The 84,992-nt window shown below is 62.3% G+C and carries 81 protein-coding genes, 2 pseudogenes and 1 riboswitch (1 of these 84 cut by a window edge); of the genes and pseudogenes, 38 read left to right on the top strand and 45 right to left on the bottom strand.

Features of this window, described 5'->3' with window-relative positions; all coding sequences use genetic code 11:
• From FNU79_RS07230 to FNU79_RS07245, 4 genes are all read right to left on the bottom strand, one after another.
• Positions 1 to 1,145 carry the 5' portion of a CU044_2847 family protein gene (locus FNU79_RS07230; protein ID WP_143720204.1) on the bottom strand. 1,330 nt of this gene lie to the left of the window's left edge, so the window shows 1,145 of its 2,475 coding nt (coding positions 1-1,145); the start codon lies at positions 1,143 to 1,145; its stop codon lies off the left edge, out of view.
• Between the two features lie 68 nt (positions 1,146 to 1,213).
• Entirely contained in the window at positions 1,214 to 1,885 is a 672-nt protein-coding gene (locus FNU79_RS07235) for a response regulator (RefSeq protein ID WP_143720205.1), read from the bottom strand.
• Positions 1,882 to 3,318 carry a sensor histidine kinase gene (locus tag FNU79_RS07240; RefSeq protein ID WP_225429933.1) on the bottom strand — a complete coding sequence of 479 codons (1,437 nt, stop codon included), beginning with the start codon at positions 3,316 to 3,318 and terminating at the stop codon, positions 1,882 to 1,884. Before FNU79_RS07240 ends, FNU79_RS07235 begins: the two co-directional genes overlap by 4 nt.
• 63 nt (positions 3,319 to 3,381) lie before the next feature.
• Positions 3,382 to 3,876, bottom strand: a complete 495-nt coding sequence (locus tag FNU79_RS07245) for a hypothetical protein (protein ID WP_143720206.1) — start codon at positions 3,874 to 3,876, stop codon at positions 3,382 to 3,384.
• 128 nt (positions 3,877 to 4,004) lie between these two features.
• Here FNU79_RS07245 and FNU79_RS07250 point away from each other — a divergent pair, with 128 nt between their 5' ends.
• Positions 4,005 to 5,996: an APC family permease gene (locus FNU79_RS07250; protein ID WP_225429934.1), complete on the top strand. Its 1,992-nt coding sequence runs from the start codon at positions 4,005 to 4,007 to the stop codon at positions 5,994 to 5,996.
• A 27-nt stretch (positions 5,997 to 6,023) separates the two neighbouring features.
• Here FNU79_RS07250 and FNU79_RS07255 read toward each other — a convergent pair whose 3' ends face one another.
• The gene (locus tag FNU79_RS07255) at positions 6,024 to 6,623 is read right to left on the bottom strand and encodes an MSMEG_1061 family FMN-dependent PPOX-type flavoprotein (RefSeq protein WP_143720207.1); all 600 of its coding nucleotides are present in this window, start codon (positions 6,621 to 6,623) and stop codon (positions 6,024 to 6,026) included.
• Between the two features lie 54 nt (positions 6,624 to 6,677).
• Between FNU79_RS07255 and FNU79_RS19065 the strand changes: the two genes are divergently transcribed.
• The 6 genes from FNU79_RS19065 to FNU79_RS07285 all read left to right on the top strand — a co-directional run bounded on the left by FNU79_RS19065 (position 6,678) and on the right by FNU79_RS07285 (position 17,480).
• Complete coding sequence (locus FNU79_RS19065) at positions 6,678 to 7,439, top strand: hypothetical protein (protein ID WP_185974637.1); 762 nt, start codon at positions 6,678 to 6,680, stop codon at positions 7,437 to 7,439.
• A 297-nt stretch (positions 7,440 to 7,736) separates the two neighbouring features.
• Positions 7,737 to 9,884, top strand: coding sequence for a glycogen debranching protein GlgX (glgX, locus tag FNU79_RS07265; RefSeq protein ID WP_143720208.1), 2,148 nt, complete (start codon positions 7,737 to 7,739; stop codon positions 9,882 to 9,884).
• Positions 9,885 to 10,137: 253 nt separating this feature from the next.
• Positions 10,138 to 11,973 (top strand): malto-oligosyltrehalose trehalohydrolase, encoded by a 1,836-nt coding sequence (gene treZ, locus FNU79_RS07270; protein ID WP_143720209.1) that lies wholly within the window; start codon positions 10,138 to 10,140, stop codon positions 11,971 to 11,973.
• A complete protein-coding gene (gene treY / locus FNU79_RS07275; RefSeq protein WP_225429935.1) occupies positions 11,970 to 14,843 on the top strand; it encodes a malto-oligosyltrehalose synthase in 2,874 nt (957 codons plus the stop codon). Before treZ ends, treY begins: the two co-directional genes overlap by 4 nt.
• Before the next feature lie 45 nt (positions 14,844 to 14,888).
• A riboswitch (ZMP/ZTP riboswitch) is annotated at positions 14,889 to 14,972 on the top strand.
• 70 nt (positions 14,973 to 15,042) lie between these two features.
• Complete coding sequence (gene purH / locus FNU79_RS07280; RefSeq protein ID WP_143720210.1) at positions 15,043 to 16,608, top strand: bifunctional phosphoribosylaminoimidazolecarboxamide formyltransferase/IMP cyclohydrolase; 1,566 nt, start codon at positions 15,043 to 15,045, stop codon at positions 16,606 to 16,608.
• Between the two features lie 32 nt (positions 16,609 to 16,640).
• Positions 16,641 to 17,480 (top strand): bifunctional 5,10-methylenetetrahydrofolate dehydrogenase/5,10-methenyltetrahydrofolate cyclohydrolase, encoded by an 840-nt coding sequence (locus tag FNU79_RS07285; RefSeq protein ID WP_143720211.1) that lies wholly within the window; start codon positions 16,641 to 16,643, stop codon positions 17,478 to 17,480.
• Between the two features lie 57 nt (positions 17,481 to 17,537).
• Here the strand turns inward: FNU79_RS07285 and FNU79_RS07290 are convergent, their stop codons facing one another.
• Positions 17,538 to 20,456 carry an insulinase family protein gene (locus FNU79_RS07290; RefSeq protein WP_143720212.1) on the bottom strand — a complete coding sequence of 973 codons (2,919 nt, stop codon included), beginning with the start codon at positions 20,454 to 20,456 and terminating at the stop codon, positions 17,538 to 17,540.
• Between the two features lie 143 nt (positions 20,457 to 20,599).
• Between FNU79_RS07290 and ruvA the strand changes: the two genes are divergently transcribed.
• The 4 genes from ruvA (at position 20,600) to FNU79_RS07310 (ending at position 24,378) form a co-directional block, all read left to right on the top strand.
• The gene (gene ruvA, locus FNU79_RS07295; RefSeq protein ID WP_143720213.1) at positions 20,600 to 21,193 is read left to right on the top strand and encodes a Holliday junction branch migration protein RuvA; all 594 of its coding nucleotides are present in this window, start codon (positions 20,600 to 20,602) and stop codon (positions 21,191 to 21,193) included.
• Positions 21,190 to 22,488 carry a low temperature requirement protein A gene (locus tag FNU79_RS07300; RefSeq protein WP_185974638.1) on the top strand — a complete coding sequence of 433 codons (1,299 nt, stop codon included), beginning with the start codon at positions 21,190 to 21,192 and terminating at the stop codon, positions 22,486 to 22,488. Before ruvA ends, FNU79_RS07300 begins: the two co-directional genes overlap by 4 nt.
• A 129-nt stretch (positions 22,489 to 22,617) precedes the next feature.
• Positions 22,618 to 23,628, top strand: coding sequence for an MDR family oxidoreductase (locus tag FNU79_RS07305; RefSeq protein WP_143720215.1), 1,011 nt, complete (start codon positions 22,618 to 22,620; stop codon positions 23,626 to 23,628).
• A 126-nt stretch (positions 23,629 to 23,754) separates the two neighbouring features.
• A complete protein-coding gene (locus FNU79_RS07310) occupies positions 23,755 to 24,378 on the top strand; it encodes an SDR family NAD(P)-dependent oxidoreductase (RefSeq protein ID WP_143720216.1) in 624 nt (207 codons plus the stop codon).
• Positions 24,379 to 24,385: 7 nt separating this feature from the next.
• Here FNU79_RS07310 and FNU79_RS07315 read toward each other — a convergent pair whose 3' ends face one another.
• Together FNU79_RS07315 and FNU79_RS07320 are read right to left on the bottom strand one after the other, a co-directional pair.
• Positions 24,386 to 24,733, bottom strand: a complete 348-nt coding sequence (locus tag FNU79_RS07315) for a DMT family transporter (protein WP_143720217.1) — start codon at positions 24,731 to 24,733, stop codon at positions 24,386 to 24,388.
• A 103-nt stretch (positions 24,734 to 24,836) separates the two neighbouring features.
• Complete coding sequence (locus tag FNU79_RS07320; protein ID WP_143720218.1) at positions 24,837 to 25,151, bottom strand: DMT family transporter; 315 nt, start codon at positions 25,149 to 25,151, stop codon at positions 24,837 to 24,839.
• 72 nt (positions 25,152 to 25,223) lie between these two features.
• Between FNU79_RS07320 and FNU79_RS07325 the strand changes: the two genes are divergently transcribed.
• Complete coding sequence (locus FNU79_RS07325; protein ID WP_143720219.1) at positions 25,224 to 25,829, top strand: TetR/AcrR family transcriptional regulator; 606 nt, start codon at positions 25,224 to 25,226, stop codon at positions 25,827 to 25,829.
• Between the two features lie 184 nt (positions 25,830 to 26,013).
• On the opposite strand, the gene FNU79_RS07330 is transcribed toward FNU79_RS07325, so the two are convergent.
• Both FNU79_RS07330 and purU read right to left on the bottom strand, forming a co-directional pair.
• Positions 26,014 to 26,904: a DMT family transporter gene (locus tag FNU79_RS07330; protein WP_143720220.1), complete on the bottom strand. Its 891-nt coding sequence runs from the start codon at positions 26,902 to 26,904 to the stop codon at positions 26,014 to 26,016.
• Positions 26,905 to 26,955: 51 nt separating this feature from the next.
• The gene (gene purU, locus FNU79_RS07335; protein ID WP_143720221.1) at positions 26,956 to 27,846 is read right to left on the bottom strand and encodes a formyltetrahydrofolate deformylase; all 891 of its coding nucleotides are present in this window, start codon (positions 27,844 to 27,846) and stop codon (positions 26,956 to 26,958) included.
• Between the two features lie 145 nt (positions 27,847 to 27,991).
• On the opposite strand from purU, the gene FNU79_RS07340 reads away from it, so the two are divergent.
• The 5 genes from FNU79_RS07340 (at position 27,992) to FNU79_RS07360 (ending at position 34,030) form a co-directional block, all read left to right on the top strand.
• The gene (locus tag FNU79_RS07340; protein ID WP_185974644.1) at positions 27,992 to 29,041 is read left to right on the top strand and encodes an aminopeptidase; all 1,050 of its coding nucleotides are present in this window, start codon (positions 27,992 to 27,994) and stop codon (positions 29,039 to 29,041) included.
• Between the two features lie 213 nt (positions 29,042 to 29,254).
• Positions 29,255 to 30,676 (top strand): ROK family protein, encoded by a 1,422-nt coding sequence (locus tag FNU79_RS07345; protein ID WP_225429936.1) that lies wholly within the window; start codon positions 29,255 to 29,257, stop codon positions 30,674 to 30,676.
• Entirely contained in the window at positions 30,673 to 31,920 is a 1,248-nt protein-coding gene (locus FNU79_RS07350) for an ABC transporter substrate-binding protein (protein ID WP_143720223.1), read from the top strand. Before FNU79_RS07345 ends, FNU79_RS07350 begins: the two co-directional genes overlap by 4 nt.
• 128 nt (positions 31,921 to 32,048) lie before the next feature.
• Entirely contained in the window at positions 32,049 to 33,164 is a 1,116-nt protein-coding gene (locus FNU79_RS07355; RefSeq protein ID WP_143720224.1) for a carbohydrate ABC transporter permease, read from the top strand.
• Positions 33,161 to 34,030: a carbohydrate ABC transporter permease gene (locus tag FNU79_RS07360; protein WP_143720225.1), complete on the top strand. Its 870-nt coding sequence runs from the start codon at positions 33,161 to 33,163 to the stop codon at positions 34,028 to 34,030. The genes FNU79_RS07355 and FNU79_RS07360 overlap by 4 nt, the downstream gene beginning before the upstream one ends.
• Before the next feature lie 21 nt (positions 34,031 to 34,051).
• Here the strand turns inward: FNU79_RS07360 and FNU79_RS07365 are convergent, their stop codons facing one another.
• Complete coding sequence (locus FNU79_RS07365) at positions 34,052 to 35,257, bottom strand: hypothetical protein (protein ID WP_143720226.1); 1,206 nt, start codon at positions 35,255 to 35,257, stop codon at positions 34,052 to 34,054.
• 144 nt (positions 35,258 to 35,401) lie between these two features.
• Between FNU79_RS07365 and FNU79_RS07370 the strand changes: the two genes are divergently transcribed.
• Complete coding sequence (locus FNU79_RS07370; RefSeq protein WP_143720227.1) at positions 35,402 to 36,391, top strand: LysR family transcriptional regulator; 990 nt, start codon at positions 35,402 to 35,404, stop codon at positions 36,389 to 36,391.
• A gap of 71 nt (positions 36,392 to 36,462) precedes the next feature.
• Positions 36,463 to 37,110: a YIP1 family protein gene (locus tag FNU79_RS07375; RefSeq protein ID WP_143720228.1), complete on the top strand. Its 648-nt coding sequence runs from the start codon at positions 36,463 to 36,465 to the stop codon at positions 37,108 to 37,110.
• Positions 37,111 to 37,127: 17 nt separating this feature from the next.
• Here the strand turns inward: FNU79_RS07375 and FNU79_RS19070 are convergent, their stop codons facing one another.
• A complete protein-coding gene (locus FNU79_RS19070) occupies positions 37,128 to 37,304 on the bottom strand; it encodes a hypothetical protein (protein WP_185974645.1) in 177 nt (58 codons plus the stop codon).
• Between the two features lie 13 nt (positions 37,305 to 37,317).
• Entirely contained in the window at positions 37,318 to 38,136 is an 819-nt protein-coding gene (locus tag FNU79_RS07380) for an inositol monophosphatase family protein (RefSeq protein ID WP_225429937.1), read from the bottom strand.
• 90 nt (positions 38,137 to 38,226) lie between these two features.
• On the opposite strand from FNU79_RS07380, the gene FNU79_RS07385 reads away from it, so the two are divergent.
• Both FNU79_RS07385 and purB read left to right on the top strand, forming a co-directional pair.
• Complete coding sequence (locus tag FNU79_RS07385) at positions 38,227 to 38,868, top strand: hypothetical protein (protein ID WP_124869186.1); 642 nt, start codon at positions 38,227 to 38,229, stop codon at positions 38,866 to 38,868.
• A gap of 19 nt (positions 38,869 to 38,887) precedes the next feature.
• Positions 38,888 to 40,195, top strand: coding sequence for an adenylosuccinate lyase (purB, locus tag FNU79_RS07390; protein ID WP_143720229.1), 1,308 nt, complete (start codon positions 38,888 to 38,890; stop codon positions 40,193 to 40,195).
• A 51-nt stretch (positions 40,196 to 40,246) separates the two neighbouring features.
• Here the strand turns inward: purB and FNU79_RS07395 are convergent, their stop codons facing one another.
• Positions 40,247 to 40,696 (bottom strand): hypothetical protein, encoded by a 450-nt coding sequence (locus tag FNU79_RS07395; RefSeq protein ID WP_143720230.1) that lies wholly within the window; start codon positions 40,694 to 40,696, stop codon positions 40,247 to 40,249.
• 261 nt (positions 40,697 to 40,957) lie between these two features.
• Between FNU79_RS07395 and FNU79_RS07400 the strand changes: the two genes are divergently transcribed.
• Positions 40,958 to 41,752 (top strand): BON domain-containing protein, encoded by a 795-nt coding sequence (locus tag FNU79_RS07400; RefSeq protein ID WP_143720231.1) that lies wholly within the window; start codon positions 40,958 to 40,960, stop codon positions 41,750 to 41,752.
• A 67-nt stretch (positions 41,753 to 41,819) separates the two neighbouring features.
• Here the strand turns inward: FNU79_RS07400 and FNU79_RS07405 are convergent, their stop codons facing one another.
• The 3 genes from FNU79_RS07405 to FNU79_RS07415 all read right to left on the bottom strand — a co-directional run bounded on the left by FNU79_RS07405 (position 41,820) and on the right by FNU79_RS07415 (position 44,742).
• Positions 41,820 to 42,728: an alkaline phosphatase family protein gene (locus tag FNU79_RS07405; RefSeq protein ID WP_143720232.1), complete on the bottom strand. Its 909-nt coding sequence runs from the start codon at positions 42,726 to 42,728 to the stop codon at positions 41,820 to 41,822.
• Between the two features lie 48 nt (positions 42,729 to 42,776).
• On the bottom strand, positions 42,777 to 43,736 hold the full coding sequence (meaB, locus tag FNU79_RS07410) for a methylmalonyl Co-A mutase-associated GTPase MeaB (RefSeq protein WP_143720233.1): 960 nt from the start codon (positions 43,734 to 43,736) through the stop codon (positions 42,777 to 42,779).
• 166 nt (positions 43,737 to 43,902) lie between these two features.
• Complete coding sequence (locus FNU79_RS07415) at positions 43,903 to 44,742, bottom strand: hypothetical protein (RefSeq protein WP_143720234.1); 840 nt, start codon at positions 44,740 to 44,742, stop codon at positions 43,903 to 43,905.
• Positions 44,743 to 44,890: 148 nt separating this feature from the next.
• Here FNU79_RS07415 and FNU79_RS07420 point away from each other — a divergent pair.
• The 7 genes and pseudogenes from FNU79_RS07420 to FNU79_RS07450 all read left to right on the top strand — a co-directional run bounded on the left by FNU79_RS07420 (position 44,891) and on the right by FNU79_RS07450 (position 49,941).
• Positions 44,891 to 45,362, top strand: a pseudogene (locus FNU79_RS07420) (DUF456 domain-containing protein).
• Positions 45,359 to 45,607 (top strand): glutaredoxin family protein, encoded by a 249-nt coding sequence (locus FNU79_RS07425; protein WP_318636134.1) that lies wholly within the window; start codon positions 45,359 to 45,361, stop codon positions 45,605 to 45,607. The pseudogene FNU79_RS07420 and the gene FNU79_RS07425 overlap by 4 nt, the downstream one beginning before the upstream one ends.
• Positions 45,608 to 45,665: 58 nt before the next feature.
• On the top strand, positions 45,666 to 46,595 hold the full coding sequence (locus tag FNU79_RS07430) for a prolipoprotein diacylglyceryl transferase (RefSeq protein ID WP_143720235.1): 930 nt from the start codon (positions 45,666 to 45,668) through the stop codon (positions 46,593 to 46,595).
• Positions 46,596 to 46,606: 11 nt separating this feature from the next.
• On the top strand, positions 46,607 to 47,233 hold the full coding sequence (locus tag FNU79_RS07435; RefSeq protein ID WP_143720236.1) for a GNAT family N-acetyltransferase: 627 nt from the start codon (positions 46,607 to 46,609) through the stop codon (positions 47,231 to 47,233).
• A 4-nt stretch (positions 47,234 to 47,237) separates the two neighbouring features.
• Positions 47,238 to 47,705, top strand: a complete 468-nt coding sequence (locus FNU79_RS07440; protein WP_143720237.1) for a hypothetical protein — start codon at positions 47,238 to 47,240, stop codon at positions 47,703 to 47,705.
• A 63-nt stretch (positions 47,706 to 47,768) separates the two neighbouring features.
• On the top strand, positions 47,769 to 48,941 hold the full coding sequence (gene queG, locus FNU79_RS07445) for a tRNA epoxyqueuosine(34) reductase QueG (protein WP_143720238.1): 1,173 nt from the start codon (positions 47,769 to 47,771) through the stop codon (positions 48,939 to 48,941).
• A complete protein-coding gene (locus tag FNU79_RS07450; RefSeq protein WP_318636135.1) occupies positions 48,913 to 49,941 on the top strand; it encodes a metallophosphoesterase family protein in 1,029 nt (342 codons plus the stop codon). Before queG ends, FNU79_RS07450 begins: the two co-directional genes overlap by 29 nt.
• 6 nt (positions 49,942 to 49,947) lie before the next feature.
• On the opposite strand, the gene FNU79_RS07455 is transcribed toward FNU79_RS07450, so the two are convergent.
• From FNU79_RS07455 to FNU79_RS07475, 4 genes are all read right to left on the bottom strand, one after another.
• Positions 49,948 to 50,433, bottom strand: coding sequence for a DUF6141 family protein (locus FNU79_RS07455; RefSeq protein ID WP_143720239.1), 486 nt, complete (start codon positions 50,431 to 50,433; stop codon positions 49,948 to 49,950).
• On the bottom strand, positions 50,434 to 51,381 hold the full coding sequence (locus FNU79_RS19390) for a DinB family protein (RefSeq protein ID WP_225429938.1): 948 nt from the start codon (positions 51,379 to 51,381) through the stop codon (positions 50,434 to 50,436).
• 122 nt (positions 51,382 to 51,503) lie between these two features.
• Complete coding sequence (locus tag FNU79_RS07470; protein ID WP_124869226.1) at positions 51,504 to 52,157, bottom strand: aquaporin; 654 nt, start codon at positions 52,155 to 52,157, stop codon at positions 51,504 to 51,506.
• A 198-nt stretch (positions 52,158 to 52,355) separates the two neighbouring features.
• Positions 52,356 to 53,573, bottom strand: coding sequence for a saccharopine dehydrogenase family protein (locus tag FNU79_RS07475; RefSeq protein WP_143720240.1), 1,218 nt, complete (start codon positions 53,571 to 53,573; stop codon positions 52,356 to 52,358).
• Positions 53,574 to 53,640: 67 nt separating this feature from the next.
• Between FNU79_RS07475 and FNU79_RS07480 the strand changes: the two genes are divergently transcribed.
• Positions 53,641 to 54,255: a molybdenum cofactor guanylyltransferase gene (locus FNU79_RS07480; protein WP_143720241.1), complete on the top strand. Its 615-nt coding sequence runs from the start codon at positions 53,641 to 53,643 to the stop codon at positions 54,253 to 54,255.
• 3 nt (positions 54,256 to 54,258) lie between these two features.
• Here the strand turns inward: FNU79_RS07480 and FNU79_RS07485 are convergent, their stop codons facing one another.
• The 7 genes from FNU79_RS07485 to msrA form a co-directional block, all read right to left on the bottom strand.
• Positions 54,259 to 55,011, bottom strand: a complete 753-nt coding sequence (locus FNU79_RS07485) for a metallophosphoesterase (protein WP_225429939.1) — start codon at positions 55,009 to 55,011, stop codon at positions 54,259 to 54,261.
• 1 nt (position 55,012) lies between these two features.
• On the bottom strand, positions 55,013 to 55,996 hold the full coding sequence (locus FNU79_RS07490; protein WP_143720242.1) for a 4Fe-4S binding protein: 984 nt from the start codon (positions 55,994 to 55,996) through the stop codon (positions 55,013 to 55,015).
• Positions 55,997 to 56,101: 105 nt separating this feature from the next.
• Complete coding sequence (locus FNU79_RS07495) at positions 56,102 to 56,929, bottom strand: hypothetical protein (RefSeq protein ID WP_143720243.1); 828 nt, start codon at positions 56,927 to 56,929, stop codon at positions 56,102 to 56,104.
• 10 nt (positions 56,930 to 56,939) lie between these two features.
• Positions 56,940 to 57,827, bottom strand: coding sequence for a TAXI family TRAP transporter solute-binding subunit (locus tag FNU79_RS07500; protein WP_143720244.1), 888 nt, complete (start codon positions 57,825 to 57,827; stop codon positions 56,940 to 56,942).
• Complete coding sequence (locus FNU79_RS19075) at positions 57,824 to 57,994, bottom strand: hypothetical protein (RefSeq protein WP_185974639.1); 171 nt, start codon at positions 57,992 to 57,994, stop codon at positions 57,824 to 57,826. Before FNU79_RS19075 ends, FNU79_RS07500 begins: the two co-directional genes overlap by 4 nt.
• On the bottom strand, positions 57,991 to 58,767 hold the full coding sequence (locus FNU79_RS07505) for a hypothetical protein (protein ID WP_185974640.1): 777 nt from the start codon (positions 58,765 to 58,767) through the stop codon (positions 57,991 to 57,993). Before FNU79_RS07505 ends, FNU79_RS19075 begins: the two co-directional genes overlap by 4 nt.
• A 167-nt stretch (positions 58,768 to 58,934) precedes the next feature.
• Positions 58,935 to 59,504, bottom strand: a complete 570-nt coding sequence (msrA, locus tag FNU79_RS07510) for a peptide-methionine (S)-S-oxide reductase MsrA (RefSeq protein WP_143720245.1) — start codon at positions 59,502 to 59,504, stop codon at positions 58,935 to 58,937.
• Positions 59,505 to 59,621: 117 nt separating this feature from the next.
• Between msrA and FNU79_RS07515 the strand changes: the two genes are divergently transcribed.
• From FNU79_RS07515 to FNU79_RS07535, 5 genes are all read left to right on the top strand, one after another.
• Complete coding sequence (locus FNU79_RS07515; protein WP_225429940.1) at positions 59,622 to 60,812, top strand: MFS transporter; 1,191 nt, start codon at positions 59,622 to 59,624, stop codon at positions 60,810 to 60,812.
• 107 nt (positions 60,813 to 60,919) lie between these two features.
• Positions 60,920 to 62,653: a bifunctional metallophosphatase/5'-nucleotidase gene (locus FNU79_RS07520; RefSeq protein ID WP_143720246.1), complete on the top strand. Its 1,734-nt coding sequence runs from the start codon at positions 60,920 to 60,922 to the stop codon at positions 62,651 to 62,653.
• A gap of 140 nt (positions 62,654 to 62,793) precedes the next feature.
• On the top strand, positions 62,794 to 63,552 hold the full coding sequence (locus FNU79_RS07525; protein WP_143720247.1) for a DUF937 domain-containing protein: 759 nt from the start codon (positions 62,794 to 62,796) through the stop codon (positions 63,550 to 63,552).
• A 322-nt stretch (positions 63,553 to 63,874) separates the two neighbouring features.
• Positions 63,875 to 66,100 carry a RelA/SpoT family protein gene (locus tag FNU79_RS07530; RefSeq protein WP_143720248.1) on the top strand — a complete coding sequence of 742 codons (2,226 nt, stop codon included), beginning with the start codon at positions 63,875 to 63,877 and terminating at the stop codon, positions 66,098 to 66,100.
• A 67-nt stretch (positions 66,101 to 66,167) separates the two neighbouring features.
• A complete protein-coding gene (locus FNU79_RS07535) occupies positions 66,168 to 67,130 on the top strand; it encodes a hypothetical protein (RefSeq protein WP_143720249.1) in 963 nt (320 codons plus the stop codon).
• Positions 67,131 to 67,146: 16 nt separating this feature from the next.
• Here the strand turns inward: FNU79_RS07535 and FNU79_RS07540 are convergent, their stop codons facing one another.
• The 10 genes from FNU79_RS07540 to hisB form a co-directional block, all read right to left on the bottom strand.
• Complete coding sequence (locus FNU79_RS07540; RefSeq protein WP_225429941.1) at positions 67,147 to 67,860, bottom strand: YqjF family protein; 714 nt, start codon at positions 67,858 to 67,860, stop codon at positions 67,147 to 67,149.
• An 85-nt stretch (positions 67,861 to 67,945) separates the two neighbouring features.
• A complete protein-coding gene (gene rpsI / locus FNU79_RS07545) occupies positions 67,946 to 68,338 on the bottom strand; it encodes a 30S ribosomal protein S9 (RefSeq protein WP_124869257.1) in 393 nt (130 codons plus the stop codon).
• Positions 68,338 to 68,769, bottom strand: coding sequence for a 50S ribosomal protein L13 (rplM, locus tag FNU79_RS07550; protein ID WP_143720250.1), 432 nt, complete (start codon positions 68,767 to 68,769; stop codon positions 68,338 to 68,340). The genes rpsI and rplM overlap by 1 nt, the downstream gene beginning before the upstream one ends.
• Positions 68,770 to 68,989: 220 nt before the next feature.
• The gene (locus tag FNU79_RS07555; protein WP_143720251.1) at positions 68,990 to 69,232 is read right to left on the bottom strand and encodes a hypothetical protein; all 243 of its coding nucleotides are present in this window, start codon (positions 69,230 to 69,232) and stop codon (positions 68,990 to 68,992) included.
• A gap of 124 nt (positions 69,233 to 69,356) precedes the next feature.
• Positions 69,357 to 69,800 carry a uracil-DNA glycosylase gene (locus FNU79_RS07560; RefSeq protein ID WP_143720252.1) on the bottom strand — a complete coding sequence of 148 codons (444 nt, stop codon included), beginning with the start codon at positions 69,798 to 69,800 and terminating at the stop codon, positions 69,357 to 69,359.
• A gap of 64 nt (positions 69,801 to 69,864) precedes the next feature.
• A complete protein-coding gene (locus tag FNU79_RS19080; RefSeq protein WP_164473433.1) occupies positions 69,865 to 70,008 on the bottom strand; it encodes a hypothetical protein in 144 nt (47 codons plus the stop codon).
• 88 nt (positions 70,009 to 70,096) lie between these two features.
• Complete coding sequence (locus tag FNU79_RS07565) at positions 70,097 to 70,351, bottom strand: hypothetical protein (RefSeq protein ID WP_143720253.1); 255 nt, start codon at positions 70,349 to 70,351, stop codon at positions 70,097 to 70,099.
• 6 nt (positions 70,352 to 70,357) lie between these two features.
• Complete coding sequence (glgB, locus tag FNU79_RS07570; protein ID WP_143720254.1) at positions 70,358 to 72,457, bottom strand: 1,4-alpha-glucan branching protein GlgB; 2,100 nt, start codon at positions 72,455 to 72,457, stop codon at positions 70,358 to 70,360.
• A 141-nt stretch (positions 72,458 to 72,598) separates the two neighbouring features.
• On the bottom strand, positions 72,599 to 73,216 hold the full coding sequence (gene hisH / locus FNU79_RS07575) for an imidazole glycerol phosphate synthase subunit HisH (protein WP_225429942.1): 618 nt from the start codon (positions 73,214 to 73,216) through the stop codon (positions 72,599 to 72,601).
• Between the two features lie 20 nt (positions 73,217 to 73,236).
• Positions 73,237 to 73,839 carry an imidazoleglycerol-phosphate dehydratase HisB gene (gene hisB, locus FNU79_RS07580; protein WP_143720256.1) on the bottom strand — a complete coding sequence of 201 codons (603 nt, stop codon included), beginning with the start codon at positions 73,837 to 73,839 and terminating at the stop codon, positions 73,237 to 73,239.
• Between the two features lie 86 nt (positions 73,840 to 73,925).
• Here hisB and FNU79_RS07585 point away from each other — a divergent pair, with 86 nt between their 5' ends.
• Positions 73,926 to 74,699 carry a PIG-L deacetylase family protein gene (locus tag FNU79_RS07585; RefSeq protein WP_143720257.1) on the top strand — a complete coding sequence of 258 codons (774 nt, stop codon included), beginning with the start codon at positions 73,926 to 73,928 and terminating at the stop codon, positions 74,697 to 74,699.
• 83 nt (positions 74,700 to 74,782) lie between these two features.
• Here FNU79_RS07585 and FNU79_RS07590 read toward each other — a convergent pair whose 3' ends face one another.
• A complete protein-coding gene (locus tag FNU79_RS07590) occupies positions 74,783 to 75,172 on the bottom strand; it encodes a helix-turn-helix domain-containing protein (RefSeq protein ID WP_124869281.1) in 390 nt (129 codons plus the stop codon).
• Between the two features lie 295 nt (positions 75,173 to 75,467).
• On the opposite strand from FNU79_RS07590, the gene FNU79_RS07595 reads away from it, so the two are divergent.
• Together FNU79_RS07595 and FNU79_RS07600 are read left to right on the top strand one after the other, a co-directional pair.
• The gene (locus FNU79_RS07595) at positions 75,468 to 75,719 is read left to right on the top strand and encodes a hypothetical protein (RefSeq protein WP_143720258.1); all 252 of its coding nucleotides are present in this window, start codon (positions 75,468 to 75,470) and stop codon (positions 75,717 to 75,719) included.
• 47 nt (positions 75,720 to 75,766) lie between these two features.
• Positions 75,767 to 76,240, top strand: a complete 474-nt coding sequence (locus FNU79_RS07600; protein ID WP_143720259.1) for a protease inhibitor I42 family protein — start codon at positions 75,767 to 75,769, stop codon at positions 76,238 to 76,240.
• Between the two features lie 23 nt (positions 76,241 to 76,263).
• Here the strand turns inward: FNU79_RS07600 and FNU79_RS07605 are convergent, their stop codons facing one another.
• From FNU79_RS07605 to FNU79_RS19395, 6 genes and pseudogenes are all read right to left on the bottom strand, one after another.
• Complete coding sequence (locus FNU79_RS07605) at positions 76,264 to 76,803, bottom strand: ATP-binding protein (RefSeq protein WP_143720260.1); 540 nt, start codon at positions 76,801 to 76,803, stop codon at positions 76,264 to 76,266.
• The gene (locus FNU79_RS07610) at positions 76,781 to 78,313 is read right to left on the bottom strand and encodes a carboxypeptidase M32 (protein WP_143720261.1); all 1,533 of its coding nucleotides are present in this window, start codon (positions 78,311 to 78,313) and stop codon (positions 76,781 to 76,783) included. The genes FNU79_RS07605 and FNU79_RS07610 overlap by 23 nt, the downstream gene beginning before the upstream one ends.
• Before the next feature lie 47 nt (positions 78,314 to 78,360).
• Positions 78,361 to 79,629, bottom strand: a complete 1,269-nt coding sequence (locus tag FNU79_RS07615; RefSeq protein WP_143720262.1) for a bifunctional folylpolyglutamate synthase/dihydrofolate synthase — start codon at positions 79,627 to 79,629, stop codon at positions 78,361 to 78,363.
• A 5-nt stretch (positions 79,630 to 79,634) separates the two neighbouring features.
• Positions 79,635 to 80,561: a manganese-dependent inorganic pyrophosphatase gene (locus FNU79_RS07620; RefSeq protein WP_143720263.1), complete on the bottom strand. Its 927-nt coding sequence runs from the start codon at positions 80,559 to 80,561 to the stop codon at positions 79,635 to 79,637.
• A 92-nt stretch (positions 80,562 to 80,653) separates the two neighbouring features.
• On the bottom strand, positions 80,654 to 84,205 hold the full coding sequence (locus FNU79_RS07625) for an S-layer homology domain-containing protein (protein ID WP_143720264.1): 3,552 nt from the start codon (positions 84,203 to 84,205) through the stop codon (positions 80,654 to 80,656).
• A 568-nt stretch (positions 84,206 to 84,773) separates the two neighbouring features.
• Positions 84,774 to 84,992: pseudogene (locus FNU79_RS19395) on the bottom strand (IS701 family transposase); the annotation flags it as partial.

Genomic DNA, 84,992 nt, shown 5'->3' on the forward strand with positions numbered 1-84,992 from the left:
GCATCCGAGTGGCCCGCGAATGTCACCAGATGGTCTTCGGTGGATGTTCCAGCGTAAGCGGGCTGGCCGTCGAGGTCGCTGACCCAGGCGCTCAAAATCGGGTGGGCCTCGGCCATTTGGCGCTTGCGAAGGTCGGCCACCAAGCTGGAAATGCGAATGCCCTGGTTGGCAATCCAAACGACCTGGTCGTCGCGGTAGCGGCCCGCTTCCGCCGCGCTGGTCCACTGCTTGGCATCAGTGACCGAGTCGCTGAGTGGGCGCAGGAGGTACTGCTTCTCACCGCCCTGCTCGCGGCTGCGCGGCACGGCGGCGTGGTGCAGCGCCACGACTTGCCACAGGTCATTAAACACCGGACTGCCGGAGTTGCCAGGCTGGGTATCGGTTTGATACCACAAGCGGTCATCTTTGGCCAGCAAGGGAAAATCGCCGCTGTCACCGACTTGCAGCACTTTATTTTCGCGCAGGGCGATTTGCTTGGGCTGGCCCTGCGGGTGGCCGATCACACTGACATCCAAGCCCACATCGGTTTTATGAGCGTCTCCGCTGAGGCGAAGGAAGCCCCAATCGGCCAACTCGCGTGTGTTGTTACCGGGACTGTCACTGCTGCGGGGCTCTAAAGCCACCAAAGCGTAATCCAGCGCCTCACTGTTCCAAAAGCCTTGCTGCGGCGCGAGGCGGAAGGTGTGGGCGGGGCTCCGGAGGCCGTGCAAGTCCAGTTCGTAGTCAAATACGGCGCTGGACTCGGCGGCCACCGCCAGCGAGGGCAGCACGTGCCAGTTGGTCAGCAGCAAATTCAGGCCCACCAGAAAGCCGGTGGCGCTGCCCCTTGGCGTTTTGATGAAGGCCACTGTTCGGGAGGCCAGCAAACCGCGCTGCAAATAGTTCACGTCGAGGAGGTCATTGGTGTTGCCGATAATCTGCTCCACGTCGCGGGCCGAGAGTGCTCCGCCAGCGCGGGCGGCGCTGCGCATCCGCTCGGACACGGCGCTGAGATTTTGCTTGGGCTGCGGGTCGCAGGTCGCCAGATCGTCTTGCACCTGCGGCGCAATGTCCACCATGCGGCGAATAGCTCTACCAATTGACCCAGCCGCGCTGAACGGTGACGGGCTGGCCTGCTCGGTCGTCTGCTCGGTTTCGTTCTGCATACGTTCCCCCACCTTCAGCTTAAACGGTGGGCGTCAAAGGAGCGTCAAACGGCTGAATCCACTCCCACTCAGAGCAGACCCTGCCGCAACGCTTTGACGGCGGCCTGGGTGCGGTCAGCGGCCTGCAACTTAATCAGCAGGTCTTGGACATGCAGCTTGACGGTGCTGACGCTGATGCCCAGTGCGGCGGCGATGTCTTTGTTGCCCTGCCCCTCGGCTATGAGTTTCAGCACGTCCATTTCACGCTCGGTCAGCGGGCTGATGGTGCCGGGGCGGCGCACCGCGTCCATGACATGCACCGCCACCTGCGGATCGAGGTAAGCGCTGCCCGCCGCCGCTGCGCGAATGGCCAGCAGCAGCAGATCGGGGCGGCCACTTTTGAGGCTGTAGGCTTCCGCGCCCGAAGCCAGCGCCGCGAAGACTTCCTCACGCAGGTTGTGGGCGGTCAGCATCACCACCCGCACGCTGGGCCAGCGCTTTTTGATCTCGGCGGTGGTCTGAATGCCGTCGATCCCCGGCAGGCCGATGTCCATCACCACCACGTCCACCACGCCGTATTCGTGGGCGAGCTGCTCCAGCACTTCCAAGCCTTCTTCTCCGCTGCGGGCCTCGGCCACCACCCGCAGTTCCGGCTCAAGATTGATGGCTGCCCGCAAACCGTCGCGGGTAAAAGAATGGTCTTCCACCAGCAAAATGCGGATGATGGCCGGACTGAGATCGGCGGTGCTGGGGGCAATCATGCAGGCTCCAAATGTTTGGGCAATTCGAGAGGCAAACTCAGCGAGAAGCAACTGCGGGGATCGGGCGGGCTGCTGCGGCAGTACTCCACCGCGCCGCCGTGAACTTCCAAAATACGCCGCGTCAGATACAATCCCAGCCCGCTGCCCGCGCCCGCACCGCTGCCACGGAAGCGCTGAAACAGCCCAGCTTGCCGTGAAGGCGGCACTCCCGGCCCCTGATCCGAAACCGTCAGCACGGCCCGGTCTGCCTCGGCGTGAAGGCTCAAGTAGATTGTTCCGCCCGTTGGACTGAACTTTACAGCATTATCGAGTAAATTTTGAATGGCGCGGCGCAGGTCATGGCGGCGGCCCAGCACCCGCAGCTCGGTGAGATCGGTTTGGAAGGTGAGCTGCTTGGCCTCGGCTCTTTCTTCGAGTTGCGACAGCACGCTCAGGCTCAGGCTCCTCAGTTCCACGCTCAGGAATTCTTCGGCCTCGCCGCCCTCGTATTTGGCCAGCAGCAGCAGTTGGTCGGCCAGCGACAGCAGCGTTTCGTTGGCCTCCAAGCCGTGGCCGAGGGTGCGGCGGTAATCTTCGGGCAGCGGGCCGTACGCTCCGCGCAGAGCCGACTGCATGTTGAGGGTATTGGCCATGATCGGCGTGCGGAGGTCGTGGCTAAAGGCGTAGATCAAATCGCGCATCACCTCGCTTTGCTGGCTCAGCAGACTTTTTTGGGCGTCCAGATCGTCGAGCAAGGTGGTGCGCTCCAGCAGGGGTTGCAGCGCCCGCACCGCCTCACTCAGCACCTCGGGGCCGACTTGCGGGCGCTCAATCCGAATGGGCAAATCGGCTTGGCGGGGCCGCGTGAAGTGGGAAAGCCACACCGCCGAATCCGGCACTTGTTCAGCGCTGCCCTCCCCGATGTCCACCCGCGCCGCGCCGCTCAGCACCTCCAGCGCTCCGGCTGCCCGCCGCACGAAGTCGGCTTGTCCATACGGGCCGCTGACCGTTTGGATCAGGGTTCGCAGGCCGCGCTCGCGGGTTAGCCGCCGCTCTTCTTCGGCGAACCTTGCCGCCCGCGCCGAGGCGGTTTGTGCCCGCAGGCTCAGCAAACCCACCAGCAAAGCGGCCAACATACTCACCGAGCGGTTGACCAGGGTCGCCGAAGTCAGGCCTTCGCGCAGCGCGTTGCTCAGGCCCGCCAGCAGGTTGCCCAGCAGCGCCAGCCCCACCATGCTCCAGATCAGCTTGCGGCTGCCGCCCAGCGCCGAAAGCGCCACCGGAGCGCTGAGCAGGGTACCCACCACCCAACTGGCCGGCGTCAGCAGGTCGGCGGCGATGGTCAGACCGATCAGCGCCGCGCTCATCCCAGTGACGGCCCGCTGCGAGGGCGACCACTCCAGCGGTCCGGCGGCAACTACAGGACTTGGAGGTGAAGTATCGGCGCTGAACACCGCTTGAGGGTAGCGCGAGTCGGCCCAAGAAAATACCTCTGGGGGAAGCGCTCCGCCTGCCACTTAAAGCTGGCCGTCGGCAGGCGGCAGCGCTGGGGGCGCGGGTTGCAGCCGGAAGGTGACGCCCTGCGGCGAAACGAAGCAGGTAAACGCCGGAAAGCGCTCTTTACCGCCCACCACCAAGTTGGCCGCGACGCTGGCCGTCCATACTTTTAGGCTGCCCTGCGGGCTGCTGGGCCGCACCGTACTGGGCAACACCTTGAAGCTGCCCCCAGACACCGGCATCCCGAGCAACTGAGAAGCCGCCGCGAACTGCTGGGCCGAAAACGCCACCGTGCAGCGTTCCACCACCGCCGAAGTCTGGCTTTCCAAGGGATCAGCCGGAACCCACCACGCCCAGCCGATGAGGCCGGCGATCAGCAGGGCGGCGGCCAAACCCAGCCACAACCCAGCCGAAGATGGCCTGCGCTGAGGCCGGGAAAACGACGATGGACGGCTGCCTAACATGGCTTCAGCCTGCGCCGCCGCTGCCCGCTTGTGTACTGGCCATTTGGCCATCCGCTTGGTCAACTGGATATAGCTGCTTCTGGACAGCGGGACTAGTTTAAGCCCATGTCAGATTGCTGCTTGCCGCCGCGTCCCCTTCCCTATGTACTCCGCTTTGCTTCAGCCGCAGCCGTAAACATATGACGGCCCAACCACCGCTGAACCCGCCGCCGCACACCCCGCAGCCGCAGCTACAACCACAGCCGCGCCGCAGACAACGCGTCCGGCGCTGGCTGCTGGATGAGCAGACTGCCGCCCAGCAAGGCCCCTATGAAGAGGAACAGGCGGTGCAGGCCCATCAGCACCAGCGCCCTTGGTGGCAAGTCATGTGCCTGACCGGGGTGGACTACTTTTCCACGCTGGGCTACCAACCCGGCATCGCGGCGCTGGCGGCGGGAGCGCTCTCGCCGGTTGCCACCTCGGTGCTGGTGCTGCTGACCCTTTTCGGAGCCTTTCCGGTGTACGCCCGCGTGGCGCAGGAAAGCCCGCACGGCGAGGGGTCGGTCAGTATGCTCGAGCGGCTGCTCAGCTTTTGGCCCAGCAAGCTTTTGGTGCTGGTGCTGCTCGGCTTCATGGCCACCGATTTTATTATCACCATCACGCTGTCTGCCGCCGACGCCAGCGCCCACCTGATTGAAAACCCCTTTTTCAAATCGCTGCTCAGCGGCCAGCAAATCGCCGTGACCGTCGGCTTGGTGGCGCTCCTCGGCGCAGTATTCTTACGCGGTTTTCGGGAAGCCATCGGCATCGCGGTGGTGCTGGTGGGCATTTATCTGGTGCTCAACAGCGTGGTGGTGGTGCGCTCGTTTGTGGAAGTGGCCCACCATCCCGAAGTCTGGACGCAGTGGCACGACGCCCTATTCCGCCAGCAATCCAGCCCGTTTGGCCTGCTGCTAATCGCGCTGCTGGTGTTTCCCAAACTGGCGCTGGGCCTGTCCGGCTTTGAAACCGGCGTGGCCGTCATGCCGCAGGTGCGCGGCGCGGCAGCCGACACCGAAGCGAGTCCGGTTGGCCGCATTGCCAACGCCCGCAAGCTGCTGCTCAGCGCGGCGCTGATCATGAGCGTGTTTTTGGTGCTGACCAGTTTGACCACCACCCTGCTGATTCCGCCAGCCGCCTTTCAAGCTGGCGGCGCGGCCAACGGACGGGCGCTGGCGTACCTGGCCCACCTGTATCTGGGCGAGAAGTTCGGCACCGTCTACGACTTTTCCACCATCGCCATTTTGTGGTTCGCGGGAGCTTCGGCGCTGGCGGGCCTGCTCAATATCGTGCCGCGCTTTTTGCCGCGCTACGGCATGGCCCCCGAGTGGACGCGCCGCCAGCGCCCGTTGGTGCTGATCTTCGGGATGCTGGCGCTGCTGATCACTCTGATCTTCAAAGCCGATGTGGACGCGCAGGGCGGAGCCTACGCCACCGGCGTGTTGGTGCTGATGACCAGCGCCTCTATCGCGGTGACGATTGCCGCTTTCCGCAAAAGGGAATGGCAGCGCTTTCCCTTCGCTCTCATCGCCCTGATTTTTCTGTACACCACCGTCGCCAACAGCATCGAGCGGCCCGACGGGTTGTTTATCGCCTCGTTTTTCATTTTGGCGATTTTGGCCGTCAGTATCGCCTCACGGATTTTGCGTTCGTTCGAGGTGCGGGTCAGCAGCGTGGAACTCGACGAATCAGCTCTCAGCTTGCTGCGCGAGTTTAGGGTTCGGCCCCTGCGGCTGGTGTCGCACTACCCGGGCCTGAGTACGCCGCAGGAATACCACACCAAGGAAGTGCTTGCCCGCCAGCTCGCCCACTTGCCCGAGGACGCGCCGTTTTTGTTTTTGGAAGTCAGCATCGACGACGCCAGCGAGTTCAGCGACGTGGTGGAAGTCAGCGGGGTCAAAATCGGGCCTTACTTCATCCTGCGGGCCAGAGGGTCGAGCGTGCCCAACACCATCGCTGCCCTGCTGCTGCACCTGCGCGGCAACGGTGCGCCGCCGCAGGTGTATATGCGTTGGAGTGACGACTCGCCGCTGAGCCTCGCCTTCCGGTTTTTGCTGGAAGGACGCGGCGATATTCCGCCGATTACCCACGAGATTTTGCGCCGCGCCGAGCCCGACAAGCAGCGCCGCCCGATTGTGCATGTCGGCGGGTGAGGGCAGGCGGCCAAGCTCAAGCCCGTCTCAGCGGTCTTCAATCACCAGCGCGTCATCTGGCAAATTCAGCTTGGTCTGGTCGCGCAGCATCTGCACGAAGTTGGGCAGCACTTCGCTGCTGACGTGCTTGGCTGCGTTCCAGACCTCGGAGCGCAGCAGAGCACGCCCGCAGTGGAGGTAAGCCTCCTCGACGTGAATGACGAACAGACTGCGCGGCAACTGGCCTTTGTAGGCGAAGCGGGCCAGCAGCGCCGGATCGGTGGTGATCTGGGCGGTGCCGTTGACCCGGAAGGACTCGCTGACGCCCGGCACCAAAAAAATCAGGGCGACGGACGGACTCGCCAAGATGTTGCGGACGCTGTCGATCCGGTTGTTGCCGGGGCGGTCGGGCAGCAGCAGGGTTTTTTCGTCTTGCACGTACACGACTTGGCCCACATCGCCGCGCGGCGAGCAGTCGAGTCCATTCGGGCCGCCGGTCGCCAGCACCACCAGAGGAGACACCGCGATAACGCGGGCAAAGTCGGCGCTGATGCGGTCACTGGTTTTGGCTTTCACGGCGGCGCTGGGCTCACGGTAAAGCGGGCTGAGCCGCTCAGGGCTGAGCAAGTGGGCAGGGTCGAGGTGCATGGGCAAGTATGGCGCTTTGAGCTGAATTCTATGGCCAAGCCTTACACTACGCAGATGACTGGCCCCAAACGTCCATCCAAGAAAACGAGCACCAAGAAACCGGCCTCACGCCGAGGCGGAGCCAAATCGGCCCGTGAACTCGCTAAGACCGGCCCCTCGCGTCCGGGCGGCCCCAGCAAAGACCTCCGTAGCGCCGAAGGGCGGGCCGGAAGCAAAGCCAGCGACGCCCGCCAGACCGCCAGGCCCACCAGCAGCGGCTTGGGCGGCAGCGGCCACACCGACACCGAGCAGCCCAGAGACCGCCTTGAGCAGCGCACTCAGACCCGCACCGGCTCTGGCTCCGCCGCAGGGTATAGAGGCCACACCAGACAAAAACCCGGCTTCGGCCAGCGGCAATTCTCCAATCAGAAACCTGTCGGCCCCAAAGGCGCGGCCATCGGCGTCACCTTGGACGCTCCCGCGCCGGACACGGTGTTTTACGACCTCGAAAAAGCCCCGCACTCCTTCCCCGACAGCAACCTCAAACGGGTGGCGGCCCGCATTTTGTTAGACCGGCAAAAGCCCTGGCGCTACCGGCCTTTTCCTTTTCCGCTGTTTACCGACAAGGGCAACGAGCAGACTTTTTACTTTGATTTTTATGTCTACGACAACATGGACATGATTCTCAAACTGGTGTTGGTGGCTCCCCGCGAATCGGCGGAAATCTGGGACAAGATCGGGCGCTTCAAGCGGCAGTACCCGATGTACAGCTACGAACTGTGGACGCCCGAAAAGTTGGCGCAGTTGCAAAAGCCGCGCTCACGCATGGGGTTTTGAAAGCTCAATAGAGCTGCAAAGCGACTTACAACTTGATTCTCAACAAAGAGCCAAGTTCCACCATTTTGTGCCGCGCACGCATTGGGCGCGGCTTTTTGGGTGCCGAGACAAACAGTACGCCTAGACAAATCTCTGAGATGAAGCCTGTGTGTAACGTTTGCCCTTAAGAAAACGAAACTCACCTGCTAGGCTCAGCACGCAGCCGAGGCCGAGCGCCACACGCTGCTTATTCCAACCTGCCAATTGAGGCCGCCTGTTGTTCCGGGCGGCTTTCTAAAGAAAACGAAGGAGCCACCCATGACCCAGTTCGAGCAGCCCCCCATCCAGATCAGACCCGGCAATCCCGATCCACTCGGCGCGACCTGGGACGGTCACGGCACCAATTTTGCACTCTACAGTGAGCACGCTTTAGCGGTCGAGTTGTGCCTCTTTGACGAGGGCGGCGCGGAGACCCGCTTGCCGCTCACCGAGCAGACCGCCTTCGTGTGGCACGGCTACGTGCCGGGCGTTCATCCGGGCCAGCGCTACGGCTACCGCGTGTCGGGCGAGTACGCTCCTGAGCGCGGGCTGCGCTTTAATCCGAATGTGGTGCTGCTCGACCCCTACGCCAAAGCGGTGGAAGGCACCGAGCAGTTTAAGCAGGGCGTGTTTGCTTATGTGCCGGGCGACGAAGACAACCAGCCGCAAACCGAAGACCAGCGCGGCGCACCGCTGGGCCTGGTGGTCGATCCCGGTTTCGACTGGCAAGGCGACCAGCCGCCCAAAGTGCCGTTTCACCAGTCGGTGATTTACGAAGCCCACGTGCGCGGCCTGACCATGACCCACCCCGAGGTGCCCGAAGAGTTGCGCGGCACTTACGCCGGAATCGCCAACCCGCCGACGCTGAAGTACCTCAAAGAACTCGGCATCACGGCCATCGAACTGATGCCGGTGCATTTGCACGTGGACGATCCGTTTTTGCTCGACAAGGGACTGGACAACTACTGGGGCTACTCGACGCTGAGCTTTTTCGCGCCGGAAGTGCGCTACTCGGCTGCGGCCCGCGCAGGCGACCCACAGGGCGTGATTGCCGAATTCAAGGGCATGGTCAAGGCGCTGCACAAAGAGGGCATCGAAGTCATCTTGGATGTGGTCTACAACCACACCGCCGAAGGCAACCACCTCGGGCCCACCATGAGCTTTAAGGGCATCGACAACCCCACCTATTACCGTCTGGTCACCGGCAACGAGCGCCACTATTTCGATTACACCGGCACCGGCAACAGCCTGAACGTGCGCCATCCCCAGACGCTGCAACTGATTATGGATTCGCTGCGCTACTGGATCACCGAAATGCACATCGACGGCTTCCGCTTCGATCTGGCCTCCACGCTGGCACGCGGCCTGCACGAAGTCGATCAGCTCTCCAGCTTTTTTACCATCATCCACCAAGACCCGATCATCAGCGGGGTCAAGCTGATTGCCGAGCCGTGGGACGTGGGCGAGGGCGGCTATCAGGTGGGCAACTTTCCCGTCAACTGGGCCGAGTGGAACGGCATTTACCGCGACGACATGCGGGCCTTCTGGCAGGGCAACGGTGGACTAGCCTCGGAAATCGGCTACCGCCTGACGGGCAGCAGCGACCTCTATCAAAACGACGGGCGCAAACCGTACGCCTCGATCAATTTCATGACCGCTCACGACGGCTTTACCCTGCGCGACACGGTCAGCTACAACGAAAAGCACAACGACGCCAACCAAGAAGGCAACAACGACGGCCACAACGACAATAAATCCTGGAATTGCGGCGCGGAAGGCCCCACCGAAGACCCCGAGGTCGAAGCCCTGCGCTCACGCCAGCAGCGCAACATGCTGGCGACCCTGATCTTGTCTCAGGGCACGCCGATGATTTTGGGCGGCGACGAGATGGGCCGCACCCAGGGCGGCAACAACAACGCTTATTGCCAAGACAACGAAATCAGTTGGTACGACTGGGACAACGTGGACGAGCCTCTTTTGGCCTTTACCAAGAAGCTGCTGACCTTGCGCCGCGAGCATCCGGCGCTGCACCGCCGCAAGTTCTTCGCGGGGCGCAATATTCGCGGCGAGGACATCCGCGATATCGTGTGGCTGCGCTTTGACGGCGAGGAGATGACCGACAGCGACTGGCAAAGCGCTGAAACCCAGAGCATGGGCGTGTTCCTCGACGGCAACGGCCTCAACGACGTGGATCAAATGGGCAACCCCGTTCAAGACGATCACTTGCTGCTCCTGCTCAGCAGCACTTACATCGATTTGCCGTTTACCTTGCCAGAGTTGGGCGGCTGCGACGAGTGGGAATTACTGCTCGACACCTACGACGACGCCGCCGAAGAGCGGGTCAAAGCCGGCAATGAAACCACCCTGCACGCCCGCAGCGTCAAGCTGTACCGCTGTACCCGCAGTGAACCGCTTCCCAATCTGTAATCGAGTGTCTCTCAGATTGAATGAATAAAAGATGAGCAAAGAGCCGCCCCCGTTTTCCTGAGCTGGGCGGCTTTTTCGCCGCAGGGCGCTCACACCTCTGCCCAGCCATTGAGGGCTTTCTCACCGGCCTCGCCGTGTCATTGGCGTAGCGTAGACACAAATGCCGGGTGAATCTCGGTGACCCGCTTGGCCCGCGTGCCGCACGCTTAACCACACTTGAGCGCCGCCTCTCCTCCTCAATGAGGTCTTTCGAATGTCCAATTTTTCCACTGCTCCCGCTCCGCCCGCTTTCAAACCCGTCTCTCAGCCCCTCTCCAGCGGTGAGCGTCTCGGCGCACAGGTCTTGCCGGACGGCACCGGCACCCGCTTCCGGGTCTGGGCCACCGAAGTACAGGACGTCGCCGTGAGAATCGGCGGCACCGATTACCCGATGGAGCGCAGCGGCGACCCCGATCACGACTGCATTCACCAGACCGTCTTGCCAGTCGGTGCCGGCACCCGCTATCAGTTTGTCTTGGGCGGCGTGCCCACCCCCGATCCCTACGCCCGATTTTTGCCGGGCGGCGTTCACGGCGAGGCCGAGGTGATCGCCTTTAATGTCCACGACTGGAAAGACGTCAATTGGGACGGCGTTCCGCTGGATCAGTGCGTTTTTTATGAGCTGCACGTCGGCACCTTCACGCCGGAAGGCACTTATCAGGCGGCTCAAGCCAAACTGCCGGAGCTTAAGGCACTGGGCATCACGGCCGTCGAACTGATGCCGCTGGCCGCCTTCGCGGGCGAGTACGGCTGGGGCTACGACGGGGTGGCCCTCTACGCGCCGCACGCGCCGTATGGCCGCCCTGAAGACCTCAGGCGCTTCGTCGACGCCGCCCACAACATTGGGTTGGCGGTCTTTTTGGACGTGGTCTACAACCATTTTGGCCCCGACGGCAATTACCTCAAAAATTACAGCCCCAAGTATTTCACCAGCAAGTTTCAGAGCGCTTGGGGCGAGGGCCTCGATTATGCCGAGCGCCACATGCGCCGCCTGATTACCGAAAACGCCCAGATGTGGCTGCGCGATTACCACTTCGACGGCCTGCGCCTAGACGCCACCCAGAGCATGCCCGACGACTCCGAGGTGCATATTTTGCAGGAGCTGGCTTCAGAAGTGCACGGGCTGGGCGGCCACCACCTGATGCTGGCCGAGGATTACCGCAACTTGCCGATGCTGGTCACGGACTACCACCTCGACGGCATCTGGGTGGACGACTTTCACCACGAAATGCGGGTCACGCTGACCGGCGATCAGGACGGCTACTACGCGGCCTTTCAGGGCGGAGCGGCGGCGCTGGCCAACACCATCAACCGGGGCTGGACGTATGAAGGCCAAACTTGGCCGATGGAAGACCACGCCCTGCCCGGCAACTTGCGCGGCAAACCCGCTGACGCGTTGCCAGCGCCCAGTTTCGTGTATTTTATCCAGAACCACGACCAGATCGGCAACCGCGCTCAGGGCGACCGAATGACCGACGTGGAGCGCGTCTCGGTGGCCGCTTTCCGGGGAGCCAGCACAGTCCTCCTCGCCCTGCCGATGACGCCGCTGATTTTTCAGGGCCAAGAATGGGCCGCCAGCACACCGTTTCCCTTTTTCTCCAACCACCACGGCCAACTCGGTGAACTGGTCAGCGAGGGGCGCAAAAAAGAATTCGGGCACTTTGAAGGCTTTTCGGGCCATGTGCTCGACCCACAAGACCGCGCCACCTTCGAGCTGGCCAAACTCGACTGGGCCGAGAAACGGGACGGCGAACATGCCCAGACGCTTCGGACGTATCAGCAGTTGCTGAACTTGAGAAAAACCGACCCGGTGCTGAGTGGCCGCTCACGTCACGCACTGACGGCGGGGCACGTGGACGCGGTGTTGTGGGTGCGCTGGACAACCGACGAAGGTGAGCGGGCGCTGCTGTGGAACACCGGCAAGACCGCTCTGACCGCGTCCAAACTCGACTTGCCCTTCGACTTGCCTCCCAGCCTGACTTTTCACAGCGAGGGCAAGCCCACCCCCACGCTGGGAGCCGGTGAAGCTGTGATCTTGGGCAACGGATGACGGCGGCGCTCACCGAAACTCAGCTTACAGAGATGCACACGCCGCAGATTCCCCGCGCCACCTACCGCCTGCAACTGCACGGCCCCATCACGCTGCCCAGCGGCAAAACCGCCCGCTTCGATTTCAGGGACGCGGCCAGAGCGGTGCCTTATCTGGCCCGCCTGGGCATCAGCACGCTTTACCTCTCCCCCATCTGGCAGGCCGCGCCGGGCAGCTCGCACGGCTACGACGCCACCGACCACAGCCGAGTCTCGGACGAGTTGGGCGGCGAAAAGGGGCTGCGCAAGCTCTGGCAAACCGCCAAAGCGCAGAACATGACCATCATCGCCGACTTTGTGCCCAACCACATGGGCATCGCGGGCGGCCATAACCCGTACTGGGAAGATGTCCTGCGCCACGGACAAGCCAGCCGCTACGCCCACTTCTTCGACATTTCGTGGGAACCTCTCAAGCGGGCGCTCAGCGGCAAAGTGCTGCTGCCGGTGCTGGGCGATCAGTACGGGCGGGTGCTGGAGCGCGGCGAGCTACAGGTGGTGCGGATCGGCGGCGCACTCGGCCTGCGCTACTTCGAGCGCACCTTTCCGCTCTCGCCGCGCCAGAACGCCCCGATTCTCACGCGGGCCTGGACGCTCGCCAGCCAACTCGACGCTTCGCCCCAAAATGAAGAAGCCCGCGCCGACCTCGCTTCGCTGGCGCTGCAAGCCGCCCATTTGCCGCGCAGCCAGGACAACCTGACCAGCGAAGACAAACAAAGCCGCGCCCGCGAAACCGCCGTGATCGAGCGCCGCCTTTCGCGCCTCGCCGAGATCCCGGCGATTGCCGCCGCGCTGGACACCGCACTGAGTGAGCTCAACGCCGATCCCACGCGCCTCGACCAGCTCATCACCGAGCAAAATTACCGGCTGAGCTACTGGAAAGTCGCTTCCGAGCAAATCAATTACCGCCGCTTTTTTGACATCAACGACTTGGCGGCGCTGCGAATCGAAGACCCCCGCGTCTTCGAGTGGGCGCACTCCAAACTGTTTGAACTCATCAAGGAAGGCGTCATCGCAGGCGTGCGGCTTGACCACACCGACGGTTTGTACGACCCCGCCGGTTACTTCCAGACGTTGCAGGAGCGGGCCGCACAGGTGCTGGGTGTGCCTTACGCGGCGGGCGACCGACCACTGTACGTGCTGGCCGAAAAGATTCTGGAACCCGGCGAGCGCTTGCCCAACTGGCCGATCTACGGCACCACCGGCTACGACTTTTTGGCGCAGCTCGGCGGCGTGTTCGTGGAGAGCGGCAACGAGGAAGAGATCAGCGGGATTTACCGGCGCTTTACCGGCGACCGCAAAAGCTACGGTCAGACGCTGCACGACACCAAAGAATTTATTCAGCGGGTCAGTCTCGCTTCCGAAGTCAATGTGTTGGCCGAGCACCTCGAGCGGCTGGCCGAAGCGGATTTGCGCTGGCGCGACTTTACTTTAAGCAGCCTGCGCGAGGTGCTGCGCGAAGTCATCGCGGCTTTTCCGGTCTACCGCACTTATGTCCGGCTCGACGGGCGCGAGGGCGGCGACGACGCCAAGATTGGCCACGCCATCAAAGACGCCCGCAGGCTCAACCGCGAACTCGACGGCAGCCTATTCGACTTCCTGAGAGCCGTGCTGACGCTCGACGCCCCCGATCTGGAGAGCCGCGAGCGCTACGCCGAATTTGCCTTCAAGTTCCAGCAACTCACCGGCCCGGTGACGGCCAAAGGCGCGGAAGACACCGCCTTTTACCGCTACGGACGGCTGCTGTGCCTCAACGAAGTCGGCGGCGACCCGGCCATTTTCGGCACGCCGCCGCGCACCTTTCACGCGCAGGCCCGCGAGAGGGGCGAAAAGTGGCCGCACGCCATGCTGAGCACCAGCACCCACGACACCAAACGCGGCGAAGGCACCCGCGCCCGCATCGCGGTGCTGAGCGAGATGCCGCAGACGTGGGCGGCTTACCTCAGCCACTGGGGCAAGCTGGCCCGCGCCTTTGAGCGCGAACTCCCAGAAGGCGCACGCGCTCCCAGCAGCGTAGACCAGATGATGTTTTTTCAAAACGTGCTGGGCGCTTGGCCGCTGAGCGGCGCACTCACCGATTTGCCTGACCGCCTGAGCGCCGCCATGCTCAAATCGGCCCGTGAAGCCAAGCAGCACACCTCATGGGCCGCGCCCGACGCCGCTTATGAAGAAGCGCTGGACAATTTGATTCGCGGCCTGCTGGCTTCCAGCGAGTTCGTGGACAGCGTCAAGATTTTTCACGAGCAGATCAGCTCCTACGGCGCACAAAACAGCCTCTCGGCGGCGCTGGTGCGCCTAACGGCCCCCGGCGTGCCCGACACCTATCAGGGCAGTGAAAGCTGGAATCAGGCGTTGGTCGATCCCGACAACCGCCGCCCGGTGGACTACGCCCGTCTTCAGGCGCTCCTGCGGCGCACCGAAGAGCGCCACGCCAAAGAGCCGCTGGGGCTCGCAGCAGAGTTGCTGAGGAACTACGGCAACGGCGGCATCAAACTGCTGACCACCTGGGCGGCCCTCTCCGAGAGGCGCAGCAATCCTGAGTTGTTCGGGCTGGGGAATTACCACGCCCTCAGCGGCGGCAAGCACCTGCTGGCCTTCTCGCGGCAATTGGGCGATCAACTGGCCGTCACACTGGCCCCGCGCCTGACCTACAGCCTGACCAAAGGCCAAACGCCCTGGGCGCTGGGCGAGGTGTGGGGCAGCCGCACTTTGGCCCTCCCCAGCGGCGCTTACCGCAGCGCTATGACCGGCGAGCGCTTCCGGGTGCGCGGCGACAAGATCGCGCTGGCCAAGGTGCTGGAATTTTTTCCGGTGGCGCTGCTTATCCGGGAATGAGCGGGGCCTTTTTGACTGATCTTCCCAAATAGCTATACTGCTCAGCAGCGCTGCGGCAACTGGCGCTGAACGTGGGGGCCACCACGGGGAAGCCGCAGCTTAGCCAGATCGCACGCCTGGGTCAGACCTCTCCGCTCCTGTCACTGCGATGTGCAGCGAAGCGGAGGGGTCTACTTTCTCTTTTGACTCAGGAGCGGCCATGTCAGATTCAGTTCAGCATTCCCAAAAGCAAGCCCTCATCTCGGTCAGCGACAAGTCCGGCGTCGTTGAATTTGCCCGCGCCCTCACTGAGCAAGGCTGGGCCATCCTATCTACCGGCGGAACCCTCAGTGCCCTGCAAGCGGCGGGCGTTCCGGCAACCAAAGTGGCCGACGTCACCGGCTTTCCCGAAATCTTGGATGGCCGGGTCAAGACCTTACACCCCAAGATTCACGGCGGTATTCTGGCCCGGCGCACGCCCGAGCACCTCTCCGAACTCGCCGAGCACAGCATCGGGCCGATTGATCTGGTGTGCGTCAACCTCTATCCGTTCCGCGAAACAGTGGCGTCGGGGGCCGACTTAGAGACGGCCATTGAAAACATAGACATCGGCGGCCCGGCCATGATTCGCGCCGCTGCCAAGAACTTTGAGAGCGTGCTTATCTTGGTTGACCCCGCCGACTACCCGCTGGCCCTGCAGGCCGAGGTTTCGCAGGGCCAGCGCCGTCACCTCGCGGCCAAAGCCTACGCCCACACCAGCAGCTACGACGCGGCGATCACGGCTTATTTGTCTGAACCATCAGGCGACAGTCTTTCTGGCGACAGTATCTCCGGCGAAGATTTCCCAAAAGAAGTCAGCTTGCCCCTCACCCAGATTGCCGATCTGCGCTACGGCGAAAACCCCCACCAGCAGGCCACCGTCTACCGCCTCGGCGCTCAGACCGGGCCGGTGCTAGACGCCGAGGTGCTGAGCGGCAAGGCCATGAGCTTCAACAACTACGCCGACACCGACGCGGCGTGGGCGCTGGTGAGCGATTTTGGCGCAGATCAAGCGGCTTGCGTGGCCGTCAAGCACGCCAACCCCTGCGGCGTGGCAGTTGCGGCCACTCCGAAAGAAGCCTGGGAACGCGCCCGCGACGCCGATAACCTCAGCGTGTTTGGCGGCGTGGTAGCGATCAACCGGCCCATTGATCTGGAGACGGCCAAAGCCACCAGAGGCACCTTTCTGGAAGTGCTGATCGCCCCCAACATCGACGCAGACGCCCTGACTTGGCTGCGCGAAAAGAAACCCGACTTGCGGGTGCTGCGGGCAGGCAAACGTCTGGCATCTGGACTGGATTACCGCCCGCTCATCGGCGGCTTTCTGGCCCAAAAACGCGACGAGCGGCTGTGGGATGACCTGTGCCCTAAAGTGGTGACAGCCAAGCAGCCCAGCGAGGCCGAGTGGAAAGACTTGGCCTTCGCGTGGCTGGTCGCCAAGCACGCCCGCAGCAACAACGTGGTGCTGGCAAGAGGCGGCGTCACGGTGGGCATCGGCGCGGGGGCGGTCAGCCGCATCTGGGCCGCCGAGCGGGCGGTGCAGAACGCGGGCGAAGGAGCACGCGGCGCGGTGATGGCTTCCGAAGCGTTTTTCCCGTTCGACGACGTGGTGCGGCTGGCCGGCAGCGTGGGAGTCAACGCCATCATTCAGCCGGGCGGAGCCAAGCGCGACCCGGAAGTCATCGCCGCTGCCAACGAACTCGGGATCAGCATGGTGCTGACCGGCTCGCGGCACTTCAAGCATTAGGATCATGGCAACAGCTGAAGGGCGGGGGTTGAATGCAGCTTCTGGGTAAACCGCTGGCGGCGGGCGTGACGGCGGAGGTGCGGGCGCGGCTCCTGACACTGGGAGCGCTGCATCTGGTCAGCGTGGTGGCGTCGGGCGATCCGGCCACGCTGGTGTATGTGGAGAGCAAGCGCCGTCAAGCTGAAAAACTCGGCGTGCGTCTGAGTGTGCGCGACCTCGGTGCGGGGGTCAGTCAGGCCGAACTGCACCGCGTTCTGCGCGAACTCTCGGACGATGAGACGGTTCACGGCGTCGTCTTGGAGTTGCCGCTGGCCCCGGCACTCGACCCCGACGCGGCGCTGCGCCAGATCGTTCATCCCAAAGATATAGAGGGCCTGACGCCCGCCAATTTGGCGTTGGTCTCGGCGGGCCGCGAGTCCGAAGCCCTGCTGCCCCCCACCCCGCGCAGCGTGCGCTTTTTGCTCCGCGAAGCGCTGGAACTCTCGGGTGCGAGGGTGGCCATCATCGGGCCGGGCCGCACGGTGGGCCGCCCCCTGGCTTGGATGCTCAACAACCGGGGCGCGACGGTGACGCTGTGCAACGAATTCACCCGCGATCTGGGGGGCGTGCTTGAGAGGCAAGACGCGGTGGTGGTGGCAGTGGGCCGCGCCGGACTGCTCAGACCCGAACACGTTTTGCCGCACCACGTCGTGATTGACGCGGGCATCAACGTCACCGAAAGTGGCGTCGTCGGTGACGTGGCTCCCGAAGTCGGCGAGATCGTGCGAGCCTACACGCCTGTGCCCGGCGGCGTTGGCCCACTGACCAGCGCGTTGATGTTTCAAAACCTGGTGCGGGCGGTGAGATTGCAGCGGGGAGAGAAAGTGGAGTGAGCAATACCAAAAGGGCGCACCTGCAGGCACGCCCCTTTTTTTATCGCTCACTGCTTCTTAAATGCTTTCCACTTCAAACTTCAGGTGCTGCTCTGCCGTCTCCGCGTTGGGGTCGCGGCCTGAGAAGGTGGCGTATCCGGCGCGTTCGGGCAACAGGTAGCTTTGCTGCACGCGGCGCAGGTCTTCAAGCGTCACCTTCATCATGCGGGCTTTGTAGTCTTCTTGCCGGTCGGCACTGAATCCGGCGAGGTCGGAGAAAATCCGGCTGCGGGCCACACTGTCGGCGCTCAGGAGGGGGTCAAGCTGGCGGCTGGCACTCAGGATCGCCTCGGTGAGTTGGCGCTCGCCCAGATCGTCACTGCTCAGAAACTCATCCAGCTTGCCGAACACTTCGAAGGTGCGGCCAATGTGAGGGTCGCGGAAACTGGTCAGATCAAACGCGCCGGTGCGCGGATCGAAGCTGGCTCCGCCGCCGTATGCGCCGCCCTTCTCGCGCAGTTCCTTGAGCAGGTATTCGGTTCGCAGGAGTTTGCTGAGCACCAGCAAGGCCGGGCTGTCGGCATGGACATAAGGCACGGTGGCAAACGAAACGGCGTTGTAGGCCACCGGCGTGTCCATGGTGCGGGCCTGCGGAACATGAGGGGCCAGCGCGGGGGTCAGGGTCTGCCGCACCGCGCCGCCGAACAGCTCGGCCAGCGGCGACAGATCGAGGGCCAGATCGTTTTCAGAGGCGCTCAGCACCAAGCGGGCGCTGGCGGTGGTGACGACCTTGCTCAGTTCTTCCAAACGGCTTTGCAGTTCGCTCCAGTCGCCTGCCGCCTGCCACGCCTGATAGCGCTTGAAGGCGGTGACGCCTCCCTGAAGCTCGCCCAGCGCTTCCAGCGGGCTGACCTGCGCTCCGGCGAGGGTGGAGGCATACGCCGAACCGTTGCCGATGATGCTGGAACGCATTCCCGAGACCCGCTGATTGACCAGCTGGGCCAGACGCTCAGCGCTGAATTTGGGCGCGGCGATCACGTCCCGCAGAAGTTCCACCAGCGCGTCCTTGTTACGCGACAACGCCTTGCCGCTGAAGGTCAAGCTGGTGCGAATCTCGCTGATCTGATCGGGGCCGTTGCCCTTGCCCGCCGCCGCGCCGATGCCGCCGGTCACGGCTTCGATCCGGCGGGTCAATTCCACTTCGCTGAGGTTCGCCGCACCATTGCGGGTCACGGCGAAGGCGTAGAACGGCAACAGTTCAAGCTGATCCTGACTCAGTTCCGGCAGCGGCACCTGCACGTCCAGGTAAATCAAACCGCCTGTCGGCTGGGCCGAGCGGTAAACCTCGGCGTGGCCCTGCTGCTCCATCTGGTAATCGGGGCGCGGCACGCTCAGCGTCACGTCCGGCAAGCCCAGTGTGGGCAGCAGCGAGTGATCGTCGGCGGGGGCGTTTTGCAGCATCAGCGCGTCTTTGACGATGGCGGCGCGGTCTTCGTCGGTCAGATCGGCACTGAGGCGGGCCACCATCGCTTTCTCGGCCTCGGCCTGCTGGTCTTGCATGGCCGGGTCGGGCGTCAGGGTCAGGGTGACGCGGTGAGAATTTTCCAGCAGCCACTGGCGAATCATCGGCTCAAAGACTCGGCCCGCTTTGCGCTCGGCGCTGAGTTTCTCCAGTTCGGCGGCCAAGTTGAGGCTGGCCACCGGATCACCGCCGTACAGCCAGGGATTGACCACCGCGAACAGCATCTTGAGGGCGTAGGGCGTGCCCGCGTTGCTGACCTCGCGCTGGGCGATTTCAAATTGGTGCAGGGCGCTGTCGATAAGCTCATCGTCCAAACCCTCGCGCTCGATCTGGGCCAGCGTGTCGAGCACCAGCGCTTCCACCTTGCCCGCGTTCTCGGCGCTCAGCCCCTTGAGGCCCGCCCCGAACGCCGCCTCGCGGAAGTTGTCGCTGTAACCGCTGCCGTCGGCCAGAGCGCTTCCCAGTCCCGAATCGATCAGCGGTTTGTAGAGCGGAGCCGCCGGATTGCCCAGCAGCACCTCGCTCAGCACGCTCCATTTGAGGTTGTCGTAGGCCTGATAGGTCGGCGTGACTTTCCAGGCCACCACCACCTGCGCCCCGCGCTCGGTGTCGCTGGAGGGATAATGCACTTCACTGCGGCGCGGCACGTCAAAATTGGCCTGATCGGGAATGCGGACGTCCAGCACATTCGGCTCAAACTGGCTCATCACGTCGCGCTCGATGGTCGTCAGCAGCTCAGCGAGCGGCATCTGGCCGTAGCTGTAAAAAAAGGCGTTGGACGGGTGGTAGTGGGCCGCGTGGAAGGCTTTGAGGTCTTCGTACGTCAGATCGGGAATATTGGCCGGTTCGCCGCCGGAGTTGTTGGCGTAGGTCAGATCGGGATACAGAGCCTTGCCCAGCGCCTTATAAAGGACTGCGCCCGCGCTGGCCATCGCGCCTTTCATCTCGTTGTAGACCACGCCCTGCATTTTGAGTTCGGACTTCGGGTCGGCAGGATCGGCATTCTCGAAACGGTGGCCGTCGCGCAAAAAGCTGAAGCGGGTCATGCGCGGGAAAAAAGCGGCGTCGAGGTAGATGCCCAGCAAATTGCTGAAGTCGCTGGGGTTGCGCGTCGAGAACAGGTAGGTCGTCCAGTCGGCTGCCGTCATGGCGTTCATGAAGGTATTGAGCGAGCGCGGAATCATGGCAAAAAACGGATCGGACACCGGGTATTTTTTGGACCCCATTAGGGCGATGTGCTCCAGGATGTGCGGCACGCCGGTGCTGTCTTTGGGCACGGTGGGAAAGGTCACGGCGAATCCGGCGTTCTCGTCGGCGCGGGCAATGTGAATGTGGCGGCTGCCGAGTTCGTGGCGCAGTTGGATGTAAGTGGAGGCCGTGTCGGGCAGGCTTTCCACGCGCTCGACGGTGTAGCGGCCCAGTTGGTCGCCGACTTTGGGAAGGGTTTCTAAGCGGCCCTGTTCTGAGATGGTCATGGCCCAAAGTTTAGCGCTGCGCCGCAGCCGGGAAGGTGGGTTCGGCTGCTGGACCGCCTTCAGCCGACCAGGTGAATTGCACCTCCCCAAATTGGTTCACATACACCCGTCCTGGCTCCCTCTTCCGCTCTACACTAATTTCCATGATTGCTTTTCTCTCCGGCGTGGTGCGCGAAGTGCGCGAACACAGTGCCATTGTCCTGACCGGCGGCGTCGGCTACGAAGTGCTCTGCCCCGCTTCCACCCTCGCCAAACTCAAACCGGGCGACGTGGCCGAACTCCACACCCGCCTGGTGGTGCGCGAGGACGCCTGGACACTGTTCGGCTTTTCCGAAACCGACAGCCTCAAGCTGTTCGAGCTGCTGACCAGCGTGACCGGCGTGGGGCCAAAGCTGGGGCTGGCGCTGCTGTCGGCCATGCCGGTGTCGGCGCTGGCTCAGGGGCTGCTCAGCGGCGACAGCAAGCTCCTCAGCAGCGTCTCCGGCGTGGGCAAAAAGACCGCCGAGCGCTTGGTGCTGGAACTTCAAAATAAGGTGCCGGAACATCTGGCCGCGCCAACGGTGGGCGGCAAGCGGCAGCGGGTCATCAGCACGGCGGGGCAGGACGCGGTGGAAGCACTGCTGGCGCTGGGCTTCCGCGACGCGCAGGTGCGCTCGGTGGTCTCGGAATTGCTGGCCAGCGACCCCGAGCAGAGCGCCGACCAGCTCATTCGCAAAAGTCTGGGCCGCTTGAGGTGAGTCCGGCTGCTGCCGACCCGCCCGACGCCGACCCCTCACCCAACCCTTCATCCAATACCGCCGACGTGGCCGCCGAGAACAAACTGCCCAACCAGGAGCAGCGGGCCACCTGGCTGGAACTGTTTTTCGATTTGATCTTCGTGACCGCCTTCGACCAGCTCGCCAAGCGCTTCAGCGACGACGACACCCTGCGCGGCTTCAGCACCTTCGCGCTGATGTTCGTGGCGGTGTGGTGGGCCTGGGTGGGCAACACCCTCTTCGCGGGCCGCTACGGCAATCAGGAGCGTCCCTACCGCTGGGGCACGGCGCTACAACTGCTCAGCATGGGCGGCCTCGCTTTGGGCGTGCTGGGCGACTTGCAAGACGTGGGGGCTTTTTTCAGCGTGGTGTTTGCGGTCAACCGGTTCATTCTGGTGGGCATGTACGCTTTTCAGGCCAGGTCGTCTGACAGCCCTGAACTGGCCTACACCCAGATGCGCACCTTCGGGCTGAGCGCCGCCGTGTGGCTGGCCTCGGCGTGGTTGCCGCCCGGCTGGCAGCAGGTCGCCTGGGGCAGCGCCGTGGGCATAGACGCGCTGGCCCCGCTGGTTTCGCGGCGGGTGCAGGGTCAGAACCTGCCGCACCCCGAGCACCTGCCCGAGCGTGTCGGACTGCTGACCATCATCTCGCTCGGGGCAGTCATTACCGAAATTGTGGCGGGCGCGGGCAATAAGCCGCTCAGTTTCGTGGATCAGCTTCCGGCGGCCCTCTCGCTGCTGCTGAGTCTGGCCCTCTTCAAGCTCTACTTTGACGAAGCCCGCGACTTGCCGGTGCTGCTGGCCCACCGCGACGGGCGGGTGGGTACGCTGCTGGTGTGGCTCTACAGCCACTTACCGCTGACTTTGGCGCTGACCGCGTTGGGCGTCGGCATCGGTCACGGCATCGCGCACGGGGGCAAGGAGGCCAACCAAGTTGAGCGAATCACCGTAGGCCTGTCGCTGACGGCCATTTTTGTCAACTTGGCGACGCTGCGTTTCGTGACCCAGCACGCGCTGGGCAAACTGCGAATGGATTTGAGCGTTTGGGCGCTTATTTTTGGCAGCGCGGCCATGCTGGGCTTGATGTTCGCGCCGCTGAGAACTCTGCCTTATCAGGCCGCGACCCTCGCGGTGTGCGGCGCGGCCCTGATCGCCGTTTGGCGCGACCCTGCCCGGCGCTTTCTCAGCCGAACCGAGGAAGCGGTGGCCGAGGAGATTCACCAAGCCGGTGACGGTGACGGCTCCGACGACGAACAACCGCCCACACCGCAAACCTGAAGGTGCAACTCTAAAGTAAGGCTAAACATCACCTTCACGCCGCGCTGGAACGGCTTTTTTTGCTTTGAGCCTAGAATGTTGCCCACGCTTCACAGACGCCGCCCCCCGTTTTGCCGCTAGCGTGCGGGCATGACCCAAAACTCAAATACCCTGCCCGCCACCTTCCGCGCCCTGCTGCTCACCAAAGACGGCGACGCGGTGAGCGCCAATGTCACCGACGTGTCCAGCCAAGATTTACCTGCCGGCGAGGTAACGGTGAAAGTGGACGCGTCCGACCTGAACTACAAAGACGGGCTGGCGATTTTGGGCAAGCTGGGCATCCGCACCTATCCGATGGTGCCGGGCATCGACCTTGCCGGAACGGTGCTCGATAGCTCGGATTCACGCTATCAGGCCGGCGACGCCGTGACCCTGACCGGCTGGGGCGTGGGCGAGCGGCACTGGGGCGGCTACGCCGAGTTGGCCCGCGTCAAAGCCGACTGGCTGGTCAAAACGCCCAAGCGCTTCAGCGCCGCCGAGGCGATGGCGGTGGGCACGGCGGGACTGACCGCCATGCTGTGCGTGATAGCGCTGGAAGACGCTGGAGTGACACCAGAAGACGGCGAGGTGCTGGTCACGGGCGCGGCGGGCGGAGTGGGCAGCGTGGCCGTCAGCTTGCTGGCCGCACGCGGCTACCGCGTCACCGCCGCCACGGGCCGGGCTGAGACTGAGGGCGAATACCTGCGCGGGCTGGGCGCGGCGGAACTGCTCGACCGGGCCGAGTTGAGCGCTCTCAAAAAGCCGCTGGAAAAAGAGCGCTGGGCGGCGGCCGTGGACGTGGCGGGCGGCGCGACCCTGGCGGGCGTGCTGGCCAGCACCAAGTACGGCGGCCACGTGGCGGCCTGTGGACTGGCCGACAGCGCCAGCCTGACAACCTCGGTGCTGCCCTTTATTTTAAGAAACGTCACCCTGCACGGCGTGGACAGCGTGCAGTGCCCCGCGCCTCAGCGTCAGCGGGCCTGGAACCGGCTGGCCGCCGAGCTGCCTGAAAAGCTGCTTAAGGACGGCGTGCAGATGGCCAAGCTCGAAGACCTGACCCGCCTCGCGGCTGAGATTCTGGCGGGCCGAGTGCGGGGACGTACAGTGATCGAGCTGGGTTAATGGAGTCTAGAAGGAAGGCTGAGAGCAGGTTGAGGCCTTCAATCTTCAGATCGGCATCCAGAAACGCGGGGCCATAAGCGCGAAACCCTACGGTCACGCAGGGCTTTGTTGTGTTGAATTGAGGGCATGACCACGCTTATTCTCGGCGCAACTGGCGGCATCGGCTCGGCTCTCGTTCAAAGTTGGCCTGACAAGGAGCTTTATCTCAGCGGGCGCGATGAAGGCAAACTCCAAGCGCTGGCCCAACCGCTCAACGCCAAGGCCCTCAAGGTCGATGTCGGCTTTGAAAGTCAGGTCAGCAAGCTTTTCGAGGGGCTTCCAGACACTCTGGACACCATCGTCTACGCGGCGGGGTCAGCTTATCCGGAAGCGCTGGCCAGTGCCAAAGCTGAAAGTGTGCGCCATGTCTGGAACGCCAATTATTTTGGGCTGCTGTGGACACTCAAGTACGGGCTGCCCAAATTGGCCTCGGGCGGGCGGCTGTACGTCATCGGCGCACGCGAAGAGCTGACTACTGCGAGGGGATTTTCGCAGTACGCGGCCAGCAAGGCGGCGGTGGCGCGGCTGCTGACTATTGCCCGCCTAGAAGCACGCGGCAAAACGCTGACGCTGGTGCTGCCGCCCGCCGTGGACACTGGGCTGTGGGCGCAGGTCGGCAAGGTGCCCAAAGGCGCAGTGACGCCGCAGGTGGTGGCCGAAGCGATAGTGGCCGACCGCAGTGGAGCGGGACAGGAGGAGCTGCGCGTCTGAATCGATTTCAGGCCTGAGCGTCTTTGCTGCCGCTCGACAACTTCAGGCCAATCAGCGCCGCGACGAGTACGCCCAGCAGGGCCAGCCGCAGCAGGCTGAGACTCTCGCCGAACATCAAGCTGCCCACTGCGACTGCGCCCACTGAGCCGATGCCCGTCCAGATGGCGTAGGCCGTGCCCAGCGGAATGGTTTTGAGGGCGCGGGCGAGAAAGTCGAAGCTGAAGTAGGCGCAGATCAAAAAGAGGTACAGGAACTGCGGGCGGGTCTGCTCCAGCTTCAGGGCGGTGGCAAAACCGATTTCGAGGAGGCCCGCCAGCACCAACCAGTGCCAGCCAGTCCAGCACGGGCCGCTCATATGGACTCCGCTAAATTCCGACACAAGCGGAGTCCATATGTCTTTCCTACTCCTGTTGGTCGGATTTCAAGCCCTACTGTGGGGCTTTCAATCGGAACCTGCATCACGGCACCACTCGCAGTCCGATAATGGCCAGCACCACCGTGCCGAGCAGTCCGAGACGTAGCGGCGTGGCTTCTTCCTTAAAAAACATGAAGCCGATGATCGCCGTGCCCACCGCACCGATCCCCGTCCAGACCGCATAGACCGTGCCGAGCGGCAGCGTCTTGAGCGCCTGACTCATCAGGCTGAAGCTGGCGATGGTAAACACCAGAAACAGCGCACTCGGCCAAATTTTCTTGAAGCCCTCGCTCAGCTTGAGGCAAGTCGTGAAACCGATCTCGCACAGCCCAGCCAACACCAGTACCGTCCATCCCATTCTTGAACTCCCTTTTTAGCACGAGCTTGCTAAATCTTGTTTTTAATAGCACGTTTGTGCTAAAAAGACAAGATGCCCCGCATTGTCGATCACGATCAGCGTCGCCGCGAACTGGCCGAAACCGTCTGGGCACTGGTGCGCGAGCACGGCGTAGCGGGCGTCAGCCTGAGACAGATCAGCGAGCGCTCCGGCTGGTCGAGCGGCGCGATCCGGCATTATCTGCCGCACCGAGAAGCGATCCTGATGTTTGCCGCGCAGCACATCGCCCAGCGGATCGAAGGGCGGATGCTGGGACTTAAACAGACCGGAGACGTGCTGGGCGACTTCCTGAATCTGCTGCGTGAGGTGCTGCCCCTCGACAGCGAGCGCCGCGCCGAATCGCAAGTCTGGCTGGCCTTTGTCGGCCTGAGCATCAGCGATCCAGGTCTGGCCGATACTCAGGGGGTGGCCTACCGCGCCCTGAGCGAGGTCTTCCAGGGAATTTTTGAGGAGTTTACTAAGTTAGGCCTCCTGAATCACCCGGCCCCTGAGAACGCCGCCCGCGAAATTCAGGCGCTGATCGACGGCCTGAATGTTCACTTGCTGCTGAATCAGATCACGCCCGACGCCGCTTGGGCCACCGTAGAGACGCGCGTTCGGCAATTGATCCGGCCACTGACAGACCAAGAGATGACATAGAGCATTTGTCCGTTCCATTGTTGTGGAAAAGCACCCCACCAATTCCACTGTCTTGGGCAGAACGGCACCCATATGGGGCCTGCCCGCTCCCATCCGCTCTAGCACGTATTTCGCTCGCTCCACTCGGTCATAAAAGTCTTGCAACTTTTACGACAAATGCTCTAGAGAACCGCTTTCTTCTGACTCAGCCCGCGTCATTCAGCACGGGCTGACCCGCCCGCTGCGGCCAGTTGGCCACCAGCACACCCACCAACGTCAGCGCCCCCGCACTCAGTTCGCCGGGTGTGAAGCGCTCGCCCAGCAACCACACGGCCAGCCCAAAGGCCACCAGCGGTGAGAGGTTTTGCCAAATGCTGGTTCGGGCCGCGCCCAGCACCTGAATGCCGTTGCCCCAAGCCAAGTAAGCGAACACGTTGGAGAGCAGGCCCGACAGGGCAGCCAGCCCCCAGATCAGCGGCGGCGCGGAGAGCTGGCCCAGCGTGGGCAACACCGGAATAAGCAGCGGCAATGTGCCGATCAGCGTGGCGAAGGTGACGAACGGCAGCAGTCCCAGCCGCGCCACCAAGGGCCGGTTGGCGAGCGTATAACCAGCCCAGGTCAGCGACGACAAGCCCAAAAAGCCTAGACCCAGCAGATTGAGCGTGCTGCCGGGCTCCAGCGTCTGACCCAGCAGCCACAGCATGCCGCTGAGCGAAACCAGCACCCCCAGCACCTGAAGGCGGTTGGGCCGCTGACCCACCAAGCTGCCCAGCAGCACCACCAGAATCGGCACCACCGCATTAGACAGCCCCGAAATCCCGGCAGGCGAGCGGTCGACGCCGATGACCGAGAAGTTCTGGAACAGCGTGGTGCCGAGCAGCCCCGCCCCCACGACCCACAGCCAGTCCCTGAAACTCCATTTCGGCCAGCCACTCCGCAGCAGCGTCAGCCCCAGCAGCACCAGAGACGCCGCTCCCAGCCGCAGCCCGATGGTCTGACTGCGGGTAAAAAAGTCCAGCAGCACTTTGAGGGCCACCACGTTGCCGCCCCAGATCAGCACCGTCAGGATGACCCCGATGTAAGCGCGGGCGATCATGGGGCCTCCAGAGCGCGTTCCCAGCTGGCTCGGTTGCTCACTGGCCGCGTCCTAGAACACCACCGTTTTGTTGCCCGACACCAGCACCCTATCTTCCACATGCGCCTTGACGGCGCGGGCCAAGACCTGGCGCTCCACATCGCGGCCTAGCCGCATCAAAGTCTCGGGCGTTTCGCGGTGGTTCACGCGGGCCACGTCCTGCTCGATGATCGGCCCGGCGTCAAGTTCCTCGGTGACGTAGTGGGCGGTGGCTCCCACCAACTTGACGCCGCGCTGGAAGGCCGCCCGGTAAGGGTTCGCGCCGATGAAGGCAGGCAAAAACGAGTGGTGGATATTGATGACCGGCACCCCCAGGCCGTGCAGCATCTCCCCCGACAAAATCTGCATGTAACGGGCCAGCACCACGAAGTCCACACCCGCTTCACGGAAAAGCCGCGCCTGTTCCTGCTCGGCTTCGGCTTTGTTGTCTTTGGTCACGCTGACCTGGGCGAACGGCACGCCGAACATCTCCGCGTCGCCGCGCAGGGTGTCGTGGTTGCTGACGACCAGCGGAATCTCCACGTCGAGTTCGCCCCGGCGCTTGCGGACCAACAGATCCAGAAAACAGTGGTCGTACTTGCTGACCATGATGCCCATCCGCTTGGGCTGAGCGGTGTACCAGACACGCCAGTTCATTTCAAACGGCTCGGCCACTTGCTGAGCAAAGGCCCGCTCGAACTGCTCTTTGGCAAGGTCTAGGCCGTCTAAATGAAACTCCATCCGCATAAAAAACTGCCCGCCCTGCGGATCGGTGGAATGCTGATCGGAGTGGATGATATTCGCGCCGTGATGGTGCAGAAACTGCGACACCGCCGCCACGATGCCTTTGCGGTCGGCGCAGGCGATGGTCAGGCGGGCGGTGTGGCGGGGATCGGTGCGGTCAAGACCTTGGGCCAGCGTCATATCGGCTGAGTTTAGCTCACGGGGGTATCTTTGAGGCATGGCCTCCGAACTCAGCACATCCGGTTTCGTCAAGACCGACCTCAGCGAGAGTGACCTTATTAAACCCGACCTCGTCAAGTACGATCCCGCCGCCCACGCCGAACTGATGGCCGGCTACTGCATCGGCGCTCAGGCCGGCGAGCGCATTCTGCTGAGCGGCGGCGTACAGACCTTGCCGCTTTTTGAGGAAGCCGCCCGCGCCCTGCTGCGGCGGGGAGCTTTGCCGGTTTTGCGGCTGGAGTATCCGGGGCAAGCCGAAGATTTCGCGCAGCTGGCCTCCGACCTCATCTTGGAGAGCCTTCACCCCGCTGAGCTGGCTGACGTTCAGGCCATCGACGGCAGTATCCGGCTGCTGACCCAGAGTTTGCCCAGATTGGGCGCTCCCGCCGATCCCACGCGCCAGGCCCGACGCGTCAAGGCCACGCAGCCGCTGAACGCCGCCAGAAGCAGCAAAAAGTGGACGCTGACCCAGTACCCCACTCCTCAGGGCGCGGCGGCGGCGGGCATGAGCCTGCCCGAATACGAAGATTTCGTGTCGCGGGCGATGTTTCTGAACACCCCCGATCCGGTGGCCGAGTGGGGCAAGGTGCGCGTCCGGCAGGTCCAATTGATCGAGCGCCTCAGCCGCGCCGATGTGATCCGGATTGTGGCTCCTCAAACCGACTTGACCCTCAGCGTCAGGGGCCGGACTTGGGCCAACTCGGACGGCAAGCGCAACATGCCCTCGGGCGAGGTGTTCGTGTCGCCGATTGAAGACAGCGCCGAGGGCCAGATTTATTTCGGCTTGCCCAGCGAGTACGCCGGACAGCCGGTAGAAGGCATTACGCTGCGCTTAAAGGCCGGCCAGATCGTGGAGGCCCACGCCGAAATCGGCGACGACGTGCTGCAAGCCGCGCTGTCTACCGATCCCGGCGCACGTTTTCTCGGCGAGATCGGTATCGGCAGCAACGGCGGTATCCAGACGCCCAGCCGCAACATCTTGTACGACGAAAAAATCGGCGGCACGGTGCATCTGGCGGCTGGGCGCAGCTATCCCGAAACCGGCGGCCTCAACCAAAGCGCCATCCACTGGGACATGATCTGCGATCTTCGTGGCAACAGAGGCCAAATTCTGCTGGACGGCGAAGTGTTTCAGGAAAACGGCCTGTTTGTTTGAGTTCTAGGCGAGTGCAGAGCGTTGACAAAGGTAAACAGGATTGAGGTCCAGCGTCTTACCGACTGAGCTGACCTCAAAGCGCACTTTTGCAGCTGGGCAGGCCGTCCAAGCTCTGGCCCCCAACCCGGCAATCTGAGGCATGCGATCCGAGAAAGGCCCCGCCGAGGGAGTTAGTTCGTCCAGTTGACAAACAAAACCGGAAGGCGTACCTTCATGAAAGTTAAACAACCCCCATTTTCCTCATCTCTCCTGATTATTCGGGAGCTGTTCTCAGGAGTGTCGCCGACCATGCCGCAGCCCACCGACCACGTCGCCTTTGATCAGGCGGCCATCCGCAGCCGTCATCTGCTGCAACTGCTTTCGCGGTTGTGGGCGGGCGATCTGGCGCGGGTCGATCTGGCGCGTGAACTGCACCTGTCACGCAGCGCGGTGTCGTCGCTGGTCAACGAGTTGCTGGCGGCCCAGCTGGTGCTGGAAGGTGGTGTGCGGGCAGATCAGGCCGCTTCGCAGACGGGGCGGCGGGCTACGCTGCTCTCGCTGAATGCTCAGGCGGCTTATCTGTTGGCCGTCGATCTGGGGGCCAGCCACCTGCGGGTGGACCTGCTCGACCTGCGCTGTCAGCCCCAAGCCAGCCGCCAGATTCCGCATGACGTGAGCGCCGGGCCGCAGAACACCTATGCCCACATCACTGAGCTGAGCAGGGCCGTGCTCAGAGAAGCGGGTATCAGCAAAGCGCAGGTGGCGCTGGTGGGGGTCAGCGTACCGGGGCCGGTCGATTTCGGTACGGGGAAGGTCATGGCCCAGCACATTCCCGGCTGGCACAAAGTCGCCGTGGCCAGTGAACTCAGTGCGCTGCTGGGGCTGCCCACGCTGGTCGAGAATGACGCCAACCTGGGGGTGCTGGCCGAGCACCGCTTCGGTGCCCACCAGGGCCAGCCGGACCTGATATACGTGAAACTCGCCACCGGCATCGGCGCGGGCATCATCTGCGGCGGGCAGCTCTACCGGGGATCACGCGGCGGTGCGGGTGAGATCGGGCATATCGCCATCAACGAGCAGGGGCCGGTGGGACGCAGCGGCGGCCCCGGTTCGCTGGAAAGCTACGTGGCGGCCCAGGTTCTGCTGCCGCTGGCCGCCGAGCGCCGCGCCGCTGGAGAAGCCACCCGGCTCCCCGAGCGCTTTACCCTGAGCGATCTGTTCGCCTCCCCGGACGACGTTCTGGTCAGGGGCCTGTGGCGCGAGGTCGGCCATCACCTGGGGGTGGCCATCTCGACGGCCCTCAACCTGTTCAATCCCGGCGCGGTGGTGCTGGGCGGGCGGCTGACCCAAGCGGGCGACGGCCTCCTGAGCGCCGTGCGTGAAAGCGCCGCGCCGCGCACCATGCAAATCAACCATACCGGTGTCTGTATCGATTACTCGGAGCTGGGGGCCGATGTGAGCGTGCTGGGTGTGGGGGCCATGCTGCTGGGTGAGTTGCTGACCCCGCGCGGCCTGCGGCATCTGACTCAGGTTTCACGGCAAGACGCTGTTCATTCGGGTCAGGCCAGCCGGGCACCACCTGAGATGACACAACTGGCTCGTCTGACCCCGCATTTTTCTGAAGCGCTCAGCGCTTCTCCCAAAGGAGTGTTATGAAAAAAAGCATCAAGAACGCCCTCGTGATCACCGCCGCTCTCGGCCTGACCGCCCAGGCCCTCGCCGCTGGCAAAATCGAGATCTTCTCGTGGTGGGCCGGTGACGAAGGCCCAGCGCTCGCCGCCCTGATCAAGCTCTACGAAGCCAAATACCCCAGTGTCAAAGTGGACAATGCGGCAGTGACGGGCGGCGCGGGCACCAACGCCAAAGCAGTTCTCAAAACCCGGATGCTCGGCGGCGATCCACCCGACAGCTTCCAGGCCCACGCCGGCCAAGAGCTCACCGGCACCTGGGTCGTCGCCAACCGGATGGAAGACCTCTCCAGCTTGTACAAGTCCGAAGGCTGGAGCAGCAAATTCCCCAAAGCCGTGATTGACCTGATTTCGTACAAAGGCGGCATTTACAGCGTGCCGGTGGACGTTCACCGCTCCAACGTGATGTGGTATGTCCCCGCCAACCTCAAAAAGTGGGGCGTGAGTGCGCCCAAAACCTGGCCGGAAGTGCTGAGCGCTTGCACCACCCTCAAAGCCAAAGGCGTAGCCGCGCCGATGGTGATGGGCGAAAACTGGACCGAGCAGATGATCTGGGAATCCGTTGCCACTGCCATGCTGGGGCCCAAAGGCTGGAACGATTTGTGGAGCGGCAAGCTCAAGTTCACCGACCCCAAAGTGGTCGACACCTTCACCATGTACGGCAAAGTCCTCGACTGCGCCAACAAAGACGCCAGCGGCCTGAGCTGGCAGCAGGCCACCGACAGGCTGCTGTCGGGCCAGTCGGCTTTCAACATCATGGGCGACTGGGCAGCGGGCTACATGACCACCACCAAGAAGCTCAAGCCCGGCAGCGACTTTGCGTGGTCGCCCAGCCCCGGCACCAGCGGCACCTTTATCATGCTGGCCGATTCGTTCGGCCTCCCCAAGGGCGTCAAAAACCGCGCCGAAGTCCTCAACTGGCTCAAGGTGCTGGGCAGCAAGCAGGGCCAAGACGCCTTCAACCCGCTTAAGGGCAGTATCGCCGCCCGCACCGACTCGGATTTGAGCAAGTACGGCGCGTACTCGCAATCGGCCGCCAAAGACTGGAAGAACAACACCATCGTGGGCAGCATGGTTCACGGAGCCGCCGCGCCCGAGAGCTTTACCAGCGGCTTTGGCAGCGTCAACGACGCTTTCTTGAGCAACCACGACGCCAAGGCTGCCGCCCAAGCTTCACAGGATTTGGCCGACAAGTCGCGCATCGGCATGTAATACGGCTTCTGATTCAGTCGGTTGACAAAACCGGCTGAATTGGGCCGCATATCTTGAATACAACTTCGCACCCCTCCCAGAGACGGCAAGCCCTTGCGCCGTCTTTTGGTTTTTAAAAGGAGACCAATTTGAAACGCCTTTCCACTGACCGACTGTGGGCTATCGCGGTGCTGACACCGTCGGTGATTTTGCTGGCGGTCTTCGTCTACGGCTTTATCTTCCGCACCGCCTACACCAGCTTGACCGATTGGGGCAACGATCCGGCACAGGCATTTAGCTTGACGCCAATCATCCGCTTTATCGGGCTGCAAAATTACCATGATTTGTTTACCAGTAACCTCAACGCCCGCTTCCGGCAGGATCTGGTCAGCACCCTGTTTTTCACGGTGTTTTTTATCGCGGGCTGTTTGGGGCTGGGCCTCAGCATGGCGCTCCTTCTTGACCGCAATCCCAAAGCCGAGGGCATCTGGCGCACCATTTTTCTGTTTCCAATGAGCCTGTCGTTTATCGTCACCGGCACCATCTGGCGCTGGATGCTGCAACCCCAGGGCGGCCTCAACCAGCTCTTTCACCTGAATCCGGCCAGCAACGGTTGGCTGACCAGCCGCGATTCGGTGTGGAGCTTTGATTGGAACAAGCTTCCGCTGATCACCGCGACGATTGTGGGCCTGGTGCTGCTGTGGGTGGCTTGGCTGGCCTTCAGGGACGGGCAGCGCACACGGACGTGGGTGGCGCTGGGCTGCGCCGCGCTGCTGCTGCTGTGGGCGCTGGTCATCGGGCCAAACGTCAAGCTGCTGCCCGCGCCGGAGCTGCACGGTTTCAACATCGCCTTTATCGGCATCATCATCGCCGCCATCTGGCAAATGAGCGGTTACACCATGGCGCTGTATCTGGCGGGGCTGCGCGGCATTCCCGAGGAGCTGCGCGAAGCCTCCCGCGTGGACGGCGCGAACGAGTGGAACACCTACCGCCACGTGATCTTTCCGCTGCTGGCCCCGATTACCTTGTCGGCCATGATTATTCTGGGCCACATCAGCCTCAAGATTTTTGATCTGGTGTTTGCCATGACCGGCCCCGACAACGGCCCCACCGACGTTCCGGCGCTGCTGATGTACATCACCTCGTTCAGGCAAAACGCACTGGCCGTCGGCGCAGCCATCGGCACAGTGCTACTCCTACTGGTCGCCGTCATTATTATTCCGTACCTGTTCAGCCAATTCAAAACTCAGGAAGGCCACGCATGACCACCACCCCCCTGAGTCCGGTCAGCGCTCCCAGCACCCACAAGTCCCCACGTTTTTCAGTCGCACGCGGCCTGATGTATTTGGGTTTGACCATCGCCACGCTGTTCTTTTTGCTGCCGATTTATCTGCTGGTCGTCACCGCTTTCAAAACGCCCGACGCCATCAATCTGGCGACTACCTGGCAACTGCCGAAGTTCCTCAACTGGGCCAGCTTCTCGGACGCTTGGGCTAAAGTCGGCGGCAACATGGGCAACAGCCTCTTTCTGGCTATGACCGCCACCGCCATCAGCGCCATGCTGGGCAGCCTCAACGGCTACGCGCTGAGCAAGTGGCGCTTCCGGGGAGCCAATACCTTATTCGCTTTCATGCTGTTCGGGATGTTCATTCCCTATCAGTCGGTGCTGATTCCGCTGTTTCAGTTCATCAAGTCGCTGGGCCTGTACGGCAGCATCTGGGGCCTGATTCTGGCGCACGTCGTTTACGGCATCCCGATCACTACTTTGATTTTCCGCAACTTCTATGCCGACGTGCCAGACGCCTTGGTGGAAGCCGCCACCATCGACGGCGCGGGCTTCTGGAGCATTTACAGCAAAGTCATCTTCCCGATCAGCGTTCCCGGCTTCGTGGTGGTGATCATCTGGCAGTTCACGCAGGTCTGGAACGAGTTTCTGTTTGCCGCCACCCTGACTTCTTCTGGCAGCCAGCCGGTGACATACGCCCTCTCGCAGCTCGCGGGCGGGCAGGCCGTCTCGTGGAATTTGCCGATGGCGGGCGCGATTCTGGCGGCGATTCCCACTCTGCTCGTTTACATCGTGCTGGGTCGTTATTTCGTGCGTGGGCTGCTGGCGGGGAGCGTCAAGGGCTAAACACCCCCATCTCCCCCACCCTCAGCGCCCAAATTCCCGCAACTGCACCGTATAGATCCCGCCTACGTCCTCCCGCCACGCCAACGCCAGCTTGCCACCCGGCAGCACGGTCACGGCAGGCGAGCGGGCGTCTTTTTTAGGATCGAGATTCTGGATACCGTAGGCCTGCCAGCCCGCGCCCGTCCACCGCGCCAGCTTGATTTGACCGGTGCTGCCTTTTTCCTCCACCCAGGCCAACACGGGTTGACCTTCGGCTGTCACAGCGAGGCTCGGCACGGCCGCAAAGTGCTGATTGACCGGCCCGCCCAAGGCCTGCCAAGCCTGCCCGTTCCAGCGCGAGGCGTAGAGCGTGTCCTGACCGCCCAAGTCTTCGAGCCACGCCACGATGGGCTGCTCCTTGTCGTCTAACACCAAGCGGGTGGAGGCCAGATAACGCTGAGGGTGGCGGTTGAGGCTGCCGCCCAATTTTTCCCAAGTGCTGCCCGTTTGGCGCGAAACATAGACATTGCTGGTCAGCACTTCGCCCTGCAACCACGCCACCACCGCCCGACCCGCCGAGTCGGTCGCCAGCGCGGGCGTGCGCGAAAAGGCCTTGATGTCATTAAAGGCTTCGCTACGTACCCACGAGGTTTGGCCGTCCCACTTCCGCACCGTCAGGCGGCTGCCGTAGGGCTTGCGGAGATACTCGCCCCAGGCCAGCACCGGCTCACCCGCCCGCATGGCGACGGCCCGCGTCCGGGCGGCATACGGCAAATCGTCGCCCAGATAGCGCGAATGCCAGTTCGTCCACGCGCCGTTCTCGTAAGCCCGCATCACCACCACGTCGTTGTCGCCGTAATTTTCATTCCAGACCAACAGCGGCTGCCCGCGCTCGTCCAGCGCCATGTTGAGGGTTGAGGCCGGGCGCGGCACGTCGTAATTCAGCACGCCGCCGAGTTGCTGCCACGCGCCGCCGTAGCGCCAGGCTGTCAGCTCGCGCCCGGTAAACCAGCCCCGCCCGCTGAAAAATTCGCCGGAATCGCTGAGCAGACTCAAGATCAGTGAGCCGTCCGGCGCGGCGGCGAGTTGCAGTTCGCGCACCGGTTGGGTGAGGCTGGGCGGGGCGGCGATGCTGGAAGGTTGAGCAGAGTTAGGCGCACCCGCTCCCCCTGCTCCGGCCTGCGAGGTGAGCAGTAAGGCGCCCAGATTCAGGGTTTGCCAGCGAAAGAATGAGCGGGACATAGACATGTGGCCTTCCTTTGAACTGGGAAATTGGGGAGGAGTGACGGTGAACTCTACTCTGAGACTCAGCTCCCCAGAAAACAAAGCAGCGCTTTGATACAACGCGCCGAATCCATCGGCTCTGTCTATGGACGGCGCTAGACTGCCCAAGTGAATCTTCAGCTCAGTGAGCCACTGACCGGCGCGTCAGGCCAGCGTTTACCCGCGCTGAGCAGCCAGCACCTCTCGGCCCTGATCGCGGTGGCAAACAGCGGCAGTTTCAGCGAGGCGGCGCTGAGGCTGGGGGTGGCGCAGTCGAGCGTGAGCTACGCGGTGAAGGCAGTGGAAAAAGAATTGGGCATGCAACTTTTTGAGCGGGGCAGATACGGCGCACGCCTGACGCCCGCAGGCTCGGCGGTGCTGGAGCAGGCCCGCCTCGCCGCCGCTGCACTGAGGGCCATGCTGCCGAATCAACATCCTCAGCCTGAAACGCTGTCCGGACTGCTGCGTGTCGCGTCGTGCCGCAGCGTCATTCGCCAGCTTCTCACGCCTTCGCTGAGCGGCTTTCGGCGTCTTTATCCCCATATTCAAGTGGTCATTCAAGACACCAGCGGCGAGCATCATGAAATTGAACAGCTGGTTCTCGCGGGCCAAGCGGACTTGGGCTTGGGACGGCTGCCGATGCGCCCTGAGCTGCGCTGCCAACCGCTGTTCGCCGACGAATACCTGATCGTCGCCGCCGCTCACGCCCCGCGCCTGATGAGTTGGGAAGATTTTCACCGCGCACCGTACATCGTCTGCGAGGAAGACTGTGCGCCGCACATCGCTGATCACATCGCCCGCCATTCGCGCCCGCCCATGCCCGCCGTGCGCCTCAAAGACGCTCAAGTGGCGCTGGGCATGGTGGCCGAAGAACACGGCTTTACCGTACTGACCCGTTTGGTGGTCTCGCCGCTTGCGGCCAACTTGCAGGCGTACCCTCTGCCCACCCCGCTGTGGCGCAGCATTGGCCGCGTGACCAGCGCCCAAACAAGCCAGCATCCACTGATTCGGGCATTTGAACAAGTGGTGCTTTCACCAAAAGCGCTGAGGGCGGCAGCGGGGCCAGTAGCCGCAAAGCTGTGGTTTGCAGAGGATGACAGCGCCCCGCTCTCCGGCTGAGCCGAGCCGCCGAGTTAAAACCCTCGATCAAGCCGCCCGGCCTTTCTGCACGCCTGTGCCAAAATACGCCAATGTCTTTGCCCAATTTCGCTTCCGGCCCGGTCAGTCCTTGGCGGCTGATGTGGACCGCGCCCGCCGCAACCTTAAACAACATGCTTCAGCACGGTCAAGGCGACACTTGGGCGCTGCCGCTCCTCTTCGGCGCGGGGCTGCTCTCGTCGCTCGCGCCGCAGGTGCGCGAAATGCTGGTGCCGATGCTGCCTTCCGGCACCAATGTCTTTACGGTCGCGGTGGTCAGCGGAGTGCTGCTGGGCAGTTTGCAGGCGCTGGGCTGGCCCGCGATGCTGCGGGCGGCCAGCAAATGGCTGGGCGGCAGCGGCAACCTGCGGGCCTCGAGGCTGGCGGCGGGTTGGAGCTGCTTACCCGTGCTGCTCTCTTACATTCTGGCTCCGCTGGGCGGCAGCGCCGAGGCGGGAGCCGTGCCCACACTGGGGGGCGTGTTGTTTGGCTTTTTCAGCTTGCTGCTCAGCGTTTGGACGCTGCTGCTCTTGGTGCAGAGCCTCGCCGCCGCCCAGCGCCTGAGTGTGCCCAGAGCGGCGCTGAGCGTGCTGATTGGAGCGGTGATGCTGCTGGCTGCGTTGGTGGCCCTGGGCTTTTTGGCCGCGCTGATCTTGGTGGCGCTGGGCCTCAAGGTAAGCGCTTTGCCGGGGGGAATTTAGGCCGGGAGTTCTCCCACTTATTCCCGCATTTGCCGCAGCAGCCAAAAGCCCAGTATGTCCAGCCCCAGCACCGTCGCCAGCGTGCCCAAACCGCTGAGGTCGCCGCGTCCCAAGCTCAAAATCACTCCAATCGCGCCACCGATATTGAGCAGCACCAGCATGGCCACCATCAATCCGGCAACGCGGCTGTTCACGCCTCACCCGTCATCAGCCGCTGAGCGCCGCTAAGAGTTCGGGGTGGAGCAGCGCACTGGCCGCCACGATGCCATGTCCGTAAGGGGTCGGCTGGCCGCCGAGGTCGCTGATGACGCCGCCCGCTTCTTCCACGATGAGGCTGCCTGCCGCCGCGTCCCAGCGCTTGAGGCCCATTTCCCAGTAGCCGTCCATGCGGCCCGAAGCCACGTTGCATAAATCCAGCGCCGCCGCGCCGGGCCTGCGAACCGGCACGCCGAGCGCCAGCAACTTTTCAAGGTAGGTCAGGTTGCTGCGGTCGCTCGCCACGTTGTACGGAAAGCCGGTGGAAATCAGCGCCGGACTGAGCAGACTCGGCGTGCGCGAGGGCCGAATCCGTGCGCCGTTGAGAAACGCTCCGCCGCCCAAAGTGGCGGTGAACAGCTCACGCCGCGTCGGATCGTAGACTGCGCCCACCACCCGCACGCCGCGCACCTCAAGGGCCACCGAGGCGCAGTAGACCGGGTAGCCGCGTGCGTAGTTGACGGTGCCGTCCAAGGGATCGACCACCCACAAAAAGTCGCCCTCACCGGCCTGCCCTTCTTCCTCACCCAGCACAGCGTGGGCCGGGTAAGCCGCCGAGATCACGCGCCGAATCTCAGCTTCGCACAGGGCGTCCACTTCGGTCACGAGGTCACTGAAGGTCGTTTTGCTTTTCTCGTCGTGGGCGAGTTCGGCGCGGGCGAGTTGAATGGCTCCGGCAGCGCGGGCCGCTTCAGTGGCCACGTCGAGGTAGGCGGTGAATGCTGGATCAGGCAGAGCAGAATCAGGCAAAGCAAAGTCAAGCGGAGTCACGCCTCAGTCTAAAGGCTTGCCTCACACTAGACCCTGAAGGCTAAGGGATTTCATCACGTTTTCTGTGCTGCCCGGCCTCAGAATAAGCGCATGATCCGTGCCCGTTCTTTGCTGCTTTGGCCGCTGCTGAGCGTTGTGCTCTCCGGCTGCTTGGCTTTGCCCGCCATCGAGCCGCGCACCCTGAATTTTAAAGCTGGCCCCATTGGGAGCGAGATCAAACCGGCCACTCTTCTGGAGACTGGCTTGGTGCCCGCCGACAAACTGGTGAGCGTTGCTGAGGCGCTGGCCCGCGCTCCCGAAGGCAGTTTGCTGCTGCCCTGCTGGCGCACCACCGTTGCCACCAATTTCTGGGGGCCGTGTTCGCATCTGGCCCGCAAGCTGGGGCAAGGCCAGATGGCCGATCAACCGGGCCTGACCCAAACGGCGGGGATTCGGCCCACCGACACGCTGCTGCCCCGCTACGCCGTGATCGTGCTGGACGTGGGCGTCACGTCGGCGCAGTATTTCGCCTTGGAGCGGGCCGCTGAGCAGCTCAAGGGTCAGCCTTACAGCTTCAGCGGCGCACCCAACACCAGCTACTGCACGACCTACCAAAACGAATTGCAGCAAGCCCTGAACCAGCCCGACGTGATTCCTTTCAATCCAGCTTGGAACGGCTACCTCCCTGCCGACGCGCTGGACGTGCCGGGCGTCAAGGTGCTGTGGGTGGGCGTGAATGAGGCGAGCACCTGAGCGTGTAGGCTAAGGCGACATGATTGACCGTTACCTGACGCCCGAAATGAAAGTCCTGTGGAGTGAAGCCAACCGCTACCGTGCTTGGCTCAAAGTCGAACTCAGCGCCCTAGAGGCCCAGGCCCAGCTCGGTGAAGTGCCTGCCGACGCTTACCGCGCCCTCGCTCCGCTGACCGGGGCCGACCCCCTCGACGAAGCTTTCGCGGTGCGGGTGGCCGAGATCGAAAGCGTGACGCGGCACGACATCGTGGCTTTTACCACCGCTCTGACCGAGCGCTATGGCGATCCGGCCCGCTTCGTGCATCACGGGCTGACCAGCACCGACGTGGTCGACACCGCCCAGAACCTGCTGCTCGACGAAGCGCTGGACATCATTTTGGCCGACGTTGCCGCTCTTCGGGAAGTCTGCCGCGCCCAGGCCGTGACGTACAAGCACACGCCCACGATTGGCCGCACCCACGGCATTCACGCCGAGCCGATGACGTTTGGCCTCAAGTTCCTCAACTGGATGACGGCGCTCGACCGCGACCGCGAGCGCCTCACGGCGGCCCAGCAGCGCGTCCGGGTGGTGATGCTTTCCGGCTCGGTGGGCACCTACGCTCACGTCAGCCCCAAAATCGAAGAAGCGGTGGCCGCCGCCTGGCAGTGGCAACCCGCGCCCGTCACCAACCAAACGCTGGCACGTGACCGCCACGCCGAAGTGCTGTCGGCCATCGCCATTTTGGGCACCACCTTGGAAAAGATTTCGGTGGAAATCCGCCACCTTCAGCGCAGCGAAGTGCGCGAGGCGATGGAGCCGTTCGGCAAAGGGCAAAAAGGCAGTTCCTCGATGCCACACAAGAAAAACCCGATTTTGACCGAGAATGTCACCGGCATGGCGAGGCTCCTGCGCGGCTATCTGGTGACGGCCCTAGAGAATGTGGCGCTGTGGCACGAGCGCGACATCAGCCATTCCAGCGCCGAGCGGGTCATTTTGCCGGACGCCACCGGCCTGGCGAGCTACGCCACCCGCCGCCTGACCGGGGTGCTGCGCGACCTCGCGGTCTTTCCGGAGCGGATGCTGAAAAACCTCAACGATTTGGGCGGTCTGGTGTTCAGCCAGCGGGTGCTGCATCTGCTGATTGACGAAAAGGGGCTGGGCCGTGAAGCCGCCTATTCAATCGTCCAGCGTAACGCCCTGCAAAGCTGGGAAAGCGGCGAGGGCCTGCGCGATCTGCTCAAAGCCGATCCCGAAAACCCGCTGAACGACGCCGATTTGGATGAAGCCTTCAAATTGGAGTGGTATTTGCGCGAGGTGGACGCGATTTACGGGCGCTTCGGGCTGTAAGACAGAGGGCAACAAGACTAACCTGCCGCTTCCTGCGCTCTACCACACCCGTCAGAAGCCGTAAGTCCCAGCTTCGTCCAGCGCCCGCGCCAGATCGTCGGTGGTGGTGGCCTGATACCCGGCCCAGCTTTGCCAGAGCTGCTCCAGCGCCGCGACCGCCTGTGCCAAGCGCTGCTCGACCTCAGGCGTCAGCTCGTCGCCGCTGTCTGCCAGCGCCACCGTCAGATCCAGCTTGGCTTTGAGGTATTTGGCTTGCTCGCCGCGCGTGCCGTCATAGACGTAGACCACTTCTTCCCAGCCGAAACGCAGCCGCCGAAACAGCAGATCGCTCACGGCGCTGTGGCTTCCCAGGCACAGGCGCGCCGCCGGAGTGCCGTCTGGAGCAACTAAACCTCGCCGCAAGCACTCATCGGCAGCCAAGCCGCTGATGTCGCGGTCGGTGGCGGCCCGAAAGCGGCTGGCGATGTGGTGCCGGGCAGCGTCTTGCAGTGCGTAGGTCATAACTTAGGCGATTATATTACGCTCCTTGCAGAATAACAAGCTCACTTGCGTTGGCCCCGCCGCAGCCAATCGACGCAGCCAGGGGCTTAGCCTTTCTCATCGGGGAATCAGCCGAGCTTTTGCCGCCACTGCACTTCTCAGACTGCTGTACAGCTAAAACTGGGACAGATCCGCTTGCGACAGATGAGGAGAATCTGGAACAATCCTTTATAAAAAGTAATTTTCTTACATTTCTAGTGACGAAAAGTGTACGCTAGCAGCATGTGGCCATTTGGAAAATCGACTGCCGACCGTGTGAAAGAAGCCCTCAACGCCCAGCCTCAACTTAAGGATTTGGGCCTTCAAGTCAGCGAAAGCGGCGGCAATGTCAGCGTAACTGGCATGGTGCCCAATGATCGCTACGGCCAACTCGTCAACGTGGTGGCCGAAGGCATCAACGGCGTCAAGAGTGTGGACATCAGCGGCTTGGTGGCTCAGCAAAACACCAGCGAAGTGCAGGTGAGTGCCCCGACGCCCACCGCCGATGTCGGCAGCAGCGACGACGTGACCGAATCCGGCTCGCAGGGCGGCAGCGTGATGCAGAGTGATCCTGCCCAGAGCAGCTCCGCGAACAGCAGTGTGGACGCCGCTATCGCCGCCGCCGTGGACAACAGCAAAATCGCCAAAGCGGTTTACCACGCTATTCGCAGCAACGGCGAATTGGCCGACGACCCGATTGACGTCCTGCAAAGCGGCAAGAGCGTCATCTTGCGTGGCGCAGTGGACAACGATCATGAGCAGCGCCTCGCCGAGCAAATCGCACGCGGCGTCGAAGGGGTGTCGGGCGTGGACATCAGCGGCCTGAAAGTGGTGGCGCAGGCCAAAGAAATGCACAAAGACCGCGACGAACTGAGCGGCGACGCCACCTACACCGTCAAGTCAGGCGACACCCTCAGTGCCATTGCCGAGAAGTATTTCGGTGACGCCATGCGCTACAAAGACATTGCCCACCTCAACAACATCTCCAACCCCGACGCTATTCAGGCCGGGCAAGTCCTCAAGATTCCCAGCGCTTAACCCCGCCTGAGTTCAGCGCCGCTTCCCGAGTTGTGGGGGCGGCGCTTTTTTGCGGCCATACAAGCTTTCACGGCCAGAGATCGCTCATCGGCGCGGCGCAGGCGGCTTCCCGCAGCGGCGGCACACCGAGGTGGTCTTCCATGCTGCGTAGCAGCGAGTAATGGTTGTACGGCTGATCACTGACCCTGCCGCCCTGCCCGCCCGGCGTCAAGAGGATAGTCGCCACCCGTCCCCCGCCGCCCTGCTGATCCTCGCCTTCGTCGAAGGTGATGATCAGCGCCGCACCGGGCTTCCAAACGGAAGAGGCCATGATCTGGTCGGCCCACATTTTGACGAAAGCGTCGCCTGTGCGCTCCACATTGGCGCGGCCCAAACAGCGCAAGTCGCCGTGCAGGTCATGGCACAAATCCGGCACCAACAAGGAGAAATTGGGCACCTGGCCGCGCTGCAAGTCGGTTTGAAGTTGCTCAAACGGCACGACGTTGGCAAGCTGTTTCGGCTGCTTGACAAGGTCACTGCTGAGCATGAACGGGTTGTGCTTTTTGCCGTAGAGCCCAGCGTAGTTCACGTTGGAACCGGCCGCCGGCAAGCCCTGCATATAGCCTTTCCAGGTCAGGCGCTGATCTGCGAGTTGCGAGGCCAGCGTCGCACCCGCAAACGACTGCGCCGGGTCGTCGCCCACCATGTTCATGGTGCTGCCCGCGATGAGGGCCACGTAATTGGGCAAACTGGGATGGGTCACGCCAGTATAGTTGCGGGCCAGTGAACCGCGCTTTGCCAGCGCGTTGAGGGTGGGCAAATTGGGATTGCCGATCACTTGGCCGTAGCTGTGGTTTTCAAGGATTAGTAGAAAAATGTGCGGCGAATTTGAAGCAGCCGGTGGAGCTTGAGCCGAACTGAGCGAGAAGCCCAGTAAACCGAGCAACATGAGTGAGCGGCCCAATTTGTTCTGAGCATGTTTTTTAAGTCCTGACATAAAGCCTCCACTTCTTCTCACCGCGTCCAAGAGCACACTACTCACTGCTTACGGCATGAACGCGCCGCCCAGCAGCGCCGCCAAACCCTGCACCGCTGTCAACGTTCCCGCCCGCACTTCGGCGCGAATGGCCCGCAGCTGCTCGGCGCTCACTCCCGCTTCAAACGCTTGCCACGCAGCTTCTTTGAGCAGTTCTTCAAACCAACCGCTGTGTTGAGCTTGCCGCCGCGCTTGTACCCGCACCGAGTCCGCCGTAAAAGCCTTGACCGCCGCCCAGACTTCAGCGATGCCCGCACCCGTCAGGGCCGAGGCTTGAAGCACCTGAGGCTGCCGCAGCGCCGTGCGTGGAGTCAGCAGATGAAGCGCCGCCGCCAGCTCACCTTGGGCTTGCCGGGCCGCTGCCGGGTTGCTGTCGGCCTTGTTGACCACGCACACGTCCACCAGTTCCATGATGCCGCGCTTGATGCCCTGCAGTTCGTCTCCGGCGTTGGGCAAGGTCAGCAGCACAAATACGTCGGTCATGCTGGCGACTTGCGTTTCGCTTTGGCCGACACCCACCGTTTCGATCAGCAGAACGTCGTAACCCGCCGCCTCACACAGGGTGATGGCCTCGCGGGTGCGCCGCGCCACCCCGCCGAGTGCGCCGCGAGCCGGGCTGGGCCGAATAAAAGCGCCGGGATGCACCGTCAGGTTGGGCATTCTGGTTTTGTCGCCCATGATGCTGCCGCCGGTGCGCTGGCTGCTGGGATCGACCGCCAACACCGCGACCCGGTGGCCCGCATCAGCCAACTGCAAGCCCAGCGCTTCTATAAAGGTGGATTTGCCCACCCCCGGCACACCGCTCAGTCCCACCCGGAGGCTGCGCCCCGCGTGCGGCAAGACTTCGGCAAGGAGTTGCTGGGCTTCCCTCAGGTGATCAGGCCGCGACGACTCGGCCAGCGTAATGGCGCGGGCCAGTGCGCGGCGCTGACCGGACAGGAGAGCCGCCGTGAGCGGGTGAACCGACATAGCCCTGATGCTAGCAGGCGCGGGCGCGGTTCAGGCGCGTTTAAAGACAACTCGGCTGCCACTTCAGGATTCCGCGTCTTGGGCAGAGCGGCTTCTTGGCAAGATGACGGCGCTTTGCTACACCCCCAGGCCTGCCCGGTTTACCTGAAGCCAAACGTTGTTACGCTCAGCTTCCGCTCTGCGTGTAGCCAGTGGCCCGCCACCCGCAGCCGTCGCGGGTCAAGTTGATGGTGCCGCCAAAGGTGCCGCCGACATTTTCGCCATTGCTGCGCTGGGTGGCGCTGATTTTGACGCTGCCGCTGACTTTGGCGCTGTTGCCGCTGATACTGACTCCGCCCACACTGACGGTGTAGTTGATGTTGCCGTACGCCGCCCCGAATCCCCCCGCCGCGTCGCTCAGGCCCGCTGAAGCGGCGCTGCTGGCCGTGCCGCGTGCCGAGGCGACGTCTTGTTCCTGGGTCAGTTTGCAGTCGACTGGCGCAGCGCCGGCATACTGCACGCTGGTGGATTCCTGCTTGGGATCAGGCACCAGCGTGCCCTGCAAGTTCTCGACGCTCAGGCGGTAATTGACGCCCAGCGACAGGCGCGGCCCCGGCAACGTGCCGAGCGTGGAGCGAATAAGCTGCGCTCCAGCTTCGATGTAGCCTTCCACCGGCAGCAGCGGCGTGCTGTAGCGGGTACCCACGCCCAAGTTGGCCGCCAGCGAACCGGAAGGCAAAGTGTCGATACCGCCCAGCAAGTACAGCTTGAAGTTGCTGAACTGAGCCACGTCGTAGCTCACGCCGCCGCCAAACGACGCGCCGGTGGCGTTCTGGGCGTTGCAGTACGAGACTTGGCCGTACACGCTGATCTTCTCAGACTGCACGCCTGCCCGCAGCCCCACGATTTGGCAGCCCAGGGCGGCGCTGGTGTTGAGGCCAAGGCGAATATCGGCGGCGGAAGCGTTGGAAGCACTTGAAGCAGCCAAAGCGGAGGCCAGTACGGTGAGGGCAAGGAATGGACGCATGGCCTCCTTTTTACCACTGTCTGATGTGTAGGTCTTATTTTTACTCATAAAATGAATTTCTGGGGAGCCGACTTGCAACTTTTGTGCGCCTCGCCGCGTACTCTGAAGCCGAGATGACGGTAACTTTGTGGTGACTTGGCCCTTTTTGGTGTTCTTGCTGATCTGGCTGTTTTGCCTTGCCAGCACCTTTATACCGGCGGTTCCGGCCACGCTGCTCATTTTTGGTGGTGCGCTGCTCACCGCTTGGCTCAGCGGCTTCGAGCTTTGGCGTGATCTCGCCTTTTTCATCACACTCGGCGTGCTGACGCTGCTGATTTCCCTGATCGACAACGTGGCATCGGCTTGGGGCGCTCGGCGCTACGGCGGCAGCAAACAGGCCATCTGGGGAGCTTTGATCGGCGGCGTGGTGGGCATGCATTCCCTTCGGCTTGATCGTGGGGCCGCTTTTGGGCGCACTCTTGGCTGAGCTGCTGATCGTTAGAAAGCCGCTGCTCTCGGCGGTGCGGGCAGCTTGGGGAACGCTGCTGGGCGTGCTGGGCGGGGTGGCGGCCAAATTCACTCTGCACGTGTTGATGGGTCTGTACGTCCTGTGGCGGCTGTGGCAAACGGCCAGCCTATGAGTCTGCCGCCGCTGCCAGACTTGCGGCTGTATTCCCGCGCGGGCTGCCACCTCTGCGAGGACGCCGAAACCGCCCTGTCTAGTCTCGGCGTAATTTTTGAGCGCGTCGATATCAGCGGCAACGCCGAACTGGAGCGCCTCTACGGCTGGGACGTGCCGGTGCTGACCCTCGGCGGCGCGGTGATCGCCAAAGGGGTGCTGGGCCGTGAGCGGCTGCGGCGGGTGCTGAAGCTGACCCCACCCTGAGCTTCACCGCCCACCTGCGCCCACTCCTCACCCATTAGGTTTAAACTGACCCTACTTTATGCATCCAGTCTTCCTTCAGATCGGCAGCTTTTCCATCGCTTGGTACGGCGTCCTCATGACGCTGGGCATCTTTATCGGAGCCGTCATCGGCACCCGGATGGTGCGGCGGCGCGGCCTCAACGAGCAGCTTTTCTCGGACATGATCTTGTGGCCGCTGGTGGTCGGCTTTATCGGCGCAAGGCTGCTGTTCGTGGCGACTTCGTGGAATTTGTTCAGCGATAAAACGGGTCTAGCGCTGCTCTACGACATCATCAACATTCGGCAGGGCGGCATCAGCATTCACGGCGGGCTGATCGCGGGCGTGGGCATGCTCTACATCATGACCCGCCGCCACCGCGTCAACTTTTACCAGTACGCCGACATGTTCGTGCCGGGCATCGGCTTTGCCATCGTGGGCGGGCGGCTGGGCAACATCATGAACGGCTCCGACACGGTTGGGCGCGTTACCAACTGGGCGGTGGGCTACCGCTGGCCAGACTGGGCACGCGGTTTCCACGACGCCATGTGCAACCCCAATGCCGAAGAAAATCTGGTGCAGTACTGCAAAACCATCGCTGGTCAGCAGGTCATGACCGCTCCAGTGCATTTTACTCAGCTCTACGGCATCATCATCGGCATCCTGCTGATTATCGCCTCGGCTTTCTGGATGCGCTCGCGTCACCCCGGCTGGGCCTTCTGGCAATTCTGGTTGTGGTACAGCGTCCTGCGGGCCGGTTGGGAAGAAACCTTCCGGCTCAACCCGCTCTCGCCCAACATCTACCTTAATGAGGGTCTGAACAACCCCGGCATTGGCCTGCTGACGCTGACCCAAGTGCTGAGCATTCCGCTGATTTTGTTCTCGATTTATATGCTGTGGCGCGTCGCCCGACAGCCGGAAATCCCATTCGGTCAACCTGCCCCTGTTCCCGAGCAGAGCGTCAAGGCTTAGCCGCTCAAAGTATGCAACCTGCTGCCCCCCCAGACTGGCTCAAGGCCCCGACGCTCACCAACCGGTTCGTCCGCCTTGAAGCTCTCACCGCCGCCCACGCGCCTGATCTGGCCAAGCACGCCACCGACGCCACCGTGTCGTTTTTGTCGCGGGGCGGGCCAACCGCCAACACGCCGCCCGCTTGGGCCGAGTACATCGAGCGCCTCAACGCGCTGCCCAGCCGCGTGAATTTCGCGGTGCTGCTCAGCACGCTGCAGGGCCAACAAGTCGCCGGGCGCATCAGTTACAGCGAAACTAAGCCCAGCGATTTGTGGCTGGAAATCGGCACCATGCTGACCCCACCGTTTCAGGGCAGCGCCGCCAATCCGGCCGCCAAACTCCTCCTGATGGAGCGGGCCTTCGGGGTGCTGGGAGCCAACCGGGTGCAGTTCAAGGTGGATGGGCGCAACGCCCGCAGCTTAAAGGCGCTCGAAAAGCTCGGCGCGGTGCGCGAGGGCACCTTGCGGCAATTTCAGGTGCAGCCAGACGGTTACGTCCGGGACAGCGTGATGTTCAGCATTTTGAGCAGCGAGTGGCCCGGCGTGCGTGAGCGGCTCACCAAACGTTTAGAAGCTTTACAGACGCAGCCGCTAAGCTAGCGTCATGCGCCCCTCCTTTGTCCGGCCCGTCATCAGACCGATCGTTGCCTTTGCTGCGCTGAATTGCGGGCTGGGCGGCGCGGCTTACGCCCTCACGCCGCCTGCTGGGTGGGTCAGCGTGGACGCCAACACTTGGCGCGACCAAAGCGGCGCGTGCGTGCTGCGTGAGCAAGGCTTTGCTCAGGAGTTTGCGCCGATGGGCAGCCAGCAAGACGCCCTAAGCATGGGCAACAAACTCCAAAGAGCGCTGGCCAAGCAGGGCATGACTAAAATCAGCATTCAGCCGGTGTCGCAGCAAAGCGACTGGAGCGTGCTGGCCGCTTACACCTACGCCCAGAGCGGCGTGAATTACCAGATCGTTCAACTGTATTTGTCGCAGGGCGGTAAACTGCACACCCTCAGCGGCAGCAACACCGAAGGTGAGGCCAGCGCCTGCGTCAATCTGATGCGGAATTTTATTAAAGGAAAATAGGCAACGAAAAAGAGCGAGCGGCGGCAGCGTCAAACACCGTGTCTGCCTTTAGACTTGAAGGCGATGCTGGCCTTGCCTTCACCCCACACCACCACCGCTGCCCAGACCCTGCGTGATTTGGCGCTGGAGCTGGGCTTTGACGTGGCGGGCTGGGCTTCGGGGCAAGTGCCGCGCCGGGCCTGGCAAAGCTACGGCGAGTGGCTGGAGAGCGGGCGGCAAGCCGGCATGGCTTACCTGGAGACCGGCGCTTGGAGGCGGGCCGACTTGTCCACTTCGCTGCTGGCCTCGCAGGGCGTCGGGCGGGTCTTGGCGCTGGGCATCAGCCACGCCTTTGAAGACACGCCGCCGCCCAAAGGGGGCCTGCGGGCCGGACGGGTGGCCCAGTATGCCCACACGCCCGATTACCACGCCCAGATCGAGCCGCTGCTGGCGCGTTTGGTGAGCGAGGCCGCCTCGCTGGGCGTTCGGGCACGCGGTTACGTCGATCACGGCCCCTTGATGGAGCGCGACCTCGCTGGGCGGGCCTTCCTGGGATGGCACGCCAAGTCGGGAATGCTGGTCAGCACTGAGCTGGGCGCGTTCGTGACGCTGGCCGCCGTGCTGACCGACTTGCCCGACGAGCCGGACGGCCCCGCCCATCCCGACCGCTGCGGACGCTGCACCCGCTGCATCTCGGCTTGTCCGACGGGAGCGATTGACCCAGACCGCGCCATCGACGCCCACAAGTGCGTGTCGTACCTGACCATCGAGCACCGGGGCCCGGTGGACTGGGCGCTGCGCCCCGGCATCGGCGAGTGGCTGCTGGGCTGCGACGTGTGCTGCGCGGTGTGTCCCTGGAGCCTCAAAGCCGGGAAGCTGGCCCGCGCCCTCAGACCCGACCCCGAGTTGGCCCACCCCGATCTGCTGAGCTTTTTCGGCGTCTCGGAGCGTGAATTTGCCCGCCGATATCAGCACGCCGCCCACGCCCGACCGCGCCGCAAGGGCATGGCCCGCAACGCCGTGACGGTGGCCGGGAACTTAGACGAAGAGAGGCTGCGCCCGGTGCTGGACTTGGCTGCCGCCGACCCCGCGTGGGAAGTGCGCGAGGCGGCGACTTACGCGCTGTGGCGCTGGCAAGACCGGGCCGGTCTGGAACGCCTGCGAACCGACCCGCACCCGCAGGTGCAGGCAGGCGCTGAGCGGGGCCTGAAGGCGCTGAGCGGAATAGATGACAGCATCCCGAGCGTTGAGCGCTGAAGGTTTCTTTTCCATTCGCTTCTGGCACGACTCCGATTCATGGCTGACCGTCCACCAAGCGCCGTACACAAACGGCCCGCCGCAATTGCAAGCCGCTGAGCCAATGCAGCGGGCCGCAGGCTCTAGAATGCGCCGCGTGCGCCTCGCCTTTATCGCTGACATTCACGGCAACCACGACGCCCTAGCGGCAGTACTGGCCGATATTCAAACGCAGGGAGCCGATCTGCTGTATGTCAACGGCGACGTGGTCAACCGTGGCCCCGACAGCGTGCGGGCAGTAGAAACCCTGCTGAATTTGCCGACGCAGCCGACTTTTGTGCTGGGCAACCACGACGATTTGATGCGGCTGTGGCTGACCCGCGACAGCACCTTGCCGGGCGACTGGTTTGAAGACCCTTTCTGGGCCGCCACCGCCTGGAGCGCCGGTCAACTCGACCAAGCCGGACTGATCGCCCCGCTCCTGACCTGGCCGATGACGCAGCGCCTGAGTTGGAGCGGCCTGCCCACCATCGAACTGGCGCACGGCACCGCCGCCCACTACCGCGAAAGCCTCAGCCAGCACACCCCAGAGCAGCGCCTCACCGAACTGCTGGACGAAGCCGACGTTCAGGTCTTGATCGGCTCGCACACCCACAAGCCGATGGTGCGGGCGGTGGAAGGCGGGCGGCTGGTGCTCAACACCGGAGCGGTGGGCGCTCCCTTCAATGAAGACCCCCGCGCCCAGTACTTGTTGCTCGACAGCGTTCAGGGTATGGAGCAGAGCCGCTGGGAAGCCACTTTACGGGCGGTGCCGTATGACCGCTCCGGGGTGCTGGGGCGCTTTGAGAGCAGCGGCCTGCTGCGTGAGGGCGGAGTCAGCGCCGAGATTTTCCGTGAAGAAGTCCGGCTGGCCCGCAGCTTATACACCCCATACTGGATGTGGACAGCGGAAGGCGGCAAGCCCCGCACCACCGAAACGTGGCGGCAATTTCAAGCCGAGTTTCCCGAGCGCTTTCTCTGAGTGCGCTCAGGCGTTAAGAGCGCTGAGGAGTTCTTCTGGGCAGCATGAGCCGATAAACACCCGCTGGCCGCCCACGAGTTCAAGCTCAACGCCCGAGGTGCCTGACGTGAGATAAGCCCGCCTGTTGCCGGAGGCGACGCGGAACCCCCAGCCGCCGTATTCCCGGATAGGGTCGCAGATTCGGGCGTAGGCCCGCACAATCTGCTTTCTCGGAATGGTGCGGCTTGGAAACGGCCCGAGCCTCAGCGTCACGCTCCGGACGTCCACCCTAGTTTTGAGGCAGGACAGCAGAAAAAAGCCGGGCAAGACCACGCCGACGCCGAGCCACAGCAGCCCCATCGCCAGATTGGAGACGGGACGGTTGCCCACCGTCACCCCTAAGATGAGTTGAGCGAAGGCCAACACCCAGAACAGCAGGGCGAAGGGAACGCTCAGCCACACCGCCGGACTACGCCTGAGCGGCTGAACTTCCAGATAATCCGGCTGACCCATCTACTCTATAACGTAGCGCAGACCTTCCTCAAACTTGATCTGTTCCCAGTCTGAGCGCCCCAGCACCACGTTGCGCCGCCAAGGCACCCAGTCGGTCTGGCCAGTAGACGAGCGCATAAAACCGTGCAGGCCAACTTCGACGCGGCTGGCCGCTCCGCTTTCCAGGAGGGCGCGAAGTTGCTCGCGGGCGAGTTGGGTGTCCACTTGGCCGGTGACGCGTGCGACGCGCACGTCCTGCGTGCCGTAGGCTTCGACCCGCGCTCCAAAGCCGCGCAGCAGCCGCGTCACTTCCTCGGCGGTGTGCGGGCCGCTGAAGGTGACGTGGGCATCGAGTTCAAAGCCGCGCACGCCTTTTTCGAGCTTGCCCTGCGGCTCGGCAGGAGTGGGAGCGCTCACGGCTGGGCCTCCGAGCGCCTCCAACTGGGTCAGGCCCGCTTCCAGCTTTTTGCGGTGGTGGCGGGTGTGGAAAGCGGCCATTCTCAGCCAGTCTAAAGCTGTGATCTCGCCCATTGCCGCGTGAAAAAATCGGCGCTCGGTGTTGTCATCGGCCCGCAACGCCAAAGTCTGCAACATTTGACCGGCTTGCCCGAACCGCGCATCCAGATGTTCCCACGGCTGACCCGCGCTGGGCAGGGTGTTGCTGGGCGCTTGGCGGCGGCCCTGCGCGTCCACTTCAATGGGTGTTTGCTCGGTTGGGCGCAGCTGCTTGTCGGAGAGCAGCAGCGCGGCAATTTTGGCGCTGCCCTCGTTGACCAAGATGACGTGTTCGGTTTCTTGGGCAGGCGACCAGTCGCGCTCAGGCAAGACGGCGTTCCAATGGGCCTGCGCCCGCGCTACGGTTTGCTGATAAGTGCTCAGCTCGCGCTCCAAGCGCCCGGCCACTTCATCCGGCGTTTTGCCAAAGGCCAGCAGCCAGTCCATGCGGGAAGCGTAGTCAGTTTGGGTCATGAACTCAGTCTATTACACTCGGTGTTTGGTCAACCCAGTTCAAGAATTTCGGTGCCGTCAATGAAAGAAGAGCAAAAAAAGCGCCGAGGTTTCCCCCAGCGCTCAGCCAACCGAAATGAATCTCAGCCTTCGCCGCGCAACTCGGAGGGCGTGGCCAGAAAGCGGGTCAGCAAGCCCGCCAATGCGCCCGCCAAAAGCGGAGCAACGATGTACAAAATGACGTTGCCGAAGCTGAGGATGCCGCCCACCGAGAGCGAAATGGCAATCGCCGGATTGAGCACCCCGCCGCTGCTCGCACCCGAAATGCCGATGCCGACGACCAGCGCCAGGCCGATAGAGAGGCTGGCCGCCGCGTCCGAGGCTTTGCCAATCACCACACGCGTCACGGTCGTGACCAAGAGGAAGGTGCCGATAAATTCCATCAGCCAGAACAGGCCCTTGGGCGCAATCGGGCCAGCCGGTGTGCCGAGTTCGCGCAGCACCGCCGTGCCGATCAGCATGGCGATCACCGCGCCGACAATTTGCGCCAGCATGTACAGCAGTCCGGTGGCCGCCGGAAACTGCCCAGAGGTGATCAGGCCGGTGGTCACGGCGGGGTTGAGCTGAGCGCCCGAGACTTTACCGAGCGCGATGACCATCACCGCGAGGGTCAGGCCGACGACGGCAAAAGTGGTTCCGGCGGGAGCCAGCAGCGCCGAGGTGACGAGAAAGAAGGTGCCGACCGCTTCGGCGGTGAGGCGCTGGGCCATGCTGGGGGTGGTGTCTAGAGTGGTCATGGAACTCCTTGAGCGGCGGAGCGGAGGGTGAAGGTGAGCGGCAGAACTCAAATGGTACTCAACTGATTTTACTTAGATGGCTTAATACTTCTGTGAAAAACTCAGCACTTCAGAGTAACAGAAATGAGCGAGATGAGAAACCCCTCAAGCCCAGCCGAAGCGGGCGAGAGGGGTTGCCGGGTTAAACCAGCCCCAGCGCTAGGCTTTGACCAGTTCGATGCCCGCCAGTTCGTCTACCTTCAGGCCCCATTTGTTCATCTCAGCGATGAACGGATCGGGGTCGAATTCCTCGACGTTGTGAACGCCTACCTTCTTCCAGACACCCTGAAGCATCAGCGCCGCGCCGATCATGGCCGGAACGCCAGTGGTGTAACTGACGCCCTGCGCCTGCACTTCCTTGTAGGTTTCAGCGTGATCGCAGACGTTGTAGACAAAATGGACTTTTTCCTGACCTTCTTTGCCAACGCCTTTGGCCTGCACGCCGATACAAGTTTGGCCGGTGTAGTTTTCGGCCAACGATTCGGGCACGGGCAAAACCGCTTTAAGGAACTCGATCGGCGCGACCTTCAGGCCCCTGAAGTCAATCGGTACGATGCTGGTCATGCCGATGCCTTCCAATACGTTCAGGTGCTTGATGTAATTTTCGCCGAAAGTCATCCAAAAGCGGGCGCGTTTAATGGTGGGAAAATTGAGAACGAGGGACTCGAGTTCTTCGTGATACAGTACAAAGCTTTTGCGGGTGGCAACTTTGGGATAGTAGATGTCTTGCGAGATTTCCAGCGGTTTGGTTTCGATCCATTCGCCATTTTCATAGTAGCGGCCATTGGCGGTGATTTCGCGGATATTGATTTCAGGGTTGAAGTTGGTGGCAAAAGCTTTGCCGTGATCGCCGTTGTTGCAGTCGATAATGTCTAAGTAGTGAATTTCGGAGAAGTGGTGCTTGGCGTGGTGGGCGGTGAAAATGTTGGTCGCGCCAGGGTCGAAACCGCAGCCGAGCAGCGCCATCAGGCCAGCTTCCTCGAAGCGCTGGCGGTACGCCCACTGCCACGAGTACTCGAACTTGGCCACGTCCAGCGGCTCATAGTTGGCGGTGTCGAGGTAATGCACGCCGGTCTCCAGGCAGGCGTCCATGATGGTGAGGTCTTGGTAGGGCAGCGCCACATTGATGACGAGTTCAGGCTTAAATGCATTGAACAGTTCCACCAGGGCCGGAACGTTGTCGGCGTCCACACTGGCGGTACTAAATTGGGTCTTGGAGTCCGGCAGGTGCTGATGAATCTCGGCCACGATTTTATCGGCCTTGCTGACGGTGCGGGTGGCGATCAGGACTTCGGTGAACACGCTGTCGTTTTGAGCGCACTTCTTGGCGACCACATTGCCCACGCCGCCCGCGCCGATGATAATGACTTTACTCATGGCGGTTAGTTTATAACGCCGCCACGAGCATGACGCAGCCACGCTGAGAACGCGCTAGCTTTGAAAGATGCTGCCCGCCGCGCCGCCCCCCGCCATCGTTACCGCTGCCATCATCACTGCCGGAGGAGCCTCCCGCCGGTTCGGGAGTGATAAAGCGCTGGCCCGGCTCGGTGGGCAAACCTTGCTGGAACGGGTGGCGGCCAGCTTAGAGAACCACGCGCCCAAACTGATTGTCGCGCCGCCGGGCAAGTATGCCCTCAGCGGCTGGCAAAACGTCCCTGATACCCGCCCCGGCGAAGGGCCACTGGCGGGATTGGAAGCGGGGCTGGGTGTCTTAAAAACGGGCGCACTGGAGCCGCGACTGTGGGCAGCGTTCGCGGCGGTGGATTTGCCTTACCTGACGCCGAAGTTCTGGAAACGGCTGGCCCACTTCAGAGAACCGAACGCTCAGGCCGTCATCGGCCACAGCTCAGATAAGCGCAAGCAGCCGCTGGCCGCGCTCTATCACGTGTCCAGCCTGAGCACTGTCACCGCGCTGCTTGATAAAGGCGAGCGGCGAATGCTGGCTTTGCTCGACGAGTTGGCTGTAATTGAGGTGAGCTGGGCCGAGCTGGAGAGCGCCGCGCCGCAGGCTTATCAGAATGTCAACCGCGTCGAGGACTTGAGTGAAAGCAGCATCTAGCGCCTACCGCACTCCGCTGACCTCTTCAAACAGGCGGCTGGGGACGTAGGCCCGCGCCGCACACACGCTGACAAGTTGGCGCTCCGGATAACGCAGGGCGGTGAGCGAGCCACCGTAAACGCAGCCGGTATCGATGTTCCAGCTCTCCCCTGCCGCGACTTGGCCGCGCTGCTGAGGACGGCGCACTGGCGTGTGACCGCTGACGATCAGGTGCGGGCCGGTGTGGAGCGCCGCCCAGTCTTCGCGCACGGGATGCCCGTAAGCGTCCCGCTCCTCAAAGTCGTGGCCGTGCACGTTGTATTCGCCGCGCTCACTGCCCGCGAGGTCGGCCCTGTCTCCGGCGTGGGCCACCAGCAAGCGGCCCTCATCGAGTGTCAATCGCGGCGGTGAGTCCAACAAAAAGGCGGCGGCGCGGCGGCGAAAGGTGGGCGACGCCGTGACAAGCTGCTTGAGGCTGCTTTCCAAATTGGCCGTCGGCTTGCGGACATGACCGCCGGAAAGCGCGTGGCCCAGCCGCTCATCGTGGTTGCCCCGCACCGCCAAAGCTTGCCCGGCGGCCACCGCTTTCATCACCAGCTTGAGAACACCTGGGGTATCTGGCCCACGGTCGACCAAATCGCCCACCAAGATGAGTTGCCTGCCCAGCGGCGGCGTGAGGTTGAGCTCTTCGTCTGCTCCGTAACCGAGCCGCCTGAGCAGCGCCAGCAATTCGGGCAGGCAGCCGTGAACATCTCCAACCACGTCAAAGCCCTGCACACTAATAAACTTGCCCGCCTTCCCTGAGCAGCTGCGGTTCAGCGAACGCCCCTTCCTCTACCTCCGGCGACATCACGATGACCTGCGGCGGGCAAGAACGGGCGCAGGCCGAGCAGCCGGTACACGAGGTCAAATCGAGGTGCAGGGTAATCAGGCCGTCGGGGTGGACTTCTCTGGCAATGGCTTCGGTGGGGCAGACATTGGTGCAGACTGGGCAGTCGATACAGCCGTCCAAGATGCGCGGCGCGGCCCAGATAACCAGCGTTTCCGGCGCGGGGGTGGGCTTCATGGCGCGGCGACGCCACAGCCACTCGGCGGGGCGGCGCTCTTCGGGCACGCTCCAGTCCACGAACGGCAGCGGGCTTTCGGGAATGACCTGCGCGGCCATCCGGCTGGCGCTGCGGGCCAGCGCTCCGAACATACTGCGCCGCGAAACCTGCGGCCCGCTGAGCTGCTCGCCCGCCGCCTTGCGGATACTGACGCGGGCGGGGCGGCCCGTAGCGGCGCGGAGCTGCTGAGCGCCCTCCACCACTGCCGCGAGGCGCTCGGGCACGTCGGCGCGGCCCACCGCGCAAGTCGGGCAGTCGCCGTGCAATAAGGTCAGCTCGATGCCCCACGCACCCGAGGCCACCACCGCGCTCTGGTTTACGCGCCCAAGGCACGGCAGCGTCTGGTCGCCCGCGCCGCTCTGCGAGCAGGTCAGGGTGGCCCCGCCCTCGCCGTGCGCTTTGATGGCTCCCAGCGTGGCGCTCACGTCGTATTCCAGCGCTCCGGTGGGGCAGGCCTGCACGCACAGGCCGCAACTGGTGCATTTGGCCGGATCAATGCTCACGGCCCTATCGATGCTGACCGCTTCGTGGGGGCAGGCCTGCTGGCAAAGGTCGCAGCCGCCCACCGCCAGCCGCTCCACCAGGCAGCGCGGGCCGGTGTAGCGCGGCACGGGGTTGCCGTACTCGCCGAGCAATTTGAACATTCCCTCTAACATGGGCCTTCTAGCATGAACCTTCCATGCTCAGGATTATGCGCCGCGCTGAGTCTCAGAAAGATGACGCCGGGCCGGGTTTTGATCTGCTGATCACAACCCGGCCGCTCACTGCCCACCGCCAAACTCGGGATTGTCGTGCTTGAGGGCGGCCAGGGCTGGACGGGCGGCGGGCAGCAAGGCAAAGCGGCCGCCGTTAAAGGCGTAGGTCAGAAGGTAAGTTCGGCTGGGCGCGGCGCTCAACTTGCCCACACACGGATCGTGCACTTTGGTGTCGTCGCGGGGGCGGGTAAAGGTCGCCGATTTGATCCTGACTTCCAGACCAGAGGCACTGCCGGATTTCGCCAGCAACTTCCAGTTCACAATCTGCTGAATGCTGCCGGTGGGTGAACAGGCCTGAGAAGTGTCATAGGTGCTGAAAAAATTCTGGGCCAGCACGTCCGGTTTTGCCAGATCCAGCAGCACCAGATTCTCGACCACGGTGCCCATGCCGCTGTAACTGCCCTGACACAGCAGCAGGTCGCGCCCACCTGCGGCAGCAGCCTTCAGGCACTGATCTGTGCGAATCCCCTGAACGTAGCGCAGCAGTTTCCAACTCGTCAGGCTCTGCCAGCGCAGCAGCAGGCTGCCCCCAAAATTGTTGACATGGGGTTCGCAGCCGCCCATATCCATCAAGGCGTCGGTAGCGCGGGGGTCGGTGAAATGGCCGTAGATCACCGTCGCCGGGCTGAAGGTGTCGCCCTGATCGCCCGTGAACGCAGGGCAGGGCGTGCATTCTCCCGTTCCGGCCCCGCTCTGGCAGACGGAGGCCAGCAACTCGCGGGCCACCTTGGGCGTAATCTTCTGGCTGCCCGCGCCTGCCCCTGCTCCCACTGAAGCCGCCTGAGAACTCAGCGCAGCCAGCGTCAGCAGCGCCAGCGGAGCGCCCACCCTCATGGGCCGGGCCTCATTTGTAGTCCGGCCAGCCCGCAGACTTGAAGGTCACATCGTTCCACTTGGGATGCATCCCCTCATCTTCTTGGAGGCGAGTCAATTTATTTCTGGCGCAGGCCTGATATTTGAGCAGCTGCGCCCGCTTTTCTGGCGTTTTGAAATCGCGGGTCACCAGCAGGCTCTGCACACTGTATGTATCGACACTGGCTCCAAACTGCGGGTAAATCAGCTTGGCCTTCTGGTAAAAGTCCTTGATTTTGCTGGGGTCGATATCGAGCGGCAACAAGCTGTACTGCTGGGCGTCGAGCGCTTTGACCCAGTCGGCAGGCTGGCCCACCGCCGCCAGCACCGCGTCCACCGTGCCCGCCGAGAGGGCCGAGAGCGCCGCTTCACGGGTGGGAAAACTTACCACCTGGAAACTCACCCCCGCTTTGGCCCGCAGCACATTGGCGGTGACCACGCTGCCGCCCCAAGCGCCCAGCTTTTTTCCGGCAAGCTGGCTGTAACTGGTGACGCCGCTCAAGCGCCCAAAAAAATTCTTGGTGGGCTTTTTGGCAATCAAGTGAAGTTCTTCTTGATGCAGCGCTAAGAGGGTGCGAATGCCTTTGGCACGCGCGTCGCCGTCGATCTGGTCGCGGGCCTTGAGCACGTCGAGTTGCACGAAGGCCAGCGAAACTTGGTTGCTCAGCAGCAGATCCACGCTCTCCACGCTGCCGGAAGTCTGCCGCTCGCGCAGCCACGACGCAGAGGTGCACACATCGCCCAGATTTTTATACATGGTGGCGTAAGTCCCGCCCTTGCTGCCGGTGGCGACATTCAGCACGGTGAGAGGTTGGGCCGATGGGGTTTGGGCAAAAGCTGCTCCAGTGAGCAGGGCGCACGCAAGCGCGAAACGTTTCATTTCAGCCCCTTATACGGATCGTTGGTCGCCGGACTTGAAGAGTTGGAGGGGCTGGAAGAACCGGAACCGAGCTTGCCGAGCGCTCCGGTCTGGTCGAGGTAGACCAGACCCGCGCACAGCAGCAAGACCACCAGCAGCACGCCGATCAGTAAGCCGGGGCGCTTCATTTTCTCTCGTTCCCAACGTTGACGCCCTCCAAGTTGGCCGACAGATCCGGCAGCGCTGTGCCGCCGATTCGGCGCTGTTGGTTGGCGGCCTGGGTGGTCAGCGCGGCGTCGAGCAGTTCGGCGGTGCGCCCAGAGCGGCGCGAAATTTCAGAAAGGGCCGCCTCGGTGGTGTGCTGCTCGGTGGGGCTGAGGCGGGCCATTTGCAGCGCTCCAGCCAGATTGCCCCGCGCTTCAGCCAGTCGCATGTCGATCCGGGCCTTTTTGATGACCAGATCGAACTCGCGCAGGTCGTCTTGCATGGTCGCGTAATACGTCTGGGCCTGCGAGAAGGCGGCGTTGCTGGCTTCCAGCTCCTGCTGCCAATTGCTGATGTCGGCTTCGGGCAACTGGCCCCGGCTCTCGTCGATGACCCGCTTGAAATCATTTAAGTATCCGCGTGCGTTGGCGAGTTGCTGGCCTTTTTGGGTAATCAATTTTTCCATGTCGCCGCGTTTGGCAATCAACGTTTCGATGGGCAGGGCGCGGGCCACCGTCTCCTCGACCTTGCTGCGCCCAGCCCGCAGGCCCAGCATGATGGCCGGCCACAGCACCACAAAGGCCACGATGGCGATGACAAAGGCCGCGATGGTGACGGTGGTCAGCGCCACGTTGAACAAGGCGACGGCCGCGCCCGCGATGGCCGCCAGCACCAGCACGCCGATGACGGTGGTGACGACGATATTCGGGCCTGATCTGACGGTCTGTATGGTTTGGGTGCCGGGTTTTTCGATCATGGGTCTGCCTCCAGAGGGTAGGCCTTGTAAGGGATAGCCCACAAAGTTTCATCCCAGAATACGCGTTTGGACGGCCCGGCGTTCCGAACCGCGAGCGGCTGACCCCGGTAACCGGAAACCCAAAAAACGCCCCCTCCAGCAGAGAGAGCGCTCAAGCCACTTGAAACTCAGACGTTCAGATAATGCGAGTAGCTCTTGCGCATCTTGATAACTTTGGGCGTGATGACTGCCATGCAGTACGGCTGGGTGGGGTTGTTGGCAAAGTAGCTCTGGTGGTAGTCCTCGGCCACGTAGAACTGGGAAGCCGGCTCTAGGGTAGTCACAATCGGCTGATCGTAGACGTGCTGGGCGCTCAGATCATCGATAAACGCCTGAACTTCAGCCTTTTCGGCGTCGGTCTGGTAAAACACGGCGGAGCGGTACTGGGTACCGACATCGTGGCCCTGGCGGTTGAGCTGGGTGGGGTCGTGGGTGGCGAAGAAGATGCCCAGCACGTCGCGGTAGGGGATGACGCTGGGATCAAAGGTCAGGCGCACGGCCTCGGCGTGACCAGTTCTGCCGGAGCAGACCTGGTTGTAGCTGGGGTTGGCAACGGAGCCGCCGATGTAGCCGCTCTCGACTTTCGCCATGCCCTTGACGTTGTCGAACACCGCCTCGGTGCACCAAAAGCAGCCGCTGGCGAGAATGGCGGTTTGCAGGCTTGCAGACGAATCTGGGTTCAGGGTCGAATCGGTCATGCTCTCAGTTTGCCGCGTGGGAGCATCTCAGATGGCGCGAGTCGGCACGTTTGGCTGGGCTTAACCCTGCTCCAGGTTTTCCCTCAAGCGGCCCCCAACGGCGCTAGGCTGGCGGACGTGACTGCTCCTGCTCCCCGCCTGACCCGTGCCACCATCACCTTATTCTCCGTTTCGGTGGGCCTGATCGTGGCCAATTTGTACTACGCCCAGCCGCTGTTGCCGCAGATCGCCGCCGACTTTAAGGTGGATGTGGGCAGCGCCGCCCGCCTGGTCACCTGGATTCAGCTCGGCTACGTCATGGGGATGGTGTTGGTGGTGCCGCTGGGCGACGTGGTGGACCGCCGCAAGCTGACGCTCGGTTTGGTGGCGCTCAGCGTCGTGGTCCTGCTGGCGGTGGCGGCAGCCCCAGCGTTCTGGCTGTTTGCGCTGGCCTCGGTGCTGCTGGGCCTGACCACCGTGGGAGCGCAGGTTTTGGTGCCGTTCGCGGCCAGCCTCGCGGACGACGCCAACCGGGGCAAGGTGGTGGGCACGGTCATGAGCGGCTTGCTGCTGGGCATTTTGCTGGCCCGCACCGTCTCGGGGGTGCTGGCCTCGCTGCTGGGCTGGCGGCTGGTGTTCGTGGTGGCGGCGGCCGCACTGGCGCTGCTCTGGGCGCTGCTGCGGCGCGGCCTGCCCAGTCTCGCTCCAGCCAACCGCCTGCCTTACCGCACGCTGCTGGCCTCGGTGCTTGAGCTGGTCATCAGCGAACCCATGCTGCGCCGCCGTTCGCTTTACGGCCTGCTGGCCTTCGCCGCCTTCAGCGTGTTCTGGACAAGCCTCTCCTTTTTGCTGGCCGGGCCGCCGTACTTTTACAACGAAGCTTTGGTGGGCCTGTTCGGTTTGGTGGGCGCGGTGGGAGCGCTGGCCGCTTCGTGGGCAGGCCGTCAGGCCGACGCGGGGCGCAGCCACTGGATTTCGGGCGTGATGGCCGCTTTGATTGCCGCCTCGTTCGGGCTGATCTGGTGGGGCCAGACCTCGCTGGCCGCGCTGATCGCAGGAGCGCTGCTGATGGACTTGGGCGTGCAGGCGCTTCATATCACCAACCAGTCCGAGATCTACCGCCTGCGCCCTGAGGCCAGAAGCCGCCTGACCACCGTTTATTTGAGCAGTTACTTCGCGGGCGGGGTGCTGGGGTCGGCGCTCTCCAGTGTGGCTTACGTGCGTTACGGCTGGGCGGGGGTGTCGGTGCTGGGCGTCCTCTTTGGGCTGGCCATTTTGGCGGTGTGGGCGCTAGAAAAACCGCTTCAAGCTGCGCCCAACAAGCTTTAGTTATCCATCTTCAGGCTCACGCACTGCTGCTCGGTTCTGTTTCCAATCCTAAGCAGAAATGATGACCAGATGAAACCCTGACAACATTTATGTTTTATGATGTGGTGATGATTAAACCTACTCTGGCTCTGCTGACTTCAGCCCTGCTGCTCTCGGCCTGCACGCTGACCACCAAAAAACCTGATCCGGTCAGCATCACTATTTTGGGCCTCAACGACTTTCACGGCAACCTCGAACCCACCTCGTTCACCAAAGTGGGCGATACGGCGGCCATCAAGGCAGGCGGTGTGGCGGCGCTTGCCTCAGAAGTCAACGACGCCAAGCTCAAAAACCCCAACACCATCTTGGTGGGCGGCGGCGACCTGATCGGTGCCAGCCCGGCCACCAGCAGCCTGCTGCGCGACGAACCCAGCGTGGTGGCCATGAACAAAATCGGAATGCAGATCAGTGCGCTGGGCAACCACGAGTTCGATCAGGGCCTCAAAGAATTGTTCCGGATGCAAAACGGCGGCTGCGACAGCAACGACGCGGCCAAAGCCTGTAAATTTGATCCCACGTTTGACGGAGCGAAGTTCAAATGGATCGGCGCGAACGTGGAGTACAACGCCAGCAGCGGCAAAACTGGCACACCCTTTGCGCCTTACATCATTCAGGACATCGGCGGCGCGAAGATCGCCTTCATTGGGGCCGTGACCAAATCGGTGACGGGTCTGGTTTCGCCCGACGGCATCAAGGATCTCAACTTCCTCGACGAAGCCGCCTCAATTAACAAGTACATTCCTGAAATCAAAGCCAAAAACGTGGACGCCATCATCATGCTGATTCACGAAGGCGGCGAAATTGCTCAGGGCAGCAAGGACACCTACGCCACTGTCGGCTGCAAAACCCTCAATGCCAGCAGTCCGATTGTCGCGATTGCCAAAAAAGTCGATCCGGCGGTCAGCGCCATCATCAGCGGCCACAGTCACCAAGGCTACAACTGCCTCGTGCCCGACCCCACCGGCAAAGACCGCATCGTGATTCAGGGTGATTTCTACGGCCACCTGCTGCAAACCCTCAACCTGACGGTCGACAAGGCCAACCACAAGCCGCTCAGCGTTTCGGCGGCCAACTTGGTGGTCGACTACACCGCCCGCGAAACCAACAAGACCCTCAATGCCGACATGCTGGCGCTGGTGGACAAAGCCAAAGCCAAAACCGACGCGGTCAAAGCTGTGCCCGTCGCCAACTTGGGCGTGCCACAAATTCAGCGCGGTATCAGCAACGCCCGCAACACCGAGTCGGCCTTGGGCGACGTGATCGCCGACGCGCAGGTGTTTGCCACCTTGGCACAGGGCACCCAGATTTCGCTGATGAACCCCGGCGGCATCCGCCAAGACTTGCCCGACACCGGCCAGATCAAGGCCGGAAACGCCATCAACTTCGGTGACGTGTACGCCGTGCAGCCGTTCGGCAATACCTTGGTGGTCATCGATATGACCGGCCAGCAGATCAAAGACGTGCTGGAGCAGCAGTGGATGAACGAAAACGCCACCGCCGTCAAGTTGTTGCAAGTCAGCGAGGGCTTTAGCTACAAGTACACCGACAGCGCTCCGGCAGGCAGCAAAATCAACATCGCCGACATCATGTTTGGCGGCAAGCCGATTGACCCCGCCGCCAAGTACCGCGTGGCGATCAACAGCTTCCTGGCAACCGGCGGCGACTTCTTCAGCGTCTTCAAGAGTGGCACCAACAAAGTCGAGCTGCCCAACCTCGTAGACGTGGACGCCCTCAACGTTTACCTGAAAGCCAAAGGCAGCACGCTGGACGGCAAAGTCAAGGGCCGGATCACCAAGCTGTAAGGCTAAAGCCCACCCGACTTCTTTTCAGCCGGAACACTCGGACTTACCGCCGTGTTCCGGCTTTGCTGTATCCCCCCTGCCTAAGCCCACCTTCATCCAACTCTGGCTTTTTTATTGCCCCGCCGTTATCTACTTCACGAATGGACATCTTGAATATGCTCGGCCTCGGCCAAAACCAAACCGCTCAGCTCGGTCAGCAGCTCGGCGTGGCCCCAGACCAAATGAACTCGGCGCTCGAAGCCGCCGTGCCGCTGCTCATTAGTCAAATGGGCCACAATGCCCAAGACCCGCAGGGCGCGGCCTCGCTTTCGCAGGCGCTCTACCAGCACGACGGCAGCGCCATCGATAACCTTCAGCAGGGCAGCTTACCCAACTTGGACGACGGCCAAGCCATTACCCGCCACGTGTTCGGCGGTAACCAGAACTCGGCCGTCAACGCGGTGAGCCAGCGGGCCGGAATCAGCCCGCAGCTCGCCATTCAGATTATTTCTATGGCCGCGCCGCTGGTGCTGGGCTACCTCAGCCGCAACCGGGGCGCGGGCGGCGGCGGCGGTATGGATGGTGGCATGGGCGGCAATCTGGGCGGTCTGGGCAGCATTCTCGGCAGTGTGCTGGGCGGCGGCGCGGCGGGAGGTCTCGGCAGCATCTTAGGAAGCGTCTTGGGCGGCGGCTCACAGCAGCAGCAGCCCCAGTATCAGCAACCCCAGCAAAGCTCTGGCGGCTTGGGCGACCTCGGCGGAATGCTCGGCAGCATTTTCGGCGGCGGACAGCAAAGCGGCCAGCCTCAGAGCAACCAAATGGGCGGCGGCGTGGGCCTGGAGCCTGTTGGGCAGCAAGCGCAACAGAGCAGCAATCCACTGGAAGACTTGATCGGGATGTTTGGCGGCAACCGGCGCTGAGGGTAGCGCAGCAGCTTGCCAAACGAGCTTAAAGTGATGGTAAGCTTTGGCGCATCTCCTATCACCTTGCTGGGCCTAGAATCTTGGTATGGGCCTCAAGGAATTCATTGAATGGTTGCGTGAAACGTTGCGTAATCCGGGCGGTCAGCCGCAGCCGGTTCCGGTGCCCGTTCGCGTCAAGCGCTAACAATCTCTTCTCCTCAACTTATCCCCGCTCCCTCTTGGCGTTTTGCCGGTGGGGAGCGTTTTTGCTGACTCACCGCTCAGACACACATGACAGACATCTGCCGCCGCAATTCGCTATCTTGGCGGGGTGCATGGCATGGAACTCCTCCGCCCGCTGATTGCGGAGCGCCCGCCGGAAGAACGGGACAAAATTGAAGCCGCTTACGAATTCGCCCGTGAAGCCCACGAAGGCGTGGCCCGCAAGAGCGGCGAGCCTTATATCACCCACCCGGTGGCGGTCGCCAAAATTCTGGCCGAGTTGGGGATGGACACCGATGCCATCTCGGCGGGCCTACTCCACGACACGGTAGAAGACGTGGAGCGCGTGACCTTTGCCGTGATCGAAGCGCAGTTCGGGCCGGATGTCCGCAAGATCGTGGAGGGCGAAACCAAAGTCAGCAAACTGACCAAGCTCAGCGCCAACCTCCACGACCAGCAATCCGAAAACCTGCGCCAGATGCTGATCGCCATGACCGGCGACGTCCGCATCATCATCGTCAAATTGGCCGACCGCCTGCACAACATGCGGACACTGGCCAGCATGAAGCCGGAAAAGCAGCAGCGCATCGCCCGCGAAACCATCGAAATTTTCGCGCCGCTGGCCCACCGACTCGGCATCGGGCAAATCAAGTGGGAACTGGAGGACCTCAGTTTTAAGTACCTCGATCCACAGGCCTACAGCTACCTGGAGACCCGCCTGAGAACCCGCCAAGAAGAGCGCGAGGCCCAGATCACGCAGGCCATCGAGCAGCTCCGCGCCGAACTCGCCGACGATATCGAGCTCTCGGAGTGGGTGCAAGCCGAAGACATCTCCGGGCGCAGCAAGCACCTCTGGAGCATTCACCAGAAAATGCAAAAGGAAGGCAAGGCCTTAGAGCAGATTTTTGATTTGCTGGCCATCCGCCTCATCCTGACGCCCAAGCCGGTCAACGCCCCCGAGAGCCGCCAAAAAGAACGCGCCGAGGAAGCCCGTGAAAAGCGGGTGTGCTACCACTCGCTGGGCATCGTGCACAGCATGTGGTCGCCGATCCCCGGCCGCTTCAAGGATTACATTGCCGTGCCCAAACCCAACGGCTACCAAAGCCTGCACACCACCGTGATCAGCCAGGGCGGCCAGCCGATTGAAGTGCAGATCCGCTCGAAACGGATGCACATGGTGGCCGAGTTCGGGATCGCCGCCCACTGGATGTACAAGCAGGGCTCGGCGCTGGCCCAGAAAGAGCGCGACGACTGGTTATTGCAAATGCGCGACTTGCAGCGCGATTTCTCCGACGCTGCCGACTTTGTGGACGCCGTCAAAAACGACATTCTGGGCGGGCGGGTCTTCGTATTCACGCCGAGGGGCGACACGGTCAGCTTGCCGCAGGGCGCGACACCGGTGGACTTTGCCTACCACATTCACAGCCGCATCGGCGACACCACCATCGGCTCGCGGGTCAACGGCTCGATTGTTTCGCTGAGTCACAAGCTCAAAAACGGCGACATGGTGGAGATCGTCACCAACAAAAACAGCACCCCCAGCCGCGACTGGCTCAACTTTGCCACCACCCGCAGCGCCCGCAGCAAAATCCGCCACCACTTCCGCATTCTGGAGCGCAGCGAGGCCCTGCAAAACGGCCACGACCTGCTCGAAAAGCATCTGCGAAAGCGCCAACTGCCGGTGCGCCAACTGATGAGAACCAAGATTCTCGAAGATGTCAGCTTCAAGCTGGCCGGGTCGCGCAACCCCGACGATCTGTATCTGGCCATCCATGCCGGAAAGCTGACGCCCGGAGCGGTGGCCCGCGCCCTCGCCCCGCAACTCGAGCAGGAGCAGCGCCCCCTCCGCGCCCCCGTGCCGCGTCCAGTGGAGCCGGGAGGCGTGTACGTGGAGGGCTTTTCCACCGTCACCAAGCTGGCCAACTGCTGCACCCCGATTCGCGGCGATCAGATCATGGGCTACTTGACGCGGGGGCGCGGCGTCACGGTCCACCGGATCGATTGCCCCAACATGGTGCGGCTGCTCAAGTTCGAGCCGGAGCGCTGCGTGGCGGCTTCGTGGAATCCGGGGACGCGCGGCAACGCCATCGTGGATGTGGACGTGGTCGCCGCCGACCGCAGCGGCCTGCTGAGCGACGTGCTGAGCTTGCTGGTGAGCCTCAAGCACAGCCCGATGAAAGTCAGTGCTGGGGTGGGCGCAGACAGCGTGGCCCATATTGCGCTGCGGCTGGCGGTGGAAAATCAGGCCGAGTTGGTGTCGCTGGCCAACCAACTGCGCCAGATTGACAGCGTCACCGACGTGCTGCGGGTAGGCAAAGGCAATAAAAGCGTGCCGCAGAACTGAGGCGTAAGCGGAGCGACACCGTCAGCCCGGTCAACCTTTGAGCCGCCCAGCCGCTAAGCTAAGGGCAGTGCCTCTTTTCTTGCTCCCCGACCTCGGCGACCTGCTCCGGCTCTCGCCGCAGTACAACGCCGCCACCTTGGTGGAAGTCGCCCGCCAACTCGGCGCGGCGCGGCTGCTGTGGCTCAGCGGCCCCGACCCCGACCACCCCGCCCGCGACAGTTTCGGCGCGGCCCGCTTGCCCACCACCGATCTCGCGCCGGATTGGGCTTTTGCTGAGGCCGAGTATCAGCAACTCCTCGAATTTATGCCGCAGTACCCCCAAGGCCGCCAGCGCCTCAAAGCCGCTGCCGCCGCCGAAGGCGAACTGGCCGATTTGCTGCAAACGCCGATGACCTTTGAAAAAGTCACGGCTCCTGCCACGCTGGAACTGGCCAGTCGTTACCACACCGCCCTTGCCGAGTCGCTCGGCGAAGGCCCCGGTACCCGCCATCACGCCCGCCGCCTGGACGAATTGGCAAAGAGCCTGCAAGACCAGCAGGGGGTGGCGCTGGCGGCACTCGACGATCTGCCGGGCCTGCTGGAGCGCTTGCCTCAGGCGGCTTTGCCTGACCTGCCCAACTTCCAACCCGGCGAGGCTTCGCGCCTGCGGGCACTGGCTGATAGGGCCGGACAACTGCGTGAAGACGACGACCTCAACGCCCTGATCGCCGCACTGGGCCGCGAAACGGGCGACGCCATCACGCCGCTCTCAGAGCTGGATTACCACGCCGCCGGAATCTTTTTGGCCACCGGCGACTTAGAGAACGCCCGCAGCTTGCTGGAAAAGTCGGCGCACGGCCTGAGTGACTTGCCGCGCAGCTTGCCGGGGCTGGTGCTGGCGCGGCTGGGCCAAGTCCGCGACGCGCAGCAGGATCGGGATTTGGCGCGGCGCAGTTATCAAGCGGTGCTGGCGCTCAACTTCGCGCCGGAAGTGGCTCGGGAAACGGCGAGGGCCGGCATGGAGACGGCATTTGTAATGGAAAAGGAGTAAACAGCGGGCTTGGTGCTCAGCTTTTCACCCGCTCAATCAAGCCCGCTCTCACCACCTGCTTCTCACCGTAAAGCAAATGTGGCTCGCCTTCCAGCTTCACACTGATCAAATCCGGCAAAGTGTTCAGCCTGATTTCCGCTTCGGCGCGTTGCAGCGGCCAGCGCCGGTGCCAGATCGGGCCTTTGTAGATTTTGTCTCCGGCGGCGCTGAACAAAGAATAGCGCTCGGTCAGCCACGCTTCCAGGCTGCCTTCCTGCGACTCAAACTTCGGGCCGATGGGCCGGTAAGCGGCGGCAAATGCGCCAGCCGTGACGCCTTTGTGGGTACGAACGCTGGCGTACTCGGTCACTTCACCGCGCTGGGCGCTCCACATCTTGGCGTCGAAATACGGCAAATGAAAACCCAGCCGCGCCAGCCGCACGGCTACAGGTTGCGCGGCGTCTAAGCTGAAAAACCAAACGCCTGCCGTACCCTCAGCGTCGATCACGTAAGTTCGCAAGTTGAGTTCGGTAAAGGTGGACAGGCCGCTGACAGTGGGCAGACCGCGCGGGGCCACTCCCGACATCAAGAACGGCACCACGCCGAGGTAAGCCTGTCCGTGATAGGTGTCTAAGGTGAGGCCCGGCGGCAAGTACTTGTGCAGTTCGGCGGCGCTGACGGGCCAGTGCATGAAGCACAGCCGCTGCCAGATCATTCTCAGGGCGTAGGGTGGATGGGCAGGATCAGTCACCCGCTCAGCCTAGCGACTTTGAGGCCAGCAGAGGGCAACAAAAAACCCCCTCCGGTCAGGGAGAGGGGCAGCAAACAAAAAAGGGTTAGCGCTTGCTGAACTGCGGAGCGCGGCGGGCCTTCTTGAGGCCGTACTTCTTGCGCTCGACTTCGCGGGGATCGCGCTTGAGTAAGCCCTTGGGCTTGAGCTGAGCGCGGAAGTCAGGGTTGACCTTCAACAGGGCGCGGGAAATGCCCAGCTTGATGGCGTCGGCCTGACCGCTGGGACCGCCGCCCGCCACGGTGATGTAGGCGTCGTAGCGCCCCGCCGTGCCGGTTTCACGGAAAGCTTGCAGCGCGTGAACGGCGCGGAGCAGACCACGGAAATAGTTTTGAAACTCCTTGCCGTTGACGACGATTTTGCCTTCGCCGGGGCGTAAAAACACCCGCGCCACAGCAGTTTTGCGGCGGCCCGTTCCGTAGAATTGTTCGATAGCCATTAGTTGTTCTCCAGCTTGGTGGGTTGTTGGGCGGCGTGGGGGTGCTGCTCGCCCGCGTAAACCTTGAGGCGGGGGTGCATCGAGCGGCCTTGGCGGCCCTTGGGCAACATGCCGAAGACGGCGTGCTCAATGACGCGCTCGGGGTGGCGGGCCAGTACAGTGCGGGCGGTTTCTTTCTTAAGGCCGCCCTGGTAACCGCTGTAGCGGGTGTAGACTTTTTGATCCAGCTTTTTGCCGGTCAGCGCCACTTTTTCAGCGTTGATGACCACCACGAAGTCGCCGTTGATAATGTTGGGGGTGAAGTCGGGGCGGTGTTTGCCACGAATGCGGCTGGCGATCAAGGTGGCGAGGCGGCCCAAGGGCACGTTGCTGGCGTCCACCACGACCCAGTTTTGTTCGGTTGAATTGTTGTCAGGCACGTAGGTTTTCACGTTGTAGCTCCAATGCGAGATTAAGTTTCATAGCACAGTTGAGTTTTGCAGCGCGTTAGGTCAGTCTTTTGACGCTCGCGGGGGCAAGCGTGAAGCGACCTCGCCGGGGCTGCGCCCGACCCGCTTTGCACTCTACCAAGCGCAAAACACCGCTCATGAGTGTAGCAGACCTGAGCGGCGTGGGCAAGCCTGAATTTGGGCTGCATTGAGTGAGCAGGTTCTAGGCCGCGCCGAGTTGCCCGAAGAAATTGAGCTGGTGGTAAAGGTCGTCTAGGGCTTGGCTATACAGCCGCTGTGAGACCCGCTCATTGAGTGCCAGTGCCAGCGCCGCGTCGTGGAAAGTGGTGAAGCGCTGCTGGATATGCCAGCCTTCGCCTTCAGTGAGCAGGACTACATCCGGAGCGTCCAGCAAGAACCGGACGCGGCCTTGTGAAGTGCGGGTATCTGTATAGTGCTGCAACATAAACACAGCGTAGCCAATCGCCGCCTGAGAAGGGGTGTACTTCCTGACGATTGACTTCAAGAAGTGGGGGCGCCGAGTTGGGTAGACCCGAAGACAACGTCGGCCTGCACCCGCCCAAGTCACTTCAGTTGTTGAGCATCAAATTGCTGATCGAGCTGGGCGCAGGCGTCTCAGTCGGGAATTTGACCAGCACGTTGACGACTGTACCCGGTGGCGTCGCAGGATCGAGGATGATGCTGTGGGCCGAGAGCAGCGGCGGCGACGGCTCGGTGTCAATGGCCCGCACCAAGACTTGGCCCTGCGCCGGAACAAAGACGCACCAGCTTTCGGGAGTGGTGCTGAAGGCGCGAACCGGCAACAAGCTCTGGAGGCCCAAGTCGCCGGGGGTGGGCCAATATTCGATCAACAGAGTGGCTTGTTGGCGCTTCAAATCGGCGGCGTCAATGTCGAGCTGAATCTCGATGCCGTCGGGTTTGTCTTTGTTCAGTTTCATCCAACCCGGCACCACGTTGCGCCCGCTGGAATTGCTCTTGTACATCTGTTTGTCAGGAATGTTGTTTTGCGTCATGGCTTTACCTTAGCTCAAGTTAGCGCCGATTGGCGCGGGCTGGGCAGTGGGGGGAGTAAGAAGTCTAGTTGGACGCCGCAGGCAACGCGCCCAGCAAGCTGCGGGTCACGAAATAGCCCACCGCGAACACCAATAGTGGCAGCAGATCAAAGACGACGGTCGATTCTTTTTCGGGGTGCAGCGCGTCTTGCTTTTGGAAGCGAATCATGAGCAAAGCTTAACGCTTTTATCCGGTGCTCGCCTTCCCCATCACTTCATCCAGACCGCAGTTGAGTGGCCTTACGGGTCCGTACAAGCTATCCGGCACGGCCCTGATTCACCGTCAGCAGCAGCAAGACGATCAGGGCCACGTCCAGCACCCAACTGGCCGGGCGGCGCAGGCGCGGATCGGTTCTGGCCCGCAGCACCTGCACCACCAAGCGGGCCGCCAGCAAAACGGCCAGTACCCACACCGGCACGCCGAAACCCAGCAGCGGCGCGAACAACAGCAGCGCCGCGCTGAGCAGCAGCAGCAAACTCAGCGCCGTAAGGCGGTCTGGGGAAGGCGGCATGAGAACTTACGCTTTGGGGGTGGCTTTAGTTTTGCGCGGCGCTTTGCTGTCGGCTGGGGTCTTGCTTTTGGCTGGCGCTTTACTTTTCGGCTTTACAACTGGCTGTGGTGGGGCTGGCTGGGCAGTCGGCGCTGCTGTTTGGGCCGACTCTGCTTCAACGGCAGGCGCAGGCTCTTGGCTGCTCTGCTCAGTGAGCTGGGGTTCACTGTTCTGAGATTCACTGGTCTGCGGCTCACTGGGCAGCGGCCTTAGAATCAGGGCGCTGTTGGGGGCCAAGTTGAGCAGCAAGCGGTGGGTTTGACCGTGATCGCCACCTTCAAAGGCTTCCAAGCTGCTTTGCTGGGTGCCGAAACCGCCGTATTCGCCGTCATCGGTGTTGAGCAGGACTTGGTACAGACCCGGCATCGGCACACCCACCGGATAACCCTCGCGGTAGACCGGCGTCATATTCAGCACCACCAACACCCAGTCGCTGCTGTCCGGGTCGCGGCGAATGTAACTGTAGGTGCTGGCCTCAGCGTCGTCGGCGTTGACCCACAGCATTCCTTCAGGCGAGTGATCTCCAACGTGCAGCGCTGGGAATTCACGGTAGAGCCGGTTGAGATCGCGCACCAGCAACATGACGCCCCGGTGGTCGCGCAGATCGGTCAGGTGCCAGGGCAGCTCGATGTTTTCGTTCCATTCGGTGCCCTGAGCAAATTCTTGGCCCATGAACAGCAGCTTTTTGCCGGGTGTCGTCCACAGATAAGCGTAAAAGACCCGAAGCCCCGCCATCTGGGCGTATTGGTCGCCGGGCATCTTGCGCAGCAGGCTGCGTTTGCCGTGAACCACTTCGTCGTGCGAGAGCGCCAGCACAAACTTCTCGGAGGTGCGGTAGACGTTGAAAAAGGTCAGCTTGTGGTGGTCGTATTTGCGGTAGATCGGGTCTTCTTGGATGTACGAGAGGCTGTCGTTCATCCAGCCCATGGCCCATTTGTAGTGAAAGCCGAGGCCGAACGGTGCCGGGGAAGTCACGCCCGGAAAGTTGGTGCTCTCTTCAGCAATCATGATGGTGCCCGGCGCTTGGTGGGCCACCACGTCGTTGAGGCGCTTGAGAAAAGCGATGGCTTCCAAGTTCTCGTTGCCGCCGTAGATGTTGGGAATCCAATCGGTGCGCGAAAAATCGAGGTAAAGGATCGAGGCCACCGCGTCTACCCGCAGGCCGTCGATGTGGTATTCCTCCAGCCATTTGAGTGCCGATCCGATCAGGAACATCACCACTTCGTTGCGTCCGTAATCGAAGATGTAAGTGTTCCAGTCGTGGTGAAAGCCCTTGCGCGGATCGGCGTATTCGAAGAGCGGGCCGCCATCAAAGCGGGCGAGGCCGTGTTCGTCGGTGGGAAAATGGCCCGGCACCCAGTCGAGCAGCACAGCAATGCCGCGTGAGTGCAGGTGATCGACCAAGTATTTGAAATCGTCAGGCGTACCGAAGCGGCTGGTCGGCGCGTAGTAACCGGTGACTTGGTAGCCCCACGAGCCGTCGAAGGGATGCTCCATCACGCCCATCAGTTCGACGTGGGTGTAGCCGAGCCAATCGACGTAATCGGCCAGGCGGTGCGCGATGTCGCGGTAATTCATGTACCAGTTGCCCAGCCCCCGCGCCCACGAGCCCAGATGCACTTCGTAGATACTGATGGGTTTTTTCTCACTCTGGTCGCGCCCCGCCATCCACTCGGCGTCGTTCCAAGCGTGACTGCTTTGCCAGATAATGCTGGCGGTGGAGGGACGCAGCTCGGCAAACTGCATGTACGGATCGGCTTTTTGGACTGTGCGCCCATCTTGGCCGGTGACGTTGTATTTGTAAGCTTGACCGAAGCCGGCCCGCGGCACGAACAAACCCCAGAAGCCGAAATCGAGCCGGTTCATCGGATGCTCCAAGCCGTTCCAAGCATTGAAATCACCGACCACACTAACATGCTGGGCGTTGGGTGCCCACACCGCGAAGCGCACCCCTTCCACGCCACCTTCACTGGTGACATGCGCTCCCAGCAATTGATCGGGGCGCACCAAATCGGCAGTGGCCATTTTTTGCAGGAGGTCGTAACTTAAGGGCAGCAACTCATTCATCCCGACAGTTTACTGTCACCAAGCGTCAGAAGCGGCGGACATTCGGCAGCGCTTAAAGACTAGGTAAATTTAGACTGAGTCAGGTTGTACGAGAGCAATGGCCAAGAAAAAGCCGCTTGCTTGACCACTATCCTCAATTGATTACACCGTCTCGATGACATTTCGCCGAAAACGGCTCAGCAGGGCCAGGCCAAGTTCGCCGCTTTTTTCGGGGTGAAACTGGGTGGCGTGGATATTGCCCTGGCTGATGACCGACCAAAACGGTACGCCGTACTCGGTGATAGCACCCGCCGTGACCTGCGCCGAGAGCGGCACGTAGTAGCTGTGAACGAAATAGGCATAGCCTGAATTGTCCAAACCGCGCAGCAGCGGCGAGTCTCCGACTGTCTCCAGCGTGTTCCAGCCCATCTGCGGCACTTTCAGGCCCGGCTGATTCTCAAAGCGTTTGACGGTGCCCTCGATCAATCCGAGGCCCGCCACGCCGGGAGCTTCCTCCGAGCCGGAAAACAGCATTTGCATGCCCACGCAGATGCCCAGGAGCGGCGTGCCCGCCCGAACAGTGCGCAGCAGCAGTTCCCGGAAGCCGCTGGCATCGAACGCTTCCATGACTTGCCGGAAGTGACCTTGCCCCGGCACGACTATGCCCGCCGCACCCTCAAGTTCGGCAGGCTGATTGGTGACTCGGACGTTTAAGCCCGCCCGCAGCAGGGCTTTTTCGGCGCTGCGGAGATTGCCCGCGCCGTAATCGAGCAGCAACACTTCTTTCGACCCTCCAGCCGTCACAAAGCCCCCTTGGTACTCGGCAACTCGCCGCTGGTGACTTGCACCGCGTCTCTGAGCGCCCGCGCAAAGGCTTTCATAATGGCCTCGATGACGTGGTGGGCTTCTCTTCCGGCCAGCAGGCGCACATGCAAAGTCACGCCGCCGTGATTGCAAAAACCGCGCAGAAATTCTCGCAGATGATAGTGGGTAAAGTCGCCCGCCGTTCCCCACACCTCCAGCTTTTCCGGCTCGAAGGCGAGGTGGGCGCGGCCCGACAAATCCACGACCACGTGAACCAGCGTTTCGTCCATCGGCACGAAAGCGCTGCCGTAGCGCTCAATGCCTTTGCGGTCGCCCAGCGCTTGACTGAGCGCTTGCCCCAGCGTGATGCCGGTGTCTTCGACGAGGTGGTGCGGCTCGATGTGAAGGTCGCCCGTCGCCTGAACGCTGAGGCCCAGCCGTCCGTGGCGCGAAAGCTGCTCGAGCATGTGATCGAAAAAGCCGTGTCCGCTGCTCAGCTCCGCGCCGGGCGTGTCGAGATCGAGCCTGACAGTGATAGCGGTTTCTAAAGTGCGGCGCTCTACGGTGGCGTGGCGGGAGGTGGGGCGGGAAGCTGACATGAACAGAGTCTAGCGGGCAAAAGCGGGAAGCAGGGCAGGGGGAGCGCCGCCGCTTTTGCTCTGCTTCCGCTCACCTAGACTGAGCCATGACCCGTTTGACTGGCAAGGCCCCCAACCGCCGCCGATGGTGGTGGCTGCTGCTGGTGGCAGCGCTCGGTACAGCCTGCACCACTGTCTTTACCACCCAACTGACCACTCCAGGTGCCGAGGCGCTCACCAAAGGCCAAGCCCTCCTCGGCAAAAAAACTGTGCTGGCCATCGTCGCCCATCCCGACGATCTGGAGTGGTACATCGGCGGCACCCTGCGGCGACTTTCAGACAACGGGGCAAATGTGCAGGTCGTGGTGTCCAGCGACGGCGAGAAGGGGCCGAACAAAATCGATGCCCCTGACCTCGCCGCCGCCCGCCGCGCCGAGCAGGCCGCCGCCGGAGCCATCAACGGCTACACCAAAATCCACTCGCTGGCTCTGCCGGATAGGGGCGTGGCCGCCGACCCGCGCTTTTTGCCGGAAGCGGCGCGCATTTACAACGAAGTCAAGCCCGACGCCGTGTTCGTCTTTGATCCGAGCTCTCCGGCTCTCCCCTATTTACACGTGGATCATCAGGGATCGGCCCGCGAATTTTTAAAGTTCTGGGACACTCTGGGCGCGAATAAGCCGCCGGTCTATTTGTTTCAGACCCGTAGGCCCAACGTGGCAGTGGACATCAGCGGCGTGATCGACACCAAAGTAAGAGCGCTGGCCCAGCATGTCAGCCAAAACGGTGGCAGTGGCAGCGGCATGAAAGGTTTTTTTGCCGGATCGGGCAAGCAAGTGGGTGTGGAGTACGCTGAGCTGTTCAGGGAGTTGGACGGCAAGTAGTACGCCGGCTTGCGCCTCCTTTCTTTCAAGCCAAGAAAAGCCCCCCAACCCAAAAGCCGGGGGGTAATTTTGACTGGACAGCCTTAATCCAGAATGCGCTTGAGGTGCAAGTAGATCTCGTACCAATCGCCCTTGTCGCGGGGGCGCTTGCCGCGCAGCTCGATGCGGGCCAAGGTGCGAACCCAGTCCGGCGTGATCTGAGCGCCCAGCGTGGGGTCGGCCACCAAATCCGCTAAGCCTTTGGGCATGGCTCCTTCGGTATTTTGGCCGTAGAACTCAACGCCCTCGAGCAAGTCGTGAACGGTGATGTCGTAAGCGCCGGCCAGCGTTTGAAGGGTATCCAAGCTGGGGTTGGTGCGCCCACGCTCTAGGTCGGACAAGTACGGCACGCTGATGCTGGCCGTCTCTGCCACGTCTTTGAGGCGTAGCCCGCGCTCGCTCCTGAGCTCGCGGAGTCGTTCGTGTAATTTCATGCTTCACCTCCCGGTGTGGTGAGAGCCAGCCGCAGCACGCAGCCCCGAAGGCTCACAGATGAGCTGACTCAGGATGCTTGGCCGCCACGTTGACCGTTTGAGCCTTCTGATATTTACAGAATTTTGCACCCTCAAGTGCGAGTGTAGCACCGCGTTCCAGTCTGGTCAAGACAGAATGAAGTGGGTCAAGTTCTTGAACAAGGCGGGAAACTACGCTAAAATCGTAATCAAGAATTTGATTTACACTTCTTCTCATCTCCATCATTTTAGATATTGCTGTTCAGGAGGACTGTCCATGCGTGCCCTTGAAGACATTGCCCAAACGCTCAGACTCGGCCAATTGCACCCCACTGCCGTCCTCAACACCTTAATCGCCGCTGAAAACGAAGGTGGGCTGAGCGCCGTGCGGCACATTGAGCGCCAACTTACCCGCAGCGCCGACGCCCTGAGTGAGAGGCGGCACCCCCACAGCCAACTGGCCCAAATTTGGCTGAATTCCACCCGCGCTTATCTGGTGGCCCAAACCGAGCAAAAGCAGGCGGTCTGAGGCGATCAGGCGTCTATGCTTGCACCTGCCTGTGTCAGACTCGAACGATGACCCTCCGTGCCCAGACACTGTTGATGGTTGCCGTGCTTGCCCTGCTCTCTCCAGCCAGCGCACAGAAGCAAACGGGGAACCCAGTGGCCAAAAGTAAGAGCTTGACGCTCAAAGTCGGCGCAGCGGGCCAAGACCTCAAGGTGAGCGCGGGCGATACCCTACGCTTTGAATTGAGCAGCAGCGCCGGCACCGGCTACGCCTGGCACGTCCTCGACGTCGACCCGGTCTTTCTGGCTCTGGTGGACAGAACGGTTACTGCCGCGCCCACTGCCAACACGGTTGGAGCGAGCGCGGCGAGGCCGGTGGTCGGCAGTTCCGGCCCAGTGACCACCTACATCTACTACGTCAAAAAGTCACTCGACCTCGGCGGCTACTCGGTCACTACGCCGGTTGTCTTTGTCAACCTGCCGCCCGGACGCCAGACCACCCAAACGGCGAAGCTGATTCAGTTCAACTTGGCAGGCAAGTGAACCTAAATGGTCGGCGTAGAAAATTAAGGGGTTTCGTTCCAATTGAGCAAAGCTAGAACCTCGGCAGCGAGTTCTTGGACTGGCCTTTCATCGGTACAAATGCGGTTAACCCAAGCTGGCGTCCGTTCATCAAGCTCGGCGGCCCGTTGACTACTCCTTTCAAGATGTGTTTCCAGACCTGCACCGATCTCCCGCTGCTCTAGGCGGAGCCGCGCCGTACCGTCTGATGCAGTCAGTAGCACGGCGTTCGCTAAAGAATCTTCGCCTATTGCCCGCATCAGATCGCCAGTGTGAAGAACGCTGACAGTGTTGGTGTAAATTAATCTGCGGTAGCCGAGGGCACGGTAGTTGCCCCAGATGGATTTCAGATTCTGTTCGGCCAAGCCGTATTTCCAAGGCGGTGGGTACGCCAGATCGAGGTTGTCGCCCTCAATGACCGCGTGTTTAATCCGCAGAGCTGAGAGCTGATAGTGCAACTCGGCGGCCAGACTCGTTTTGCCCACCCCGGAGCGGCCACCTATAAACAGTACCTCGTTGCGCTCAGAGACCGTAGATTTCTCCATATTTCTCAAACAAATACTTCACGTAAGCGTCGGCGCTCAGCGGCTGGCCGGTGGCTCCCTCCACGATCTGCGCGGGGGTGCGGCGGCGGCCATACTGGTGCACGTTGACACGCAGCCATTCCCGCAGCGGCGCGTAATCGGCGTTCTGGAGTCCGGCGGCAATTTCAGGATTCTGGCAAGCGGCTTCTAGGAGCTGCACGCTCAGCAAGTTGCCGAGGCTGTACGTCGGGAAATACCCGATCAGACCCGCCGACCAGTGAATATCTTGCAGCACGCCTTCGCTGTCGCTGTCAGGCACCACACCCAAATATTCCTGCATCTTGGCATTCCAAGCGGCGGGCAAGTCAGCCACGCTCAGCTCACCCTCGATCAGGGCCAGCTCCAACTCAAAGCGCAGCATGATGTGAAAGTTGTAGGTCACTTCGTCGGCTTCCACCCGAATCAGGCTCGGCTGCACGCGGTTGACGGCGCGGTAAATGGACTCGGCGCTCTGGCCGGCGGCCACTTCCGGGGCGGCTTTGGCCAACTCGGCAAAATAGTGCTGCCAAAACGCCTTGGAGCGGCCCAGCAAGTTCTCAAAGAGGCGCGACTGACTTTCGTGAACGCCCAAGCTGGCTCCGCGTGCAAGCGGTGTACGCTCCAACTCTTGGCTGACGCCGTGTTCGTACATGGCGTGGCCGGTTTCGTGCCAAGTTCCGAACAAGCTCATGGGAAAGTAGTGTTCGTCAAAGCGGGTGGTGATGCGGATGTCATCGGCGCTGAAGTTGGTCTGAAAGGGGTGGGCGCTTTCATCCAGCCGCGAAAAGCTGGGCAGTAGACCGAACGCTTCTTCGGCAACTTTGAGCGAAAGCTGACGCTGGGCCACCGCCGGAAATGGGCGCGTCAGCACGCCGTAATCCGTGGCATCGCCTGCCGCGACGATGGAGCGCAGCAGCGGCAAGGTGCGCTCACGCAAATCGGTGAAAATCTGCCGGACGTGGGCCGTCTTCATGCCGGGTTCGTAGTCATCGAGGAGCACGTCGTACGGGTGCTGGTCATAACCGATCAGCTCAGCGTACTGTTTGGTCAGGCTCAGCACCCGCTCCAAGTACGGCGCGAAAGAAGCGAAGTCATTGTCGGCCCGCGCCTTGATCCAGGCGTGGTGGGCCTCGTTTCGGGCCTGCGAAACGTCTTCCACAAAGGCGGTGGGCAGCTTGGTGGCTTTGTCAAAGTCACGCCGAGTCACCCTCAACAAGTCCACGTCCACTTCGCTGAGTTGCCCGGCGTCCACCGCTTCAGCGGCCTCCAGCAGCGCCCGCGTTTCGTCGGAGGTCAACAGGTGGTGGCTGAGTCCGGCCAAACTGGACATTTGAAGCCCGCGAACCCGCGCCGCGTCCTCCGGCATCTGGGTTTCCTGATCCCACGACAGCAGGCCCTGCGCCGCGCCCAGATCACTGATGAGATTGAGGCGGCGCTTGAGAGTGTCCAAGGGGCTGATGGAGGCGACCTGTTTGGGAGCAGTGACAGTCATGAATCTAGGCTAGCACCGCCGGGCAGTCAGGAGTGCAGGTTCAAACCTCACTGCCACCGTTCGCGCTCTTCCGCCGCCTCGCCCAGCAGCAGGGGGCGCACTTCGCCCAGCAAGTACAAGCTGCCGCACACCACGCTCAGGCCCGGCGGCAACGACGCCAGCGCCCCGGCAGGCGTAGATGCGGAGCGAACCGGAATCCCGAACGGTTCAAAGAATTTGGCCAACTCCTGCGGCTCGGCGGCGCGGGGACTCAGCCGCGAGCGCGTGAGGATCACCTGACTGGCAATGGGCGCAAGTTCAGCCACCACGCCGGCAATATCTTTGTCGCCCGCTGCACCGAAGACCAGCGGCACTTTCTCTACGCCCAGACTCCGCAGCGCCGCTGCCAGTGCCCGCGCGCCGTCTGGATTATGGGCACCATCGAGCACCACTTGGCGCTCCAAACCGTCCAGCCCGCCGAGCCAAATCAGTTTTTCTAACCTGCCCGGCCAACGAATTTGCGTAACGCCCTTCTGAATGGCTTCCAAATCGGTACCCAAGCGCTGGACCGCCAGCACCGCCAGCGCCGCGTTCATAGCCCCGTGTTGCCCGAGCAGTGGGGTCTGAACCGTAAGGCTTCCGGCAGGGCTGGTGAGCGTCACCCGTGAGCCTTGCCAACCCTGCGATTGCACTTCTACTTGCGCCTCGCGGCCCAGCGCCCACACGTCCGCGCCCGTCGCGTCGAGCAGCGGCCAGAAAGCGGGCACGATGCCAGTCACGGCCGGCAGGCCAGCCCGCAGAATTCCGGCTTTCTCGCTGGCAATGGCGCTGAGGGTATCGCCCAGAATCTCAGTATGGTCCAGAGCCACACCTGTAATGACACTCAAGGCCGGCTCAAGCGCGTTGGTGGCGTCGAGCCGCCCGCCCAGCCCGACTTCCATCACGGCCCACTGCGCTCCGGCCTCCGCAAACAGCCAGCAGCCCAGCGCCACCACGATTTCAAAAAAAGTCGCTCCGAGCGCTTCGGCGTGGGGGCGTACTCGGCCCAGTCCAGCTTCAACCACATCAGCGGATAACTCCTGACCACCCACCACGAAGCGCTCAGCAAAGCGGGTCAGGTGCGGACTGGTAAACAGGGCGGTGCGCCGGCCCGATGACTGGAGAATGCTGGCCAGCGTCGCCGCCGTGCTGCCCTTGCCGTTGGTACCGCCCACCAAAACGGTTTGAAAAGTAGTTTGCGGATCGCCCAGCATATTCAGTAGCTCACGCACCCGGCCCAAACCCGGATGTACCCCGAAGCGCTGACGGGCGTAGAGCCAATCGAGATGGTTACTCAAAGTGGTTACTGAGCGAAATACGCTTCTAAAGCGGGGACAATCTGCTTTTTGCGGCTGATCAGATTGCCCAAATCGGCCAGATGCTGCTCAGTCGCTACGCCAAAGGCCGCCTGCACCACCTCCGCCTCAGTATCCGACACGATCAAGGTACGGTTGGTTTCGTTCAAAATATCCACTACACCCAGCAAAATGCCACTCAACTTGCTGGCGGCCTTCTCGGCTTGCATGGCGCTGAGCAGTTCGGCTTGCCGCCCGAAAACGTAAGCTGGATTGGTCGTTTCAATCATGCCGATGCCCCACGTTTCTGACCCGAGCGGAAAAACTTTGTAATCCATTTTGAGCAGTTTGTCGGCGGGCATGTCACCAAGGTCGCTCTTGGCCGCGAACATCTGCATGGCGTAGCCTTCCACGTCGCTGATACCCGCGATAGGCGCGAGAAAAGCGGCAGCGTCCCTGTCTGTATCGGTGGTGGTGGGACTGCGAAACTGCAAGGTGTCCGAGAGAATGGCGCTCAGCAGCAAGCGGGCGTCGGTAGGCTCGACGCTCAGGCCCGCTTCGCGGTGCAACTTGAGCAGCAGCGTGCCAGTGCAGCCCAGCGGCTCAAAGCGCAGGAAAGCAGGCTGGGCGGTGCTCAGGTCGCCAAGCTTGTGGTGATCCACCACATAGCGCACGTCAAGTTCGGCCAAGTTGGGCACACTCTGGGCCGACTCGTTGTGATCCACCAGCGCCACCGAACTGCCCGCAGGTAAAGCCGCAAGCAAGTCCGGCGCGTTCACGCCCGCCTCACGCAGCACGTAAGCCGTCTCGTGGTTGAGTTCACCGAGGCGGTAAGGGGTCGCCGGCGTGCCCGTGCGGGTCAGGAAGTGAGCATAAACCAGCGCCGCCGTGATGGCGTCGGTATCGGGATTGAGATGGCCAAAAACAGAAATCATGTTGAGCAGTCTAGAGCATTGCCGCCTAAGGTGCCCAACAAAAAAATACCCCCCGCACATGGCAGGGGGCATTTCGGGGGTGAAGAAGGGGCTTAGAAGTTGACCTTGTAGGTGATCTTGAAGGTCGAACCCTGAGCCACTTGGCCGCTGGGCAGGGCCATCTGGGTGCCGTTGGCGTCTTTGGCGCTCAAGTTGTAGAGGCCGTACGCGAACGACAGATCGTAGTAGTTGCCTTCCACGTAGACGCCGTTCTGGTTGATCGAGTAAGCGCTGCCGTTGTCAACGTACTTCCCGGCGTTGTTGTCGTCGCCATTATCCCAAGGGGTGTAAGCGCGGTTCTTGGTGTTCAGGCCAGCGTAGTAGACGGCCAGTTTGCCGGTGGGCAACAGGAAGTCGTTGAGCTTGATGCCCGCACGGTAGCTCAGTGCCGAAACGCCGTAGTTCTTGGTCGCGTCGGAGCTGCCGGTGTAGTTGCGGCTGAGGTAGCCGACCTGACCTTCGACGCTGGGCTTGAAGATGGTGTCAATGGTGTCGGTGCTGACCTTGGCTCCGGCAGCGACAGTCGAAAGATCAGCCTTGGCCGCGCTGTCGTAGATGAAGTTGTTGTAGAGGCCTTTGAGGTTCACATTGAGGAAGCCCAGCTTGGCGTTGTACAACCCGTCAGCGTAGAGCAAGCTGTCGTTGTAAGAGGAGGAGCCGCTGCTGAGGCGCTTGGCGTAGCCAAAACGAAGCGACAGGTTCTTGACCAATGCACCGGGCAAAGCGCCGTCGTGCATGATTTCTGCGCCGTACTCGCTGTAGCAGACCTTGTCAGAGAACGCGCCCAAGCTGAAGGTCAGTGCGCCGCCAACTGCGTCGGTATCGGTCAGGCCGGTGCCGGGGTGCTGCGAGCCACAGCCGCTCTGGTTGGTGAGGGCGGTGTCGTTGAGGGTGTAGTAGCTGTTGTAGCGGCTGTTAGCAAACAGGCTGGCAGTCTTTCCGGCGATTCCGTAGATCACAGTATCTGTCGCGGCGCGGGTGCCACCGATGCTCACGTCTTGGTAGTAGCCGCCAACCGAGAAGCCAAAGCCGGGGGTCAGGTCAGCACGCGCGATGTAGCGGGTGGCCGCTTCGTTGGCGGCCGTTGCCACCATGTCGGTCTTGGCGCTATTGCTGATGTCTGCCGAGTTGGTGCCGGTGTAGAGGCTGTAGTAGCCGCCGCGCACCGTGACCAAGTTCAACAAGTTAACTTTGGCGGCCACGCCGTAGTCCACGATGCCGTTGTTGTCGGTGGAACCGAGGTTGCCGCCCTGAACGGTCTGAACGTTGTAGTAACCGCCCACCGCCACGGGGCCGAGGGTGCCGCCCACTTGCGCCGCCGCACCGACTTGGCCAGGAGTAGCGTACTGAGTTGCGCCGTTGTTATCGGTCGTGGCGCGGTCACCACGGTTATAGGGAGCCGTGCTGCCGTTGTCGCCGTCTTTGGGGTTGGCTTCGGAGATCGCAGCAGTTTTGTCGTAGTTGGCATCAACGCTGCGGTAGTTCAGGTCGTAGATGCGAATGGGACCGACGCTGCCACTGGTCTTGGCATAGAAGACATTGCTTCCGCTGGTGACTGCCGCGTTGCCGCCGTTTTGACCGCTCAACACGCTACGGGCGTATTCGCTGTCAATCTGGAAGCCCGCAAGTGCGCCGTGCGCGTCTGCGCCGTAAGTTTTGGCATCCGACACCACGATGGTGGAGCCGTCGAGCAGCGTCACTTTTCTCGCGAATAGGGAGGTGCTGTTGCCTTGATTCAGGCCCGCTTTGAGGCCCACGCTGTCCAAACCTTCCTGCGCGTAGTTCAGGCCCAGCTTGAGGGTACCAATCGGGGTAATCTCGGCACGCACGCCACGGTAGTACTGGTAGTCGCCGTCACGTCCGTCAGCAGCGTAGTTGTTGCTGCCGTCGGCTTTGTAGCTCAGGCGGCTGCTGCCGTAGACCGCTTTGATGATGGGCTTAAAGGCTCCCAGCACTGGCAAGTTGCCGCCGTCCACCGTGACCACGTAGCCGTCACCGCGAGCGTTTTTGTCATTGTCGAACACGTAGTCGCTGAACTTGGCTTTCACGCCGCGTCCGAAGTCCACCGTCACGGGGCTGTTGCCGACTGTGAAGGTCGCCGTGCCGTTCTTAAAGTAGAAGAACAGCGGCTGGTACTTGTAGCCGTTACTGTCGGTGATAGCGGGGTACTTGTCTAAGTCTGCTTGTTTCTGGTCACCCGTCAGCGAGGGATTAGCGGAGATGCCGAACTTGATGTCGACATTCTTGATAGCCACGCCGCCCGCGCTGGTGAGGTAAGCGCCAGTGTTGGTGCTGGTGCCGTTGTTGGCCGTGCCAGTGGTGTTGAAGGTGATACCGAAACTAATGCTGGTGCGGCCTTCTTTGTTCACGCCCGCAATCGGAGCGTAGGCCGCAGTGGTGTAGCCCAGTTTCGTATCAGCATCGCTGATTTTGTAATCCCCTAAAGCACCATTGTTAGCCGGAACCGTCTTGGTGATAGCTGCTTTGGTGGTGGGATCAATACCGGTCAGCGTAATAGTGCTGGTCGAGAAACCGTACAGGCCGTCGGCGTTGTTGACCACTTTGGTGGTGTCGCCCGCCAAGTCCACGTAGTCTACAGAGGTATCAGACGTGCCGGCATCACCGTCATCGCCCGTGCTGAACTTGGTGCCAGCGAAGAGGCGGTCAATGTCCATGTCACGGTCGGCGCGGGCCACGTAGTAGGTCGCACTGAGGTTGGGCTTGATGCTGAAGGCGTTTTTCTCCAACAACGTAACGCGGTTGCCGATGTCGGTGATTTTGGTTTCGTTGACGGCCACGCGGCCCACCAAGTTGTCAAAATCAGCACGCTGCACGAAGTCGGCTTGAGCAGCTTCGATGGCGCTGGAGCGGTCTTGCAAGTTGAGGATGTCCTGGTTGAGCAAGACAGTCAAGTCGTTGAGGGCGGCGATGCTGCTGGCGTTGTCGTCCACATCGGCACGCAAGGTGTCGTAGTTGGCCGAGAGGTCGTCGGCACGGGTGGTGAAGTCGCTGATCTGGCCTTGCAGATCGGCAATCGCGTCGCTGTTGCCCGCGACTTGGTCTTGCACGGTGGAAACTTGGTCTTGCAGATCAGCCTGAGTTTCCTCGTTGGCAGTGTTATCAAACGCCCCGGCGCTCTCGGCAGGCGCAGGCATGCTGGACATCTGGCCGCCTAATTCCTCGACGCGCTGCTCCAAACGGGAGAAGTCGTCTTTGGTCACGGCGTTTTCTTCGAGGTCGCTGACGCGCACACCCAGAGCGGCCAGATCGGCGGCCAGCTCCTGAATAGCGTTTTGCAAGCTGGTCATGGTTTCTGGGTCCATGACAGGAGCCTGCGCGGTGCCCATCTGGTTGAGCAGACGCGCAATGATGACGGCCGCTTCGTAGCGGGTCAGGTTCTGGGTGCCGCGGAAGGTACCGTCGGGGTAGCCCAGAATGACGCCCTGCGACACAAGACGGTCAATCGCGTCTTTGGCCCAGTGACCGGCAGGCACATCGGTCAAGGCAGGGATTTGAGCTGCTGGAGCTGCCGCCGGGGCGGTGTCCTGAGCGGCTGCGAAACCAAACGACAACGCAGCGGTGAGAGCGAGCAAAGACTTCTTCATATGAACCCCCGTAAATGTCGCGCGTCAGAAAATGACTCTGGCTTGAAGGCATTCATGGGGCGAGTTACCGAGTTTCCTCTCCCAGACGCAATCGCTGTCCTCATTTGTGCCGCGCAACCTGCCCCAGTCTTCCTCTTTCATGAGAAAAATCAGTTCAGATCAGAGTGATGATACACGCATGAAGATCAGGTGGTCAACCCTGAGAGGCCCATAAAGGCGAGAAATAAGCCAAATCATCCAATTTGAGCGTACTGAGCGACCCCAAAGCCATCTCTCATGAAGACAGTTAATCCAGAGCTGATCTGAAAAAAGACCTAAAAATTCTCATTTCTGGTCTTTGCAGAGGTGCAATAGAGCATTTGTCCGAATAGATGCCTGAGCAAAAAGTACGCTCAACCATCCATCCTCCCAAATGCTCTCTCTATTCCACTCCCGTTGGTCGGTCAAAGGAGAGCTTCTTTTACGACAAATGCTCCAAAACTGTTAAAAGTGAAGTCTCACCTCTTGGTTCACATCTTGAGAGACATCCACCATCTCTTCTAAGCTCGACTTTGGCCATTGGATACTGTCAGGCGGCGTAGCAAAGTGCGTCTGCGAGGCGCTCAATAAAGTCCAGTGGGACTTGAATCATTTCACGTCCTGGCGCAGACATGCGAAAAGTCGGTACCTTCCATAACGCTCGCCGAGGTTCGGCGAGCGCATCGACAAAAGTTGGCAGGGTCTTGTCGTACCAGGCGGCACGACGAACCCAGACGTCCTGGCCCTGCCAGCGCTCATGGGCCATCAG

The sequence above is a fragment of the Deinococcus detaillensis genome (genome assembly GCF_007280555.1).
GTDB lineage: Bacteria > Deinococcota > Deinococci > Deinococcales > Deinococcaceae > Deinococcus > Deinococcus detaillensis.

Coding starts and splice junctions, on each gene's coding strand:
- FNU79_RS07235 (WP_143720205.1), bottom strand. CDS start 1,885: ATGATTGCCCCCAGCACCGCCGATCTCAGTCCGGCCATCATCCGCATT.
- FNU79_RS07245 (WP_143720206.1), bottom strand. CDS start 3,876: ATGGCCAAATGGCCAGTACACAAGCGGGCAGCGGCGGCGCAGGCTGAA.
- FNU79_RS07250 (WP_225429934.1), top strand. CDS start 4,005: ATGACGGCCCAACCACCGCTGAACCCGCCGCCGCACACCCCGCAGCCG.
- FNU79_RS07255 (WP_143720207.1), bottom strand. CDS start 6,623: ATGCACCTCGACCCTGCCCACTTGCTCAGCCCTGAGCGGCTCAGCCCG.
- FNU79_RS19065 (WP_185974637.1), top strand. CDS start 6,678: ATGACTGGCCCCAAACGTCCATCCAAGAAAACGAGCACCAAGAAACCG.
- glgX (WP_143720208.1), top strand. CDS start 7,737: ATGACCCAGTTCGAGCAGCCCCCCATCCAGATCAGACCCGGCAATCCC.
- treZ (WP_143720209.1), top strand. CDS start 10,138: ATGTCCAATTTTTCCACTGCTCCCGCTCCGCCCGCTTTCAAACCCGTC.
- treY (WP_225429935.1), top strand. CDS start 11,970: ATGACGGCGGCGCTCACCGAAACTCAGCTTACAGAGATGCACACGCCG.
- purH (WP_143720210.1), top strand. CDS start 15,043: ATGTCAGATTCAGTTCAGCATTCCCAAAAGCAAGCCCTCATCTCGGTC.
- FNU79_RS07285 (WP_143720211.1), top strand. CDS start 16,641: ATGCAGCTTCTGGGTAAACCGCTGGCGGCGGGCGTGACGGCGGAGGTG.
- FNU79_RS07290 (WP_143720212.1), bottom strand. CDS start 20,456: ATGACCATCTCAGAACAGGGCCGCTTAGAAACCCTTCCCAAAGTCGGC.
- ruvA (WP_143720213.1), top strand. CDS start 20,600: ATGATTGCTTTTCTCTCCGGCGTGGTGCGCGAAGTGCGCGAACACAGT.
- FNU79_RS07305 (WP_143720215.1), top strand. CDS start 22,618: ATGACCCAAAACTCAAATACCCTGCCCGCCACCTTCCGCGCCCTGCTG.
- FNU79_RS07310 (WP_143720216.1), top strand. CDS start 23,755: ATGACCACGCTTATTCTCGGCGCAACTGGCGGCATCGGCTCGGCTCTC.
- FNU79_RS07315 (WP_143720217.1), bottom strand. CDS start 24,733: ATGAGCGGCCCGTGCTGGACTGGCTGGCACTGGTTGGTGCTGGCGGGC.
- FNU79_RS07320 (WP_143720218.1), bottom strand. CDS start 25,151: ATGGGATGGACGGTACTGGTGTTGGCTGGGCTGTGCGAGATCGGTTTC.
- FNU79_RS07325 (WP_143720219.1), top strand. CDS start 25,224: ATGCCCCGCATTGTCGATCACGATCAGCGTCGCCGCGAACTGGCCGAA.
- FNU79_RS07330 (WP_143720220.1), bottom strand. CDS start 26,904: ATGATCGCCCGCGCTTACATCGGGGTCATCCTGACGGTGCTGATCTGG.
- purU (WP_143720221.1), bottom strand. CDS start 27,846: ATGACGCTGGCCCAAGGTCTTGACCGCACCGATCCCCGCCACACCGCC.
- FNU79_RS07340 (WP_185974644.1), top strand. CDS start 27,992: ATGGCCGGCTACTGCATCGGCGCTCAGGCCGGCGAGCGCATTCTGCTG.
- FNU79_RS07345 (WP_225429936.1), top strand. CDS start 29,255: ATGAAAGTTAAACAACCCCCATTTTCCTCATCTCTCCTGATTATTCGG.
- FNU79_RS07350 (WP_143720223.1), top strand. CDS start 30,673: ATGAAAAAAAGCATCAAGAACGCCCTCGTGATCACCGCCGCTCTCGGC.
- FNU79_RS07360 (WP_143720225.1), top strand. CDS start 33,161: ATGACCACCACCCCCCTGAGTCCGGTCAGCGCTCCCAGCACCCACAAG.
- FNU79_RS07365 (WP_143720226.1), bottom strand. CDS start 35,257: ATGTCTATGTCCCGCTCATTCTTTCGCTGGCAAACCCTGAATCTGGGC.
- FNU79_RS07375 (WP_143720228.1), top strand. CDS start 36,463: ATGTCTTTGCCCAATTTCGCTTCCGGCCCGGTCAGTCCTTGGCGGCTG.
- FNU79_RS07385 (WP_124869186.1), top strand. CDS start 38,227: ATGATCCGTGCCCGTTCTTTGCTGCTTTGGCCGCTGCTGAGCGTTGTG.
- purB (WP_143720229.1), top strand. CDS start 38,888: ATGATTGACCGTTACCTGACGCCCGAAATGAAAGTCCTGTGGAGTGAA.
- FNU79_RS07395 (WP_143720230.1), bottom strand. CDS start 40,696: ATGACCTACGCACTGCAAGACGCTGCCCGGCACCACATCGCCAGCCGC.
- FNU79_RS07400 (WP_143720231.1), top strand. CDS start 40,958: ATGTGGCCATTTGGAAAATCGACTGCCGACCGTGTGAAAGAAGCCCTC.
- FNU79_RS07405 (WP_143720232.1), bottom strand. CDS start 42,728: ATGTCAGGACTTAAAAAACATGCTCAGAACAAATTGGGCCGCTCACTC.
- meaB (WP_143720233.1), bottom strand. CDS start 43,736: ATGTCGGTTCACCCGCTCACGGCGGCTCTCCTGTCCGGTCAGCGCCGC.
- FNU79_RS07415 (WP_143720234.1), bottom strand. CDS start 44,742: ATGCGTCCATTCCTTGCCCTCACCGTACTGGCCTCCGCTTTGGCTGCT.
- FNU79_RS07425 (WP_318636134.1), top strand. CDS start 45,359: ATGAGTCTGCCGCCGCTGCCAGACTTGCGGCTGTATTCCCGCGCGGGC.
- FNU79_RS07430 (WP_143720235.1), top strand. CDS start 45,666: ATGCATCCAGTCTTCCTTCAGATCGGCAGCTTTTCCATCGCTTGGTAC.
- FNU79_RS07435 (WP_143720236.1), top strand. CDS start 46,607: ATGCAACCTGCTGCCCCCCCAGACTGGCTCAAGGCCCCGACGCTCACC.
- FNU79_RS07440 (WP_143720237.1), top strand. CDS start 47,238: ATGCGCCCCTCCTTTGTCCGGCCCGTCATCAGACCGATCGTTGCCTTT.
- queG (WP_143720238.1), top strand. CDS start 47,769: ATGCTGGCCTTGCCTTCACCCCACACCACCACCGCTGCCCAGACCCTG.
- FNU79_RS07450 (WP_318636135.1), top strand. CDS start 48,913: ATGACAGCATCCCGAGCGTTGAGCGCTGAAGGTTTCTTTTCCATTCGC.
- FNU79_RS07455 (WP_143720239.1), bottom strand. CDS start 50,433: ATGGGTCAGCCGGATTATCTGGAAGTTCAGCCGCTCAGGCGTAGTCCG.
- FNU79_RS19390 (WP_225429938.1), bottom strand. CDS start 51,381: ATGACCCAAACTGACTACGCTTCCCGCATGGACTGGCTGCTGGCCTTT.
- FNU79_RS07470 (WP_124869226.1), bottom strand. CDS start 52,157: ATGACCACTCTAGACACCACCCCCAGCATGGCCCAGCGCCTCACCGCC.
- FNU79_RS07475 (WP_143720240.1), bottom strand. CDS start 53,573: ATGAGTAAAGTCATTATCATCGGCGCGGGCGGCGTGGGCAATGTGGTC.
- FNU79_RS07480 (WP_143720241.1), top strand. CDS start 53,641: ATGCTGCCCGCCGCGCCGCCCCCCGCCATCGTTACCGCTGCCATCATC.
- FNU79_RS07490 (WP_143720242.1), bottom strand. CDS start 55,996: ATGTTAGAGGGAATGTTCAAATTGCTCGGCGAGTACGGCAACCCCGTG.
- FNU79_RS07495 (WP_143720243.1), bottom strand. CDS start 56,929: ATGAGGGTGGGCGCTCCGCTGGCGCTGCTGACGCTGGCTGCGCTGAGT.
- FNU79_RS07500 (WP_143720244.1), bottom strand. CDS start 57,827: ATGAAACGTTTCGCGCTTGCGTGCGCCCTGCTCACTGGAGCAGCTTTT.
- FNU79_RS19075 (WP_185974639.1), bottom strand. CDS start 57,994: ATGAAGCGCCCCGGCTTACTGATCGGCGTGCTGCTGGTGGTCTTGCTG.
- FNU79_RS07505 (WP_185974640.1), bottom strand. CDS start 58,767: ATGATCGAAAAACCCGGCACCCAAACCATACAGACCGTCAGATCAGGC.
- msrA (WP_143720245.1), bottom strand. CDS start 59,504: ATGACCGATTCGACCCTGAACCCAGATTCGTCTGCAAGCCTGCAAACC.
- FNU79_RS07520 (WP_143720246.1), top strand. CDS start 60,920: ATGATTAAACCTACTCTGGCTCTGCTGACTTCAGCCCTGCTGCTCTCG.
- FNU79_RS07525 (WP_143720247.1), top strand. CDS start 62,794: ATGGACATCTTGAATATGCTCGGCCTCGGCCAAAACCAAACCGCTCAG.
- FNU79_RS07530 (WP_143720248.1), top strand. CDS start 63,875: ATGGAACTCCTCCGCCCGCTGATTGCGGAGCGCCCGCCGGAAGAACGG.
- rpsI (WP_124869257.1), bottom strand. CDS start 68,338: ATGGCTATCGAACAATTCTACGGAACGGGCCGCCGCAAAACTGCTGTG.
- FNU79_RS07555 (WP_143720251.1), bottom strand. CDS start 69,232: ATGTTGCAGCACTATACAGATACCCGCACTTCACAAGGCCGCGTCCGG.
- FNU79_RS07560 (WP_143720252.1), bottom strand. CDS start 69,800: ATGACGCAAAACAACATTCCTGACAAACAGATGTACAAGAGCAATTCC.
- FNU79_RS19080 (WP_164473433.1), bottom strand. CDS start 70,008: ATGATTCGCTTCCAAAAGCAAGACGCGCTGCACCCCGAAAAAGAATCG.
- FNU79_RS07565 (WP_143720253.1), bottom strand. CDS start 70,351: ATGCCGCCTTCCCCAGACCGCCTTACGGCGCTGAGTTTGCTGCTGCTG.
- glgB (WP_143720254.1), bottom strand. CDS start 72,457: ATGAATGAGTTGCTGCCCTTAAGTTACGACCTCCTGCAAAAAATGGCC.
- hisB (WP_143720256.1), bottom strand. CDS start 73,839: ATGTCAGCTTCCCGCCCCACCTCCCGCCACGCCACCGTAGAGCGCCGC.
- FNU79_RS07585 (WP_143720257.1), top strand. CDS start 73,926: ATGACCCGTTTGACTGGCAAGGCCCCCAACCGCCGCCGATGGTGGTGG.
- FNU79_RS07590 (WP_124869281.1), bottom strand. CDS start 75,172: ATGAAATTACACGAACGACTCCGCGAGCTCAGGAGCGAGCGCGGGCTA.
- FNU79_RS07595 (WP_143720258.1), top strand. CDS start 75,468: ATGCGTGCCCTTGAAGACATTGCCCAAACGCTCAGACTCGGCCAATTG.
- FNU79_RS07600 (WP_143720259.1), top strand. CDS start 75,767: ATGACCCTCCGTGCCCAGACACTGTTGATGGTTGCCGTGCTTGCCCTG.
- FNU79_RS07605 (WP_143720260.1), bottom strand. CDS start 76,803: ATGGAGAAATCTACGGTCTCTGAGCGCAACGAGGTACTGTTTATAGGT.
- FNU79_RS07610 (WP_143720261.1), bottom strand. CDS start 78,313: ATGACTGTCACTGCTCCCAAACAGGTCGCCTCCATCAGCCCCTTGGAC.
- FNU79_RS07620 (WP_143720263.1), bottom strand. CDS start 80,561: ATGATTTCTGTTTTTGGCCATCTCAATCCCGATACCGACGCCATCACG.
- FNU79_RS07625 (WP_143720264.1), bottom strand. CDS start 84,205: ATGAAGAAGTCTTTGCTCGCTCTCACCGCTGCGTTGTCGTTTGGTTTC.